The 110212-nt window shown below is 65.0% G+C and carries 115 protein-coding genes (2 of these 115 running past the window's edge); 64 read left to right on the forward strand and 51 right to left on the reverse strand.

The genetic code is table 11. From position 1 onward, the window contains the following. From BZF61_RS04700 to BZF61_RS04710, 3 genes are all read right to left on the reverse strand, one after another. On the reverse strand, positions 1–641 hold the 5' portion of the coding sequence (locus tag BZF61_RS04700; RefSeq protein WP_086617483.1) for a bifunctional phosphopantothenoylcysteine decarboxylase/phosphopantothenate synthase. The gene continues 1009 nt to the left of window position 1, outside the view; the window shows 641 of its 1650 coding nt (coding positions 1–641); its start codon is at positions 639–641; its stop codon lies beyond the left edge, outside the window. Between the two features lie 284 nt (positions 642–925). Beyond that, positions 926–2482, reverse strand: coding sequence for a 2-polyprenylphenol 6-hydroxylase (gene ubiB, locus BZF61_RS04705; RefSeq protein WP_086617484.1), 1557 nt, complete (start codon positions 2480–2482; stop codon positions 926–928). Positions 2483–2486: 4 nt separating this feature from the next. Further along, positions 2487–3242 (reverse strand): class I SAM-dependent methyltransferase, encoded by a 756-nt coding sequence (locus BZF61_RS04710; protein WP_086617485.1) that lies wholly within the window; start codon positions 3240–3242, stop codon positions 2487–2489. Positions 3243–3422: 180 nt separating this feature from the next. Here BZF61_RS04710 and mutM point away from each other — a divergent pair, with 180 nt between their 5' ends. The 5 genes from mutM (at position 3423) to BZF61_RS04735 (ending at position 8013) form a co-directional block, all read left to right on the forward strand. After that, positions 3423–4238 (forward strand): bifunctional DNA-formamidopyrimidine glycosylase/DNA-(apurinic or apyrimidinic site) lyase, encoded by an 816-nt coding sequence (mutM, locus tag BZF61_RS04715; RefSeq protein ID WP_086617486.1) that lies wholly within the window; start codon positions 3423–3425, stop codon positions 4236–4238. Between the two features lie 295 nt (positions 4239–4533). Beyond that, on the forward strand, positions 4534–4794 hold the full coding sequence (gene rpsT / locus BZF61_RS04720) for a 30S ribosomal protein S20 (RefSeq protein WP_086617487.1): 261 nt from the start codon (positions 4534–4536) through the stop codon (positions 4792–4794). Between the two features lie 514 nt (positions 4795–5308). Continuing rightward, on the forward strand, positions 5309–6712 hold the full coding sequence (gene dnaA, locus BZF61_RS04725) for a chromosomal replication initiator protein DnaA (RefSeq protein WP_086617488.1): 1404 nt from the start codon (positions 5309–5311) through the stop codon (positions 6710–6712). A gap of 111 nt (positions 6713–6823) precedes the next feature. Next, positions 6824–7243 (forward strand): DUF983 domain-containing protein, encoded by a 420-nt coding sequence (locus BZF61_RS04730; RefSeq protein WP_086617489.1) that lies wholly within the window; start codon positions 6824–6826, stop codon positions 7241–7243. Further along, positions 7240–8013 carry a HesA/MoeB/ThiF family protein gene (locus tag BZF61_RS04735; RefSeq protein WP_086617490.1) on the forward strand — a complete coding sequence of 258 codons (774 nt, stop codon included), beginning with the start codon at positions 7240–7242 and terminating at the stop codon, positions 8011–8013. Before BZF61_RS04730 ends, BZF61_RS04735 begins: the two co-directional genes overlap by 4 nt. Here BZF61_RS04735 and BZF61_RS04740 read toward each other — a convergent pair. Beyond that, positions 8002–8703: an NAD-dependent deacylase gene (locus BZF61_RS04740; protein WP_086617682.1), complete on the reverse strand. Its 702-nt coding sequence runs from the start codon at positions 8701–8703 to the stop codon at positions 8002–8004. The genes BZF61_RS04735 and BZF61_RS04740 overlap by 12 nt on opposite strands. A gap of 33 nt (positions 8704–8736) precedes the next feature. Here BZF61_RS04740 and dapB point away from each other — a divergent pair, with 33 nt between their 5' ends. The 3 genes from dapB to BZF61_RS04755 are packed head-to-tail and all read left to right on the forward strand — an operon-like array spanning position 8737 to position 10639. After that, positions 8737–9471, forward strand: a complete 735-nt coding sequence (dapB, locus tag BZF61_RS04745) for a 4-hydroxy-tetrahydrodipicolinate reductase (RefSeq protein ID WP_086617491.1) — start codon at positions 8737–8739, stop codon at positions 9469–9471. A gap of 10 nt (positions 9472–9481) precedes the next feature. Then, positions 9482–10147, forward strand: coding sequence for an endonuclease III (gene nth / locus BZF61_RS04750; RefSeq protein WP_086617492.1), 666 nt, complete (start codon positions 9482–9484; stop codon positions 10145–10147). 57 nt (positions 10148–10204) lie between these two features. Beyond that, a complete protein-coding gene (locus BZF61_RS04755) occupies positions 10205–10639 on the forward strand; it encodes a hypothetical protein (RefSeq protein WP_086617493.1) in 435 nt (144 codons plus the stop codon). 6 nt (positions 10640–10645) lie between these two features. Here the strand turns inward: BZF61_RS04755 and BZF61_RS04760 are convergent, their stop codons facing one another. Then, positions 10646–11974, reverse strand: a complete 1329-nt coding sequence (locus BZF61_RS04760; protein ID WP_086617494.1) for a dicarboxylate/amino acid:cation symporter — start codon at positions 11972–11974, stop codon at positions 10646–10648. 32 nt (positions 11975–12006) lie between these two features. Continuing rightward, the gene (dapE, locus tag BZF61_RS04765; protein WP_086617495.1) at positions 12007–13158 is read right to left on the reverse strand and encodes a succinyl-diaminopimelate desuccinylase; all 1152 of its coding nucleotides are present in this window, start codon (positions 13156–13158) and stop codon (positions 12007–12009) included. Positions 13159–13187: 29 nt separating this feature from the next. On the opposite strand from dapE, the gene BZF61_RS04770 reads away from it, so the two are divergent. Next, complete coding sequence (locus BZF61_RS04770; RefSeq protein ID WP_086617496.1) at positions 13188–13655, forward strand: cupin domain-containing protein; 468 nt, start codon at positions 13188–13190, stop codon at positions 13653–13655. 151 nt (positions 13656–13806) lie between these two features. Here the strand turns inward: BZF61_RS04770 and BZF61_RS04775 are convergent, their stop codons facing one another. Then, positions 13807–14469, reverse strand: a complete 663-nt coding sequence (locus BZF61_RS04775; protein WP_086617497.1) for a glutathione S-transferase family protein — start codon at positions 14467–14469, stop codon at positions 13807–13809. A 290-nt stretch (positions 14470–14759) separates the two neighbouring features. Between BZF61_RS04775 and BZF61_RS04780 the strand changes: the two genes are divergently transcribed. The 4 genes from BZF61_RS04780 to BZF61_RS04795 all read left to right on the forward strand — a co-directional run bounded on the left by BZF61_RS04780 (position 14760) and on the right by BZF61_RS04795 (position 18188). Further along, a complete protein-coding gene (locus BZF61_RS04780) occupies positions 14760–15179 on the forward strand; it encodes a VOC family protein (RefSeq protein ID WP_086617498.1) in 420 nt (139 codons plus the stop codon). Between the two features lie 94 nt (positions 15180–15273). Further along, positions 15274–15678, forward strand: coding sequence for an MAPEG family protein (locus tag BZF61_RS04785; RefSeq protein ID WP_158094055.1), 405 nt, complete (start codon positions 15274–15276; stop codon positions 15676–15678). A 3-nt stretch (positions 15679–15681) separates the two neighbouring features. Further along, complete coding sequence (locus BZF61_RS04790) at positions 15682–17403, forward strand: N-acyl-D-amino-acid deacylase family protein (RefSeq protein WP_086617500.1); 1722 nt, start codon at positions 15682–15684, stop codon at positions 17401–17403. Positions 17404–17471: 68 nt separating this feature from the next. Further along, entirely contained in the window at positions 17472–18188 is a 717-nt protein-coding gene (locus BZF61_RS04795) for a thermonuclease family protein (protein ID WP_086617501.1), read from the forward strand. Positions 18189–18191: 3 nt separating this feature from the next. On the opposite strand, the gene yihA is transcribed toward BZF61_RS04795, so the two are convergent. The 6 genes from yihA to BZF61_RS16080 all read right to left on the reverse strand — a co-directional run bounded on the left by yihA (position 18192) and on the right by BZF61_RS16080 (position 22700). Beyond that, positions 18192–18872 carry a ribosome biogenesis GTP-binding protein YihA/YsxC gene (gene yihA / locus BZF61_RS04800; RefSeq protein ID WP_086617502.1) on the reverse strand — a complete coding sequence of 227 codons (681 nt, stop codon included), beginning with the start codon at positions 18870–18872 and terminating at the stop codon, positions 18192–18194. A gap of 4 nt (positions 18873–18876) precedes the next feature. Beyond that, complete coding sequence (gene yidC, locus BZF61_RS04805) at positions 18877–20646, reverse strand: membrane protein insertase YidC (protein ID WP_211276717.1); 1770 nt, start codon at positions 20644–20646, stop codon at positions 18877–18879. A 77-nt stretch (positions 20647–20723) separates the two neighbouring features. Then, positions 20724–20933, reverse strand: coding sequence for a membrane protein insertion efficiency factor YidD (yidD, locus tag BZF61_RS04810; RefSeq protein WP_086617504.1), 210 nt, complete (start codon positions 20931–20933; stop codon positions 20724–20726). After that, complete coding sequence (gene rnpA, locus BZF61_RS04815) at positions 20930–21319, reverse strand: ribonuclease P protein component (RefSeq protein ID WP_169711943.1); 390 nt, start codon at positions 21317–21319, stop codon at positions 20930–20932. The genes yidD and rnpA overlap by 4 nt, the downstream gene beginning before the upstream one ends. Positions 21320–21433: 114 nt before the next feature. Next, positions 21434–21568: a 50S ribosomal protein L34 gene (gene rpmH / locus BZF61_RS04820; protein ID WP_057884309.1), complete on the reverse strand. Its 135-nt coding sequence runs from the start codon at positions 21566–21568 to the stop codon at positions 21434–21436. Positions 21569–21641: 73 nt separating this feature from the next. Further along, the gene (locus BZF61_RS16080; RefSeq protein ID WP_086617505.1) at positions 21642–22700 is read right to left on the reverse strand and encodes a hypothetical protein; all 1059 of its coding nucleotides are present in this window, start codon (positions 22698–22700) and stop codon (positions 21642–21644) included. 139 nt (positions 22701–22839) lie between these two features. On the opposite strand from BZF61_RS16080, the gene BZF61_RS04830 reads away from it, so the two are divergent. Both BZF61_RS04830 and BZF61_RS04835 read left to right on the forward strand, forming a co-directional pair. Then, entirely contained in the window at positions 22840–24330 is a 1491-nt protein-coding gene (locus BZF61_RS04830; RefSeq protein ID WP_086617506.1) for a YifB family Mg chelatase-like AAA ATPase, read from the forward strand. Between the two features lie 10 nt (positions 24331–24340). After that, positions 24341–25219 carry a hypothetical protein gene (locus BZF61_RS04835; RefSeq protein ID WP_143736921.1) on the forward strand — a complete coding sequence of 293 codons (879 nt, stop codon included), beginning with the start codon at positions 24341–24343 and terminating at the stop codon, positions 25217–25219. A 118-nt stretch (positions 25220–25337) separates the two neighbouring features. On the opposite strand, the gene recQ is transcribed toward BZF61_RS04835, so the two are convergent. Further along, positions 25338–27122: a DNA helicase RecQ gene (gene recQ / locus BZF61_RS04840; RefSeq protein WP_086617508.1), complete on the reverse strand. Its 1785-nt coding sequence runs from the start codon at positions 27120–27122 to the stop codon at positions 25338–25340. 61 nt (positions 27123–27183) lie between these two features. Beyond that, positions 27184–27738: a winged helix-turn-helix transcriptional regulator gene (locus BZF61_RS04845; protein WP_086617509.1), complete on the reverse strand. Its 555-nt coding sequence runs from the start codon at positions 27736–27738 to the stop codon at positions 27184–27186. A gap of 207 nt (positions 27739–27945) precedes the next feature. On the opposite strand from BZF61_RS04845, the gene BZF61_RS04850 reads away from it, so the two are divergent. Next, positions 27946–28290, forward strand: coding sequence for a DUF8200 family protein (locus tag BZF61_RS04850; protein WP_086617510.1), 345 nt, complete (start codon positions 27946–27948; stop codon positions 28288–28290). A 203-nt stretch (positions 28291–28493) separates the two neighbouring features. Here the strand turns inward: BZF61_RS04850 and BZF61_RS04855 are convergent, their stop codons facing one another. From BZF61_RS04855 to galE, 3 genes are all read right to left on the reverse strand, one after another. Then, on the reverse strand, positions 28494–29120 hold the full coding sequence (locus BZF61_RS04855) for an HAD-IA family hydrolase (RefSeq protein WP_245804509.1): 627 nt from the start codon (positions 29118–29120) through the stop codon (positions 28494–28496). Positions 29121–29214: 94 nt separating this feature from the next. Continuing rightward, positions 29215–29340, reverse strand: a complete 126-nt coding sequence (ykgO, locus tag BZF61_RS04860) for a type B 50S ribosomal protein L36 (RefSeq protein WP_029724010.1) — start codon at positions 29338–29340, stop codon at positions 29215–29217. A gap of 103 nt (positions 29341–29443) precedes the next feature. Continuing rightward, positions 29444–30469: a UDP-glucose 4-epimerase GalE gene (galE, locus tag BZF61_RS04865; RefSeq protein WP_086617512.1), complete on the reverse strand. Its 1026-nt coding sequence runs from the start codon at positions 30467–30469 to the stop codon at positions 29444–29446. A 121-nt stretch (positions 30470–30590) separates the two neighbouring features. Between galE and BZF61_RS04870 the strand changes: the two genes are divergently transcribed. Further along, positions 30591–31223, forward strand: a complete 633-nt coding sequence (locus BZF61_RS04870; RefSeq protein ID WP_086617513.1) for a hypothetical protein — start codon at positions 30591–30593, stop codon at positions 31221–31223. Then, on the forward strand, positions 31223–32362 hold the full coding sequence (locus BZF61_RS04875) for a M14 family metallopeptidase (protein WP_086617514.1): 1140 nt from the start codon (positions 31223–31225) through the stop codon (positions 32360–32362). The genes BZF61_RS04870 and BZF61_RS04875 overlap by 1 nt, the downstream gene beginning before the upstream one ends. On the opposite strand, the gene BZF61_RS04880 is transcribed toward BZF61_RS04875, so the two are convergent. The 3 genes from BZF61_RS04880 to BZF61_RS04890 are packed head-to-tail and all read right to left on the reverse strand — an operon-like array spanning position 32359 to position 34046. Continuing rightward, complete coding sequence (locus BZF61_RS04880) at positions 32359–32802, reverse strand: cytidine deaminase (protein WP_245804510.1); 444 nt, start codon at positions 32800–32802, stop codon at positions 32359–32361. The genes BZF61_RS04875 and BZF61_RS04880 overlap by 4 nt on opposite strands. Continuing rightward, entirely contained in the window at positions 32781–33494 is a 714-nt protein-coding gene (locus BZF61_RS04885) for a glycoside hydrolase family 25 protein (protein ID WP_086617516.1), read from the reverse strand. The genes BZF61_RS04880 and BZF61_RS04885 overlap by 22 nt, the downstream gene beginning before the upstream one ends. A gap of 18 nt (positions 33495–33512) precedes the next feature. Then, a complete protein-coding gene (locus BZF61_RS04890) occupies positions 33513–34046 on the reverse strand; it encodes a UPF0262 family protein (RefSeq protein ID WP_245804511.1) in 534 nt (177 codons plus the stop codon). 136 nt (positions 34047–34182) lie between these two features. On the opposite strand from BZF61_RS04890, the gene BZF61_RS04895 reads away from it, so the two are divergent. Beyond that, positions 34183–35703, forward strand: a complete 1521-nt coding sequence (locus BZF61_RS04895; protein WP_086617517.1) for a replicative DNA helicase — start codon at positions 34183–34185, stop codon at positions 35701–35703. 112 nt (positions 35704–35815) lie between these two features. Here the strand turns inward: BZF61_RS04895 and BZF61_RS04900 are convergent, their stop codons facing one another. Beyond that, a complete protein-coding gene (locus BZF61_RS04900; RefSeq protein ID WP_086617518.1) occupies positions 35816–37024 on the reverse strand; it encodes a phospholipase D-like domain-containing protein in 1209 nt (402 codons plus the stop codon). A gap of 147 nt (positions 37025–37171) precedes the next feature. Between BZF61_RS04900 and rpoZ the strand changes: the two genes are divergently transcribed. From rpoZ to BZF61_RS04915, 3 genes are all read left to right on the forward strand, one after another. Continuing rightward, positions 37172–37516, forward strand: coding sequence for a DNA-directed RNA polymerase subunit omega (gene rpoZ / locus BZF61_RS04905; protein ID WP_086617519.1), 345 nt, complete (start codon positions 37172–37174; stop codon positions 37514–37516). A 198-nt stretch (positions 37517–37714) separates the two neighbouring features. Beyond that, positions 37715–38446: a ParA family protein gene (locus BZF61_RS04910; protein WP_086617685.1), complete on the forward strand. Its 732-nt coding sequence runs from the start codon at positions 37715–37717 to the stop codon at positions 38444–38446. 79 nt (positions 38447–38525) lie between these two features. Continuing rightward, positions 38526–39590: a DUF3667 domain-containing protein gene (locus tag BZF61_RS04915; protein WP_086617520.1), complete on the forward strand. Its 1065-nt coding sequence runs from the start codon at positions 38526–38528 to the stop codon at positions 39588–39590. 7 nt (positions 39591–39597) lie between these two features. Here BZF61_RS04915 and BZF61_RS04920 read toward each other — a convergent pair whose 3' ends face one another. From BZF61_RS04920 to BZF61_RS04930, 3 genes are all read right to left on the reverse strand, one after another. Beyond that, positions 39598–39882 carry a hypothetical protein gene (locus BZF61_RS04920; protein WP_086617521.1) on the reverse strand — a complete coding sequence of 95 codons (285 nt, stop codon included), beginning with the start codon at positions 39880–39882 and terminating at the stop codon, positions 39598–39600. An 82-nt stretch (positions 39883–39964) separates the two neighbouring features. Continuing rightward, positions 39965–41923 carry an ATP-dependent zinc metalloprotease FtsH gene (gene ftsH / locus BZF61_RS04925; RefSeq protein ID WP_086617522.1) on the reverse strand — a complete coding sequence of 653 codons (1959 nt, stop codon included), beginning with the start codon at positions 41921–41923 and terminating at the stop codon, positions 39965–39967. A gap of 105 nt (positions 41924–42028) precedes the next feature. Continuing rightward, positions 42029–42619, reverse strand: a complete 591-nt coding sequence (locus BZF61_RS04930; RefSeq protein ID WP_086617523.1) for a TetR/AcrR family transcriptional regulator — start codon at positions 42617–42619, stop codon at positions 42029–42031. 177 nt (positions 42620–42796) lie between these two features. Here BZF61_RS04930 and BZF61_RS04935 point away from each other — a divergent pair, with 177 nt between their 5' ends. The 4 genes from BZF61_RS04935 to BZF61_RS04950 are packed head-to-tail and all read left to right on the forward strand — an operon-like array spanning position 42797 to position 47127. Beyond that, a complete protein-coding gene (locus tag BZF61_RS04935) occupies positions 42797–43933 on the forward strand; it encodes an ABC transporter permease (protein WP_086617524.1) in 1137 nt (378 codons plus the stop codon). Between the two features lie 11 nt (positions 43934–43944). Then, positions 43945–44676 (forward strand): ABC transporter ATP-binding protein, encoded by a 732-nt coding sequence (locus BZF61_RS04940; protein ID WP_086617686.1) that lies wholly within the window; start codon positions 43945–43947, stop codon positions 44674–44676. Between the two features lie 39 nt (positions 44677–44715). Beyond that, entirely contained in the window at positions 44716–45705 is a 990-nt protein-coding gene (locus tag BZF61_RS04945; RefSeq protein WP_086617525.1) for an efflux RND transporter periplasmic adaptor subunit, read from the forward strand. Positions 45706–45708: 3 nt separating this feature from the next. Beyond that, positions 45709–47127, forward strand: a complete 1419-nt coding sequence (locus BZF61_RS04950) for an efflux transporter outer membrane subunit (RefSeq protein ID WP_086617526.1) — start codon at positions 45709–45711, stop codon at positions 47125–47127. Here the strand turns inward: BZF61_RS04950 and BZF61_RS15745 are convergent. The 3 genes from BZF61_RS15745 to BZF61_RS04960 all read right to left on the reverse strand — a co-directional run bounded on the left by BZF61_RS15745 (position 47124) and on the right by BZF61_RS04960 (position 48905). Next, complete coding sequence (locus BZF61_RS15745) at positions 47124–47288, reverse strand: hypothetical protein (protein ID WP_158094056.1); 165 nt, start codon at positions 47286–47288, stop codon at positions 47124–47126. The two genes, BZF61_RS04950 and BZF61_RS15745, sit on opposite strands and share 4 nt — an antisense overlap. A gap of 79 nt (positions 47289–47367) precedes the next feature. Beyond that, positions 47368–47823 carry a MaoC family dehydratase gene (locus BZF61_RS04955; RefSeq protein WP_086617527.1) on the reverse strand — a complete coding sequence of 152 codons (456 nt, stop codon included), beginning with the start codon at positions 47821–47823 and terminating at the stop codon, positions 47368–47370. Then, positions 47823–48905: a CaiB/BaiF CoA transferase family protein gene (locus BZF61_RS04960; protein ID WP_086617528.1), complete on the reverse strand. Its 1083-nt coding sequence runs from the start codon at positions 48903–48905 to the stop codon at positions 47823–47825. Before BZF61_RS04960 ends, BZF61_RS04955 begins: the two co-directional genes overlap by 1 nt. Before the next feature lie 111 nt (positions 48906–49016). On the opposite strand from BZF61_RS04960, the gene BZF61_RS04965 reads away from it, so the two are divergent. From BZF61_RS04965 to wecB, 8 genes are all read left to right on the forward strand, one after another. Next, positions 49017–49844, forward strand: a complete 828-nt coding sequence (locus BZF61_RS04965) for a class I SAM-dependent methyltransferase (RefSeq protein ID WP_086617529.1) — start codon at positions 49017–49019, stop codon at positions 49842–49844. Between the two features lie 76 nt (positions 49845–49920). After that, positions 49921–50823: a sulfate adenylyltransferase subunit CysD gene (gene cysD, locus BZF61_RS04970; RefSeq protein ID WP_086617530.1), complete on the forward strand. Its 903-nt coding sequence runs from the start codon at positions 49921–49923 to the stop codon at positions 50821–50823. Further along, positions 50823–52736 carry a sulfate adenylyltransferase subunit CysN gene (cysN, locus tag BZF61_RS04975; RefSeq protein ID WP_086617531.1) on the forward strand — a complete coding sequence of 638 codons (1914 nt, stop codon included), beginning with the start codon at positions 50823–50825 and terminating at the stop codon, positions 52734–52736. Before cysD ends, cysN begins: the two co-directional genes overlap by 1 nt. Beyond that, complete coding sequence (locus BZF61_RS04980; protein ID WP_086617532.1) at positions 52733–53488, forward strand: 3'(2'),5'-bisphosphate nucleotidase CysQ; 756 nt, start codon at positions 52733–52735, stop codon at positions 53486–53488. The genes cysN and BZF61_RS04980 overlap by 4 nt, the downstream gene beginning before the upstream one ends. Before the next feature lie 110 nt (positions 53489–53598). Further along, positions 53599–54864 carry a nucleotide sugar dehydrogenase gene (locus BZF61_RS04985; RefSeq protein ID WP_086617533.1) on the forward strand — a complete coding sequence of 422 codons (1266 nt, stop codon included), beginning with the start codon at positions 53599–53601 and terminating at the stop codon, positions 54862–54864. Between the two features lie 2 nt (positions 54865–54866). Beyond that, positions 54867–56120 (forward strand): glycosyltransferase family 4 protein, encoded by a 1254-nt coding sequence (locus BZF61_RS04990; protein WP_086617534.1) that lies wholly within the window; start codon positions 54867–54869, stop codon positions 56118–56120. Positions 56121–56322: 202 nt separating this feature from the next. Next, on the forward strand, positions 56323–57627 hold the full coding sequence (gene wecC, locus BZF61_RS04995) for a UDP-N-acetyl-D-mannosamine dehydrogenase (RefSeq protein ID WP_086617535.1): 1305 nt from the start codon (positions 56323–56325) through the stop codon (positions 57625–57627). Beyond that, positions 57624–58790 (forward strand): non-hydrolyzing UDP-N-acetylglucosamine 2-epimerase, encoded by a 1167-nt coding sequence (gene wecB / locus BZF61_RS05000; RefSeq protein ID WP_086617536.1) that lies wholly within the window; start codon positions 57624–57626, stop codon positions 58788–58790. Before wecC ends, wecB begins: the two co-directional genes overlap by 4 nt. Here wecB and BZF61_RS05005 read toward each other — a convergent pair. Next, on the reverse strand, positions 58760–59176 hold the full coding sequence (locus BZF61_RS05005; RefSeq protein ID WP_143736923.1) for a hypothetical protein: 417 nt from the start codon (positions 59174–59176) through the stop codon (positions 58760–58762). The two genes, wecB and BZF61_RS05005, sit on opposite strands and share 31 nt — an antisense overlap. A gap of 422 nt (positions 59177–59598) precedes the next feature. On the opposite strand from BZF61_RS05005, the gene BZF61_RS05010 reads away from it, so the two are divergent. The 5 genes from BZF61_RS05010 (at position 59599) to BZF61_RS05030 (ending at position 65360) form a co-directional block, all read left to right on the forward strand. After that, positions 59599–60279, forward strand: coding sequence for a polysaccharide biosynthesis/export family protein (locus BZF61_RS05010; RefSeq protein WP_086617538.1), 681 nt, complete (start codon positions 59599–59601; stop codon positions 60277–60279). A gap of 4 nt (positions 60280–60283) precedes the next feature. Next, on the forward strand, positions 60284–62497 hold the full coding sequence (locus tag BZF61_RS05015; protein ID WP_086617539.1) for a GumC family protein: 2214 nt from the start codon (positions 60284–60286) through the stop codon (positions 62495–62497). Between the two features lie 122 nt (positions 62498–62619). Then, complete coding sequence (locus BZF61_RS05020; RefSeq protein ID WP_086617540.1) at positions 62620–63495, forward strand: glycosyltransferase family 2 protein; 876 nt, start codon at positions 62620–62622, stop codon at positions 63493–63495. Between the two features lie 6 nt (positions 63496–63501). Beyond that, a complete protein-coding gene (locus BZF61_RS05025) occupies positions 63502–64503 on the forward strand; it encodes a glycosyltransferase family 2 protein (protein WP_086617541.1) in 1002 nt (333 codons plus the stop codon). A 53-nt stretch (positions 64504–64556) separates the two neighbouring features. Beyond that, entirely contained in the window at positions 64557–65360 is an 804-nt protein-coding gene (locus tag BZF61_RS05030; protein WP_158094057.1) for a glycosyltransferase, read from the forward strand. A gap of 39 nt (positions 65361–65399) precedes the next feature. On the opposite strand, the gene BZF61_RS05035 is transcribed toward BZF61_RS05030, so the two are convergent. After that, positions 65400–66725 (reverse strand): O-antigen ligase family protein, encoded by a 1326-nt coding sequence (locus tag BZF61_RS05035; RefSeq protein ID WP_086617543.1) that lies wholly within the window; start codon positions 66723–66725, stop codon positions 65400–65402. Positions 66726–67256: 531 nt separating this feature from the next. On the opposite strand from BZF61_RS05035, the gene BZF61_RS05040 reads away from it, so the two are divergent. Beyond that, the gene (locus BZF61_RS05040) at positions 67257–67523 is read left to right on the forward strand and encodes a spike base protein, RCAP_Rcc01079 family (protein ID WP_169711944.1); all 267 of its coding nucleotides are present in this window, start codon (positions 67257–67259) and stop codon (positions 67521–67523) included. Further along, on the forward strand, positions 67523–70684 hold the full coding sequence (locus BZF61_RS05045; RefSeq protein ID WP_086617545.1) for a hypothetical protein: 3162 nt from the start codon (positions 67523–67525) through the stop codon (positions 70682–70684). The genes BZF61_RS05040 and BZF61_RS05045 overlap by 1 nt, the downstream gene beginning before the upstream one ends. A 43-nt stretch (positions 70685–70727) precedes the next feature. On the opposite strand, the gene BZF61_RS05050 is transcribed toward BZF61_RS05045, so the two are convergent. After that, positions 70728–72176: an oligosaccharide flippase family protein gene (locus tag BZF61_RS05050; protein WP_086617546.1), complete on the reverse strand. Its 1449-nt coding sequence runs from the start codon at positions 72174–72176 to the stop codon at positions 70728–70730. Positions 72177–72600: 424 nt separating this feature from the next. Here BZF61_RS05050 and BZF61_RS05055 point away from each other — a divergent pair, with 424 nt between their 5' ends. Together BZF61_RS05055 and BZF61_RS05060 are read left to right on the forward strand one after the other, a co-directional pair. Next, positions 72601–73431 (forward strand): class I SAM-dependent methyltransferase, encoded by an 831-nt coding sequence (locus BZF61_RS05055; RefSeq protein WP_158094058.1) that lies wholly within the window; start codon positions 72601–72603, stop codon positions 73429–73431. After that, entirely contained in the window at positions 73428–74690 is a 1263-nt protein-coding gene (locus tag BZF61_RS05060; protein WP_086617548.1) for a rhamnosyltransferase WsaF family glycosyltransferase, read from the forward strand. Before BZF61_RS05055 ends, BZF61_RS05060 begins: the two co-directional genes overlap by 4 nt. Here the strand turns inward: BZF61_RS05060 and BZF61_RS05065 are convergent. The 5 genes from BZF61_RS05065 to rfbA are packed head-to-tail and all read right to left on the reverse strand — an operon-like array spanning position 74641 to position 79095. Continuing rightward, entirely contained in the window at positions 74641–75759 is a 1119-nt protein-coding gene (locus BZF61_RS05065) for an acyltransferase family protein (protein WP_086617549.1), read from the reverse strand. The two genes, BZF61_RS05060 and BZF61_RS05065, sit on opposite strands and share 50 nt — an antisense overlap. After that, positions 75752–76810 (reverse strand): dTDP-glucose 4,6-dehydratase, encoded by a 1059-nt coding sequence (rfbB, locus tag BZF61_RS05070; RefSeq protein WP_086617550.1) that lies wholly within the window; start codon positions 76808–76810, stop codon positions 75752–75754. Before rfbB ends, BZF61_RS05065 begins: the two co-directional genes overlap by 8 nt. Further along, positions 76803–77660 carry a dTDP-4-dehydrorhamnose reductase gene (rfbD, locus tag BZF61_RS05075; protein ID WP_086617551.1) on the reverse strand — a complete coding sequence of 286 codons (858 nt, stop codon included), beginning with the start codon at positions 77658–77660 and terminating at the stop codon, positions 76803–76805. The genes rfbB and rfbD overlap by 8 nt, the downstream gene beginning before the upstream one ends. Continuing rightward, a complete protein-coding gene (rfbC, locus tag BZF61_RS05080) occupies positions 77657–78202 on the reverse strand; it encodes a dTDP-4-dehydrorhamnose 3,5-epimerase (RefSeq protein WP_086617552.1) in 546 nt (181 codons plus the stop codon). Before rfbC ends, rfbD begins: the two co-directional genes overlap by 4 nt. Further along, entirely contained in the window at positions 78199–79095 is an 897-nt protein-coding gene (gene rfbA, locus BZF61_RS05085) for a glucose-1-phosphate thymidylyltransferase RfbA (RefSeq protein WP_086617553.1), read from the reverse strand. Before rfbA ends, rfbC begins: the two co-directional genes overlap by 4 nt. 56 nt (positions 79096–79151) lie before the next feature. On the opposite strand from rfbA, the gene BZF61_RS05090 reads away from it, so the two are divergent. Together BZF61_RS05090 and BZF61_RS05095 are read left to right on the forward strand one after the other, a co-directional pair. Further along, a complete protein-coding gene (locus BZF61_RS05090; RefSeq protein ID WP_086617554.1) occupies positions 79152–80483 on the forward strand; it encodes a nucleotidyltransferase family protein in 1332 nt (443 codons plus the stop codon). Then, positions 80480–82147: an ABC transporter ATP-binding protein gene (locus tag BZF61_RS05095; RefSeq protein WP_086617555.1), complete on the forward strand. Its 1668-nt coding sequence runs from the start codon at positions 80480–80482 to the stop codon at positions 82145–82147. The genes BZF61_RS05090 and BZF61_RS05095 overlap by 4 nt, the downstream gene beginning before the upstream one ends. On the opposite strand, the gene BZF61_RS05100 is transcribed toward BZF61_RS05095, so the two are convergent. The 6 genes from BZF61_RS05100 to BZF61_RS05120 all read right to left on the reverse strand — a co-directional run bounded on the left by BZF61_RS05100 (position 82134) and on the right by BZF61_RS05120 (position 87416). Then, a complete protein-coding gene (locus BZF61_RS05100; RefSeq protein WP_086617556.1) occupies positions 82134–82412 on the reverse strand; it encodes a PqqD family protein in 279 nt (92 codons plus the stop codon). The genes BZF61_RS05095 and BZF61_RS05100 overlap by 14 nt on opposite strands. Beyond that, complete coding sequence (locus BZF61_RS05105) at positions 82409–83260, reverse strand: phosphoenolpyruvate carboxykinase (ATP) (protein WP_086617557.1); 852 nt, start codon at positions 83258–83260, stop codon at positions 82409–82411. The genes BZF61_RS05100 and BZF61_RS05105 overlap by 4 nt, the downstream gene beginning before the upstream one ends. Positions 83261–83270: 10 nt before the next feature. Next, entirely contained in the window at positions 83271–84398 is a 1128-nt protein-coding gene (locus tag BZF61_RS05110; protein WP_086617558.1) for a 50S ribosomal protein L11 methyltransferase, read from the reverse strand. A 105-nt stretch (positions 84399–84503) separates the two neighbouring features. Then, positions 84504–84635 (reverse strand): lasso RiPP family leader peptide-containing protein, encoded by a 132-nt coding sequence (locus tag BZF61_RS15545; RefSeq protein WP_143736927.1) that lies wholly within the window; start codon positions 84633–84635, stop codon positions 84504–84506. Further along, positions 84632–86539, reverse strand: coding sequence for an asparagine synthetase B family protein (locus BZF61_RS05115; protein ID WP_086617559.1), 1908 nt, complete (start codon positions 86537–86539; stop codon positions 84632–84634). The genes BZF61_RS15545 and BZF61_RS05115 overlap by 4 nt, the downstream gene beginning before the upstream one ends. Before the next feature lie 7 nt (positions 86540–86546). Then, positions 86547–87416, reverse strand: a complete 870-nt coding sequence (locus tag BZF61_RS05120) for a hypothetical protein (protein ID WP_086617560.1) — start codon at positions 87414–87416, stop codon at positions 86547–86549. Between the two features lie 133 nt (positions 87417–87549). Here BZF61_RS05120 and BZF61_RS05125 point away from each other — a divergent pair, with 133 nt between their 5' ends. From BZF61_RS05125 to BZF61_RS05140, 4 genes are all read left to right on the forward strand, one after another. Beyond that, on the forward strand, positions 87550–88026 hold the full coding sequence (locus BZF61_RS05125; RefSeq protein ID WP_086617561.1) for a lasso peptide biosynthesis B2 protein: 477 nt from the start codon (positions 87550–87552) through the stop codon (positions 88024–88026). A gap of 153 nt (positions 88027–88179) precedes the next feature. Next, on the forward strand, positions 88180–88401 hold the full coding sequence (locus tag BZF61_RS05130; protein ID WP_143736929.1) for a hypothetical protein: 222 nt from the start codon (positions 88180–88182) through the stop codon (positions 88399–88401). Positions 88402–88578: 177 nt separating this feature from the next. Further along, positions 88579–89886 carry an O-antigen ligase family protein gene (locus tag BZF61_RS05135; RefSeq protein WP_086617563.1) on the forward strand — a complete coding sequence of 436 codons (1308 nt, stop codon included), beginning with the start codon at positions 88579–88581 and terminating at the stop codon, positions 89884–89886. Beyond that, the gene (locus BZF61_RS05140) at positions 89883–90617 is read left to right on the forward strand and encodes a hypothetical protein (RefSeq protein ID WP_086617564.1); all 735 of its coding nucleotides are present in this window, start codon (positions 89883–89885) and stop codon (positions 90615–90617) included. Before BZF61_RS05135 ends, BZF61_RS05140 begins: the two co-directional genes overlap by 4 nt. A gap of 15 nt (positions 90618–90632) precedes the next feature. On the opposite strand, the gene mmsB is transcribed toward BZF61_RS05140, so the two are convergent. The 7 genes from mmsB to pyk form a co-directional block, all read right to left on the reverse strand. Continuing rightward, on the reverse strand, positions 90633–91499 hold the full coding sequence (mmsB, locus tag BZF61_RS05145) for a 3-hydroxyisobutyrate dehydrogenase (RefSeq protein WP_086617565.1): 867 nt from the start codon (positions 91497–91499) through the stop codon (positions 90633–90635). A gap of 26 nt (positions 91500–91525) precedes the next feature. Further along, positions 91526–92320 (reverse strand): enoyl-CoA hydratase-related protein, encoded by a 795-nt coding sequence (locus BZF61_RS05150; protein WP_086617566.1) that lies wholly within the window; start codon positions 92318–92320, stop codon positions 91526–91528. Further along, complete coding sequence (locus tag BZF61_RS05155; RefSeq protein ID WP_086617567.1) at positions 92317–93372, reverse strand: enoyl-CoA hydratase/isomerase family protein; 1056 nt, start codon at positions 93370–93372, stop codon at positions 92317–92319. Before BZF61_RS05155 ends, BZF61_RS05150 begins: the two co-directional genes overlap by 4 nt. A gap of 20 nt (positions 93373–93392) precedes the next feature. After that, a complete protein-coding gene (locus tag BZF61_RS05160; protein ID WP_086617568.1) occupies positions 93393–94538 on the reverse strand; it encodes an acyl-CoA dehydrogenase family protein in 1146 nt (381 codons plus the stop codon). Positions 94539–94672: 134 nt separating this feature from the next. Next, positions 94673–95080, reverse strand: a complete 408-nt coding sequence (locus BZF61_RS05165; protein ID WP_245804512.1) for a RidA family protein — start codon at positions 95078–95080, stop codon at positions 94673–94675. Next, positions 95077–95406, reverse strand: coding sequence for an I78 family peptidase inhibitor (locus BZF61_RS05170; protein ID WP_086617570.1), 330 nt, complete (start codon positions 95404–95406; stop codon positions 95077–95079). The genes BZF61_RS05165 and BZF61_RS05170 overlap by 4 nt, the downstream gene beginning before the upstream one ends. Before the next feature lie 102 nt (positions 95407–95508). Further along, entirely contained in the window at positions 95509–96981 is a 1473-nt protein-coding gene (pyk, locus tag BZF61_RS05175) for a pyruvate kinase (protein ID WP_086617571.1), read from the reverse strand. A gap of 66 nt (positions 96982–97047) precedes the next feature. Here pyk and BZF61_RS05180 point away from each other — a divergent pair, with 66 nt between their 5' ends. The 3 genes from BZF61_RS05180 (at position 97048) to BZF61_RS05190 (ending at position 98151) form a co-directional block, all read left to right on the forward strand. Continuing rightward, positions 97048–97359: a DUF1244 domain-containing protein gene (locus BZF61_RS05180; RefSeq protein WP_086617572.1), complete on the forward strand. Its 312-nt coding sequence runs from the start codon at positions 97048–97050 to the stop codon at positions 97357–97359. An 80-nt stretch (positions 97360–97439) separates the two neighbouring features. Beyond that, the gene (locus tag BZF61_RS05185) at positions 97440–97721 is read left to right on the forward strand and encodes a DUF2312 domain-containing protein (protein ID WP_086617573.1); all 282 of its coding nucleotides are present in this window, start codon (positions 97440–97442) and stop codon (positions 97719–97721) included. An 82-nt stretch (positions 97722–97803) separates the two neighbouring features. Next, entirely contained in the window at positions 97804–98151 is a 348-nt protein-coding gene (locus tag BZF61_RS05190) for a heavy metal-binding domain-containing protein (protein WP_211276718.1), read from the forward strand. A 7-nt stretch (positions 98152–98158) separates the two neighbouring features. Here the strand turns inward: BZF61_RS05190 and BZF61_RS05195 are convergent, their stop codons facing one another. Next, positions 98159–98875, reverse strand: a complete 717-nt coding sequence (locus tag BZF61_RS05195; RefSeq protein ID WP_143736932.1) for a CPBP family glutamic-type intramembrane protease — start codon at positions 98873–98875, stop codon at positions 98159–98161. A gap of 77 nt (positions 98876–98952) precedes the next feature. On the opposite strand from BZF61_RS05195, the gene BZF61_RS05200 reads away from it, so the two are divergent. The 6 genes from BZF61_RS05200 to BZF61_RS05225 are packed head-to-tail and all read left to right on the forward strand — an operon-like array spanning position 98953 to position 103138. Further along, on the forward strand, positions 98953–99696 hold the full coding sequence (locus BZF61_RS05200) for a YebC/PmpR family DNA-binding transcriptional regulator (RefSeq protein WP_086617575.1): 744 nt from the start codon (positions 98953–98955) through the stop codon (positions 99694–99696). Then, on the forward strand, positions 99693–100166 hold the full coding sequence (gene ruvC / locus BZF61_RS05205) for a crossover junction endodeoxyribonuclease RuvC (RefSeq protein ID WP_086617576.1): 474 nt from the start codon (positions 99693–99695) through the stop codon (positions 100164–100166). The genes BZF61_RS05200 and ruvC overlap by 4 nt, the downstream gene beginning before the upstream one ends. A 31-nt stretch (positions 100167–100197) precedes the next feature. Beyond that, positions 100198–100545 (forward strand): Spx/MgsR family RNA polymerase-binding regulatory protein, encoded by a 348-nt coding sequence (locus BZF61_RS05210; RefSeq protein WP_086617577.1) that lies wholly within the window; start codon positions 100198–100200, stop codon positions 100543–100545. Positions 100546–100561: 16 nt separating this feature from the next. After that, positions 100562–101137, forward strand: coding sequence for a nicotinamide riboside transporter PnuC (gene pnuC, locus BZF61_RS05215; RefSeq protein ID WP_086617578.1), 576 nt, complete (start codon positions 100562–100564; stop codon positions 101135–101137). Next, positions 101134–102117, forward strand: a complete 984-nt coding sequence (locus BZF61_RS05220) for an AAA family ATPase (RefSeq protein ID WP_245804513.1) — start codon at positions 101134–101136, stop codon at positions 102115–102117. Before pnuC ends, BZF61_RS05220 begins: the two co-directional genes overlap by 4 nt. Then, positions 102110–103138 (forward strand): glycerophosphodiester phosphodiesterase family protein, encoded by a 1029-nt coding sequence (locus tag BZF61_RS05225; RefSeq protein ID WP_086617580.1) that lies wholly within the window; start codon positions 102110–102112, stop codon positions 103136–103138. Before BZF61_RS05220 ends, BZF61_RS05225 begins: the two co-directional genes overlap by 8 nt. Here BZF61_RS05225 and ubiG read toward each other — a convergent pair. Then, positions 103135–103872, reverse strand: a complete 738-nt coding sequence (gene ubiG, locus BZF61_RS05230; protein WP_086617581.1) for a bifunctional 2-polyprenyl-6-hydroxyphenol methylase/3-demethylubiquinol 3-O-methyltransferase UbiG — start codon at positions 103870–103872, stop codon at positions 103135–103137. The genes BZF61_RS05225 and ubiG overlap by 4 nt on opposite strands. Positions 103873–103921: 49 nt before the next feature. On the opposite strand from ubiG, the gene BZF61_RS05235 reads away from it, so the two are divergent. The 6 genes from BZF61_RS05235 to purU all read left to right on the forward strand — a co-directional run. Then, entirely contained in the window at positions 103922–105193 is a 1272-nt protein-coding gene (locus tag BZF61_RS05235; RefSeq protein ID WP_086617582.1) for an aspartate kinase, read from the forward strand. A 103-nt stretch (positions 105194–105296) separates the two neighbouring features. Beyond that, positions 105297–105980 carry a helix-turn-helix domain-containing protein gene (locus tag BZF61_RS05240; protein WP_086617583.1) on the forward strand — a complete coding sequence of 228 codons (684 nt, stop codon included), beginning with the start codon at positions 105297–105299 and terminating at the stop codon, positions 105978–105980. Between the two features lie 264 nt (positions 105981–106244). Beyond that, the gene (locus BZF61_RS05245) at positions 106245–107192 is read left to right on the forward strand and encodes a GGDEF domain-containing protein (protein ID WP_086617584.1); all 948 of its coding nucleotides are present in this window, start codon (positions 106245–106247) and stop codon (positions 107190–107192) included. Positions 107193–107227: 35 nt separating this feature from the next. Continuing rightward, on the forward strand, positions 107228–108412 hold the full coding sequence (gene purT / locus BZF61_RS05250; RefSeq protein WP_086617585.1) for a formate-dependent phosphoribosylglycinamide formyltransferase: 1185 nt from the start codon (positions 107228–107230) through the stop codon (positions 108410–108412). A 9-nt stretch (positions 108413–108421) separates the two neighbouring features. Continuing rightward, complete coding sequence (locus BZF61_RS05255; RefSeq protein WP_086617586.1) at positions 108422–109435, forward strand: NAD(P)H-dependent flavin oxidoreductase; 1014 nt, start codon at positions 108422–108424, stop codon at positions 109433–109435. A 1-nt stretch (position 109436) separates the two neighbouring features. Next, positions 109437–110212, forward strand: the 5' portion of a protein-coding gene (purU, locus tag BZF61_RS05260) for a formyltetrahydrofolate deformylase (protein ID WP_086617587.1). The gene runs 91 nt beyond the window's last position; the window shows 776 of its 867 coding nt (coding positions 1–776); it begins with the start codon at positions 109437–109439; the stop codon falls past the right edge of the window.

Consider the following 110212-nt stretch of genomic DNA (forward strand, 5'->3'; position numbering starts at 1 on the left):
CTTTTGTCGTCCTCGTCTTCGGGTTCGATCGCCTCCACTTCAATCGCGGCGCGATCGTGGGCGGCGATCCGGGCGGGCTGCGCCTCGGGCACGGCCATGCCGAAATGCGCGGCGATGACGCGCCAGATCGCCTCGGGCTCGGGCAGCCGGCCATAGCCGAATTCGCCGCAGGCCATCGGGCCTTCGTCGGGATGAAGCACGGTGACCCCGGCCGCGGCGAGCAGCGCGACATTGCGTTGCGTCGCTTCGTGCTCCCACATCCGCACGTTCATCGCGGGAACGGCAATCACCGGCTTGTCGGTGGCGAGGATCAGCGTGGTTGCCAGATCATCGGCGATCCCCGCTGCCATCTTCGCCAGCAGATCGGCCGTGGCCGGGCAGACCACAACCAGATCGGCCTCGCGGCTCAATTGGATGTGGCCCATCTCGGCCTCGTTCTTGAGGTCGAACAGATTGGTGTAGACTTGGTTCTCGGACAGCGCGGCAAGCGCCATCGGGGTGACGAACTGCTGGCCGCCCTTGGTGACGACGCAGGTGACATCGCCGCCGCCCTTGCGGATCAGGCGCACCAGTTCGCAGGCCTTGTAGGCTGCGATGCCGCCGCCCACGACCAGCAGGATGCGCGGGGCCTTGCCCGTCATCGCCCTTTCCCGCTCTGCACGCCGATCAATGCCATCGGTTCCCAATAACTCCGTCGAAGCGCTGCCAGCCCACCCTTCTAGCCGCGCCCTGCCGCTGCGCCAAGCAGCGCACCGGCAGTCGTGCGGCGCACACTGGCCGTGCCGTGGTTAAGATTGCGCTTACGAGGGCGCAACCGCTTTCGCCGATTTTGTACGGATTCGGCGACGCGGCTTGCCCGCAAGTGAGGCGATTCCACCGCCTTCTTCTGACTGCCGGGCGGAATGCGGACGTTCGGCCGCCGCGACTAACCGATCCAGCCCGCCGCCAGCGCGGCCCAGGCCGCACCCGCGCCGACTAGCCCGGCGAGGACATAGCCGAACCACCCGCGTCCTTCGTGGCTGCCGGTGATCAACGGGATCTCCGGCAGCGGTGGGGGCTCGGGCGCGCCGCCCTTGGGCGGAAACATCTCTTCCACCCGGCGGATCAGGCCGGGCAGACGCAGCAGGGTTTTGGTATCCTGCTTGATCCGGTCGGCGAGCGCGGCTTCCGGCCCCAGCTCGTCACGCAGCCAGCTGCGCACATAGGGCGCGGCAGTGTCCCACATGTTGATATCGGGATTGAGCTGGGTGGCGATGCCCTCGACCATCACCATGGTCTTTTGCAGCAGCAGCAGGTGCGGCTGGGTCTGCATGTCGAAATCGCGGGTGATCGCGAACAGCCCGTCGAGCATCTGGCCGACGGAAAGCTCCTTGACCGGTTTGCCGCGCATCGGCTCGCCCACGGCGCGCAGTGCGGTGGCGAATTCGCCGACCGAGTGATAGGAGGGCACATATCGTGCCTCGAAGTGAATTTCGGCGACACGCTGGTAATTGCCGGTCGTCAGCCCGTAGAGGATCTCCGCCAGCCATTGTCGTGCACGCCGGTCGATCCGCCCCATGATCCCGAAATCGATTGCGACAATCGTGCCGTCGTCCTCCACGAACAGGTTGCCCTGGTGCATGTCGGCATGGAAGAAGCCCGCGCTGATCGCCTGGGTGAGAAAACTGATCACGAGCCGTTCCGAAATCGCTTTCAGGTCATGATCGCGCGCGCGCAACTCCTCGACCCGGCTGATCTTGATCCCGTCGATCCACTCGATGGTCATCACCCGGCCATTGGTGCGATCCCAGTCGACCGCAGGAATGCGATAGCCGGGGACGCCGGCCATCTGTTCAGCCAGTTCGCTGGCCGAAGCGGCCTCGCGCCTGAGATCGAGCTCGGAATTGGTCCAGCGCTTGAAATTGGCGATGGTGAGCCGCGGGCGCAGGCGCGCCGCCTCGCCGCCCATCGCCTCGATATGCGCCGCAGCCCATTCATAGGTCTGGATGTCGCGTGCGAATTTCTCGCGGATGCCCGGTCGGAGCACCTTGATCGCCACCTTGCGGCCATCGGTGGTAATGCCCTTGTGCACCTGCGCGATCGAGGCCGCGCCAACCGGATCGGGATCGATATCGGCAAACAGCGCCGCGATCGGCTGGCCGAAGCTCGATTCGATCACCTGACGGATCTCGGGAAAGGGCACCGGCGGCAGGCTGTCCTGCAACGACAGGAGATTGTTCGCCGCCTCTTCGCCGACGAGGTCGGGACGGGTGGCGAGCGACTGGCCGAGCTTGATCGCCGCCGGGCCAATGGCACGAAAGGCGCCCGCATAGTCGCGCGTGCCGCTCTTGCCCGTCAGCGTCGCCAACCGTGCAAGGCGCACCAGCTGGCGCAGCGCCGTAGGCGCATTGGGATCATTCTCGATCCCCACCAACGCGCGCCGGCGCGCCAGCGTCACGCCCCAGCGGGCGAGGCGGAACAGATGCGTGGCGGGAGAAGGCACCGGGCTAGATCTTCCACCCCGAATGGATCGCAACGAGACCGCCCATGATCGGTTCGACCCTGGTGTTTGCAAAGCCTGCCGCGCGGATCATCTGCTCGAAAGCCGACATCGGCGGGAACTTGCGGATCGATTCGACCAGGTAGCGATAGGAATCGGCATCGCCCGCGATCACCTGCCCCATGCGCGGCAGGAGGTGCTCGGAATAGAGGTCATAGGCCTGTTTCAGCCCCGCCCATTCGACGGTCGAGAATTCGAGGCAGAAGAACCGCCCGCCGGGCCGCAGCACCCGCAGCGCCTCGGCCAGCGCGCGGTCAATACGCGTCACGTTGCGGATGCCGAAGGCGATGGTGTAGGCATCGAAGCTGTTGCTGGCGAAGCTGACCTGCTCGGCATTCTGGCAGGTGAAGACGAGACTGCCGTCCTCCTCGTCGAAACCCCGTGCCAGCGCGCGCTCGGCACCGACATCGAGCATGTCCTGATTGATGTCGGCCACCGTGACATGCGCCCCGCGGGCCGCCATACGAAAGGCAATGTCGCCAGTGCCGCCCGCCATGTCGAGGATCTGCTCGCCCGGCTGCGGCTTCACGCGCTTGACGAAACGATCCTTCCACAGCCGGTGCATCCCGCCCGACATGGCGTCGTTCATGATGTCATACTTGCGCGCGACGCTGGAAAAGACCTCGCCAACCATGCGGGTCTTTTCCTGCGGGGTAACCTGCTGGTAGCCGAAGGAGACGGTTTCGTCGGTGATCTCGCTCATGCGGCGATCCCTAGAGGCAATTGCCGTCAAGGCAAAGGGTGTTAGGGGCGTCATTTGTTGCGTTTGCCGGGCCGCCCGCTCCCCCGCCCTTCCACCCGGAGCCTACCGGAATATCATCCGGGTGGAAGGGCGGGGGAGCGGGCGGCCCGACCCAGTGAGCGAAAGCGAACACAAAGAGCCATGCCTGAATTACCCGAAGTCGAAACCACCGTCCGCGGCCTTGCCGCCTTCCTCGAAGGCGAGCGGATCACGCGCGTAACATTGAACCGGCCTGACCTGCGCCGCCCCTTCCCCGCCGATCTGGTGCAGGTGATGACCGGCGCGAGGGTCAGCGCCTTGTCGCGCCGCGCCAAATATGGCCTGATGCACCTCGATCGCGGCGCGACGATGATCTTCCATCTCGGTATGAGCGGGCGCTGGCGGATCGATCCGGTAGTGCCCGACACCCACGATCACCTGCTGCTGGAGACCGCCCGCCACCGCTTCGCCCTGTGCGATCCGCGCCGCTTCGGCTCGGTCGATCTGGTGGGTACGGACGCGCTCGATTCCTGGCCGCGGTTCGCCGCCCTTGGCCCGGAGCCACTCGGACCAGGGCTGAGCGTGGCGCATCTCAAGACGGCGCTCAAGGGCAAGACCCAGTCGATCAAGCTGTGCCTGCTCGATCAGCGGATCGTGGCCGGCCTCGGCAATATCTATGTCTGCGAGGCACTGTGGCGCGCCGGGATCCGCCCGACCAAGCCTGCCGGCAAGGTGACCGGGTCACAGTTGGCCCGGCTGGTGCCAGCGATCGTCGCTGTGCTGGAAGCCTCGATCCGCGACGGCGGCTCGACACTACGCGACTTTGCGCGTCCTGACGGGGAACTGGGCTATTTCGCCAGTTCTTTCGACGCCTATGGTCGGGAGGGAAAGGCCTGCCGCAGGGATGACGGCGGAGTCATCCGGAAAATCGCCCAAGGCGGCAGAAGCTCGTGGTTCTGCCCGGTCTGCCAAAGCTGAATGCGTGCCCGCCTCGACTGCCGCCTCATGAGCCCAGCTCGTCGGCTGCGCTTGGGACGCCTGCGGGCGGCTGAGCAGGTGAACTTGACACTGCGCGCCTGCGGCCCCGCGCCCGCCCCCTACACGAGGCTTGGCCGCCGTGCGGGAGAATCGTTGACCTTGCGGGCGTGTCCGATTATGTGCGCCGCTTTCCGGCGGTCGGACCATGCGTCCGCTCGCCCATTTCGAGCACACCCACGGATTTTCCTCAAGCCGCAGATCCCGGCCTGAACCAAACGCGAGACAGACACGAATTATGGCCAATACGCCGCAAGCCAAGAAGCGCATCCGTCGCAACGCCGCCCGTGCCAAAATCAATGGGGCGCGCCTGAGCCGCATCCGCAGCTTCATCAAGAAGGTCGAATCGGCGTGTGAAGCCGGCGACAAGGAAGCCGCGGCGGCCGCGCTCAAGGCGGCCCAGCCGGAAATGGCCCGCGGCGTGGCCCGCGGTGTGCTGCACAAGAACACCGTGGCCCGCAAGCTCTCGCGCCTGACCCGCCGAGTCGCCACGCTCTGATTCGTTTTTCATCCGATCCGTGACACCGCTGAGCGGGCGGTGACGGGTTGTCGAAGGCGGAAAATCCCGAAGAGGTCGCGCTGGTGCAGCGCGGCCTCTTTCATTTGCGACAAGTGCGACCCGTGCAAGCACGACAAATGTCAGGATTCCCCGCGATTCGCGTGATCCGGCAACTACTTTTCCCATAAAAACAGACACATCAACGCAAGTCTGCGGGATGCGGGCGAGTCAACAGGATTATTTCATTTTTTTTAAATCTGAGTGCTTGCGCAAAAGGCCGCAGCGTTCTTTATTCGCTTCTCACCCGGGGCGGGACAGCCCGGGTTCTTACAAACCGGCCGATGGGGGGCGCTTCGGGAATCCGATTTCCGGAGACGGGGTGGTCTTTGCCTGTCGCAAAAACAAGTAAGCGCCTGTGGACAGCTAGGCCGCAGGGACCGAGCATATTGGGGATGAGCTTGTGCAAAGGATCGACAAGTCGCGAAACCCGCGCCGACCTGCGGATGACGATTTGATGGAAGATGCCGAAGCCGTGAATCTGGCCGCTGACTGGTCGGACATCAGCCAGGGCCTGCGCAAGGATCTGGGCCATCAGCTGCACAGCCAGTGGATCAAGCCGATCCAGGTCGGCAGTCTGAACCGCGATACGGGGACGCTCGATCTCTATCTCCCGACCGAATTTTCGGCCAACTGGGTGCGCGACCGGTTCCATGATCGGCTGCAGCTGGCGTGGAAGATCGCCCGGAGCGAAGTGCGTCAGGTCAATATCATGGTGCACCCGGGCCGCCGCCACCTGCCCGACCTGCGCCTCGATGATGGCCGCCGCCCTGCCAATGATGGCGCGAGCGCGATCGCGGTTGCTGCGGGCACCATGTCGGACGCGAACTTCACCTCCTCAGTGGGTCTCGATCCCTCGCTGACCTTCGCCGCCTTCGTCACCGGCGAGGCCAACATCCTTGCCTGCAACGCGGCGCAGCGCATGGCCGCGCTCGAACAGCCGCAGTTCTCGCCGCTCTACCTCAAGGCTGCAACCGGCCAGGGCAAGACCCACCTGCTGCACGCAATTGGCCACGGCTATCTCCAGGTTCACCCGCGCGCACGGATCTTCTACTGCTCGGCCGAGCGTTTCATGGTCGAATTCGTGCAGGCGCTCAAGGCGAGCCAGACGATCGAGTTCAAGGCCCGTCTGCGCAGCTTCGATCTGCTGCTGGTGGACGACATCCAGTTCATCATCGGCAAGGCGAGCGCGCAGGAGGAACTGCTCTACACGATCGACGCGCTCCTCGCGGAGGGCAAGCGGCTGGTGTTCGCCGCCGACCGCGCCCCGCAGGCGCTCGACGGGGTCGAACCGCGCCTGCTCTCGCGCCTGTCAATGGGCCTTGTCGCCGACATCCAGCCCGCCGATATCGAGCTGCGCAAAAAGATCCTCGTCTCCAAGCTCTCGCGCTTCGCGCCACTCGCGGTGCCCGAGGACGTGATTGATTTCCTCGCCCGCACCATCACCCGCAACGTGCGCGAACTGGTCGGCGGCCTCAACAAGCTGATCGCCTATGCCCAGCTGACGGGACAGGAAGTCTCGCTCCAGTTGGCCGAGGAACAGCTCACCGACATTCTCTCGGCTAACCGCCGCCGGATCACCATCGACGAGATCCAGCGCACCGTGTGCCAGTTCTATCGCATCGACCGCGCAGAAATGAGCAGCAAGCGCCGTGCGCGGGCTGTCGTGCGGCCGCGGCAGGTGGCGATGTATCTCTCCAAGGTTCTCACCCCGCGCTCCTATCCCGAAATCGGGCGTAAGTTCGGTGGGCGGGATCATTCGACCGTAATCCACGCGGTGCGGCTGATCGAGGACCTGCGCCAGCGCGATGCCGACATGGACGGCGATGTGCGCAGTCTGCTGCGCCAGCTCGAAAGCTGATCCGGACGGAGGATGTTCCCACCAGGTATCCGCAAGCATGTCACCGCCATTCCGACAGGCTGATCCACAAGCCTGTCGACAGGCGTTGCCCAGGCTGTAAACAGCTTCTCCATGCCTTCTCAGCGCCTTTCTCCCGACCAGATCGACCTGCCTGCCGGGTGGATTCCCGCGCTCGTCCGAGGGGCCAAGGGCAAGTGCCCGCGCTGCGGTCAAGCCGCGCTGTTCGCCAAGTGGCTCAAGCCTGTCGATCGCTGTCCGCATTGCAAGCAGGACTGGGCGGTTCAGCAGGCCGATGACTTCCCGGCCTATATCGGCATCTTCGTGGTCGGCCACCTGCTCGCGCCGGTGGTGATCGCGATGATTTCCGGCGGCATTTCGCCATGGCTGACACTCGCGGTCATGCTGCCGGTCGCGGTGGTGATGCTGATTGCGATGCTCCAGCCGACCAAGGGCGCGGTGATCGGCTTCCTGTGGTGGCACGGCGTCGGCGCCTTCCGGCAAGAGCGCCGGCCGCCGGACGACCAGCGATGAGCCTATCGGCTGCCAGGCTCGACCGCTTTGCCCGCCATATCGTCCTGCCCGAAGTCGGCGGGGCGGGACAGGTGAAGCTTGGCGAATCGCACGTGGCGGTGATCGGGCTCGGCGGGATCGGCTCGCCGGCGCTGCAATATCTCGCCGCCAGCGGGATCGGACGACTGACGCTGGTCGATGATGATGTGGTCGACGTCTCGAACCTCCAGCGCCAGACGATCTTCACCACCCGCGATGTCGGCCATGGCAAGGCGGTTTCAGCGCGGCGCTGGCTCGCGAATTTCGATGATGGCTTGCAGATCGAAGTGTCCGATGCACGCATCACGCCCGAAAATGCTGCGGGCCTGATCGCCGGCGCGGATCTGGTGCTCGACGGGACCGACAATTTTGCCACCCGCCTCGCCGTCTCGGACGCCTGTGTTGCGGCGGGCATTCCGCTCATGTCGGCGGCGGTCGGGCGCTTTCAGGGACAGGTGGCGGCCTTCGCCGGGCACTTGCCAGGCGAAGCCTGCTACCGCTGCTTCGTCGGTGATGCCTTCGACGCCGAAGACTGCGATACCTGCGCCGATGAGGGAATGCTCGGCGCGATGGCCGGGTGGGTGGGCACCTTTGCCGCGCTGCAAGCAGTCAAGGTGCTGCTGGCCGGCACTGCGGCGCTGGGCGATCCAGCCTGGGGCAAGCTCCACATCCTCGACGGCCTCGCACCCGCAATGCGCACGATCCGCATTGCGAAGGACCCAGGCTGCACGGCCTGCGGCTCAGCCGCCTAGCACCTCCTCTACCCATTGCGGCACCAGCACGCTCGCCGGGCCGTGGCGGGATTCGTCGAACAAGTGGCTGCCCTCGCTCGGCTCGAGATTGAGTTCGAGGCAGCGCGCGCCGTTCGCCCGGGCCTCCTGCACGAAACCTGCCGCAGGATAGACCGCGCCTGACGTTCCGATCGAAACGAACAGGTCGCAGGCCTCAAGCGCCTGATAGATGCGTCCCATCTGGTAGGGCATCTCGCCGAACCACACGACGTCGGGCCGCAAGGTCGGCGCGCGGCAGGCGGGGCACGGCGGGCGGTCGATCAGGGGGCCAAACCACGGGGAGCGCGTCTCGCAGGACGTGCACAGCGCGCTCTTCAATTCGCCATGCATGTGCAGCACGCGGGCCGATCCGCCGCGCTCGTGCAGGTCATCGACGTTCTGCGTGACGAGCAGCAGCTCGCCGGAAAACTCCCGCTCCAGCCGCGCCAGCGCCATGTGCGCCGGATTGGGCACGACATTGGCGAGCGCGGCGCGACGCATATCGTAGAAGTTGAGCACCAGATCGGGGTTCCGGGCAAAACCCTCGGGCGTGGCGACATCCTCGACCCGGTGCTGCTCCCACAGCCCCCCGGCGCTGCGAAAGGTATCGATCCCGCTTTCGGCGGAAATCCCCGCGCCGGTGAGGATGACGATGCGTTTAATCTCTGCCATGAGGCCTTCAAGCATGGAGCATAGAGGCACGCAATGGCGCAGCTGCAATTTGGAGTGATTGGGCACAAGGGTCGAATGGGTCAAGCGCTGGAAGTGGCGATTGCCGACGCGAGCCATGCGCTGTTCGCGGGGGTCGATGCCGGCGGGAGCATAGGCCCATTTGCCTCGCAGTGCGACGTGCTGGTCGATTTCTCCGCGCCCGATGCGCTGGCGGCGAACCTCGGCGCGGCAAGGGTGGCGGGCAAGCCGATCGTGATCGGCACCACCGGGCTGGAGGAGCCGCATTTCGTCATGCTCGCCGAGGCCGCGCGCGCGGTGCCGGTGTTGCAATCGGGCAATTTCTCACTCGGGATCACGCTCATGGCGCATCTGGTGCGCGAGGCGGCAGCACGACTCGGGCCGGACTGGGATATCGAGGTGCTGGAGATGCACCACCGCATGAAGGTCGACGCGCCGAGCGGCACCGCAAAGCTGCTGGGCGAGGCGGCAGCGAAAGGACGCGGGATCGTGCTCGCCGACAATATGGAAAGCGGCCGCCACGGGATGACCGGCGCACGCCGGGAAGGCGCGATCGGCTTTGCCACGCTGCGCGGCGGCACCGTGGCGGGCGAGCATTCGGTGATCTTCGCCGGGAGCGAGGAGCGCCTCACCCTCTCGCACTCGGCCGAGAACCGCATGATCTTCGCCCGCGGCGCGGTGAAGGCAGCGGAATGGCTGGTGGGCAAACCGGCGGGCCGCTACACCATGAACGACGTGCTAGGGCTGTGATCAGCCTGCCATGAACAAAGCCCAGATCTTCGAATTCTTCCGCCGGCTGGCCGAGGACGATCCCGCTCCGCGCACCGAGCTCGCATATGGCAATGCCTATCAGCTGTTGGTGGCCGTCGCCCTGTCGGCGCAGGCGACCGACGTGGGGGTCAACAAGGCCACCCGTGCGCTGTTCGCCAAGGTTCAGACTCCGCAGCAGATGCTCGATCTGGGCGAGGACGGTCTCAAGGAGCACATCAAGACCATCGGCCTGTTCAACTCCAAGGCCAAGAACGTGATGGCCCTGTCGCAGATGCTGGTCGAGGACTATGGCGGCAAGGTGCCGGACACCCGCGAGGAGCTGGTGAAGCTGCCTGGCGTGGGGCGCAAGACCGCCAATGTCGTGCTCAATTGCTGGTTCGGGCAGGAAACCTTCGCGGTCGACACCCATATCTTCCGTGTCTGCAACCGCACCGGCATGGCCAAGGGCAAGACGCCAGAGCAGGTCGAGGCCAAGCTCGAAAAACGCGTGCCCCCGCCCTTTCGCCTGCACGCGCACCACTGGCTGATCCTGCACGGCCGCTATGTCTGCAAGGCGAGGCAAGCCGAATGCTGGCGCTGCAAGGTGATCGATCTGTGCAGCTTCCGCAAGAAGGTGCTGACGTCGCCCAAGGGGCGGAGCAAGCAGCCCGATTAAGCCGCGGTTCAAGCGCGCCAGCAAGAGTGGTAAGTCCACCCGTGGAGGAACCATGCCATGACCATCCGTCTCGATGTCCGTGCCCTGCTCCCCGTTCTGGCCCTGCAGCTTCTGGCGACAGCCTGCACCAGCGAGCGCGAGCGCCCCAGCGATGCCAATCCCACCGCCGGCGCCCCGCCCGTGATCGTCAAGGGCGAGCCGGTGAGCTGCATCAACCGCAGCCAAGTCCGTAACACGGTTGTGCGCAGCGACCGCGTGATCGATTTCGAGATGCAGGGCGGCAAGGTCTATCGCAACACGCTGACCAGCAATTGCCCCGGCCTCGGAATGGACCGCGCGATCACCTACAACACCTCGACCGACCAGCTGTGCACGCCGCAGATCGTCTATGTGCTGCAGAACGTCGGCGGCCAGCCGCGGCAAGGCGCGGGCTGCGGCCTCGGCAAGTTTGTGCCGGTGGAGTACGAGCGCAAGGCCAAGGCCGAAAACTGAGCGGCCTCAACCGTCCTGCTCGAAATTGCTCGGATCCAGCTCCAGCCCCGCACGGCCATCGGCGGCGGTGTGGGCGGGGGCGCGAGGATGCTCGACAAAATCGGGCTCCTCCACCTCCAGCATCCCTTCCCACCGGGTGATCACCGCCGTGGCGACGGCATTGCCGACCACGTTGGTCGCGGTGCGGCCCATGTCGAGGAACTGGTCGATAGCCAGGATGATCGCCACTCCTTCCACCGGCAGACCGAACATCGCCAGCGTGCCGGTGATCACCACGAGGCTGGCGCGCGGCACAGCGGCAATGCCCTTAGACGAGATCATCAGCGTCAGCAGGATCATGATCTGCGTGCCGATGCTGAGGTCGATGCCATAGGCCTGGGCGATGAAAATCGTCGCGAAGCTCATGTACATCATCGAGCCGTCGAGATTGAACGAATAGCCCAGTGGCAGCATGAAGCCCGAAATCCGGCGCGGCACGCCAAAGCGGTCTAGCTGTTCGAACAGCTTGGGCAGCGCAGCTTCCGACGAGGCGGTCGAGAAGGCGATCATCAAGGGCTGGCGGATGTAGCGAATCAGCGCGAAGATGCGCTGCCCAAGGAACAACGCCCCCGCGCTCAGCAGGATGAGCCAAAGCAGGACAAGCGAGAAATAGAACTCGGTCAACAGCGTGAGATAGGTGCCTAGGATCGCCAGACCGCTTGCGGCCACGACGTTGGCAAGCGCGCCGAACACCGCGATCGGTGCATAGCGCATGACATAGCCGGTGACTTGCAGCATCATCTCCGCCAGCGCGTCGGCACCCTTGACCAGCGCCTGCCCGCGCTCGCCGATTGCCGAAAGCGCCACCCCGGCAAAGATCGAGAAGACGAGGATTTGCAGGATGTTGTTGGTCGCCAGCGCCTCGACCGCGTTCTTGGGGAAGATCGAGAGAATGAAGTCGGTCGCTTTCAGCTCCTTGACCTCACCGACCGCGGCGGTGGCGGCAGCGACATCGGGGATCGGCGCACCGATGCCGGGCTGGAACAGGTTGACCATCAACAGGCCGAGACCGATCGACACCAGGCTGGCGGTGATGAACCAGATCAACGCCCGCACACCGATACGCCCCAGCGCCGCGCTGTCGCCCATGTGGGCGATACCGACAACGATGGTCGACAGCACCAGCGGAGCGACCAGCATCTTGATAAGGTTAAGGAAGATGTCCGAAAGCAGCTTGAACCAGGGCGCGATCGAACCCTTGATCACCGCCGCATCCACTGTCTGGTTGAGCACCTGACCGACCACCACGCCGAGCACCATGCCGAGCAGGATGTAGAAGGTAAGCTTGCGATCCATGGTGTCTTGTCTCTCCCGGAATGTGGTTGGCGTTACGCCGCGGCTGCGTCCAGCGCCAGCGCCTGCGCAGCGATGCGGGCATAGATCCGCGCCAGCACGGCGAGATCGGGAATGGCGACGGCCTCGTCGCGCTTGTGCATGGTCGCGTTGCACAGGCCGAATTCGATCACCGGGCACAGCGCGCGCAGGAAGCGTGCGTCGGATGTGCCCCCGGTAGTGCTGAGTTCGGGCACCAGCCCGGTCTCGGCTTGGATTGCCGCGCTCACCAGCGCCGAAAAGGCGCCCGGCTCGGTCAGGAAGGGTTCGCCCGAGATCACCGGGCGCGCCGTGCCGCCATGCCTTGCGGCGATCGCCATAACCCGTTCGGACAGGCTTTTGCCAGTATGCAGATCGTTGAAGCGGATCGAGATGCGCGCCTCGCCTTTTGCAGGGATGACATTGTGCGCCTTGTTGCCGACATTGATGTCGGTGATCTCGAGGTTCGAGGGCTGGAACCACGCGGTGCCGGTATCGAGCGTGAGCGCATCGAGTTCGGCGAGGATTGCCACCAGCCGCGGCAGCGGATTGTCGGCGAGGTGCGGATAGGCGACGTGGCCCTGCGTGCCTTCGACCGTGATGAAGATGTTGACCGAGCCGCGCCGCCCAATCTTCACCATATCGCCGAGCCGGTTGACCGAGGTTGGCTCACCCACGAGGCACAGGTCGGGCCGGATGCCTTCTGCCGCCATGTAATCGATCAGTGCGCGGGTGCCGTGGAGCGCGGGGCCTTCCTCGTCGCCGGTGATGATGAAGCTGATGGTGCCCGCTTGCTGCGGCACTTCGGCGACAGCGGCGACCATCGCCGCGATCGCGCCCTTCATGTCGACCGCGCCGCGCCCGTGCAGCAATTGCCCTCGCACTTGCGGCGCGAACGGATCGCTCGCCCAGCCCTCGCCCGGCGGGACGACATCGAGGTGGCCGGCAAAGGCGAAATGGCTTGAACCTTCAGGCCCATGGCGGATGGCAAAGAGATTTTCGACCGGGGCCTGTTCGGACCCGTCCGGCCCCTCCCCGCGCGTGAAGCGATGGACCGCAAAGCCGAGCGGCACCAGCATCGCCTCGAGCGCGGCAAACACCGCGCCTCGGGCGGGGGTCACCGAGGGAGCGGCAATCAGGCGCTTGGCAAGATCGAGTACGTCGCTCATCCTGCGGGGCCTAGCAGGAGTTGCCGAGAATGCCCAAGCTCGATCTTGACGCGATCCCCCAGACCAATGCCACCGGCTACCCACCGCCCTTCGATGCGATGGTGGAGGGCCGCTGGTATCGCCGCCTGGCGCCGGCTGCGGGGCTGACGCTGATGGGGGCAAGCCATGTGACGCTCGCGCCCGGCGGCTATTCCTCGCAGCGCCACTGGCACCGCGGGCAGGACGAGCTGGTGGTGATGATCGCGGGCGAGGCGGTGCTGATCGACGATCATGGGGAGACTCCGGTTGGCCCCGGCGACGTGCTCGCCTTCCCGGCCGGAGAGGCCAACGGCCATCATCTGCACAACCGCTCGGACAGCCCCTGCGTCTTCGTCGCCATCAGCGCAGGCGGGCGCGAGGCCGACAGCGGGGTCTATTCCGATATCGACATGGTGTTCGATGCCCAAGGCTATGCCCGCAAGGACGGCACCCGATACGACGCGCGCCGCGCCCCCTGACCGAACCCGGAAGCGCCGTCGCCGGAGGCCGCCTCGCGCTGCTGCCGCCCACGGTGATCGCGGCGGTCTGGCGGTGGGCATGGTCACCTCGCTCACCTGGCGGCACCGGGCCAGCAGCAGCGCCAGCAACGCGCTGCCGTCACCGCCAGCTTCACCGCACCAGCTCGAACTGTTCGATCACCCATTGCTCTTCTTCGGCCGCGCCAATCCATTCGCGCATCCATTCGTGCCCGGTGATCGCTTCCATATAGGCCTGCGCGAAGCCGGGAACCCCGATCCCGTAGGTCACGAAACGTGTCACGACCGGGGCATAGAAGATGTCCGCCGCCCCGAAGGTGCCGAACAGATAGGGCCCGCTGCGGCCATGGCGCGCGCGGGCTTCGGCCCACAGGGTGAGGATGCGCAAGATATCGTGCTTGGTCTGCTCGGACAGGCCCGCCAGCGCGGTCCGGCGGCGGATGTTCATCGGCAGTTCCTTGCGCAAGGACTGGTAGGACGAATGCATCTCGGCCACCATTGCCCGGGCCATGGCGCGCGCGGTGTCATCCTTGGGCCAGAACCGCTCGCGCCCGACCTTGTCGGCAAGATATTCCATGATCGCGAGGCTATCCCACACCACCGCCTCGCCGTCCCACAGGATCGGCACCTTGCCGCTGGACGGCTGGACCTCGCCCATGTCGTGCTTCAGCCGGTCCCACTCCTCGCCCATGATCGGCACGGTCAGTTCCTCGAAGTGCAGCCCCGACTGCTTGACCGCCAGCCAGCCGCGCAGCGACCAGCTCGAATAGTTCTTGTTGCCGATGATGATCTTCATTGCGCCGCGTGCTCCACCTTGCCGGGCCGGTTTTGCGCCTCCCCCTAAGCGTTCATCCCTGAGCTGTCGATGCTGAACGGGGAGACAATTGAGACACTGTCCTGAAACGGAAACCGGGCCAGCGCGCAGTCGGTCAACTTCGGCTTCGAATTGCGCGCGGCGCATCGGTCTGGCCATGGCGCGCAGGACGTTGCCGGTGAGGTAGCGGCGCATGGGCGCAAGGCTGGCAGGCTGGATGGCCGTAGGAAAACCCTTTCCTGCCGATGCACCTGCACGCTATTTCGGGCCGCATGTCGCTGCCCCGGTTTCACCTTGCCTTTCCCGTTGACGATCTCGCCGCAGCGCGCGCCTTCTATGGCGAGGTGCTGGGCTGCGCGGAAGGGCGATCGAGCGATGAATGGGTCGATTTCGACTTCCACGGCCACCAGATCGTCGCCCACCTCGCGCCGGGTCAGGCGGGCGACCGTGCCAGCAACCATGTCGACGGCCACGGCGTGCCGGTGCCGCATTTCGGGCTGGTGCTGTCGATGGCGGAATGGGAAGCGCTGGCCGAGCGCCTGCGCGCGGCGGGCACGCCCTTCGTGATCGCGCCGACGATCCGCTTCAAGGGCGAGCCGGGCGAACAGGCAACGATGTTCCTACGTGATCCCTCGGGCAATGCGCTCGAGTTCAAGGCCTTCGCCGACATCGGCAAGCTGTTCGCCAAGTAATCCGCGGCGCGGGGCACGCGGCAAAATTGCGAGTTGCCGCATCCGGTTCACTGCGCCAGCCTCGCGGGTCTGCCGCGGGGAGAGCTGCCGGAACATGAACGGGCCGTTTGTCTATGTCCTGATCGTCAGCGCGCTGGCGCTGCTGGCCTATTATTTCACCCTGCTGATGGCGGGCCTGGCGCGCGTCAAGTTCAAGATACCCGCGCCTTCGCATGACGGGCCGGAGGACTATCTGCGCCAGGTCCGCGCACACCAGAATACGCTAGAGCATCTGGTGCTGTTTCTGCCGGGGATGTGGCTCTTCGCCTATGCGGTAAGCCCATTGTGGGCGGCGGCGATCGGCTGCATCTGGCCGCCGATGCGGGTGCTCTATGCGCTGGGCTATCGCAAGGCCGCCGAGAAACGCCTGCTGCCGCTCTATATCTCGATGCCGCCGATCTATATCTTCGTGCTCGGTTCGCTGATCGGGGGGATCATCAAACTGGTGGAAGGAGCCTGAGGCATGGCCGATTATGATTGGGTCATCCGCCGCGGCACGATTGCCGATGGCACCGGGGGCGATCTGATCGAGGGTGACCTTGCCATCGCCGACGGGCGGATCGCCGCCATCGGGCAGGTTTCGGGCAAGGGGCGCGAGGAAATCGACGCGAAGGGGCGCATCCTTACCCCCGGCTTCATCGATGTCCACACCCATTACGATGGCCAGTGCATCTGGGCCGAGGAACTCGCGCCCTCCTCCTCGCATGGGGTTACCACCGCGGTGATGGGCAATTGCGGGGTGGGCTTTGCCCCCTGCCGCCAGGCCGATCACGACATGCTGATTAATGTCATGGAAGGGGTTGAGGACATTCCCGGCGTGGTGATGGCCGAGGGGCTGGACTGGGACTGGGAGACCTTCCCCGAATATCTCGACAAGGTCGCCGCCGGCAAGCGCGACATCGATGTCGCCGCCTACCTGCCGCACTCGCCCTTGCGGGTCTATGCCATGGGTGAACGCGGCGCAGCGCGCGAAGTGGCAAGCGAGGACGATCTCGCGCTGATGCGCCGTCTCGCCGCCGAAGCCATACGCGCTGGCGCGATCGGATTTGCCACTTCGCGGCTGAGCATCCACAAGACCGCCGACGGCGATGCGATCCCGACCTTCGATACCGACATCGCCGAGCTGGAAGCCATCACCCGCGGCATGGCCGATGCCGGGGCGGGGACGTTTCAGGTGGTGCTCGATGCCTTTGTCGGGTGGGACAAGGAATACGAGGTAATCGAGCGGGTGATCGCCGCCAGCGGACGCCCGGCGACCTTTACCCTCGCCTCGGGCAATGACGCGCCGCCGCGCTGGCGGCGGGTGCTGGAGATGCTGGAGCGCACCAATGCCGGTGGCAGGGTCGCGACCGCGCAGGTCATGCCGCGCCCGATCGGGCTGATTGCGGGACTGGAGCTGACGGTGCATCCCTTCGTGCTGTGCCCGAGCTGGCAGAAGATCGCCCACCTTTCGATTCCCGAACAGGTCGCCGCGATGCGCGATCCGGCGCTGCGCGCGGCGCTGCTTGCCGAAGATTTCACCCCCGGCCATCCCTTCAACGAATTGGCGCGCAACTGGCGCTGGCTGTTCCCGCTCGACGATCCGCCCGACTATGCCCCGCCCGCACACATGAGCATGGCAGGGCAAGCGGCGGCGCGCGGCTGCACCCCGCAGGAGGTGGCCTATGACCGCATTCTCGCCACCGAGGGGCGCGGGCTGTTCCTCGCCGCGCTTGGCAATTACGAGAACGCGACGCTCGAATCGGCCCATGAAATGCTGCGGCACCCGCATTGCGTGCCCGGCCTGGGCGATGGCGGGGCGCATTATGGGGCGATCTGCGATGCAAGCTATTCGACCTATCTGCTGACCCAGTTCGTCAAGGGTGAAGGCCCGCTGAGGCTGGGACTGGCCGAGGCGGTGCATATGCTGGGGCAGAAGGCCGCGCGGGCGGTGGGCCTCGATGATCGCGGGACACTCATGGTTGGCGGACGGGCCGATCTCAACGTCATCGACCTCGATGCCCTGACCCTGCACCTGCCCGAAGTGGTTCGCGATCTGCCCGCGGGCGGCCGCCGTTTGCACCAGCGCGCCACCGGCTATGTCGCAACCTTCGTCGCGGGCCAAATGATCCGCCGCTGCGATGAAAGCAGCGGCGCGCGCCCGGGCCAGCTGATCCGCGGCGCGGGTTACCGGGCGGCGGCTTGAGAGGCTCCTTCAGGGGCCGCAGGATCGAGGTGAGGTCTCGTTAACGCACGGGACGTAGGATCGCACCCATGCTCAAGTCCCGCATTCTCGCTGTGCTTGCCGCCACGGTCAGCATCCCGGCGCAGGCCAACATCATCGCCGGGCCAGCCAGCGTCATCGATGGCGATACGCTCGACATGACCGGAACGCGTATCCGGCTGTTCGGAATCGACGCGCCGGAAAGCGCGCAGTCCTGCACCCGCGAAGGCCAACCCTGGGCCTGCGGAGAGGAAGCGACAGCCAACTTGCGCGAGATCGTCGCTTCGCAGCAACTCGATTGCCGAGCGCTTGGCACCGACGCCTACGGGCGGACGCTGGCAATGTGCAGGACGCCGGTGTTCGATGTGGGCCAAGAGATGGTGCGGCGCGGAATGGCCGTGGCCAGCCGTGATGCGCCGGCTGAATACGAAGCGGCCACCCAAATCGCGCAGCGGATGCGCTTCGGTCTGTGGCGCGGCGAATTCCAGCGGCCGGACGAATGGCGCGCCGCCAATCCGCAGGCCACGGCGCCCTTGGCGCAGGCCGAATTCCGGATCGCGTCGCCGCGCGTGGCGCCATCCCGCCCTGCGCCCGAGCGGCGCTACACCAATGCCTTCGGCTGCGCGATCAAGGGCAACCACAGTCGCCATGGCGATTTCATCTACCACCTGCCGGGGCAGCGCTATTACGACGAAACCCGTCCCGAGGCGCTGTTCTGCACCGAGCGCGAGGCGCAGGCCGCAGGCTTCCGCCGCGCGAAGGAGTAGCCGCTAGCCCATCCACCCCTCGCCGAGCGCGTCGTCCAGCACCGCGGCGCGCAGGCGCGCGATGCCCATGCCCTTCTCGGCGCTGGTCTGGTGGATTTCGGGGTGCGCGGCGACGTGCTGGCGCGCTTCGGCAGCGGTCTTTTCCGTTACCGCCGCCAGTTCGCTCGCCTTGATCTTGTCGGTCTTAGTCAGGACGATGCGGTAGCCGACCGCGGCTTGATCGAGCATCGACATCATCTCCCGATCGACTTGCTTGAGACCGTGGCGACTGTCGACCAGCACCAGCGTGCGGGCCAGCACCGGCCGCCCACGCAGGTAGGAATTGACCAGCGCCTTCCACTTCTCGACCACCTTGACCGGGGCCTTGGCAAAGCCATAGCCGGGCATGTCGACCAGCCGGAACAACGGCAATGCGCCCTCCTGCCTCGGCCGGCCCACGTCGAAGAAATTCAATTCCTGCGTGCGCCCCGGCGTCACCGAGGCGCGCGCGATCGCCTTGCGCCCCGTAAGCGCGTTGAGCAGCGAGGACTTGCCGACGTTAGAGCGCCCGCAAAAGGCGATTTCCGGCACCAGCGGATCGGGCAGGAACTTCAGTTGCGGCACGGACAGCAGGAAGTCGACCGGGCCGGAAAACAGCTTCGCTGCCGCTTCCTCGCACCTTGCCTGATCGTCCGGATCGTTCACCGGCCTAGCCCTGAGTCTTCTTGCGCCCGGCGTCCTCTTTTTCCTTGGCTGCCGCCGCCTTCAGTTGCGGGTGCTTGGAATAGAGATAGCTTTGCTGCGCCAGCGTCAGGATGTTCGAGGTGACCCAGTAGAGCAGCAGGCCCGCAGCAAAGGGCGCCATCACGAACATCAGGATCCACGGCATGATCGCGAAGACCTGCTGCTGCACCGGATCCATCGCCGCCGGGTTGAGCTTGAAGGTCAGCCACATGGTGATCCCCAGCAGCACCGCGAGCGGCCCGATCGCGAGGAAGCCGGCTGGCACATCGTAGGGCAGCAGCCCGAACAGGTTGAGGATATGCGCCGGGTCAGGAGCCGAAAGGTCCTTGATCCACAGCACGAAGGGTTCGTGCCGCATCTCGATGGCGAGCACCAGCACCTTGTAGAGCGCAAAGAAGATCGGGATTTGCAGCACGAGCGGCAAACACCCGGCCAGCGGATTCACCTTCTCTTCCTTGTAGAGCTTCATGATTTCCTGCTGCTGGCGCTGCCTGTCATCCTTGAAGCGCTCCTGGATTTCCTTCATCCGCGGCTGCACCGCGCGCATCGCCGCCATGCTGGCGAATTGCTTCTGCGCGATCGGGAACATCAGCCCGCGCACGATCACCGTCATCAGGATGATCGCCACGCCGAAATTGCCGACCAGGCCGTTCAATGTGCGCAGCAGCCACAAGAACGGCTTTTCGAAGAACCAGAACCAGCCCCAGGTGATCGCACGGCCGAACTGCGCGATGCCGCTGTCCTCGTAGGAGTCGAGCAGTGTGCTTTCCTTGGCTCCGGCAAACAGGCGGGTCGACCGGGTGAGCGACTTGCCCGCAGGCACCGTCGCCGCCTCATAGAGCACATCAGCGCGGAACAGCTTGTCGCCAACCGCGCGGAATTCCGCACTCGCCACGCCCTTGCCGGGCACCAAGGCGGAAAACCAGTATTGATCGGTAAAGCCGAGCCAGTCGGCCTTGCCCTCGATCTTGTAGAGCTTGTCCTCGCTCAGATCGATGCAGGTGCTCAGCAGGGTCCAGCCGCATTCGTAGCCGACATCGTAATTGGCCACCGCGTCGGCGGCAAAGACCGGGCCGGAATGGGCGATCCACTGGCTCAGGCTGGCATTGGCGCTGGTGCGCTTGATCAGCGCGAAGGGCTGGATGATTGCCGCCGCCGCGCCGGCATTGGTGGCGCTCTGGGTAGCGGTGATCATGAAGTTCTCGTCGACCGCAAAGCGGATGCGGTAGGTGATCCCGGCTGCATCGGTGCGGGTCAGGGTGACGGGGGTTTCGGGGGTGAGACGCTGGCCGTCCGCCTGCCACAGCGCATTGGCGGGCTGACGCACGCCGCCGGTGAGGAAACCGAATTCGGCAAAATACTGTTCCGGGGTTCCCTCGGGCGCAAGCAGGCGCACCGGCCCCGAATCCTTCTTCACCGTCTGGCGGTAATCCTTGAGCACCACGTCATCGATCCGCGCGCCGAGGAGATTGATCGAACCGGCAAGGCGCGGGGTGTCGATCACGACACGGCCACCGCTGGCCAGCGCGGTTTTGAGATCGACCTTGCCCGTCGCCGCGACATCCGCGCCAAGACCGGCAGCGGGAGCAGCGCTGGCATCGGCACGGGCAGCTGCGGCCGTCCGCGCAGGCGGCGGCGTCGCGGCCTCGGGATAGAAATACCGCATGCCGATGTCCCAGCCGAGGATGAGCAGGCCCGAAAGCACCACGGCGAGCAGAAGATTGCGATTGTCCAAGATTTTACCCCGAGAGAATGCGACGAGAAGTGTATTATTGGCGTAAAACGGCGCCGTTTAAACCCTGCGTTTCGGCCCTAGGGAACCGGATCATGGCCATGACCGCCCCACGGGTGGCAGCGCATTAGCCGCTTGAACGCCATCCATCCACCCTTGAACGCACCATACTTGCCGATTGCCTGGATCGCATATTCGCTGCACGAGGGCGCATAGCGGCAGGTGGGTGGTATCAGGCGCGAGGGGCCGATCTGCCAGAACCGAGCGATCAGGATCAGGAGGTGCTTCATCGCTGGCAATTCCCCTTGCGCGGACGGCGTCCGCCAGGCGAATCCCCTCGCCCCTGCCGCGCCCGTTCGAGCGCATCGCCCAGCTCCTTGGCCATCAGGCGGAAATCCCGCTCGATCCCGCCCACTCGTCCGATCAGCACGTGATCGTGATCGGCCAGGCCCTGCACCGGCAGCGCGGCGCGCAGCAGCGCACGAAACCGGCGCTTCATGCGGTTGCGCACCACGGCCTTGCCAATCTTCCGGCTAACGGTGATCCCGTAGCGGATGCCCTGCCCGCCATTGGGCCGGGTCAGCAACACGAAGCCGGGTCGCGCATTGCGCAGACCCGCATTGGCCGCAAGAAAATCCGCGCGCTTGGTAAGAACCGAAATCACAGGGGTCACCATATGACAAACGGGCTCCCGAAGGGAGCCCGCAAGGGCGACTGCCCGTCGCGGCCTATGCTGCGAAAGCCAAGCGGGCCGGATGACCCGCGCCCCGCGCCTGAGCGCGCCAGAAAATTACGCGCAGAGCTTCTTGCGGCCGCGGGCGCGGCGGGCGCGCAGCACCTTCCGACCACCCGGGGTCGCCTTGCGGGCAAAGAAGCCGTGGCGACGGGCACGCACGAGATTGCTGGGCTGGAACGTACGCTTCATATCATCCTCGAAAACTGGGCCGGCAAAGCGGCAGAGCGCGGCCACAAGGGCAGCGCAGATCAGGCCGCGGCGCTTATGGGAAAGCCTGGCCAGAGTCAAGCAGAGCCAGCGGCTGGGGAATCGCCCCGTCAACCAGGCCGAGATTGGCATAGGCAAGGTGCGGAAGGGCGTATGGGCGCACCCCGGCGAGCGCCAGCACCAGCGCGGCCCGGGCGGACATGCCCGTCAGGCCCGTCGCTGGCGGCGCGGCCAGCAGCGCCGGCGCGGGCAGGGCCAGCGCAGAGCGGCTGCGCGGCGCCGTATCGATCCCGGCCGCGGGCGCGATCCAGCGCGTCATCTCGGCGCCGCGCAGCCAAAGGGCACCGTGATGCGGAACCGAATTGGTCATCGCATAGAACGCCCGCGCTTGTTCGCGGCTCATGCCCATTTCGGCGTAGTAGTCGAGATAGAGCCGGTTCTCCGGCGCGTCAGGAGCGAAGTCGGACGGCTCGCGCCCCATCGCATCGCGCCACGAATGCACCGCGAACAGTGCGCCCGGATCCATGCTGCGGCGGGTTCCTGCAAGGAACAGCTCGACCGCGCCAGAGCGCGCCGAGCCGCCAGCGGGGACATGGGTGGCAAGGCCGGCAGCGCGGATCATCCGCCCGAGTCGGAGATTGGCGATGTCGTTGCTGGTGCCCGGTGCGTCACGGAACTCGAGCACCCTGAGGCCCGGATAGGCGGCGAGCATCGCCTGGAAGGCGGCCGGGCTGGCCGCATCGGTGCCGGCGACCAGCGCCGCGCGCTCCTCGTCAAGCACGCGGAACGGGCCGAATCGCGCAATCCCGCCGTCAGCGCCCGATCCGCGCAGGGGTGCAGCGATGAAGCGCATCGGCTCCTCGATCACGATATCGCTGATGGTGGTTTCGCCGGCCCGCGAGAAGGTGGCGGCGCTGCGCTGGGCGGCGGGACCAAGCATGGCCGGGCTATCCCCGACCCGCACCCAGGCCTGGGTGACGGGATCCCATTCCTCGACCCAACTGGTGGTCGCCACCACCCGCGCTCCGGCCTCGGCATGGATCTGCGCCAGCGCCGGCGTTGCGGGCAGCAGCAGCGCAAGAGCAGCAAGCAGGAGAGCGAGAGCGCGGTCCATGCCCGCCACAATCGCCGCGCATGCCTTCCGAAATCGCCAAGAATTATGCTTTAGAAAACCCTGAACACCCTTCCCAAGGCGCTCGACAAGTCTCTCTAAAAGCTGCACTATCCCCAACAGCACGGGCTAGGGGGCAAAGATGGTCGCGCTGGTGAGAACGGTCGCCTATCTCGGGCTGGAGGCACGCGCCGTCGAGGTGCAGTGCCACATCGGCCCCGGCCTGCCGCGCTTCAATGTCGTCGGCCTGCCCGACAAGGCGGTGAGCGAAAGCCGCGAGCGGGTGCAGGCGGCGCTGGCGGCGATGGGCCTCGCGCTGCCGCCCAAGCGAATCACCGTCAATCTTTCGCCCGCCGATCTTCCCAAGGACGGATCGCATTACGACCTGCCGATCGCGCTGGCGCTGCTGGCCGCGATGGGCGTGACCGATGCCGAGCAGCTGGGCGACTGGATCGCGGTGGGCGAGCTGGCGCTGGATGGCCGGGTGGTCGCCAGTCCTGGCGTGCTGATTGCCGCGCTCCACGCCAGCGCGCAGGGTGCCGGGCTGATCTGCCCCGCCGAACAGGGCCCCGAGGCGCGCTGGGCGAGCGGCGTGCCGGTGCTCGCGCCGCGCGATCTGGTGAGCCTCCTGGGCCATCTCAAGGGCAGCCTCGTCCTGCCCGAACCGCCGCGGGGCAGCGTGGCCGAGGCAGCAGGCGGCAATGATCTGAAGCAGGTCAAGGGGCAGGAGAGCGCCAAGCGCGCGCTGGAGATCGCAGCGGCCGGTGGGCACAATCTGCTGATGGTCGGCCCGCCCGGATCGGGCAAGAGCCTGCTGGCGAGCTGTCTGCCCGGCATCCTGCCCGATCTCACCCCGGCAGAGGCGCTCGAGGTGTCGATGGTGCAGTCGGTCGCGGGGATGCTCGAGGCCGGGCGCATCAGCCGCGCCCGTCCGTTCCGCGCGCCGCACCATTCGGCGAGCATGGCCGCGCTCACCGGCGGTGGGCTGAAGGTGCGCCCGGGGGAGGTCAGCCTCGCGCATCTGGGCGTGCTGTTCCTCGACGAATTGCCCGAATTCCAGCGTCCGGTGCTCGATTCGCTGCGCCAGCCGCTGGAAACCGGGCAGATCGATGTCGCGCGCGCCAATGCCCATGTCACCTTCCCGGCACGCGTTCAGCTGGTCGCGGCGATGAACCCGTGCCGCTGCGGCTATGCCGGCGATCCGGCGCGCAATTGCAACAAGTATCCGCGCTGCATCGGCGAATATCAGGGGCGCCTGTCCGGCCCCTTGCTCGACCGGATCGATCTGCACGTCCATGTCGGGGCGGTGAGCGCATTGGACATGACCTTGCCCCCGCCCGCCGAGGGCAGCGCCGAAGTCGCCGCCCGGGTTGCCGCCGCCCGCGACCGCCAGACCGCGCGCGGCGTGCGCTCCAATGCCGAGCTGGAGGGCGCGAAGCTCGAAACCTTCGCCACTCCCGACGAGGCCGGGCGCAAGCTGCTGATGCAGGCGGCCGAGAAGCTGCGCCTTTCGGCACGCGGCTATACGCGGATGCTGCGGGTGGCGCGCACCATTGCCGATCTTGCCGGGGCCGAGAACGTCGGACGCATCCACATCGCCGAAGCGCTATCCTATCGGCTGATGACAGGTTAAGGCGTGCGGTATGGCCGGTTCCCCCTCCCCCGGCCAATCCAAGGGCGCAGTGGCACTTCCGGACGAACACCCAGCCTTGCTGACCGAGCGGCGCGCGCGGCCGGCCCGAGCGCGTTGGGGCGCCAAGCCCCGCCAGCGCTGGTTCAGCCTCGCCATCGCGCTCGCCATCGAGGGGTTGATCGTGCTGCTGCTGCTGACCCTCGGCGTGACGGTCATGGGCGAGAAGGACGAGGAAGTGAAAGTCCTCACCCGGTTCACCGCGCGGGACTTCACGCCGCCGGCCGAACCCCAGCCGGAACAGCCGGCCGAGGCGCAGCCCGAGGAGAGCACCACGCCACTCGCAGTCCCGCCCGCGGCCGCGCGCCCGCCACCGCGCGATCTGCCCAAGCCCGAGCGACCCAAGCCGCCGATCATCGCCAACCCGACAACCGTCCCACCCCCGCCGCCACCGCCGCCCCAGGCCGAACCAGCCCCGCGCGCCTCGCCCACGATTGCGGCGAGGATCAATCCGAACAGCACCTACGGCCCGGTCGATTCGGGCCCGCCGCGCACCAGCATGGACACCGAGCGCGTCGGCACTGCCCCCAATGGCGAGCCGCTCTATGCCGCGCGCTGGTATCGCGAGCCGACCGATCAGGAGCTGGCGGGTTATCTCTCGACCGCCAGCAGCCCGGGTGTCGCGCTGATCGCCTGCAAGACTGTGGCAGGCTATTATGTCGAGGATTGCACGCTGCTGAGCGAAAGTCCGCAAGGCGCTGGGCTGGGCCGGGCAGTGCTGGCGGCTGCGTGGCAGTTCCGGGTGCGCCCGGCGCGGCTCGGCGGGCGCGAGCAGTTCGGGTCATGGGTGCGGATCAGGATCACCTATTCGCAAAGCCGTGTGTCGCGGTGATTCTCGTGGCAGACCCCCCGCCCCGCCTCCCCGCCCGACCACCACAGAGTGGTACTATTGGGGGCCGGGCGGGGAGGCGGGGCGGGGGGTCTGCCGATTCGCGCAAGCGAATCGCGTATCAGGAACGCAGGTGCTCACGCACCACGGCGATAAAATCCGGCCCCCAGGTTTCCAGCTTCTTCGCCCCCACACCCGCGATCGTGCCGAGTTCAGCCAGCGTTTCGGGACAATGGAGGGCCATGTCCCGCAGGACCGAATCATGGAAGATGACATAGGCGGGAAGCCCATGTTCGGCGGCGAGCGCTCTGCGCTTGGCCCGCAGCGCCTCGAACAGGCTATTGCCGACCGGGTTGGCCGCCGCCTCGCTGCCGCGGGTGCGGCGTTGGCGGAGCGGCGGCTCGGCGATCATCACCGCGGTCTCGCCCTTGAACACGCCCCGCGCCTCCGGCCCCAGCATCAAGCCGCCATGCTCGGTTGCTACCAGCATCCCGCGCGCGACCAGAGTGCGCGCCAGCGGCCGCAGCAGCCGTACCTCATGCGGGACGACGATGCCGAACACCGACAGCCGGTCATGCCCGCGCGCGGCGATTCGCTCGTCGTTCTGGCCGGTCAGCACCTTTTCGATATGGCCGATGCCGAAACTCTGCCCGGTGCGGTAGACCGCCGAGAGCAATTTGCGTGCGAGTTCGCTCGCCTCGACCACGCGGGGCGGATCGAGACAATTATCGCAATTGCCGCAGACATCAGGTGGATGTTCGCCGAAATGGCGGAGCAGGATCGCCCGGCGGCAGATCGAGGCCTCGACCAGCGCCGCCAGCGCATCGAGCCGCGCGTTCTCGGCAGGCAGGCGTTCGGGCTCGAGCTGGCCGAGCCACTGCCTTGCACGGGCGAAATCGGACGCGCCCCAGAACAGGTGCGCCTCGGCCGGATCGCCATCACGGCCCGCACGGCCGGTTTCCTGATAATAAGCCTCGATCGATTTCGGCAGCCCGGCATGGATCACGAAACGCACATCGGGCTTGTCGATGCCCATGCCGAAAGCAATGGTGGCGACCATCACCATGCTTTCCGAAGTGACGAATTCCGCCTGCACCTTGGCCCGGCGATCTGGGTCGAGGCCGGCGTGGTAGAACCCCGCTTGGCGGCCCGTGCGGGCGATGGCGGCGGCGAGATCCTCGGCCTGCTTGCGACTCGGGGCATAGACGATCCCCGCCCCGTTGAGCCGCTGAAGCAGTGCGACGATCTGGCGCGTCCCCGAATCACGCGGGGTGATGGCATAGCGGATATTGGGCCGGTCGAACCCGGCGACGATCAGGCCCCCGAGCGGGATGCCGAGCTGCCGCAGAATGTCCGCGCGGGTCGCCTGATCGGCAGTGGCGGTGAGCGCCAGGCGGGGAACATCGGGAAAGCGGTCGAGCAGCGGGCGCAGCATCCGGTAGTCGGGGCGGAAATCGTGCCCCCATTCGGACACGCAATGCGCCTCGTCGATGGCGAAGAGCGCGATTCGCGTATGTTCCAGCAGGCGTTGAAACCCGGCGGTCGAGGCGCGTTCGGGGGCGACATAGAGCAGATCCAGCGCGCCGTCGCGCAGCGCCTGCGCGGTCACGGCATTGCCGCTGTCGGCTGAGGTCATCGACGCCGCACGGATCCCGGCCGCACTGGCCGAACGGATCTGGTCATGCATCAGCGCGATCAGCGGGGAGATGACGATCGCGGTGCCGGCCCGCGCGAGCGCGGGGATCTGGTAGCACAGGCTCTTGCCCGCCCCGGTCGGCATCAGCGCCAGCGTATGCGCGCCCGCCATCACCCGGGCGATCACCGCCTCTTGCTGGCCGCGAAACGCGGTGTAGCCGAAGGTGCGGCGCAGAATATCGTGGAGTTCGGAACCGAGGGGCGCGTGCATGAGGCGGCCCTAGCCCATGGCTCAGGCCGAAAGCACCCAAGCCGGCGGCGCTATCGACGGATTATCCCGCAGCAGCGGCTTTCGCGGCGGCAAGATCGACCACATCGCCCTTGCCAAGCGCTGTGCCCGGGGTAGCGATGGTGCCGTCGGCGCGGCGGCCAAGATCGGCGGGACGGGTCAGCCACAGGTCCTGCGGGCCGAGAATGCGTCCGTCATGCGCGAGTATCGAGACCGGGCCGATCGGCAGCCGATCTCGCTCGTCGACCAGCACCGGATCCTCGACCACTTGCTCGCTGCTGTATTTCTGGCCCCACTGGCGCAGCGCCACCATGGCGGGCAGCAGGTCGAGACCCTTTTCGGTCAGACGATATTCGATCTTGCGGCGATCATCGGCGCAAGGCTCGCGCTTGAGGATGCCATGCTCCACCAGCTTGGCGAGACGGTTGGACAGGATGTTGCGGGCAATGCCGAGCTCGCTGAGAAATTCCTCGAAATGCTTGAGACCGTTGAAACTCGCGCGCAGGATCATGAACGACCAGCGTTCCCCCATCACATCGAGCGCCTGAGGCAGCCCGCATTCGATCAGATCCTTGAGCGGTTCTCTCAACTCACCCATAGCTACCGTCCCTTCCCTTGCGGGGTGATATGTAACCGCATTTTCGGGCTGTCACAAAAAAAATCCCGTTTTCGGTTGCAACTCGCAACCTAGATTGTTAAGTAGCGAATAGCAACTGGTTTCGAATCGAAATGTTGCATTGCAAAATGCAAGGATAGAGACCACAGGGCGATCGCCCCTCAAGACCACAAAGCAAAGGACAAAGCGATGACGAACACCCTCTCCCTCCCCCGCTCCGGCAAACTCGCGATCCTCGCCTCGGCTGTGCTCTACACCGGGCTGGCCTTCGGCGTGGTTACCTCGACCACCCCGGCCAACGCCGCTGGCGGCGCCTATTACAGCGCCACGCTCGCCGCGCCGGCGGGCGAAACGACCGCGGTTGCCGGCGGCGTCGCCTGGACCTGCGCGGGCACTACCTGCGTCGCCAACAAGGCGAGCGCCCGCCCGCTGCGCGTCTGCCGCGGCCTGAACCGCAAGTTCGGCGAAATCGCCGCCTTCCGCGTCGATGGTGCAGAACTGGCCGCCGACGAACTGGCCAAGTGCAACGCCTGATCAAGCACCGCACCTGATCCCCGCCGTCCGGCCCCCTCTCCAGCCCGGACGGCGCTGCACAGCCCCCGGAACGCCTGTCCCCCCGATGCCGCGTTCCGGGGGCGTGTTTTGCGGTTTTTCGCACCCGCCTGCGCGGGCGTCTCTTCGCCGCGGTTTCTGCCGAAGCGCGGCGAGCTTGTTCCACCAGCCCCGCGGATCGGGTTTCAGCGCGCTTCGGATCGCAAGGACGAGAGCAGCCCGGCCTCAACCAGCGCCGCCTCCAGCCCCGCTGCATCGGTGAACAGGTGCGTGTTCCAGCCGCGCGCCTTGGCGGCGGCGATGTTGGCGGGATTGTCGTCGGTGAAGAACAGCTGCGCTCCGGTGCGGCGGCTGCGCGCCTCGAGGATCTCGTAGATTCGCGGCTCGGGCTTGGCGACTTTCTCGACGCCAGAGACGATGATGTCCGCAAAGTGGTCAAAGATCGGCTGGGTCGGACGGAACGCCTGCCAGAACCTGTCACCGAAATTGGTCAGGCAGTAGAGCGGGACGCCCGCGGCCGCCAGCCGCTCGACGATTTCATGCGAACCCTCGACCGGGCCGGGCACGGTTTCGTTGAAACGGGTGGCATAGGCGCGGATATGCGCCTCGTATTGCGGGAAGCGGGCGATCCGTTCGGGCACCATGTCGGCCAGCGCGCGGCCGCGGTCATGCTCGAAATGCCATTCCTCGGTCACGACGTTGGCAAGGAACCATTCAAGCTCCTCGCGGTCATCGATCAGCTTCTCGAACAGGGCGGAAAGCTGCCACTGGAACAGCACCCGCCCGACATCGAACACGACTGCGGTCTGCACGCCCGCTACGCTCCTCAAACGATTTCGGCCCGCGCTCCGACAAGGAGGCGGGCCGTGCATGTCATCAGCCACCCCTGCGGGCAGCCGCGCCGGTTCAGCCCTGGCGGGCCTTGAAGCGACGATTGGTCTTGTTGATCACATAGGTGCGGCCACGACGACGGATCACGCGGTTATCGCGATGGCGGCCCTTCAGCGACTTGAGGCTGTTGACGATCTTCATGGCTCTTACGCTTTCAAATGCAAAGCGCGCCGGAAGCGGTCCGACGCGCGGAAATCGAAGCGAGCCGTTAGCGCCGCCCGCCCTGCGCGTCAATGCGAGTCTGTCAGGCAGCCTCGCGCAAATCGGCCAGTTTCCGTTCCCAGGCCAACGCATGGGCAATGATCGTGTCGAGATCGGCGTACCGCGGCTCCCAGCCGAGCGTTTCGCGAAGGCGGCGCGAATCGGCAATCAGCGAATCGGGATCGCCCGCGCGGCGGCCCTCGATGCGGCGCACGAGCCTGCGGTTCGTCACACGATCGACGGCATCAAGCACCTCGCGCACCGAAAAGCCCCGGCCATAGCCGCAGTTCAACGTCAGCGAGCGCGAAGGCGCGGCCATCAGCGCCTCCAGCGTCAGCACGTGCGCGGCGGCAAGGTCGCTGACGTGGATATAGTCGCGCACCCCGGTGCCGTCGGGCGTGGCGTAATCGGTGCCGAACACGCTGACCGATTCGCGCAGGCCCAGCGCCGCCTCGATCGCCACCTTGATCAGATGCGTCGCCCCGGTGGTCGATTGCCCGCTGCGCGCCAGCGGATCGGCCCCCGCAACATTGAAGTAGCGCAGCACTCCGACATTGAGCGGGTGGGCCGCCGCGACATGGCGAAGCATCTGCTCGGTCATCAGCTTCGAAAAGCCATAGGGGTTGATCGGACGCTGCGGCGTGTCCTCCGACACAGCCGCGACATCGGGAATGCCGTAAGTCGCTGCGGTGGAGGAGAAAATGAAATGCGGCACCCCGGCCTTCACCGCCGCCTCGATCAGCACCCGGCTCTTGGCGGTGTTGTTGTGATAATATTTGAGCGGATCGGCGACGCTTTCGGGCACCACCACCGAACCGGCGAAGTGCATGATCGCCCCGCGCCCTTCGCCCATGCCCTGTTCGGCGAAGATCCGCGCCAGCAGCGCCGCGTCCTCGATATCGCCATGATAGAAGGGCACGCCGGCAGGCACGGCAAATCGGAAGCCGGTCACCAGATTGTCGATCACCGCCACCGGCCAGCCGGCATCGCGCAGCGCCAGCACCGCGTGGCTGCCGATATAGCCCGCCCCGCCGGTGACGAGCACGCAAGGTTTGCCGCAAAATGTCATGCAACGTGCCCTAGCACGCAGAGTGTTTGGAAAACGTCAACCGCCCCGCGGCCACAGCAGGCCTGTGCATGGCTCCGTGCTAGGCTTATAGGCTTCGGGGCCACCAAAAGGAATTGCTGCCATGCGTAAGATCCGCCTGCTTGTCCCTGTCATCGCTGCCGCGGGGCTGGCCCTGTCGGCCTGCGCGACCACGCCCTATACTGGCCCGGTCGAAGTCACCCGCTTTGTAGCCGAACAGCCGGCGGGGCTGGGACAGGGAACCATCGCGATCACCTTCCCCGACGCAATGGACAACATGGCCGCGCGCTCGGCCTTTGCCGCCGCGGTCAGCGCAGAGCTGGCGCGGCTCGGCTACACCGTCGTTCCCGAAGGCAGCCCCGCTGGCCAGACCGCCGCGATCCGCACCACCCGCAATGCCATCGCCGCCGCCGACCAGAGCCGCCCTGGCCCGGTCAGCGTCGGGGTCGGCGGATCGACTGGCAGCTATGGCTCGGGCCTCGGCGTGGGGGTGGGCATCAACCTTGGTGGCGGGCGCGAGAGTCCGAGCGTGATGACCGTTCTTTCGGTGCGCATCACCCGCGCCGACGGGGTCACCCTATGGGAAGGCCGCGCACAGATCGCGACGGGGGTGAAGTCGCCCTTCTCGCAGACCAACACCAGCGCAAAGACGCTGGCGGCGGGCTTGTTCAGGGACTTTCCGGGTGGCAATGGCGAAACCGTGACGATCAGTGTCAAAAAGCTCCAAGGAAAGTGATGACCTGCCTTGCCATCGATGCCGCCTTCGACAGCGGCAACATCGAAGTGCTGTCGATCGAAGGCCGCACCGCCCGCCTTGCAATCCGCCGCGACAACGAATCCGCATTCTTCCAGTGGTTTCACTTCCGCGTCGCCGGCAAGGCGGGCGAGGAGGTGGTGCTCAAGCTCACCGGTCTCAACGCCAGCGCCTATCCGGGCGGTTGGCCGGACTACAATGCCTGCGTGACCGAAGATCGCGAATACTGGCGGCGCGCAGCGTCGAGCTTCGACAAGGACGAGGACGGCGGCACGCTGACCATCCGCTACCGGCCCGCCACCGATCTGTTCTGGTGCGCCTATTTCGCGCCCTATTCGATGGAGCGGCATCACGATCTCATCGCCGATGCCGCCGCCTGCGAGGGGGTGGACTACGTCCGGCTCGGCACCACGCTCGATGGCCAGCCGATCGATTGCCTCGAAATGGGCGAGGGTAAGACGCAGGTTTGGCTCTATGCCCGCCAGCACCCGGGCGAGACCCAGGCGGAATGGTGGATGGAAGGCGCGCTCGAATGCCTGACCGACCCCGCCGACCCGGTAGCGCGGGCGCTGCGCAAGAATTGCCGCCTGCACATCGTCCCCAATTGCAACCCCGATGGATCACGCCGTGGGCATTTGCGAACCAACGCGGTTGGCACCAACCTCAACCGCGAATGGGCCAACCCGAGTGCGGAGAAATCCCCCGAAGTGCTCGCGATCCGCAATCGGATGGATCAGACGGGCGTTGACTTTGCGATGGATGTCCATGCCGACGAGGCAATCCCGGCGGTGTTCCTCGCCGGGTTCGAGGGGATCCCCTCGTGGAAGGAAGAACAAGGCCAGGGCTTTTACCGTTACCAGCGCATCCTTGACCGCCGCACCCCCGACTTCCAGACCAGGCTCGGCTACCCCAAGGCAGCCAGCGGGAAGGCCAACCTGTCGATGAGCACGAACCAGCTCGCCGAGCGGTTCGGTGCGGTCGCGATGACGCTGGAGATGCCCTACAAGGACCTTGCCGATTTCCCCGAGCCGGAACAGGGCTGGTCGCCCGAACGCTGCAAGCTCCTGGGTCGCGAATGTCTGGCGGCGCTGGTCGAGTGGCTGGAAGGGCGGGAGGGCTAGGCGAGATGCGCCGGGCCGAAAGCGTGCGGGAGCAGGGCGGATAGCAAGACGCGCCGGACATCCTGCTTGCTGGCGCACAGCACCAGCGGATCGGTGCCGCCCAGCGCCGCGATTTCGTTGAGCACCTGGCGGCAGCGCCCGCACGGCGTGATCGGCTCGGCATCGGCCTTGAGCCCCGCCACCGCCACCGCCACCAAGCCGCCGCGCCGTCCGGCCTCAAACGCCTTGGCGACCGCCACCGTCTCGGCGCACAGCGCAAGGCCGTAGCTCGCGTTCTCGACATTGCAGCCAGCCACGATCGCGCCGTCTTCAAACAGCAGGGCAGCACCCACCGGATAGGCGGAATAGGGCGCATAGGCCTGCGCCGCCGCGGCAAAGGCGGCGTCGATCAACGCCTGCTCGGCGGCGGCATCGAGCTTCATTTCTGCACCACCACCCATTCGATCGGCTCCTCACTCGCCGCGGTCACCAGCGCGGAATTGGCACTCCATAGCAACCAAGGGCGCCCGGCATAATCCGGCCTTGCGCGATCGCGCATCAGCCACAGATCGCGGCTGAGCGCGGTGGCGGCGTTGTAACGTTGCGCGAAGGCTGGCGCGAGCCGCAGGATAGCCGCCGCACCGGCGTGCATCTCGATCTGGTTGATCAGCGTCATCAGCTCGCTTTCGACCGCCGCATCGCTCACCGGCGGATCGCATTCATCCGCCAGCCGCACCAGTCCGATTGCGGGCGGCAGCAGGCGCGGATCGCGCGGCACCATCTGCGCGAACAGCCCGCTCTGGCGATCGGCGGGCAGGCAGGGGTCAAATACGAGCATTGCGCCAACCTCAAGTCCCGCCGCGCGCGCCTTGGCGAATCGCTCGGCAAAAGCAGCCGGCGAGGTGTCCGTGTCGAGTGGAAGATAGACGAAACGCGCACCGATCGCCTTCAGCGTCTCGAACCGCACCGCGCCGCTCCCGGCGGGCAGCAACGCCCCCTGTTCGGGATAGAGCGTCTCGTCCGGACGCCACTCGCGCATGTCCCACCACAGCCAGCCCGCGAAGGCGAGCCCAATCAGCACCGCCAGCGCCACCAGCCGCAGCAACCATCGATGGGCGCCCTTGCGCCCCGCATTCCGGCGACCCTTGGCCATGCGCCCCTTGTTCTTGCCTTAGCCCTTGATGTGCAGCACGCAGATCAGCGTAAACAGCCGCCGCGCCGTGGCAAAATCGGTGTCGACCTTGCCTTCAAGCCGTTCGAGCAGCAGTTCAGCGGCATTGTTGTGGATGCCGCGGCGCGCCATGTCGATCGTCTCGATCTCGGCCGGGGTCGCCTTGCGAATTGCCTGGTAATAGCTGTCGCAGATCGCGAAATATTCGCGGATCGGGCGACGGAAACGGGCCATGCCGATCAGCAGGGTTTCGAGCAGCTGCCCGCCCTCGTCGCTGATGTCCATCGCCAGCCGGCCGTCATTGACCGACAGGTGGAGGTGATAGGGCCCGCGCGCTCCACGTTCGGCGCTACGCAGCGGCTTGAACGTGTTTTCCTCAATCAGATCGTAGATTGCGACGCGGCGTTCCTGCTCGACATCGGCGTTACGCCACAGGATCGTTGCCTCGTCGAGCGTGATCCGGGCGATGCGATAGGTGCCCGCGCCACCGGCGGCGGGAGAAATCGGCAGGGAATCGGGCGGCGTATCGGCCATGAGGCGTGCCTTCGCAGATGCAGGGGCCGCACTTCAAGCACTTCGATCAAATCTCCCCGCTATCCACAACCGCGCGAAAGAATATTGTCGGCTTTCGCACTTGCCTGATCCCCCCCGCCAGGCGCATCAGACCGGCATGGCCGAACCGGAAAAAGTCACCCCGATCAGCGTCGCCGCCTCCGCGCCGGACGCGCCCCTGCGCAAACTGCCCGCCAATCTCGAGGCCGAGGCAGCGTTCCTGGGCGCGGTGCTGATCGACAACCGGGTGATCGAGGAGCTTCAGGTTCCCATCCGCCCGGAACACTTCTTCGAGCCGTTGCACCAGCGCATCTACGCGCGTGTGCTGGTGCTGATCGAGCGCAATGCCACCGCCTCGCCGGTTAGCCTGCGCCCCTATTTCGAGGCCGACGAGGCGCTCAAGGAGCTGGGCGGCACCTCCTATCTCGCGCAGCTGACGGCCAATGGCGCAGGCCTGCTCGCCCCGCGCGAGCTGGCCCAGCAAATCTACGATCTCGCGCTGCTGCGCGAGCTGGTGAGCGTCGGGCGCGGGCTGATCGAAGGCGCGCTCGACACCTCGCAGGACATCTCGCCGATGGAACGCATCACCCAGGCCGAGGCCGATCTGTTCCGTGTCGCCGAGGGCGCTTCGACGGGCCGCGAGGCATCGACCTTCCGCGATGCCGCGCTGACCGCAATCAAGATGGTCGAAGCGGCGATGAAATCAGGCGGCGGCCTGTCGGGCAAGACCACCGGGCTGGATGCGATTGACCGCAAGACCAGCGGCCTGCACGATTCCGATCTCATCATCCTCGCCGGCCGGCCGGGCATGGGCAAGACTTCGCTCGCCACCAACATCGCCTACAACTGTGCCGAAAAGCATCTCGAATGGCAGCGCGACGGGGGGGAATTCAACTATGGCGCGCCGGTCGCCTTCTTCAGTCTTGAAATGAGCGCCGACCAGCTCGCCACCCGCATCCTTGCCGAACAGGCCGAGATTTCCTCCGAAAGCCTGCGCAGCGGCAAGCTCAGCCGCGAGGAATTCCAGAAGCTGTCCTTCGCCAGCCAGCGCCTTTCCGAACTGCCGCTCTACATCGACGATACACCCGCGCTCACCATCGCCGCCCTGCGCACCCGCGCGCGGCGGATGAAGCGACGCCACGATGTCGGCCTCATCATCGTCGACTATCTCCAGCTGCTGCAAGGCTCCGGTCGGGCGAACGACAACCGGGTCAACGAAATCTCGGAAATCAGCCGCGGATTGAAAACCCTGGCCAAGGAATTGCAGGTGCCGGTGATCGCGCTCTCGCAGCTCTCCCGCGCGGTCGAAAGCCGCGAGGACAAGCGCCCGCAATTGTCGGACCTGCGCGAATCCGGATCGATCGAGCAGGACGCGGACATGGTCTGGTTCATCTACCGCGGCGATTACTATCACCTGCTGGTCAAGCCCGACACGCCCGATGCCTCCTCACCGCCCGACGTGCAGGAGAAATACCGTGCGTGGGAGGAAAAGTTCGAAGGACTGGTGGGCAAGGCCACGCTGATCATTGCCAAGCAGCGTCACGGTTCGACCGGCAACGTGCCGCTCCACTTCCAGAGCGACATCACCAAGTTCACCTCGCCCAACTACAAGGACTATTCGGACTACGGATTCGAATAGCCCGCAACTTCCCGCAGCGATCGGGAGCCAAGCGGCGGCAACCGCGCCGATCGCGGCAATGCCCCCAACCTACCCTAGCCCCCTGCGCGCCGGATTCCAGCGCAGGCGCGCCTCACCGCGCCCCCAGCCGGCTCACGCGATAATCGGCCAGGCTCATCCAGTATGCCAGCCGCCAGCGCATCCGCGCCAGCAGGGTTGACTGGCGGCGATACCACTGCGGGGTCACGGCGATGCTCGCGGCCTGCATATGATCGACCAGACGGCGTAGCGCAGCAGCCACCCCGGCATCCTCGATCCGCACCATCAGCTCGACATTGATACGAAAGCTGCGCTTGTCGAGATTGGCGCTGCCGACATAGCTGACATCATCGGCCACCAGCAGCTTCATGTGCAGCTTGCTGGGCTGGAACTCGAAGATCCGCACCCCCGCCGCCAGCAGCCGCTTGTAGAGCAACCGGGCGATGTCGATCGCCACGCCGATATCGGACTTGCCGGGCATGATCATCCGCACCTTCCCGCGTCGCGCGACCTTGGCGAACTGGCGGCGGAAGCTCCTTGGCGGGGAGAAATAGGCCGAAACCGTATCGAGCCGCCGCGCCGTGACCAGATCCTTGCGCAGCCACCACGCCCAGTGCCCACGCCGCACCAGCGGGCCGCCGACCAGCAGGCGCACCGCGCCCGCGCTCCCGCGGGCCTCGCCGTCCCAGTCGCGCACGATCTCGCGCAAGCGGCTGAGTTGCTCGACCCGCCCCTGCTCCTCGCTCTCGACCCAGCGGTCGAGCAGCGCAAACCACGCGCAGAAACGCTCGACCACCGGCCCCTCGATCAGCACGGCCAGATCGCACCAGCCGTTCTCGACCGGAGGCTTGAAATAGTGGTCAGAAACGTTGGCTCCGCCGGTAATCACCCGCCGCTCATCGGCGATTGCGATCTTCTGATGGTTGCGCACGAAATAGCGGCTGTTCCAGCGCGAGGAGAAGACCGCGAAGCTGCCCCCTGCCTCGCGCAGCGGCGCAAAGAAGGCGCGCCCTGCGTCATTGCCGAAATCATCGACGATCAGCCGCACTGCCACCCCGCGGCGGACGGCGGCGATCAGCGCGTCACGCACCGCGGTTCCCGAAAGGTCGTCGTCGAACAGGTAGTAGAACAGCCGGAGCGATGTCTGCGCGCCCGCAATCAACCCGATCAGCGCGGCGAGGCGATCTGCCCCGCCCGGCAGGAAGGTGAAGTCGTGCCCTTGCGCCGCGATCCGGAACGGCGCGGGATCGACGTAGAGCCGCGGCTCCGGCGAAGCGGCCACGCTGGAGGTCTGCCCGTCCATGGCACCAGCATAGCCCGATGCGACGCCAGCACCAGCCCCAATCACAGGACGAAGCTGGTCGCGGAATGCGCATTTTCTTGACTTGCGCGCTCGCCATCCCTAGCTGCGAGGCCTTCCCCCATTCTTGCGAATCCGAAAAGGCCGCCCATGGCACGCGTTACCGTTGAAGATTGCGTCGACAAGGTTCCCAACCGGTTCGACCTCGTCCTGCTCGCCGCCCAGCGCGCGCGCGAAATCTCCGGTGGCAGCGAACTTACCGTCGACCGCGATCGCGACAAGAACCCGGTTGTTGCCTTGCGCGAAATCGCCGAGCAGACGATCCGTCCGGACGATCTGCGCGAAGCTCTGGTGACGAGCTTGCAGAAGATCTTGCCCGACGACGAGGACGAGGCTGACGAGATCGGTTCGCTCAGCCAATCGGCTGAAGCCCTGCGCATCACCGCCTCGGCCCCGGCCCGCACCAGTTCGCTCGGCGGGGATTACGACGGCTGATCGCAACCGGCTGTCCGCAGCGCGAATCAGGCTTGCACCGGTCGCCCCTTTTGCAGGGTTATTGTCGGTTGCTTGCGATGTCATTGTCGCGCTCCAGCTGCGTTTGACCGGTTCATAACCGGCATCCGCTGCGCTTGTCATCGCTCTCTGGCAAGCTATCCCCTTGCGCTGTAATATTGGCGTAACATGAAGGGCAGCATGGCTTCGATTGCGGTCTACAGCGTCAAGGGCGGGGTCGGAAAGACGACTTTGGCCGTCAACCTCGCCTGGTGTTCGGCCACCATCTCGCGCCGCAAGACGCTGTTGTGGGATCTCGACGCGGCCAATGGCTCGGGCTTTCTTCTCGGCATTGATCCGAAGAAAAAACGCAGCGCGGACAGCGCTTTCACGGAAGGGACCGATCTGCTGAAACTGGTCCAGGCGACCGCCTATCCCAATCTCGATCTCCTCCCGGCGGACGAAAGCATCCGCTCGCTCGACCGCTATCTTGACCGGCTGGGCAAGAAGAAGCGGCTCGCCAAACTGGTGGAAGGGCTCGCCAAGCATTACGACCGGATCGTCTTTGATTGCCCCCCGGTATTGAACGAAGTCAGCGCCCAGGTGATGCGCGCTGCCGATCTGGTGATCGTCCCCCTGCCGCCCTCCCCGCTGTCAGCCCGCGCCTTCGAGGTGGTGGTCGAGGAAGTGCGTGGCAGCGGCAAGAGCCATCCGCCGATTTTGCCTGTCTTATCAATGCTCGATCTGCGCCGAAGCCTGCACAGGCAAGCGCGCGAGGCGAACCCGAATTGGCCCGCGATCCCGCTCGCCAGCGCGGTTGAGCAATGCGCGGTCGAAAGGAAGCCGATCGGCGCCTTCGCTCCGCGCTCCCCAGCGGCGCGCGCCATCGCTCAACTGTGGACCGCGATCGAACGCAAGCTCGCCACCCGCTGAGGCGGCGCGACAAGCCACTGGTAACGCCTGCGATTGCCCGCCATATTCGCACGCCGGGGCAGGCCAAGGGCGCGATGCAATGAACGGAATCGGCGAAGGCATTGGTGCGGCGATCGAAGGCGGTCTCCTGTCCCGAGCGGTCGAGCCGGGACACGGCGAAGCGACAGGCACGCCGCATGCACTGGTAACCTGTGCCAACTGCGGCGCCACCGTCACCGGTCATTATTGCGGCCACTGCGGCCAGAAGGCGCATATCCACCGCAGCCTTGCCGCGATCGGGCATGACATCATGCACGCGGTGCTGCATCTCGACGGCAAGCTGTGGAACACCCTGCCGCTGCTCGTCTTCAAGCCGGGCGCACTCACGCGCCGCTTCATCGCCGGCGAACGCGCCAAGTTCGTCAGCCCGATGGCGATGTTCCTGTTCACGGTCTTTGCGATGTTCGCGGTGTTCCAGATGGTGGGCATCTCACCGACCGATGACCTCGCCCAAGAAATCGCCAGCAACAAGGACGAGAATGCCGGGCAATCGGTGTTCCGCAGCAAGGTGCGCGAACAGATCATCACGCTCGAACAGGAACGCGACAAACTGCCCAAGGGCGATCCGCGCCGCGCTGAAATTGCTGACCAGATCAAGGGTCTGAACATGGTGCTCGACGCCAAGCCGACGGAGATGAACCAGGCCGAGGATCCCCCATTCTCTGTTACGGGGCTCACATGGCTGGACGAGGGCATCGTCAGAAAGTGGGAAAAGAACCCCGGGCTGATGCTCTATAAGCTGCAGTCGAACGGCTACAAGTTCAGCTGGCTGCTGATCCCGCTGTCGATCCCCTTCATGTGGCTGCTGTTCGCATGGCGGCGCAAGTTCAATGCCTATGATCACGCGGTGTTCGTCACCTATTCGCTGGCCTTCATGTCGCTGCTGTTCATCGCGGTGTCGATCCTCGGCGCAATACCGGGCGGAGGGGATTGGGCGGCACTGCTGTTCCTGATCGCTGCGCCGCTGCATCTCTACAAGCAGCTCAGGTGTGCCTATGGGCTAACCCGCTTTTCCGCGCTGTGGCGGTTCTTCGTGCTGCTATTCCTGATCGTACTCGTCCTGATCCTCTTTCTCCAGGCCTTGCTGGTGCTCGGCGCTTTCTGAGCCGGCGTCACGGGCAGGGATAGGTCTTCGCAATAAGCTCGGCAAAGGCGGCATCGACACTCATGGCATCGCGTTGCGGCGCGGCATAGCTGCGCAGATGGACAATCAGCACGTCGGTGGTGATTTCGGTCTCGCCTTCAGGAAGGCAGCTGTGCGGTGCCTTGCCCGCGGCACGATCGGCCCCGATGCGAGCACGATAGGCAAGCGCAATCTGGCGCATCTGGCCAGCGGCGCGGGCGGGCGCCAAAGCGTTGAGTGCGAGGGACAAGCCGGCAAACAGCACTGGGCGCATGAAAAACCTCCCGGCGAATGCTCAACGAGCTAAGCGCCGGGAGACTGAACGATGGGTGCATTCGTGCCTTACCAGCGACGGATCAGGCGCCTTGCGGGGCCTCGTCGGCCTTGCCGCTGAACCGCCTGCCGGCCTTCGGAATCGCCGAGCCACGCACCGGGGCGGGAATCGACGGGCCACGCGGCGCATCTGGACGGTCGATCTTGCCGGTTTCGAGCAGCTGGTTGATCTCCTCGCCCGTCAGCGTCTCGTATTCGAGCAGCGCCTGAGCGAGCAGGTGGAGCTGGTCCTCGTGGGTCTTGAGAATGTCGGTGGCCCGCTTGTGCGCGCCTTCGACCAGCGCCTTGATCTCGGCATCGATCAGCTTGTTGGTCTCGTCCGAGGCCATGGTCCGCATCGTCTGGCCCATGCCGAGATAGCCGTCCTGACTGGTCTCGTACTGGAGCGGGCCGAGCTTTTCGCTCATCCCCCAGCGGGTCACCATGTTGCGCGCCAGATCGGTCGCGTACTGGATGTCGGACGAGGCCCCCGAGGACACTTTGTCGTATCCGAAGATGAGCTCCTCCGCTACGCGCCCGCCCATCGAGACCGAGAGGTTCGCGTGCATCTTGTCGCGGTGATAGGAATAGCTGTCGCGCTCCGGCAGGCGCATCACCATGCCCAGCGCACGGCCGCGCGGAATGATGGTGGCCTTGTGGATCGGATCCGAGGCCGGCTCGTGTACCGAGACGATCGCGTGGCCGGCCTCGTGATAGGCGGTCATCCGCTTTTCGTCCTCGGTCATCACCATCGAGCGGCGCTCGGCCCCCATCATGACCTTGTCCTTGGCGTCCTCGAATTCCTGCATCGCCACCAGCCGCTTGTTGCGGCGCGCGGCCAGCAGGGCTGCTTCGTTGACGAGATTGGCAAGGTCGGCCCCCGAGAAACCCGGCGTGCCGCGCGCAATCACGCGCGGGTTCACGTCGGGGGCGAGCGGCACCTTCTTCATATGCACGCGGAGGATCTTCTCGCGCCCGTCAATATCGGGGATCGGCACCACGACCTGACGGTCGAAGCGGCCTGGACGCAGCAGCGCGGGGTCAAGCACGTCGGGGCGGTTGGTGGCGGCGATGATGATGATGCCTTCGTTGGCCTCAAAACCGTCCATCTCGACAAGCAGCTGGTTGAGCGTCTGCTCGCGCTCGTCATTCGAATTGCCCAAGCCATGGCCGCGCGAACGGCCGACAGCGTCGATCTCGTCGATGAAGACGATGCAGGGCGCATTCTTCTTGGCCTGTTCGAACATGTCGCGCACCCGAGATGCCCCGACACCGACGAACATCTCGACGAAGTCCGAACCCGAAATGGTGAAGAACGGCACGCCCGCTTCGCCGGCGATCGCGCGGGCCAGAAGCGTCTTGCCGGTGCCGGGCGAGCCGACCAGCAGCGCGCCCTTGGGGATCTGGCCGCCAAGCTTGGAGAAGCGCTGCGGATCACGCAGGAACTCGACGATCTCCTGAAGCTCCTCGCGCGCCTCGTCGATGCCGGCGACATCGTCAAAGGTCACGCGGCCCGAACGTTCGGTCAGCAGCTTGGCCTTGGACTTGCCGAAGCCCATCGCGCCGCCGCCGCCGCCCTTCTGCATCTGGCGCAGCGCGAAGACGGCAATCCCGAGGATCAGCAGGAAGGGCAGCGACTGGAGCAGGATGAACAGCAGCATGCTCTGCTGCTCGCGCGGCTTGCCGGTGAACTGCACCCCGTTCTCTTCCATGAGCCGGGTGATTTCGATGTCATTGGGCACGGGAACGGTGGAGAAGCTGTCACCGTTCTTGAGCTTGCCGGTGATCAGCTCCTCGCTCAGCTGCACGTCCTGCACTTCGCCCCGGGCGACAGCCTCGCGGAAGTCGGAATAGCGGATCGAGGTGCCCGGACTCTGCCCGGCATTGCTGAACATCGTGACGACCAGCAGCAGCGCCAGAAAGATGCCGCCCCAGATCATCAACTGTCTGACCCAAGGGTTCGGGCCGTCCGGCTGCTGGTTGGGGTCGTGCTGCTCGCTCATCGGGTGGATTCCTTTTCTCGCGGGTAATGTAGGGCGCGCAAGGTGAATGGCAAGCTAAAGCGCAAGGATGCGGATCGTGCCAATTTTCGAACAGCGTGATGAGAATTATCGATCTTCGGCCCCACCCTCGGCCGTGCCGTAGGCGGCGAGGAACATCTCGACCGCCCCATCGATGCGCCTGCGCACCATTTCCGGTGCGATCTCCGCCCCGAAGCGCCGCTCAAGATCGCCCATCCCCTTACACAGCGCCACAAATTGCTCAGCCGCGAGCAAAGGGTCGGCAATTGCCAGTTCGCCGGCTTCGACTTCTTGACGAAGATAGGCCGCAAAAGCGTGCTTCATGCGCCATGGTCCGGCTGACAGGAAGGCAATTCCGATGGCGGGTTCATTCTCGGTTTCCGCCGAGATCCGGCGATCGAAGCGGATCATCTCCGGTCGGGACAGGAAAGCGACCACTGCCTCGCCAATCGCGGCAAGACGTTCGCGTATCGTGCCAGTCGGCATGGCATCGAGGGTGAAATAGTCCCCCATCTTCTCGCATTCGTGCGCAACCGCAGCGGCGAACAAGGCGCGCTTGTCGCCGAACTGGTTGTAGATCGTGACCTTGGACACGCCGGCATCCGCGGCGATCTGTTCGATCGAGGTTGCGGCAAAGCCATGGTGGAAGAAGTGGTGCGCAGCGGTGTCGATGATCATCAGGTGCTTGGCCGCATCAAGCGGACGGCCTGCGCGACGGCGACCGGAAAATCCTGATTTCTTCGGCGAACACCCGATTGACAAAGTGAACGGCTCCGTTCAATTAAACGATACCGTTCAATAATGCGTTGATTCGCCCCTCCGCGCAACCCTGTCCTCTCGCAAAGGTTCTCCCGCGTGCTCTGGATCGCCATCAGGATGCTCACCGGTGATGCCCAGAAGTTCTACGGGCTCCTGTTCGGCATTGCCTTTTCCACTCTGCTCATCACCCAGCAGATGACGATCTTCGTCAACCTGGTGCAGCGCGGGGCGAGCGGGGTCTTCAACGCGCCCGAGGCCGAGGTGTGGGTGATGGATCCGGTCAGCCGCACCACCGATGTCAGCTATGCCATGCCGGCCACCGCGCTCGATAAGGTGCGCTCGGTTCCGGGCGTGGAATGGGCCGTGCCGCACCTGCGTGCGGTTGCCAATGTGCGCACGGCGGAAGGCGATCTGGAAGGCGTTGCGGTGATTGGGGTGGACGACGCCACTCTGATCGGCCTGCCCCGGCGCATGGCCCAGGGCGACAAGTCGGTGCTGTTCGCGCCGGATGCGGTTGCGATTGACGATACCGGCGCGCAGCGCTTCTTCCCGGCCGGCGCCAGCCCGATCGGCGCGCGGCTCGAACTCAACGATCAGCGCGCGGTAATCCGCGGCATTGCCGATGCCATCCCGAGCTTTACCAGCACCGTGGTGCTCTACACCCGCTATTCCAACGCGCTGAATTTCGTCCCCGGCACGCGTAACCGCCTGTCCTTCGTGCTGGTGGGCGTGAGCGAGGGCCAGACCCCGGAACAAGTGGCCGACCGGATCGAGGCGGAAACCGGCCTCAAGGCCAAGACCCGCGATGAATTCGCTCAGGCGGGCATCGACTTCATCATCGAAAACACCGGCATTCCAACCAATTTCGGGATCACGGTGTTCCTTGGTTTCGTCGTCGGCGTGGCGATTGTCGGCCTGACCTTCAGCCTGTTCATCCGCGACAACATCAAGCAGTTCGGGGCCTTGAAGGCGATCGGGGTGACCAACGGCAAGATCGTCCGGATGGTTGCCGCGCAGGCCGGCCTCGTCGGCATGATCGGCTACGCGCTGGGTGTCGTGGGTACGGTGCTGTTCATCTACGGCTTTTCCGCCAATCCGTTCTTCAAGGGCTTTTACATTCCCTGGCAGGTGCCGCTCATCAGCCTGGTGGCGGTCGTGATCATTCTCGCCATCACCGGGCTGATCGCAATTCGCTCGGTGCTCAGGACCGAACCGGCGGCGGTGTTCCGGTGAGCCAAACGACCATGACCATCCCCGCCAGCCCCCCGTGCGAGGCCGAAGCCGCGATCTGCGCGCGCGGTATTATCCGCGATTTCGAGGCGGGGCAGACCACCATCCGCGTGCTCCACGGCATCGATGCCGAGATCCGCTCGGGCGAGATGACCTATGTCGTGGGCGAGAGCGGCTCGGGCAAGACCACGCTGATCTCGATCATGTGCGGGATCCTCTGGCCCACCGCGGGCGAAGTGAAGGTGTTCGGCACCGACATCTACAAGCTGTCGGACACCGAACTGGTGAACTTTCGACTCAACAATATCGGCTTCATCTTCCAGCAGTACAACCTGATCCCCTCGATCGACGCCGCCGCCAATGCCGCGGTGCCGCTGATCGCCAAGGGCATGCCGGTCGAAGAGGCGCGGGAAAAAGCCAAGGTGCTGCTCGACAAGCTCAACATCGGCAATCAGGCTGACAAGCTCCCGCGCCAGCTTTCGGGCGGGCAGCAACAGCGGGTCGCAATCGCCCGGGCGCTGGTGCACGAACCGCGGCTGGTGGTATGCGACGAGCCGACGGCCGCGCTCGATGCGCGCTCGGGCCGGCGCGTGATGGACCTGCTGCGCGAAGTGGCGGTGGCGCCCGATCGCGCCTGCATCATCGTCACCCACGACAACCGCATCTTCGATCTCGCCGACCGCATCATCGTGCTCGAGGACGGGCGCATTACCCATGACGGCAAGGAAATGCCCGATGGCCACTGATGCCGCAGTCCCTTCTTTCCCCTGCCACCCGAGGACACTATGGCTCTTCTGCCCCGCAACCTGAGTTTCTCGCGCCAGCTTCTGCCGGTCATCGCGGTCATCGGGATGGTGGTCGCCGCATGGTACATTGTCGGCAGCCTGCCCGACCGCACGACCATCGCGCCGGCGGAGCAGCCGCCCAAGCCGGTGGGCGAACTCGCCAACGCACCGCGCGTGGCGGGCGCAGGGATCGTCGAGCCGGCGAGCGAGGTAATCGACATCGGCTCGGCGTTGTCGGGGCTCGTCACCGATGTGCGGGTGAAGCCGGGCGACAAGGTCGCTGCGGGCGAGGTGCTGTTCCTTGTCGATGCCCGCGCCGCGCGCGCCAATCTCGCGCAGGCCACCGCTGCGATCCGCGAGGCGCGCGCGGCCATCGTCGAGGCCGAGACCGCGCAACGCACCGCGCGCCAGCAGCTTGCTCTCTATCGCAGCCTGACTGACCCGGCCGCCGTAAGCCGCTCCGAAGTGATCCGCGCCGAGGGTGAAGAAGCCGCCGCCACCACCCGGCTCGGCCTTGCCCGTGCGCGCTTGGCCGCGGCCGAAGCCGCTGCTGCCGCCTCGCGCACCGAGATCGAACGCCTTACCGTGCGCGCGCCGATCGCGGGCGAAATCCTCGCAGTCAACATTCACCCCGGCGAATTCGTCGCCACCCAGGGCGGCAGCTCGCAACCCTTCATCCAGATGGGCAACACCGATCCGCTGCATGTGCGCATCGACATCGACGAGAACGAAGCGGTGCGCGTCAAGCTCGGCGCGCCGGCTGTGGTCAGTCCGCGCGGGGCGGCCGAACTCCACGTCACCGCCACCTTCGTGCGCGCCGAGCCGCAGGTGGTGCCCAAGCGCTCGCTCACCAACAGCGCCGCCGAGCGCGTCGATGTGCGGGTGCTCCAGCTGATCTATGCCCTGCCAAAGACCGACCGCTTCCGGGTCGGCCAGCAGGTCGATGCCTTCATTCCGGCCAAGAGCGCTCCGGCGGGCGGGGGGAACTGAGCCATGCGGCGCGCTGCCCTTCCCTTTGCGGCGCTGCTGCCGCTCGCCTTGGGGGCCTGCGTGATGCAGCCAGCCCCGGAGATTGCGACGCCGGTGCCAGATCTGCCCGCGGCATTCTTCTACACCCCTGCCAGCGCCGAGCAAAGCGGCCTTGCCGCGCTGATGCCGAGCGCGGATCCGGCCTATGTCGCCCTGTCGCAAGCCGCGCTGGCCAAGGCGCCGAGCCTTGCCGAAGCCGCCGCGCGGATCGACGCCGCCCGCGCCGGCACGCGCCATGCCGGGGCCGAACGCCTGCCCAACATCACCGCCGATGCCGACGTCACCCGCAACCGTATCAACCCCGCGCAGTTCGGCGCAGCGGGCCAGCAGGGCTTCATCCCGCGCGAGCAGACTTCCTATGGCGCGAACATCGTCGCCAGCTGGGACCCGGACATTTTCGGGCGGCTCAAGGCGCAGGAACGCGCCGCTCTTGCCCGGATCGATGCCGCCAGCGCGCAGGCACAGGGCGTGCGGACTGCGCTGCTGGCGGAGATCGCTGCCAGCGTGATCGACTGGCGCACGCTCGATTCCCGCGCTGCTGCCATCGAGGAAGATGTCGCCGCCGCGCAGACCCTCGCACGGCTGGCGAAGGTGCGTGAGGATGCAGGTATCGCGCCCGGTTTCGATCGGGTGCGGGCCGAGGCGACCGCGCGCTCCTCGCAGGTGCGCCTCGCCGCCCTGGAGAGCGAACGCGCGCGTCTGATCGGGCGGCTGGTGACGCTGACCGGGCAGGACGCGGCGAGCGTGCGCGCAGCGCTGGCCGCTCCGGTGACGCTGCTGACGCCAGCCGCCCCCCCTGCCGCACTGCCGTCCGACCTGCTGGCGAACCGGCCCGATGTCGCCGCCGCTGCCGCCAATCTTGCTGCCAGCGATGCCGATCTTGCTGCCGCCGCCCGCGCCCGCTTTCCGCGGATCACCTTGTCCGGGGTGATCGGCCTGCTCGCCTTCGATCCCGCGGAATTCTTCAACGATTCCATCATCGGCAACCTGAGCGCCGGGGTCGCCGGGCCACTGCTCGATTTCGGGCGCGTCGGAGCCGGGATCGATGCTGCCGCCGCCGAAAAGCGCGCCGCCTTTGCCGCCTATCGCGGGGCGGTGTTTCAAGCGCTGGGCGATGCGGAAGGCGCCTACGGCACTGTCGCTGCCGCGGATGCCGAGAGCCGGCTCGCGGTGGATGAACACGGCCAGCTCACCCGCGCGGCGAGCCTTGCCGAGACGCGCTACAAGGCCGGGCTTGCCAGCTTCCTCGACGTGCTCGAAGCGCGCCGGGCTGCCGATGCCAGCGGCGAACGCGCGGCAGCGGCGATGGGCCGGGCGCTGCGGGCGCGCGTGCTGCTGTGGCAGGCGCTGGGCGGCGATGCTCCGGCCAAGGCGGGCAGCTAGCCGAGCGCCCGCACGGTCGGCCAGAAGCTTGCTACCAGGCCTCTCGCATCGTCAGCGCGAGGCAAGGCCGCGGCCTCGGCCTTGGCCATCAGGTGGCGCGGTTCCTCCAGCAGCGCCCTGCTCGCGCCATCGGCCGTCGCTGGCGCTATCAGGCGCGCCATGCCGGCCCCTTGCGTCTCCTGCGCATGGGACGCCCCCTCGTCTCTCCGCCGGGACTGTGCCGGGGCCGTGCCGCTTTGGTCAAGCGACGGGGGTGCGGTGGAGCAGCGCCGAACGCTCGCAGCGGCACACCAGCTCACCGCGCTGATTGTGCATTTCGTGGATGAAGGTGACGATCCCGGCATCGGGGCGCGAATTGCTGGCCCGCAGTTGCTTGACCTCGCTCGAAGCCCGCAAGGTATCGCCGATGAACACCGGGTTGGGCGTCACCACCTTGTCGAACCCGAGATTGGCGACCAGCGTTCCCAAGGTCGTATCCCCAACCGACAGCCCGACCAGCAGGCTGAAGGTGAAGGTCGAATTGACGAGGATCTGCCCGAATCCGCTGGCCTTGGCCGCTTCGACATCGAGGTGCAGCGGCTGGGGATTGTGGGTCATGGTCGAAAACAGCAGGTTGTCAGTCTCCGTAACGGTGCGCCGGATCGCGTGTTCGATCCGGTCACCCACCTGCCATTGGTCGAAATAGCGGCCCGCCATCACGCACCCGCCGTCCAGCGCGCGACCACCGCATCCCCGTCATCCGCGCTCGAGCGCACCGCGCCTGGGGTGCGGCTGAACCGCGGCGCGGGGGCAGTGTGCCATTCGCCCTCGTGCTCGATATAGGCCCCGCGCGCCTTCATGTGCGGATGCTCGCGCGCTTCTTCGAGTTCGAGCACGGGGGCGAAGCAGGCGTCCGAGCCTTCGAGCAGAGCGCACCATTCGGCTTGCGTCTTCGTCGCGAACAACGCGGCAAGCTTTTCGGCGTAGGCCTCCCAGTTGGCGGGGTTCATTTGCCCTTCGGCGAGCTCGGCCGGCGCACCGGCCTTGGCGAGCATTTCCGCATAGAACTGCGGCTCGATCGCACCCAGCGCGATCTCCCTGCCATCAGCGCATTTGAAGCAGCGGTAGAAATGCGCCGCTCCCCCGAGCATGCCCTTGCCCCGCTCGGTGGTGATGAAGGGCCGGCCGCGTACGCCGAAGAAGAAGCTCATCAGGCTGGTCGCGCCATCGACGATCGCGGCATCGACCACCTGACCGCGTCCCGAACGCTCGCGCTCGTAAAGCGCGGCCATGATCCCGAAGGCGCAATAGAGCGAGCCGCCTCCGAAATCGCCGACGAGGTTCTGCGGCGGCGTCGCGGTCTCGCCGGCCTTGCCAATCGCCGACAAGGCGCCGGTGATAGCGATATAGTTGATGTCGTGGCCCGCCGCATGGGCCAATGGCCCTTCCTGACCCCAGCCGGTCATGCGGGCATAGACAAGGCGCGGATTTGCCCTGAGCAGCGTGTCCGGCCCCAGTCCCAGCCGCTCCATCACACCTGGACGGAAACCCTCGATCAGCACGTCGGCGCTGGCCGCGGCCTTGCGACAAAAGGCTTTGCCTTCCTCGCTCTTGAGATCGATGCCGATGCGGTGCCGCCCGCGCTCAACGACCGGGTTGGAAACCCCCGCGCCGGGCCGGTCGATCCGCACCACTTCGGCGCCAAGATCGGCCAGCAGCATGGCGACGTGCGGCCCCGGGCCGATACCGCTGAACTCGATCACGCGAAGGCCACTCAAGGGTCCTGATGGTTGGTTCATCGCTCTCTCCTTCGCGCGGGCTCTATCGTGGGGCAGGCAAGGCTGGCAAGTCTTCGGAAAGAGGCATTGTTAGGCCTTGATCATGCCGATAGGCTGCGGCCTAGGTGAAACTTGATTCGCCTGATCGCAGCCTTGGAAGCCCTGTTGATGTCTCTCATCAAAGCAAGATTGCGCCAATTGCGGTCCGACGGCCATCTGGTCGGGCCAATCAATTTTCTTGCGAGCATGAATTATCGGCTGCGTTCTGCCCGCGATTATCTGAACAGGCAGAAGGTGCGGCGCGATTTGTCGTCGCGTCATTTCAGGGATAGCGTCGATAAACAGGTCGACTTTGCCATGAATGCGGGCAAGCAGTTCTTCCGACCGATGCAGAATCGCTGGGAAATCACCGAACTGATGCGCCGTGTGAGCCAGTGGCAGCCAAAGCGGGTTCTCGAAATCGGCACGGCACGCGGCGGCACGCTGTTCCTGTTTTGCCAGAACGCCGCACCCGATGCGTCACTGGTCAGCATTGATCTTCCCCACGGGATCAATGGCGGCGGCTATCCCGAATGGAAGTCGTCGATCTACAAGTCCTTCGCGCAGCCGGGGCAAACGGTCACCTTGCTACGCGGCAATTCGCATGACGCTGCGATGAAGGAGGAACTTGTGCGACGCATGGGGCCTGAGCCATTCGATCTCATCATGATCGATGCCGATCATCGGTACGAAGGCGTCAAACGCGATTTCGAGCTCTACGCGCCGCTTGTCGCCCCGGACGGGGTGATCGTGCTGCACGATGTCCTGCCCAACCACTTCGATCCCGAAATCCGGGTTGACCGCTTCTGGAACGAAATCAAGGCGATCTACGATACCGAAGAAATCGTCGAGGATCCGGAACAGGGCTGCATGGGCATCGGTCTGGTCAGGAACTACCACCGCGCCAGTGTACCGGCCTGAAGCCGACAAGACGCCCAATGGGCCTGCAAAGGCAAACTTGCTTGTGACGGGCAACCAAGCGTCTAACTGCACGGCCATGCGCAACCTCACCCATCTCGAGCGGCTCGAAGCCGAAAGCATCCACATATTCCGCGAAGTCGTGGCCGAGGCCCAGAACCCGGTCATGCTCTATTCGGTGGGCAAGGACAGCTCGGTGATGCTGCATCTGGCGCGCAAGGCCTTCTACCCTGCCCCGCCGCCGTTCCCGATGCTGCACGTGGCAAGCGGGTGGGATTTCCGGGACCTGCTCGCCCACCGCGACCGCACCGTCCGCGAGTATGGGCTGCGGCTCATCATCGCCCGAAATGAAGAGGCCGAGGCGCAGGGTATCAACCCCTTCGACACCGGCAGCGCGCTCTATTCACAGGCACAGCTGATCGAACCCCTCAAGCGCGCGCTGACGGAACACGGATTTGATGCCGCCTTCGGCGGTGGACGACGCGACGAGGAAAAGGCGCGGGCCAAGGAGCGCATCTTCTCCTTCCGGACCGCCGCGCACCGCTGGGATCCCAAGAACCAGCGCCCCGAGCTATGGAACCTCTACAACGCGAGGAAGGCGAAGGGCGAGAGCATTCGCGTCTTCCCGCTCTCGAACTGGACCGAGCTGGATATCTGGCAATATATTGCGCTCGAAAAGATCGACATCGTTCCGCTCTACTTCGCCAAACCGCGCCCCACGGTCGAGCGCGACGGGATGATCCTGGTGGTCGATGATGAACGCTTCCCGCTCGCACCAGGCGAGCAGCCGGTCATCCGCTCCGTCCGCTTCCGCACCCTGGGTTGCTATCCGCTCACCGGCGCGACCGTAAGCGAGGCGAGCGAGATGCGCCAGATTATCCAGGAAATGCTGCTCGCCACCAGTTCCGAACGGCAGGGCCGGGCGATCGACAAAGGGCAGTCGGCCAGCATGGAAGACAAGAAGCAGGAGGGGTACTTCTGATGGACACCCCTTCCTCCTTTCAGGCCGATGCTCTCATCGCCGAGGATATCGACGCCTATCTCCACCGGCACCGCCACAAGAGCCTGTTGCGCTTCATCACCTGCGGCAGCGTGGACGATGGCAAATCGACCCTGATCGGGCGGTTGCTCTACGATTCCAAAATGATCTTCGAGGATCAGCTGGCCGCGCTTGTCAGCGACAGCAAGCGCCACGGGACGCAAGGCGAGGCGATCGACTTCGCGCTGCTGGTCGACGGACTCGCCGCCGAGCGCGAGCAGGGCATCACGATCGATGTCGCCTACCGCTTCTTCACTACGGAAAAGCGCAAGTTCATCGTCGCCGACACGCCGGGGCATGAACAATATACCCGCAACATGGTCACCGGTGCCTCGACCGCGGATCTCGCCGTGATTCTGGTTGATGCGCGCAAGGGCGTGCTGCGCCAGACCCGGCGGCACTCGTGGCTGGTCCACCTGCTCGGCATCCGCCACGTGGTGCTGGCGGTGAACAAGATGGACCTAGTGGATTACGATCAGGCAATCTTCGATGCCATCGTTGCCGATTACCGCGCCTTTGCCGAGAGCATTGGCATCAGGGATTTTACCGCGATCCCGATTTCGGGCTTCAAGGGCGACAATATCACCGCGGCCCCATCGGCCAACACCCCATGGTATTGCGGCCCGGCGCTGATCCAGCACCTCGAGACAGTCGATGTCGATGATGCCGCCGCTCAGGCGCAGCCCTTCCGGATGCCGGTGCAATGGGTCAACCGCCCCAATCTCGACTTCCGCGGCTTTGCCGGGCTGATCGTCAGCGGCACGGTGCGGGTGGGCGATCCGGTGCGGATCGTGCCTTCAGGCAAGACCAGCACGGTGAAGGCAATCGTGACCTATGACGGCACTCTCGACGAGGCTGTCGCCGGCCAGTCGGTTACCATCACCCTCTCTGACGAGATCGATTGTAGCCGCGGCGATGTAATCGCTGCGGCTGACGATCCGCCGCAAGCATCCGACCAGTTCAGCGCCACCTTCGTGTGGATGGACGAGACGCCCCTGAAGCCCGGGCGCGGCTACTGGCTCAAGCTCGGCACCCAGACCGTCACCGCGACAGTCCAACCGCCCAAATACGAGATCGACGTCAACAGCCGCGAGCACCTTGCCGCGACGACGCTTGGCCTCAACGCGATCGGGGTGGCCGAATTCGCCACCGACCGGCCGATCGCCTTCGAGCCCTACGAGGTTAACCGTCAGCTAGGCGGGTTTATCCTGATCGACAAGTATACCAACGCCACCGTTGCCGCCGGCATGATTGCCTTCAGCCTGCGCCGGGCGGAAAATATTCATTGGCAGCCGGTCAGCATCACCCGCGAGGATCACGCGGCCATGAAGAACCAGACCCCGCGGGTGCTGTGGTTCACCGGCCTTTCGGGCAGCGGCAAATCGACCATCGCCAACGAGGTCGAAAAGCAACTCTTCCTGATGAACCGCCACACGTTCCTGCTTGACGGGGACAATGTCCGCCACGGCCTCAACCGCGATCTTGGCTTCACCGAGGCCGACCGGATCGAGAATATCCGCCGGGTAGGCGAAGTCGCCAAGCTGATGGCCGACGCGGGCCTGATCGTGCTGACCGCCTTCATCAGCCCCTTCCGCGCCGAACGCGAGATGGTGCGCAAGATGCTGCCCGAAGGCGAGTTCGTCGAGATTTTCGTCGACACCCCGCTGGAGGTGGCGGAGCAGCGCGACGTGAAGGGCCTCTACAGGAAGGCGCGCGAAGGCAAGCTCAAGAATTTCACCGGGATCGACAGCCCTTACGAACCGCCCGAGAACCCGGAGATCCGGGTCAACACCGTCGAGATGACCCCCGAACAGGCAGCACGTTACATCATCGACCGGATCATGCCGCTTAAATGAACCTCGCAATGCTTGATGATGCCCCGCTGGCCGCGATGCTCGCCCTCGAGGCGGGGCGGGTGCTGAACGCCGTGCGCACCGGAACAGGGCTGACCGGCAGGGCGCTCGGCGATGCCGGTGACCGCGAGGCCAACCGCTTCCTGTGCCAAGCGATCCGCGCCGCGCGGCCCGATGACGGGCTGCTGTCGGAGGAGGAGCAGGACAATCCCGCGCGCCTTGCCAAGTCACGCGTGTGGATCATCGATCCGGTCGACGGCACGCGCGAGTATGCCGAAGGCCGCACCGACTGGGCGGTGCATGTCGCGCTCGCGGTGGACGGCGTGCCGGTGCATGGCGCGGTCGCATTGCCGGGCCTACCGGGCGAGGTGGTATTGCGCTCGGACCAGCCGCAGCTTCTCGCCCCGCTCGCAAGCCGACCGCGTTTTCTCGTCAGCCGCACCCGGCCAGCCGCCGAAGCACAGGCCGTCGCGGCGACATTGGGCGGCACGGTGGTGCCGATGGGCAGCGCCGGAGCCAAGGCCATGGCGGTTGTGCGCGGCGAAGCGGAGGTCTATCTCCATTCCGGGGGCCAGCACGAATGGGACAGCTGCGCGCCCGTGGCGGTTGCGAGGGCGTACGGGCTTCATTGCTCGCGTGTCGACGGGTCGCTGCTGGCCTATAACCAGCCCGATACCTATATGCCCGACCTGTTGATCTGTCGCCGTGAATTGGCAGCGCAGGTCCTGGATGCAGTCGCACGGCTCAAGCCCTGAACAACCATCGCCGCAGGCACCAAGACATGCGTCTGTTGTGCATTGCAACACAGGATATCGCTTGCTAGGCGAGCCATGGTCGCGGGACGTTGCGCCCTGGGGGAGCATTCGTGAAGATTGCCATTTTTGGACTGGGTTACGTAGGCGCGACGGCGGCCGGCTGCATCGCCAGCCAAGGACATATGGTGGTGGGCGTCGATGTCAGCGAGGCCAAGGTCGCCGCGCTCAACGCAGGTCGCGCGCCGGTCTATGAACCGGGACTGGATGATTTGATCGGTATTGCCCATGCCGAGGGGAGGATCAAGGCTGTCACCCGGCTGACGGACGAACTCGACGATGCCGACATCGCGATCGTCTGCGTGGGCACGCCAAGCGGCGTCGATGGCGCGCACAACATGAGCTACATCGCGCAGGTCACCCGCGCGATCGCCGCCGCGCTGAAGCCCGATCGCGTCAGGCCGCTGACGCTCGCATACCGCTCCACCATGCGCCCCGGCAGTTGCGAGAACATGATCTGGCCGATCCTTCAGAACCATCTCGGCGATGCTGCGGAAAGGGTGGTCGAGCTGGTCTACAACCCCGAATTCCTGCGCGAAGCGAGCGCGATTGAAGACTTCTTCAACCCGCCCAAGATCGTCATCGGCACGCGCGGTGGCAAGCGATCGGCCAATATGGCAAAGCTCAACGAAGGGATCGACGCACCGGTGTTCGAAGTGGGTCTGCGCGAGGCGGAGATCACCAAGTTTGTCGACAATTCGTGGCATGCGGTCAAGGTCGCCTTCGCCAACGAAATCGGCCGCGTGTGCCAGAATCTCGGCATTTCTGCCCAGCAAGTTCACGCAATCTTCAAGAGCGACACCAAGCTCAACCTGTCCGCCTATTATACCCGTCCCGGCGGCGCCTTCGGCGGGTCGTGCCTGCCCAAGGACGTGCGCGCCCTGCAATATATCGCAGCCGACACCGGATCGGCCACGCACCTCGTAGACTCGCTCATCCGCTCGAACGAGGCGCACAAGCACCACCAGTTCCTGCACGCGACCCGCGGGCTCGAACCGGGTGCCAAGGTTCTGCTGGTCGGCCTCGCCTTCAAGCTTGAGACCGACGACTTGCGCGAAAGCCCGGCTGTCGACATGGCGCGCAAGCTGCTCGAAGCGGGCTATGATCTCGATATCTACGATCCCAAGGTGGCGCCCGATAACCTCGTCGGCCAAAACCTGGGCTATGCCTATTCGGTGTTGCCCCGCATCGACGGGCTGCTGATCGACAAGGCCACCGCCGAAACCCGCGACTATGCCCGGATCATTGCCACCAACCGCCTCATCGACAGCCTCGCCGTCGATCCGGCCAAGGTGGTCGACATCAGCGCCATTCCCTGACGATGAACGCCCCTGCAACGCTCGGCGCCGAGGAAGGCATCCCGGCGGTCATCGAAGGCGAGCCGCTCAAGGGTCGTCATGTGCTGATAGTCGTCGAGAACCTGCCCCTGCCATTTGACCGGCGGGTGTGGCAAGAGGCGCGCACGCTCAAGGCCGCGGGCGCGCATGTCTCGATCATCTGCCCCACCGGCAAGGGCTACGAGAGGCGCTTCGAAGTCATCGACGGCATCGAAATCCACCGCCACCCGCTGCCGCTGGAAGCCAAGGGCGCGATCGGGTTCCTCGCGGAATATGGTGCGGCGCTGTTCTGGGAAACGGTGCTGGCGTGGAAGATCCATATTAAGCGCCGGATCGATGTGATTCAGGGCTGCAATCCGCCTGACCTCATCTTCCTTGTCGCCCTGCCGTTCAAGCTGCTGGGCGTGCGCTACATCTTCGATCACCACGACATCAATCCCGAACTTTACGAAGCCAAGTTCAACAAGCGCGGGTTTTTCTGGCAGCTGATGGTGCTGTTCGAGAAGCTGACCTTCATGGCAGCGGATGTCTCGATCGCAACCAATCATTCCTACCGCACAATCGCGATCGAACGCGGCGGGATGAAGCCCGAGCGGGTGCATGTCGTGCGTTCCGGCCCCGATCTTTCGAAGCTCAAGCGGGTGGCTCCGGTCCCCCGCTGGAAGAACGGCCGCGCGCACATGGTCGGCTATGTCGGCGTCATGGGTGAGCAAGAGGGTATCGACCTGCTGATCGACGCGGTCGATCACCTTGTCCGCCGGATGGGCCGCGAGGATATCCAATTCGTGCTCGTCGGCGGGGGGCCAGCACTGGCCGAGTTGCAGGCACTCGCCATGAGCCGCGGCCTCGGCGACTTCATCACCTTCACCGGGCGCGCGCCCGATGCCGAATTGTTCGAGGTGCTCTCGACCATGGATCTGGGCGTCAACCCAGACCGGGTCAACGCGATGAACGACAAGTCGACCATGAACAAGATCATGGAATATATGAGCCTCGGCAAGCCGATGGTGCAGTTCGACGTCACCGAAGGGCGGTTCTCGGCGCAGGAGGCCTCGCTCTATGCCAGGCCCAACGATCCGGTCGACTTGGCAGAGAAGATCGCGATTCTGATCGATGATCCCGCGGCGCGTGAGCGGATGGGCGCGTTTGGCCGCGCGCGCGTGGTCAACGAGCTTAATTGGCAGCATCAGATCAAACCCTTGCTCGCGGCCTACTTGCAGGCGCTCGGCAAGCAATAATCGGGTTCGCTGATCCGCCCGCTGCGCCTCCCGCCCCGCCGCCGATCATGCCATCACGCCATAGGGGCCGGGTGGGCGGCACGAGCCGCGCTCAGCACGGCCCGGCATAGGCCGGGCGAAATGGTAAAATCGCAGGCAAGCCTAACGCGATTTTAAGGGCTTTGCGGCCATTACCCGGCGCGTAATCCGGGACTGAGACCGCATGAACGCTCCTTTCGACGCCACCGCCGCGCTCGGGCGCAAGCCACAGACGCATCCAGCACCCGACCACCAGATCGCGGTGATCGGTCTCGGCTATATCGGCCTGCCGACGGCGGCCCTGCTCGCCTCTTATGGCTGGAGCGTGTGCGGTGTCGATGTCTCCCGCAAGGTGGTCGACACGGTCAATGCGGGCGGCGTGCACATCGAAGAGCATGATCTCGACAAGCTGGTGCGTGATGCGATCACCGCGCGAACGCTTGTCGCCTCAACCGAGGTGCCCTCCGCCAGCTTCTATCTGATCGCCGTGCCGACCCCGCTGGGCCAGAACAATGCGCCCGACATCTCCCATGTCGAGGCCGCGGCGCGCGCGATTGCACCGAGGATCAGGCCGGGCGCCTGCGTGATCGTCGAGAGCACCTCGCCTGTGGGCACCACCGAGCGGGTGGCGCAGATCATCAGCGAACTGCGACCCGATCTCGTCGTGCCGCGCGAAGGCGCGACGGGCGAGGCCGACATCGCGCTGGCCTATTGCCCCGAGCGCGTGCTGCCAGGCCGGATCGTCAACGAACTGGTGCACAATGATCGGGTGATCGGCGGGGTCACCCCGGCCTGCGCAGAGCGCGCGGCGGTGCTTTACTCCAGCTTTGTCAAAGGCGACTGCTTCTGCACTACCGCCCGCGTGGCCGAGACGGTGAAGCTGGTCGAAAACGCGTTTCGCGATGTCAATATCGCCTTTGCCAACGAACTTTCGATGATCGCCGATGTCATCGGTGTGGACGTGTGGGAGGTGATTCGCCTCGCCAACCGCCACCCGCGCGTCAATATTCTCCAGCCCGGCCCCGGCGTGGGCGGGCATTGCATCGCGGTCGATCCGTGGTTCCTCGTCGCCGGTGCGCCCGAAGCCGCGAGGCTGGTGCGCACCGCGCGCGAAGTCAACGATCACAAGGCTGTGCATACTGAGGCACGCATCCGCGCACTGCTCGAAGCCATGCCCCACGGTAAGGTCGCGCTGCTCGGCCTCGCCTTCAAGCCGGACATCGACGACTTCCGCGAAAGCCCCTCGCTCGCAATCGCCGAGGCGCTGGCGCGTACTGACGGGGAGCGTATCCTCGTGGTTGAGCCATTTACCAAGGATATTCCCGAGCCCCTTGCAGGAACCGGCGCAAGGCTGGTGACGCTTGACGCAGCCCTGCGGGCCGCCGAGATTGTGGTGGTGCTGGTCGATCACACCGCCTTCAAGCATCTTGGCCCGGAGGATTTGTCCGGCAAGCTGGTGTTCGACACGCGGGGCATGCTGCAGCGATGAACAGCAGCGGCGGGAAACCCCGCATTCTTGTCACTTTCGGCACCCGGCCCGAAGCCATTAAGATGTTTCCGGTGGTCTTCGCCCTACGTGAAACCGGCCGATTCGACGTGCGCGTAGCGGTCACGGCACAGCACCGCGAGATGTTGGATTCGGTGCTGACGATGGCGAGGATTGCACCCGACATCGATCTCGACCTGATGCAGCCCGGACAAAGCCTCGATGCGCTTTGCGCGCGTATCGTCACCCGCTTCGGCGCTGCACTCGATACAATCAAGCCCGATCGGGTGCTGGTCCACGGTGATACACTCACGACGACGATGGCGACGCTGGCCTGCTATTTCCGTCGCATTCCGGTGGGTCACGTCGAGGCGGGCCTCAGAAGCGGCGATATCTATTCGCCGTGGCCCGAGGAAGTGAACCGCAAGGTAACAGGCGCAATCGCCGATCTGCATTTCGCCCCGACCGAGACGGCCGCAGCGGCGTTGCGGGCGGAGAACGTTCCTGACAGCGCGATCCACATCACCGGCAACACGGTGATCGACGCGCTGATATTCGCGCAGCACAAGATCGCTGCCGATCCGTCGCTGGCTCCGGTGGTGGCACCGCTCAGGGAGCGCTTCAAAGGCAAGCGCATCATCGCCGTCACCGCCCACCGGCGCGAGAACTTCGGTGCCGGGATGCAGCAGATTGCGGCCGCGATCCAGCAACTTGCCGCGCGCGAGGACGTGGCGATCATCTATCCGCTCCACCCCAATCCGAATGTTCTCGAAGTCATGCGTCCGGCGCTTTCCGGCCACGACAACATCGCCTTGATCGATCCGCTCGACTATCTCGATTTCGTGGCGATGATGGCCGCAAGCGACATCGTGCTGACGGATTCCGGCGGCATTCAGGAAGAAGCGCCAAGTTTGGGCAAACCGGTGCTGGTGATGCGCGCCACCACCGAAAGGCCAGAGGGTGTTGCTGCGGGCACGGCGCGTCTGGTCGGGGCAGATACAGCGCGGATCGTCGCAGAAACGTCACGGTTGCTCGACGACCGGCAAGCCTATGAATCCATGGCCAGAGCGCACAATCCCTATGGCGACGGCAGCGCCAGCAGACGGATCGCCACGATCCTTGCCAACTTGCGACATCAGCCCTGCCGGCGTACCAGCCACGTGTAATAGATTGCCGCGCCCAAAACGGTCAGGCTCGCGCCGATATCAATAATCCAGTTGAGCTTTGCCGCCCCATAGAGCAGGGCATCGACTGAGTGCAGCGAGATAATCCGCAAGCCTATCAGACACAGCATTGCCATCGCCCCCCACAGCGCTGCCATCCGCGCGACATTGCGCCGGCCGCGGACATAGCGCATCGTGCGATAGTGCAGCGCGAGCGTGCCTGCGCCGGCCAGAAGGACGATGGTTGCAATGATCGGCCCCTGAATTTCCCGGCGCTCTTGGTAGCTGTCCTCTGCGCGCAGTGCCGCCCGCAGGGCATTGCGCAGGCTGTCTTCCACATTCAGCAGGCGCAGGGCGATCAGAACGGCAAAGAACAGGGCAAGAAGCAACCAGTGCCAGACATGCCTCGGCAATTGCCGCGCCCTGTGCGCGGTGAGCGTAGCAGCGAGGCAGGCGACGATGACGCAGAAGTAAAGGCCGCTGGCCGAGAGGCTGAGGATCGAATGAGCGAAAGGCATCGCGCTTCTTGTCTGGGTGGGAAATTGCCCCGGGCCATGCCGCTAAAAGAGGTGCGCATCAAGTGGCGGTTTGCCTGCCAGCAAGGGGATTTGTGTCCGCGCCTTGCGTGCGGTGATGGCTGCCACCTGGCCTGGCTTCCCGTGCGGGACAACGGATCTCCTCGGGCGTGCCGGGGATGACCAAGAGTGTTGCGCTGGGGTATTCCTATGTATAAGCACGTGGTTAAGTAAGGGAGGAATCCGTGCCACCACTGAGGTTCAAATCCGTATGGAAAGCCTCGGCCGCAGCTGCCGTGACGATCGCACTCGCAGGCTGCGCGTCCACTCCCGAGCCTGTTATCGGCCCAAGCGTCGTCCAGCCGCGCGCCGATCTCGGGCAAAGCGGATACAGCCATCAGCGCCCGACCTCCTATGTCCTGCGACCTTCCGACCAGATCGCGGTGACGGTCTTCCGCGAGCCGGATTTTTCGCTCGAGAAAGTCAGGATCGGCGTGGAAGGCAATGTTTCTCTGCCTATGCTTGGCTCGATCCCGGCTGCGGGCATGACCGCCAAGCAGTTCGAGCAAGACGTTACCCGTCGTCTGGCTGCGGTCGGCCTGAAGTCACCCCTCGTCAGCGTCAATATCACCGAATATGCGTCACACCTCGTGACCGTCGAAGGTGCGGTTGAGACGCCCGGCGTCTATACTTTCCAGCCCGGCGCGCGCCTGTCCTCGGCGATCGCGCTGGCGAGAGGGCCGAAGCGGACAGCCAACACCAAGCAAGTCGCCGTGTTCCGCGAAAGTCCGGAGGGTATCATGGTGGCCAAGTTCGATTACGGGCAGATCCGCCAGGGAACGATGCTCGATCCCGTGCTCCAGCCAGGCGATCGCGTTGTCATGGGCACTGACGGGCTGTCGGTGTTCTGGGAAGACCTGCTGAAGGCTTTGCCAGCGTTTGGCGTGTTTGCGGTCGCCGGCCTGAATAACAACTGAGACCATGAACGAAAGACCGCTTGTCCAGGCCCCTGAGCCTGCCCGCCAAGGCGCATGGCTGGATGCTTACATGCCAGAAGGGCATCTGTATCCCGTCGCGCCGCGCCCCCAGCTGATCAATTTCGCGGCCATCCGCGGGGTGATTTTCCGCCAGCGCTGGCTCGTGGGATCGGTGATCGCCCTCGCCCTGCTGGTCGGTCTGGTCGTCACGCTGTTGGCAACGCCGATGTACCAGGCGCAGTCGAAGGTCGCGCTCAAGCCTTACGGCCAGTACGTGGTCGAAGGCCAGGATGTCGAGCAGGGGGTGCCTTCCAGCCAGTTCTACGAATATATTTCAACCCAGATCGAGGTGATCAAGAGCCGCTCGCTGGCCGAAACGGTCGCGACAAATCTCAATCTCGCGACACGCAACGACTTTCTCGGCAAGGATGTCGACGAAGGCCGCGCTCCCGGCATGAGCGATGAGCAGTGGCTAGAAGCCAAGAAAAAAATGGCGGTCTCGCTTCTGGTGGGTTCCGTCGAAGCCACATCATCGCCCGAGAACTGGGTGATCACGATTGGCTTCAGGTCCGAAAGTCCCACGCTGGCGGCCGAGATTGCCAATGCCTATGCCGATGCCTTTGTCGCCAGCGGTTCGAGCAGCACGATCGAAAGCAATCGCTACGCGCTCGATTACCTTCTCAAACAGATCGAGGAGACCCGCAAACGGCTGGCCGAAGCCGAGCAGGTGACCAACACCTATGCGCGTAAAAGCGGGATCATCGTCCAGCAGTCTGGCGACGATGAAAATCCGACGGCCTCGACCCTCACGGCCAGCAATCTGGCCAGCATTAACGCCCGGGTCGCCAACGCGAAGGCTGCGCGGATCGAAGCCGAACAACGCTGGCGCGCGATCCAGAACCTTCCTGCCGCCCAGCTCCCCGAGGTGCAGAGCAACCCCGTGCTCCAGGGCTTGGTGTCCGAGCGCACCGAGAAAAGCGCCCAGCTGGCTGACCTGCGCCAGCGCTACAACGACGACTTCCCTCAGATCCGCAATCTCGAAGCGCAGCTCAAGGTTCTCGATGAGCAGATCGAGCGCAGTAGTGCAGATATCAAGGCGACGGTTCGCAATCAGTATCTGGTGGCTCAGGCTCAGGAGCGTGCGCTTGCCTCCGAACTCGCCGCGCTGACCGGCGAGCGGCTGGTAGAGCAGGACCAGCAGGTGGAGCTGAGCGTGCTTGATCGCGAGGCCCAGGCCCTGCGTGACCAGCTGAAGACCCTGCTCGACCGCTACAACCAGATCAACAGCGCGGCCAATGTCGAACCCGACACCATTACCAAGCTGGACCCCGCGGTCGTGCCGGGATCGCCCTATTCGCCCAATCTTCTCACCAATCTGGGCCTCGCACTGGTCTTTGGTGTGGCACTTGCCGGCCTGCTTGCAGTCCTGCGCGAGACCCTCGATGACCGGATCCGTTCGCTCGACGAGGTCGAGGAAAAGATTGGTCTGCCCTTGCTCGGACACACGCCGCACGTGGAAAGTCGCGATATCGAAGCGCTTGGCACGAACCGGTTCAGCGCCCTGATGGAGGCCTATTCCTCGATCCGCGCTGCGATCGATTTCAGCCTGTCCCGCAATCGCAACGTGATCCAGTTCACCAGCACTCAGGCCAGCGAGGGCAAGAGCACCACCGCTGTCATCCTGGCGGAACTCTTTGCGGGCCTGGGTCGCAAGACGCTTCTGATCGACGCGGACTTGCGCCGCCCCTCAGTCGCCGGATTGCTTGACATTGAACGTCCCAAGGTCGGCTTTGTCGAAGTGCTGCTCGGACATGTCGAGCTTGAGGCTGCGGTCGTCAAAGGGGTGCACGAGAATCTCGAGATTCTGCCGGTTGGCGAGATTCCGCCGAACCCGGTCGAAATTCTTGCATCGCAGGAATTGCATGATTTCATAGCCAAGTATCGTGAAGAATACTCGCTCATCATCTTCGATTGCTGTCCGGTGCTCGGTCTCGCGGATGCGCCGATGCTCGCACGGCTCGTGGACGGGACCGTGTTCGTGCTCGAGGCGAACAAATTGCCGTTTGGTCAGGCGCGCTCCGCGATCAAGCGGCTTGTCGGAGCCGGTGCGAATGTTATCGGTGTGGTCCTCACCAAATATCGCGCGCTCGAGGCTGGTCAGGCCTATGGCTACCAATACGAATACTACCAATACGGCCGCGACAAAAAGGCGCGCTGACGCGCCGAATGCCGGTGCTGCACTGCAACAGCGGCTTGTCCTGTCCAGAGTGCTGATTTAAGCCCAAGGGGCCCTCTCAAAGACGATCATCGCTCCCGTGGCTCCCGGATTGGACTAGCATCATGACCAGCCATCCAGCCTTCACGGTCATCATCCCTGCCCACAACGAAGAGGCAGTGATTGGGCGCTGCCTCGCAACCGTCTTGCGCGACGCGCCCGAGGGCCACAAGATGGAAATCATCGTCGCCGCCAATGGCTGCGACGATCGCACCGTGGAACTGGCACGGGCCGCAGCCCCAGGCGCACGGGTGCTCGATCTGCCGAAGGGCTCCAAGACCGGCGCGATCAACGCCGCCAATGACATCGCGACCCACTTTCCGCGCATCTACCTCGATGCTGATGTCGAATGCGGGTTTGTGACGCTGGCTGCGCTCGCCAATGCGCTTTGCGAACCGGGCGTCATGACAGCTGCTCCGGCGATCAGGTTGGACTTTTCGCGGCTGAACTGGCTTGCCCGCGCCTATTACCGCGTCTGGCTGCGCCAACCCTATGCCACGGCAGGCAAGGGCGGGGCGGGTTGCTATGGCCTTTCGCGCGCCGCGCTTGAGGCGATCGGACGCTTCCCGCCGATCATCGCCGACGACCTGTGGATCCACACCCGCTTCCCCGACAGCCAGAAACGCTACATCACGAACGATGCGGAGGGCCGGCCGGTGTTCACGACTGTCCATCCACCGCGCACGGCGGGCGAGCAGGTGCGGATCGAGGCGCGGCGGCAGATCGGGACCGCCCAAGTCCGCCAGCTCCATCCCAGCCCCTACCTCGCCGAGCATGACGGCAAGCGCGGACTCGGCGCCGCGCTGCGCAGCGGGGTCTCACCCCTTGATCTTGCCGTGTTTTCGGGTGTCAAGCTGTTCGCCCGCGCCGAGGCCAATTGGCGGCGGGCACGCGGCAAGGCGCAGGAATGGACCCGCGACCTCAGCTCGCGGCAGGTCTGATCGCCCATGGACGAGGCCGCAATCACCGCTCGACCGGGAGCCGATGGCGGCAGCACCATTCCCGACGTCAGCATCATGATCGTCGCCTATAATTCGGCAGCGCTGATCGCGGACTGCATCGCCGCTATCCCGCAGGCCTGTCAGCGCTACCGCCAGGAGACCCTGCTGATCGACAATGGCGACGGTTCCACCGAAGCGCTCGTCGCGGCTCGGTTCTCGTGGGTGCGGATCGTGCCCAGCCAAGGCAATATCGGCTTTGCCGGTGGCAACAACGTCATCGCCGGCCACGCCCGCGCACCGCGCCTGCTGCTGCTCAATCCCGACATGGTGGCCCATCCCGGCTCGATCGACCGGCTGATCGACGGCGCGCTCGCCAACCCGGACGCGGGCGCATGGGGCGGCCTTACGCTCGACAGGGAGGGCCAGCCCGATACCGGCAATGCCATCGCCATCCCTTCGCTCATCGAACTAGCCAGCACTGCCATGGGCAAATCGCTGGTCGCCAGCCGCCCGATCCTCGGGATCGACACCGATGCCGAAGTCGATGTCCTCTGCGGCGGCTTCGTCATGTTCTCTCGCGAGGCGTGGGATGCCGCCCGCGGGCTCGACGAGCGCTTCTTCCTCTATTGCGAGGAGGTCGACCTGTTCTGCCGCCTCAAGCAGAAGGGCTACCGCTTCTGGCGCATCGCGGGCGCAAGGGCCACGCACATTGCTGGCCATGGCAACACGCTTTCGCCGATGCGGCTGCTCTATCGCGCCGCCGGGACGATGGAGTTCGTCCGCGCGCACTGGCGACCTGCACACCGTTGGCTGGCAGGATTTCTCGTGTGGCTTGCCGCCGCAGAACGGTGGCTTGCCGGTCGGCTGATCGGCAGATGGAACCTGCATCTGCGAGAGCTGGGCAATGGCTATCGTCTCGTGGCTATCCATCCGGCCTACTGGATCTTCGGATATCACAAGGGGCGGGGGCTCATGGCGAAGCTGGCGCGATCCCCTCTCAAGCCATGAGATCGAGACACGTGATGCGTCCAACACCGCCGATCCGATCTGGAAAGCCCGACTTGCAACATTTCGTCCTCACCCGTTTCAATATCGCCAGTCCGGGCCGTGAAGCCCCGATCCGCAATTCTCCCGGCTGGCTGTCAGGCCGGTTCGAACTGTTCATGACCTATTGCCTTCCCAGCATGGCGGCACAGGAAAGCCATGCGTTTCATTGGCTGATCTATTTTGATGAGCAGACCCCGGAGCAGTTTCGCGAACAGATCATCGCCGCACAGTCACAGGTTGCGTTCGAGCCGATTTTCGTCGGCCCGTTTCGAGCCTCATTGGCCGCAGATGATGTGGCCAAACGCCTCTCTCCCGGAACGCAGCGGGTCATAACAACGCGTCTCGACAATGACGATGCGGTCTCGCGCGACTTTCTGATGCGGATCCGCGCCGAGTGTGAGGGCTTGCCGGATGGGACAATCGTGAACTTCCGCCAAGGCGTCGCGCTGCGTGCTGGCCGCCTTTATACGGCGGTTGACGACAGCAATCCCTTTGCGTCGCTCGTCGAAGCCGCCGACGGCGCGAAGACGATCTGGGCCGCCCCACACACGGAACTCGCCGCGCGCTTTCCGACCAGACAAGTCGATACCGCACCTTGCTGGCTCCAGGTCGTGCACGGTGAAAACGTCGCAAACCGAATCAAGGGCAAGCGGCTTGGCGACAGGGACGTTCTCGACCGCTTTGGTCTGCGCCCGGGCATAGGGATCGAGGAAACCAGTGCCGCTGATCTGCTGCTCGATCGGCTGATTTTCCATCCCTTGCGCAGCCTGAGAGAGAAGATCATCGCGCTGGCAAAGGCGATCCTGCGGCGACATTGATGGCATGACGCTAGGCGCGGCCAGCCTTGCGCGCGCAGTTCAGCGCAGCGCGTGTGCATGAGCGCGGTTGCCGAGGTTCACCGGAACCGGATATTTACCTCTTGGCGCTGGCGCCCTGAGCACCGCATAGGTTGCGTAACCCATGCTGACGCTGAGGCCCATCATCAGGTGGAACCAGACCTGCGCCGACAGCCAAACGGCCACCGAGACAACCGCAAAAGCCATAACGACCATGGCGATGGCAACGCCGCGCAACGCACGCCCATCGACCAGGTTCGCGCTGGATTGGCGACGGATCAGCGCGAGAAATGCCAGAAAAATCACGATTGCGTACATCAGCGGAGGGACAATGCCCACCTGTATTGCTTGGAGCAACCAGTAGTGATCAACCGATTTGCCCATCCAGAAGGGCCTTTCCCATTCCGCGTAGCCGATCCCGAACCACGGGTGCTTTTCGACATTCTGCTTGCCGAATCGCCAAATCAAAGTCCGGTAGTATGCGCTGGACGAATTGAGCGAGCCGAACCGGACCAGCAGGCTGTAAGTGCCGGACTTGGTTCCAAGCTCGGCGACGAACACGAAAATGCCGAAAAGAATGAAGAACAGCCGCCAGGATATGTTGGCAATCCGCTCGGTCAACCAGTCATAGATGATGAGCACAATCATCGAGGTCAGCGCGAGAAGCGCGGCCGAGCTGACAGTGAAAAAGCTCGCAAGCGCAGCGCCCACGCCGACTAGGCGAGGCCATCCTCGCAAACCCGAAAACCAGTAAAGCGACAGCAGCGTCGACAAGACGACCCCGGCAAGGATCGGGTGCGGGAAAGGCCCGGCTGCTCGCAGCAGCCCAAGCCGGTAGTCTATCAGGCTGTACCCGCCCCCCACGCCGAGAAGCGAACGCGCAAGTGGCTGGATAATATGTGTTTTTGTAACCGATTCGAGCGTTATGATTGCAGCAGTGACAGCAAAGGCCGGCGCCATCAAAATCAGGAACAGGCGAAGGTCTCGCAATGACCGGAGGGTTGACCGGGCAAAGAAGTAAGGAATGATGATGTCGCACGTCTGCGCGACCGACGCTGTGAAGAAGTCTTCGAAGGTTGCGCTTACTACGAAAAAGGCGACCCATATCCAGACTGCCGCCACGAGCATAAGGGCATCGGGCAGCACGAACCGCCATTGGCCGCGCAGCCTCGATCCAACGATGTAAAACACCGATGCCAAAAGCACGAACCGGTAGGGCGGAATCACCGATGTACCGATCGGGATGTTGAACTGCGGGGGCAAGAGCATGATGTACCCGAGCACCACCGCCAGCAGGACATTTGCTGACAGAGCCCCGCGCGCAGCTTGTCTCGCGGGCAATGGCATTCGACGCGTCACGAGGGGCCGGGCAATTGTCACGCAACAACGCTAGCGGATTTCAGGTCTGCGTCAAAGCCGGTTTCCGAACCGAGGCCTGCGACCCAACCCGCAACGACCCGCTCGCTCACAATTACCGGCGATGATGACCCCACGAAGCGGCGAAAAATCTCCCATTTTTGCAGTATCTTAAAATCTCAACGAGGAGCAAATTCACCCGCGCAGCGAATGGCGAGCGAAGCATTCGCAAGGGATCGCTCGATGCGCGTGAAACTATGTTTGCGGCGGCCATGAAAGTCTGACACGATCAGGAAGTCCATCATCAACCTGTTCGGACAATGGACGCATGATGGACGCATCACCGTCACAAGCAATGGCTCGGCCATTTTCGGTGAGAGCCGTCATCCCAAGAGGTAGGATCCTTGCGACACAAAGGCCTGCGCCGCAGGCGCAATGGAGCGACGAAGAAAAAGCGCTTTCCTACATATAACCATAATGATTTAAGGACGTCATTAATGATAACCAGAAAGGTTAAAACTGATGGCGGACCATTTCAGTACGGCAATTGACAGCCTGATTGCTCCCGCGCGCCTCGCCTTCGCGATCGTGCCGGCAGATACAAGCGATCTCCCCCAATATACGAAGGCCATCTATGTCGGCACGGGCGGCGACATCGCGCTGAGAGCCGTCGGATCGGACGAAGACGTGGTGCTGCGCAATGTGGCGTCCGGCAGCGTGCTTGCCATCCGGGTCGCGGCGCTGCGGCAGACTGGAACCACCGCCAGCGACATCGTGGGCCTTGCCTGATGACATGGCATGGCATCGGCCTGATCTCGGGAAGCTCGGCCCCCCCGGTAGTGATGGACGGTCTTTTCGTGGCCATCCCAACCCTCACCCCTTCCCCCCAATGGAACGGCACGGCTGGTTCCGGCTTTGGGGGCAGCAATCCGGCGGCGCCAGTCGATCCGGTGCGCACCCTTGCCAAGCCTGCGCTGCGGTTGCTCACCCCGCCCAATCAGTGGTTCACCGATACGCTCGACGTGGGCGTCATCGCGGCGGCGGATGACAATGGCAGTCTCGAAAACTGTCTTGGGGTGCGCGAGGTTCGGTTCTACTACGAGGGCAACGTCGTTTCGGTCAGCGAACCGCGCTGGAACACCATCACCACCGAGCGCGGGGCGCGCAGCTATTATGGCTGGTGGGTGCGGCTCAAGAAACCCGCCAGCACCGCAGGCACGGCGCGGCTCTACATCGAGGCAACCGCCAACGACAGCACCTTCCAGAAGCGGGTGATCGGCCCCTTCCTCTACTCGCCGCAGAACGTGCTGCACGACGTGGAAATCACCATCGACCCTGACCTCGCGGAAATTGCTGGCGAGCGCTATCAGTCGATCCCCAACGCCATTCCCTTCGTGGTTAACGGCAATTACCAGAACCCGCGCTTCACCATCGCCAAGGCGGGGCGCTACACCACGGGCTTTGGCTCGACTTCGGCAGTGCCGACGGATCGCTGGACGATCACCGGGCGCTTCACGGTTGAGGCAAGCGTTCCGGGCGTCATCCTCGGCAACACCAGCTACACCACCGATGCCAATACGCTGATGAATGCGCAGCGCACCTTCTGGCGCTTCAAGGGCACGAATATCACTTTCGACGCGCAATATGGCACGTCGATGAACACCAATACCAGCACCGGCTATGGCCCCGGCCTGCCCGGCAATCACTGGGCAGACGGGATCAACATCACGAACCTTTCCTCGCTCGGCAAAAAGGAGCTTATCCGGGGCGGGCAGTGGAACGGCGGCGGTATGCCGAGCAACACCTGGTATACCGAATGCCAGATTACCAAGCTCAACCAGCCGGTGGTCAACGCTTCGCTCATACGCGGCTGCTATGTCGGGGATAGCCAAAGCGACATTGCCAGCAACGCCGTGTGCATCGTTTCCAGCGAGTTCGAGGGTTCGGATCAGAACGACCTCAACACGGATCGACCCGCCTTTACGATGGTTTACTCCGGCCCGGAAAGCGTGGCGACCGCCGCGCGTTCGGGCGGCAACTATTCGTCGGGCACGGGCGGCGGGGTTTGGACGGTGACGATTGGCTCGACCACCTATACCTTCGATCACGGCAACGGCTCGGAACCCTATTACACCGGGGCATTGGGCGATGGCTACTGGACAAGCGACGTGGTGGATTGGCTCAACACCCTGCCCGGTGTGACTGCGACGCTTGACGCTGGCTTTGTCGCGCAAGACCGGGTGGCCGCCTGCCTTTCGCTTGCGGGCCTTGCCGGGCAGGGCTTCGGGGCAACCAGCTTCAAGAACACGCCGCTGCAAATCGTCTGGAACGCGAACAGCCATGGCGACTGGTATCAGCACACCCGCGACAATCTGGAAAACGTAATTATCGCCTTCAACAAGGCGTGGGAGTTGACTTGCCAGCTTTACTATCTCGCGCCGCCCGCACTCGATCCGGGCCTCGGCGGGGTATCGAACGAGCGGGACATCCTGATGTTCGGCAATCTCACCGCCAATATCCGGACGCAGACGGGATCGGAAAACCCGGACTTCTTGCTTTCGCAGTTCACCCGCCGCTGCGACTATAGCCATGTGGTGTGGATGCACAACACCATGCCCAATCAGGGATGGCTGTTCGATAGCCGCATCCTGAGTGGCAGCACCACTGAAACCCGTTTTCTCAATAACGTGGTGTTCAAGAACAACCTGCTTAGGGGCATCAGCTATCGCGCCGGGCCTTTGCCGAACATCACTATCGAGAACAACCTCGTGTGGGCAGCCAATGCCAATATTCCCGGCGGGGTGATGAACCTTGCCTTTGGCGGGCTGGACACGGTGGTGGAGGACTTCCCGAATGGGGACTTTGCGCCGACCGTGCCCGTCAAGGCGCTGGGCTTTACCCGGCGGCTTGCGTTTGATCGCAACCGCGACACCATGCCGCAAGTGGTTGCCCCCGGCGCGCTGGCCGAGGCGGCGGACGAGTTGGCGCTGTTCAAGCCTGCCTTTCTGTCGAACGGGATTGCCGGAACGCCCGATGATGGCGAGGCGCTGGTGGCGCAATGGACTGCGGCAGGAACGCAGCCGATCACCGCGACATATCAGTGGCAGAAGAACGGCGTGAACATCGCAGGCCAAACCGGCAAGGTCATCACGCTCGATGCGGCGGGCATGGGGCTGGTTAATGGAGATTCAATCAGCTGCGAGATTACGCTTAGCAACATTGCGGGAAGCGCCACCATTGAGCCAACGGTAAGCTATGGCCAATCGCTGATCGAGCAGCTTTCCGCATCGAGCGCGACATGGGCGGTTTACGACTGGACGAACACCGCCGCGATGACTGCGGGCGATGGCGGGGCCGTGATCCCCGGCGCGGGCGATACGATTGCGGTGGTGCCCAATGCCAAGAACCCCGGCACCCGCAACCGTGTGCAGGCATCCGCGACAAGCCAGCCGGTTTATAATGCCGGGGCGCTGTATGATGGCAGCACCGACTTCATGCAGACGACCTTCGCGGCGAACACCGGGCCGAGCAATGCGACGCTGGTTTATGTCGTCAAGACAACCGATAACGAGTTCATGCTGGCAGGCTGCAATAGCACGAGCTTCTTTGCGGGCGCGGCGGTGGATGGCAGCGGCAGCGCGCCGCATTCTGGCACGGGCTTCACTTCGGCAACCTACTGGGCGAACGGAACGCAGATTACCACGGTAACGCGCGACGGGCTGCATACGGCATGGGCAACCGGCGCGGCTGTAACCGCCGAGGTGCGCGGGGTGAATTACCAGAACGCCAGCATCACCGATATTCGGGATCGCTACGGCAATTCGGGCTTGAACATGAACGGCAGGCTGATGCTGATTGCCGTGCTCGATGGCAGCGATCCGGACTTCGCCAACGCCCTGACGCTGGCACGGCAGGAGGCAGCGCGGGTAATCACCGCGCTGGGGCTGTAGGATGGGCAACGTGGCTGCGGTCGCGGCAATTCGGCCGCAGCCCCTATCTCGACATCCGGGCGAACTGCGCGATCAGCCGGGTCTTTGCCATTTGCGGCATCTGGAACCAGCTGAACGCCAGCAGAACCAGACTGCATGCGCTGGCCGCCGCGAGGGAGTTGGTCCAGCTATCGAGCAGCGACGATGCCACGAGCGGGGCGAGCACCACCGCCGCCGGCCCGATCAGCTTGCCCAACACATCGCCGCCGGCAAACCGCGCCTTCTGGAACAACACGCCGCAATCGAGCGTCGTGCGAAGCGTGAAGGCGAGCGCAATGCCTGTCAGCCCCATCGCCAGCCCCAGGCCGTAAAGCGTGGCGAAATAGAGCGGCAGCTCGATCACGTGCAGCATGGCGGTGAAGCGCGAATTGCCACGCGCCTGAATCAGGGCATAGGGCACGTTGGCCAGCGCGTTGATCCAGAACCCTATCAGCGCGATCTGCCCAACCAGGATTGAGCGCTCGTCGAGCTTGTCGCCCAGCCACAGCTGCAAGAGCGGCTCGGCAAGGCAGATCAGCCCGGCCACGACAAAGGCATAGAGCTGGCCCACCAGCACCACCGACACCTTGCCGAGGGCTGCGGATTGCTCTTCGGTTTGCGCCGCAAGCCGCGGGAACAGCGCGTTGACGATCGCGAGCGGGAAAGTGATCGTGCGCTGGGCGATGAGAAAGGGCACCGAATAGGCGACGACCGCGCTCGCCCCGATCGTGGCGCCGATCACCACGCGGTCGGAAACGATCATCAGCGGGCCGATGATCGCGGTGACCATGATCCAGACGCCGAAGGCGAACAGCCGCCGCAACTGCTTGCGCGAGACGATCACCGGCTGGCCGCGCAGGAACACGCGCCACATGCTCGCCACGATAAGCACCAGCCCGATGACCCGCCCGGCAAGCGATGCGCCCAACAGCCAGCTGAGATCGGACGAATGGAGCACCGCCATCGCCAGCGGCAGCACCTGCGACAGCAGGTTCCCGACCATCGTTCCCACCGATACCACCCCGAAGCGCTCCGCCCCGAGCAAGGCGCCGGTCGAGACCCCGGTATACATGATGACCGGCACGCACAGGCCGAACAGCCAGACCGATCCAATCGCCTCGGCCCGAAGGCTGTCGGTCGCTTCGAAGAAGAATGCGAAAAAGACGTATGCGGCAATGCAGATCAGCCCTGCCCCGATGATAGAAATGCCCAAGGCCCCGGCAAGCGCCGACCAGACGATGCTCGCCCGCTCGGTCGCATCGGCATCGCGCTCGGCCGAAAGGCGTTGCGTCAAAGCCCGCCCAAGTCCGAAGTCCGCCTGACCGAAATAGCCCAGCAGCACCAGCCCGACCAGCAGTGCGCCATAGCGGTCATTGCCGATTTCGGCGATATAGACCGGCACCGTCAGGATGCTCGCGGCGATCCCCGCCAGGGTCGGCAGCAGGCTAAGCAGCGAATTTTTTGCCAATTTCATGGTGCGGCCTTCGCCAGCAAAAGAGAGCCATTCTTGTGCACTGTGGCCAAACCGCAAGGAATGCCAACTTTGATGTTCCAAAGCGCGGGGCTGCGGGCTATTGCCCTCTCGCAAGCGCCAAAGCAACAATTAAGGCCCGTGCCGATACGCAGACCGACACGGCAAAGCTTCGAAGTATTCCGCGGACATCGGCTGCCTTGCACCCTCTTCTTTTCGTACAAGAGAACTATCTGAAGATATGAACCAATCTTCGATATCGCAAAGCACTTCGCCGTTGGAGGAGGGGCTTGAACTCTCGTCCCAATGCCTCTTTTGCGGGAGCTCGCATTTTGACGAAGAGGCGTGCGGTGTCGAAGACTTCTTCTTCAAGAGCGATGAAGGGCGTTTCGATTATCTGCGATGTTGCAACTGCGGTTCGCTGTGGTTGCGCAATCGGCCCTATGGGGCGCGGTTGCTGCGGGCCTATTCCCGCTACTACACCCATGCCGAACGATCCACTGGTGGGGCAGAGCGAAGCGGGTTTGCCGGCAAATTGCGCAAGGCCTATATCCGCGATCGCTTTGCACGCTCAGCGGGTCTGGCCGATGCGCTGATCGGCACCGCGCTGCGGCTGGCGGGATACAACACCGCCGGCATAGACGAACAGTTCCGCTTCGCCCCCAAGGCGCCTGCCAAGGTACTCGATTACGGCTGCGGTAGCGGGGAATATCTGCTTCGTCTCTACCCGCTTGGGCACGAACTTCACGGGGCCGAGTATGATCCGCAACTGGTCGGCAGCCTCGCCGATCGCGGCATTCGCGTGGCTGATGTCGCCAATCTGCAAGACGACCACTGGGGCGCGGAATTCGACCACATCACGCTTGCCCACGTGCTCGAACATGTCCCCGATCCGCTGGCCTTGCTGCGCCGGCTGCTGGGCTGGCTGAAGCCGGGCGGGACGCTTTATCTTGAAGTGCCCAATGGCGGGGCGAGCGGGCTGGCGATCTTCGGCCGCTACTGGCGCGGGCTCGAAGCACCACGCCACTTCGCCCTCCCGACCCGTCGCGCGCTCTATGCGGCGCTGCGCGATGCAGGCTTCGGCGCGATCACGCAACACATCAACGCCAACGCGCGCCGCTGGGTATGGGCCGAAAGCCTCGAGGCCAGCCCCGCTGCCAACCGCGGCGCGCTTTCGTCGGCGATGGCTGCCGCCCCGGCCGAAACAGCTGACAATGCCGAATTCCTGACTGTCCTTGCCCGAAAGCCCGGCGCATGAACGCCCGCAATTTCCTCAAGCAGAACCTGCCCCCGCAGGTCAAAGGACTGGTGCACCGGCTGCGCGCGCGGATTGCCGCACCGCCGATCGACGAGGCGGTGCTGGCCGAATTTGCCATCGCCCCCGATCCCGACCCCACGCCGCGCCTCACCATGGTCATTCCTCTGCTCCAGAAGGGCGCGGATTTCGGCGGCACCGCGACCGGGATCGACATCTTCGCCCGGCTCTGCCTTGCTCTCATGGCGAGGGGTGCGCTCGACGTGCGGGTCATCATCACCGACGTCATTGCCGAAACCGATCCCTCGATCGTCACCAATCGCTGCGCCAAAGCGGGCCTTGCTCTGACGGCGGGCCAGATCGAACGGGTGAAGAGCCCGCGCGCCACCATCGCGGTGCGGCGCCACGAGATCTTCATGACCTACAACTGGTGGACGACGCTCAATTTCGCTGCCCTTCGCGATGCCCAGGCCAAGGCCTTCGGCAGGCCGCCGCGCCCGATGATCTGGCTGATGCAGGATTACGAGCCGGCCTTCATGGAGTTTTCCTCGGGCCACATGCTCGCCCGCGCAGCCTATGATACCAGCGCGCCGCTGTGGGGCGTAATCAACAGTTCGAACCTAGCCGAATATCTCGCCGCCGTCGGCCATGCCTTCGATCGGAGCTTCGTCTTCGAACCGGTGATTTCGGACGCCTTGCGCCCCTATCTGAACCGCGTTCCCACCAGCCAGCGCAAGCAGCGCGTGTTGGTCTATGGCCGCCCGCATGTCGCACGCAACTGCTTCCCGGCACTGGTCCGGGGCCTGAGGCGCTGGGCGCGCGACTATCCCGAGTTCGGCAACTGGGAAGTGGTCTCGGCCGGAACCGCGCACGATCCCGTGGCGCTTGGCGACGGACGGCAGCTGAGATCCGTGGGCAAGCTCTCGCTCGATGATTACGCCCAGATGCTGCTCGAAAGCTCGGCCGGGGTGAGCCTGATGGCATCGCCCCACCCCAGCTATCCGCCGCTCGAAATGGCGCATTTCGGCGTGCGGACAGTGACCAACGGCTACGTCTGCAAGGACCTGTCGCGGTTCCACCCGAACATCACCTCGCTGACGTCGATCGCCGAAGTCCCGCTCGCGGCCGCACTGGCCGAGGCCTGTCGCAAGGCCGCCACGCCCGCCCCGGTCTTCGGCAATGCCGAATACCTGCGCGAGACCGCCTATCCCTTCATGGATGATCTGTGCGCGGCGACGGCGTCGGCGCTGGTTGAGGGCTGACTGCACGGCTCCTGACCCGCGCAAGCGCGCGTTCTTCGACAAGGTGCCACGAGAGCATGGCGAAGACCAACGTGACCGGGAAGGCAAGCAGGATGTTGGCGAGCGGCGTTCCGCCCGGGAAAGTCTGGGCCATCGCCTGCTGCTCCGGGAAGGCATAGAGATAGGTGCCGTAGGAATAATCTCCCAGCCGGTTGTAGGCGAGCAGCGCGCCTCGCGGGACGAAGCCGAGCCACAGGACCGTATAGGCCATTGCCAGCGTGATCGCCGCGGCTTGCAAGACCGTGCCATGGGCGAGCACCGGCACCACCCACAGCCCGGCTGCCAGCCGGAAATCGAGTTTCAGCCGGTCGCGCCAGACATAGGCCAGCATTCCCAACGCAAAGGGGAAGGCGAGCGTCAGCATGCGTTTGGCGATGTAGAGAGGCCCTCCGAACGGTTCGAATGCCCCGCCCAGCACGAAGGCCAAGGCCAGCACCACGAACGCGGCGCTGAACACGAGCGGTCGGCGCAGCAGACCGAGGAGACCACAGATCACCACCCCGCCATAGCAGGCGACCTCGTAGAACAGGGTCCAGAGGCTGCCGTTGATCGAACGCGGCAGTGGATTGGTCTCGAACACGCCCGGCAAAGGGTATTGCAGGAATGCAAGGCTAAGATTGCGCGGAATGTAGCTCAGCGTTGCCGGCGCAGTGAGGTATTGGGCTAGCGGCAAGGTGGTGAAGAAGGCCCCCGCCAGCACTGTCAGGACCACGACGACGATCAGCGCCGGATACAGCCGCGCCGCGCGCGACAGCACGAAGCGCAGCAGGCCATTGCCCCGGTCATAGCTGCGCGCGATCAGCAGGCCCGAAAGAATGAAGAACACCGCCACCGCATGGTCGCCCAGCGTCAGGCCGGTGAGCTGCTCAAGCGGCTCGGGGGTCCCTGCGCCCAAGGCAATCGGATAGGCATGGGACACCAGCACGGCGCTGGCCGCGATCATGCGCAGCGCGTTGAGATTGTTCTGTCTTCCGGCGAGCAGCCCCCCTAGCGTCGGACAGTCCGACTGCCGGGGCGTCACGTCATGCATGGCGCGCAATCAGCGGCCGCCACCAGGCTTCGTGGTCGAGATACCAGCGCAGCGTCTGGCGCAGGCCTTCCTCGAAACCGATCTGCGGCACGTAGCCGATCCTGGTCCGCGCCTTGGTCTCGTCGATCGCATAGCGGCGATCATGGCCGGCGCGGTCGGTGACAAAGGTCTTGAGGCCTCCGGTCGGCTGGCCCTTGGCGGCAGGCGCATCGGGGAACCGCTCGGCGAGGCCGTCGATCTCGGCAAAGGCGCGATCGACTTCGGCGCAGATGGTGTCGATCACGGTCATGTTGGGCAGCTCCGCCCCGCCGCCGATATTGTAGGTCTCACCCGGCACTCCGCGCTTGAGACAGGCCTCGATCCCGCGGCAATGATCCTCGACATGCAACCAGTCGCGCACGTTCATCCCGTCGCCATATATCGGCAGGTTGCGGCCGTGGAGCGCATTCAGCAGGAACAGCGGGATCAGCTTTTCGGGATATTGGTAGGGCCCGTAATTGTTCGAGCAATTGCTGGTCGTTACCTCCAGCCCATAGGTGTGGTGATAGGCGCGCACCAGGTGGTCCGAGGCCGCCTTGGATGCCGAATAGGGCGAATTGGGCGCATAGGGCGTGGTCTCGCTGAACGCCGGGTCGTTCGGCCCGAGCGATCCGAACACCTCGTCGGTCGAGATGTGGTGAAAGCGGTGCGGCACGCCGCTGCCCGCCAGCCACACGCTGCGCGCGGCCTTCAAGAGGCTGTTGGTACCGAGAATGTTGGTGTCGATGAAGGCATCCGGACCGCTGATCGAACGATCGACATGGCTCTCGGCAGCGAAGTGGACCAGCGTATCGATGCCGTGTTCGCGCAGCAGACGTTCGACCAGCGCGGTATCGCGGATGTCGCCGACCACCAGCTCGGCATGGGGTGCGCCTTCGAGCGTCGAACGGTTGCCGGCATAGGTGAGCGCATCGAGCACGATCACCCGGTCTTCAGGGTGTCGGGCGTTCCAGTAGTGGACGAAGTTTCCGCCGATGAAGCCGGCGCCGCCGGTAACGAGCAGATTAGCCAAGCTTTGCTTCCTCTTCGAGCATCTTGCGCAAATTGGTGCGCCAGTGGATCGCCTCCGCCCCCAGTCGCGCGCGGGTGGCACGGCAATCGAGCAGCGAGAAGGCGGGGCGTTTGGCAGGGGTGGGATAGTCGGCCGTGGTCAGCGGCCGGATGATCGGCAGACGCGTCAGCAGCCCGCGGGCATGGGCCTCCTCGGCGATGGCGACTGCGAAATCATACCAGCTGGCCACGCCGGCATCGCAATGATGAAAGGTGCCAACGGTCTGGCGTTCAACCAGGCCCCAGATCGTTTCGGCCAGGCCCGTCGCCCAGGTCGGCGCGCCGATCTGATCGGCCACCACGCCCAGTTCGTCGCGCTCCTTCATCAGGCGGATCATGGTGCGCACGAAATTCGCGCCGCCCGCCTCGTAGACCCAGGCGGTGCGCACCAACAGGTCTTGCCCGCGCAGTTTGTCCTCGCCTTCGGCCTTGGTACGGCCATAGGCCGATTGTGGGTTGCGGCGCGCCTCGGGCGCGTATGGCGTGGAGGCCGTGCCGTCGAACACATAGTCGGTCGATACGTGAACCACCTTGCCGCCGGTGTCGGCCATGGCCGCAACCATGGTTGCGACGGCATCGGCGTTGATCGCGCGCGCGGTGGCCTCATCGCTTTCGGCCTTGTCGACCGCGGTGTAAGCGGCGGCATTAATGACGAGATCGGGCGCCTCGAGCCTCAGCCGCGCCGACAGCTTCGCCGCATCGGTCAGATCGACATCCTCGACATCGATCGCGCTGACCTTGGCCCAGTCCGGCGCCGTGCGCTGCAAGGCCCCGCCCAGCTGTCCTTTCGCGCCGGTGACCAGCACCCTCATGCGAACACCGGCACATCAGCCAGCGCCAGGCCGCGCGCATCCTTTTCGGAGATCAGCGGATCAATCCCGTTCAACGGCCATGCGATCCCCACCGCCGGGTCGTTCCATGCCAATGTGTGCTCCGACTGCGGCGCATAGGGCGCGGTGCACTTGTAGAGGAAATCGGTATCGTCCGCGAGCGTCAGGAAGCCATGGGCGAAGCCTTCGGGCACCCAAAGCATCCGCTTGTTGGCCGCACTCAGTTCCACACCCACCCACTGGCCGAAGGTGGACGAAGAGGCACGCAGATCGACCGCGACATCGAACACCGCGCCGTTCGCCACCCGCACCAGCTTGCCCTGCGGGCCGGGATTCTGGAAATGAAGCCCGCGCAAGACGCCCTTCTGCGAGCGGCTGTGATTGTCCTGCACGAAGGCGAGATCGAGACCCGCAGCCGCAAACCCGGCCGCGTTCCAGGTCTCCATGAAAAACCCCCGCGCATCGCCGAATACGCGCGGCTCGATGATCAAAACGCCGGGTATGGCGGTTTCGATGATGTTCATGCCAGAACCGGTGCTTCGAGCAGCCTGACCAGATATTCGCCGTATCCCGACTTTCTCAAAGGCTCGGCGATTTGGCGCAGGCGCTCGGCGGTGATGAAGCCCTGCCGCCAGGCGATTTCCTCGGGACAGCAGATCTTGAGGCCCTGCCGCTCCTCGGTGATGCGCACATAGGTCGCCGCATCCAGCAGCGAGGCATGGGTGCCGGTGTCCAGCCAGGCAAAGCCGCGCCCCATGATCTCGACCGACAAGGCCCCCTCATCGAGATAGAGGCGGTTGAGATCGGTGATCTCCAGTTCGCCACGCGCCGAGGGTTTGAGGTCGCGGGCGCGATCGGCCACGGTGTCATCGTAGAAATAAAGCCCGGTGACGGCATAGTTCGATTTGGGAAGCCTTGGCTTTTCCTCGATCGAGACGGCCTTGCCCTCCGCGTCGAACTCAACCACGCCGAAAGCCTGCGGGTCATTGACCCGGTAGGCAAACACGCTCGCTCCTTCCATGCGCGCACTGGCCCGCTGCAGCAATTGGGGCAGGCCGTGGCCGTAGAAGATATTGTCGCCCAGAATCAGCGCGCTCGGACCGCCGCGCACGAAATCCGCACCAATGTGGAAGGCCTGCGCGAGGCCTTCGGGCTTGGGCTGGACAGCATAGCTGAGCGACACACCGAAATCGCTGCCATCTCCCAGAACCCGCTTGAACTGGCCGGCATCTTCGGGGGTGGTGATGATCAGAATGTCGCGGATCCCGGCCAGCATCAAGGTGCTGAGCGGGTAGAAGATCATCGGCTTGTCATAGATCGGCATCAGCTGCTTGGATACCCCGCGGGTGAGGGGGTAAAGCCGCGTCCCCGAACCGCCCGCAAGAATGATGCCGCGCCTGTTATGTCCGGTTGTCATGCGCTCCCCCGACATGCTGGCTGTCACCGCAGCAATTCCGGTTGCCGCATTGCAGCATGAATGCCGCGGGTCAACGAAAAATCCGCCGGTGCCTTGGCCCGGAGCAAAATGAATGGCGTTCGCGAAGCGATGCGCTAGGACAAGGGCGACAACCTGTCGTGATACGGGCACTCGTGCAACAACACCCAGTGGAAGCGGAATTGTCTCGGTCCGAGCAAAATTGCATGATCATCGACGCGGCAGACGAATTTCTTGCAGGTTGCTTGCGTGCAGCCCTTGGCGATCAGCCGGTGCCGGCATGGCCAGCCTCGCTCGCGTCGCCGGAGGATTACGATGTTCTGGCTCGCCGCACCCGTTTCCACGGAATAGCGGTGGTGCTTGGTCAAGCGCCCGGCGTACTGGCCAGCTGGCCGGGGCAGGTGGCCGAAGCGGTGCGCAGCGAGATGCGGCTGGCAGGATTGTGGGAAGAGCTGCACCGCAACACCATCAGCGGGATCCTCTCGAGCCTCGCTGAAGGCGGCATCGAGACGATCCTGCTCAAGGGCACGGCGCTGGCCTATCTGTATTACGAGGATCCCGCCGCCCGGCGCCGCGGCGATACCGATCTGCTGATCCGCCCGCAGCACCTTGCCCGGGCCCGCAGCATTCTGGCAAGCGCCGGATGCTTCCGGCGCGAAGACCCCCATGGCCTGCATTGCCAGGAAACCTGGTTGGTTGATTGTGGTGCGGGGATGGAGCATTCGATCGACCTGCACTGGGAACCGAGCGATCGTCCGGTACTGCAGAAAATCCTTGATGCCGAACGCATTTGGCAGGGACGCGCGCCGGTGACACGGCTATCGCCCCATGCCTTTGCGCCCGATCCCCTGATGATGCTGGTACACGGCGCGATCAATCAGGCCTGGCATGTGGCGCGTGGCTACGGCGTTGAAGATGAACGGATTACCGGAGGACGACGCCTGATATGGGCGGTCGATTACCGTAAGCTGACATCAGGGTTCGATGAAAGCCAATGGCAGTCTCTTGCTGCCTTTTGCGAGACGCATGATGCAGCTGCAATTGTCCATGCCGCGCTTGACGGGGCGCAGCGGGATCTCGGGCTCTATGTGCCGGCCGAGCTAATGGCGCGTTTGCGCGCGGCGGCTCCGGGTTCGCCAGCCCTTGCCTATATTGCCAAGCCCGGCGTGGTGCAGGATTTCTGGCGCGATTTTCGAGCGACCCGCCGCATGAAAACCCGGGTGGAGATGATCCGGACAATGGCTTTCGCGCCCAGATCCCACCTGCTGAAGAAGTATCCGCACTGCGCGCACTGGCCCACCAGCCTGCTGCAATTGCGGCGCTACGGCGAGGCTCTGATGCGCTGGAACAAGCCGGAACGAACGCCATGAAGCTGGCTTTCCTCGCGGCACGGATCCGACCCTTTGCTGCAGAACTGGCAACGATCAGCGCGCTCTCGCTTGTCAGTGCCTTTGCCACGCTGGCGCTGCCATGGCTGGCCGGAAACTTCCTGTCGGGCGTGTTGGGTGACAGATCCATCGACACCCGCCTGACCTTGGCGTTGCTGGTGGTTGCGCTGGTCGGTCTGACCGCTGTCAACATTCTGGTCGCGATTCTGTCGGAGCTGGCTTCGGGAAGGATCCTCGCGGGGCTGCGCCGCGAGACCTATGATCACCTTCAGGCGATGCCGATCAGCTTCCACGACCGCAGCCGGACCGGCGATCTGCTGACGCTGATGACCTACGAGGTCGACCGGCTGAGCCGATTTCTCACCACCACGCTGGCCGGCGTGCCCTCGATGGTGATCACGGCTGGCGGCGCGGTGGTGCTGCTGTTCATGCTCGATCCGGTGATGGCGCTGGTGGTGCCGATGCTCGTTCCGGTCTTCTTCGTGCTGCTCAAGCTGATGGGCAGACGGATGCGGGTGCTCGCCCGCAAGGCCCGCAAGGCCGAGACCAGGCTGATGTGCATGAGCGAGACCGATCTCGAAATGCTGCCCGCAATCAAGGCCTTCGCGGTAGAGGAGGAGTATCGCCGCCGGTATCATCAGGCGGTCGAGACAGCGCGCAAGCTTGCGCTCGATCAGGCGCGCCTGTCGGCCTTTGTCGGCCCGATTGTGGCGCTGATCGCCGGCCTTGGCGCAATCACCATCCTGTTGGTCGGCAGCGAACAGGTTGCCGCCGGAACCCGCACTCCGGGCGAGCTGTTCGCCTTCCTGCTCTATGCCGCGCTGCTGACGCGGCCGGTCTCGGGTCTTGCCGACAGCTACGGTGCCTTCCAGATCGCACGCGGCGCGCTTGCACGGCTCGAATCGGTGTTCGGCAAACCGGTCGAACCGGGCTATGCCGCGCCGCATCGGCTGGAGCGGGCCAAGGGCGCGATCGCCTTCGAGAACGTGACTTTCGCCTATCCGGGACGCCCGCCGGTGCTGACCAATCTCTCGCTGGCCATCGCGCCGGGCGAAATCATCGCCCTGACAGGGGCCAACGGCATCGGCAAATCGACCATGATCCGGCTGCTGCTGCGCTACTATGATCCGCAGGGCGGGCGGATCACAATCGACGGGCAGGATATCGCCACGCTACAGGTTCAAGACCTGCGCCGGCAGTTCGGCTATGTCCCGCAGCGCCCCCTGCTGTTCAACGGCACGATCCGCGACAACATCATATTCGGAACAGCCGGGGGGGATCCCGCCGCGCTCGAACGGGCGGTGGCCATGGCCCAAGCGAGCACCTTCATCGATCGCCTGCCGCAGGGGCTGGATACCGAGATCGGGGATGACGGCATCCGCCTGTCGGGCGGCCAGCAACAGCGCATCGCGCTCGCCCGCGCCCTCTATCGCGATCCGCCGGTTTACATCTTCGACGAAGCCACCAGCATGTATGATCTCGAGGGCGAAGCGGCTTTCGTCGAGGCCTGCATCCGCTCGCTTGGCGGGCGCACGGTGATTATCATCACCCACCGTCCGGCGAGCCTCGCGCTGGCGCACCGCATCATTCACATGGATGAAGGCTGGCTGAGCGCGATGCAGGCGGACGGCTCTACACCGGGGTGATCAGGCCCTTATCCGTGAGCTGTGCCGCAAGCGCCAGGATATCCTCCTCGATCCGGGCGCGCGGTGCATCATACTCCGCCTCGATCACATCGCACACCTTGGTCAGCGTGCAGGAACTTTCGGAGAGGCATTCCCAGATCCGGCTGCCGACCGGATCGAGACCGAAGTAGAGGCCGCTGGCAAGATCGAGCAGCACCATTTCACCCGCCACCTCGCGCGCGATAACGTCGTCGGACATCTGGAAGCGCTGATCGAGTGTCGTCATGGTTCGGGGTTTGTCCTGATTTCGGCAAGAATGGCGGAGATCACCATCGGGAGTTCCCCGTATCGGCGCGGGTAGTCAAGAGCGCAAACCGGGATTCTTTCGGACAATTGGCCAATACGTTCGAAATGCGCACGCAATCGCGGCTTGTCCTCAACATCGAGCACAAAGGCATGGGGCAGCAGCTGGGCAAGCGCTTCCGGGCCCACGAACGGGTTGATCGCCAGCGGCGCATCGTGATCCCGCCCGAGCACGTAGATGCGCGCCAGCGGCACCGCAGTCTCGGCAAAGGGCAAGTTTTCTCCGGCGGCGAGGCTGTGCTTGTCGTCATCCTCGGGATCGGGGAATTCGCGTTCGAGCAGCCACGCCGCACTATCGACGAACAGCCGCAAGCGTGAATGCTTGGGCTGGAGCATATAGGCATTGCCCGACAAGGCCAGCTCGATCACGTCCTCGGTCAGGAAGGGATAGCCGGCCTTGGCGAAGGCCCCGGCCAGTGTCGTCTTGCCACTGCGCGAGAGGCCGAGAAAGGCGATCGCCTTGTCGCCGACAGCAACGGCGCTGCCATGCAGGAACAAGCCACCCAGATAATTACCGACGAGCGGGACGATGCCGTGTTGGAACAGGCTTTCAAAATGATCGGGGGTGGTTTCGGGCGCGGGCCAGCCGCTCGCGCGGCGGGCGGCCAGGTCGATGGCGAAATCCGCCTCGCCCGGAAAGCGCACCAGAAAGCCCTCGGGCGGGCGATGAAACTCGGCCTTCACTTCGCCTTCGGGTGTCACCCAGCGATCATAGGGCTTGCTGGCGAGCGCGGGCTGAATCCGGGCGGGGTGGGATACAAGCGTCAGCACAAGAAGGGCATCAGACAGCGCAATGATGGGCCAGCACCGACTTCACGAATTCCCGCACGGCCTGTTCGCTCGGAAACATGTCCGGCCACTCGGCCAGCACCCGATCGACGATCTCGTCGCCCGAGCGCTGGCCATCGACCTGCGCGAGCACGAAGGCGCGAGCCTTGCCCTCGTGGCTGAGCGTGAGCGGGCGAGCGGGCTGCTTGACCAAGTCGGCAGGGGTCAGGACCGTGCTCTTGAAGGTCGACATTTGCTGCCGCTTCGCTTGGCCGGGAGGCTGGATCGTCCACGAAATCAGGGTGTCATCAGCGCGAAAGCGCACCGTCACGCCGACCGCATCGCCGGCCTCGACAGGGAAGCTTTCCTCGGCCGGCAGGAACGCCTGCGAGCGGCGGATGCTTTCGTCCACCAGCGGGTTGTTGGTCATTCTGACGCCATCGCAAAGACGGCAGTCGAACCAGCCGGCGAGGCCGTCGAACCTGCCGGCGCGGGTCGCAGTGAGCACCGCTTCGAAGCTGAAGAAATCGGGTTCGTCCGCCGCGAGATCGACATGGCCGAGCGCAACCGGGGCAGCGATCAGATCAACGGGCGAAAATTGATGGGAATACCGCACGTTGCGGCTGAGCCGGTCGAGCCAGCGAAACTGCCCAGGCACGCAGTCGCGCGTCCAGCCGTCCGCCTTGGCGAGGCATTCGTCCGACGAGACCCCGGCCACCATCAGATCCAGCGCCTGCGGAATCATCGCCCCGCCAGGCTTCAGAAACCGCTGGCGCGCGTCGCGCATCAGCGGGATGATGCCGTAATCGAAACCGAAGAAGCCGACATGATCGCAGATGATCAGATCGACCGGTTCGGGCAGCACGGTGCGGAAAGTCGAGCCGGCGATACATTCATAGCGGTCTCCATAACCGCAACGGTTCATCACCTCGCGCGCAAGATGAACCGCATCGCTGCTGTCGATACCCCACACCTTGTCCGCCCCGGCTTCGAGGCAGAACAGCCCGAGCACGCCGACGCCGCAGCCGAGATCGGCCACGCGTTCACCGGGCCTAAGCGTCGCTTCGATTGCCTGCCGGTAAAGCGCATTGCGCCCGGGCAGGGTGAGATATTCGATATGCTCGGCGAGAACGTCGGACATGGACAGAGCTTCCAAGACGCCGCGTTGGGCGGGGTCCTAAACATGAAAGCCTCGCCTAACAGGGTTAGGCGAGGCAATCTGAATAAGACAGGAAGAGGTTCTAGATCAGGGAACCTGAACCATGGTGATGGTGCCGTCCATCATCATCGTGCCGCTGCCACCAGTCAGATTGCGGACCGATCCGAATTCGACCAGACGCGGGCTCGAATAGGTGTTCTTGCTGATTTCCTTGGTCATGTCCCAATCCTAACTCTAGTGTCCCCAAGTTCGTCATCTTGCGACGAACAAAACGATAAAAATGCTGCAACCGCGTACAGCCCCCATAGCTCCCATGAGCGGTCGTCGTCAACCGTATTTACAAATCCGGGCGGAATTAACCTCTCCAAACCGCTGCTTTCGCAGAAATTCTCGAGGAAGGGTCGGCCCTCTTCGCGGCAGAACCGGCCCATTTCGCTGTCGATCGCGTCCGATTCGAAGTCGGCCTTGGTGCGCCGATCAAGGATCATGTCGGGCAAGATACCGCGCAACGCAATTCGGTGAATGACCTTGGTTAAGCCGGCCCGGTTGCGGATGTGCTCCGGCGTGGCAAGGCTGAAGCGGATGAATTGCCGAGAGAACATCGGATGGCGTGGTTCGATCCCGTTGAGGCCGCGCTGGCGCTGCATCCGCGCTCTGGCATAGGCACCAAAGGGCGAGGAGAACATGTTCTGCTTCGTCCATTGGTGCGGATCGGCCGGAAGCGAAAGATCATAGGCCGCCTCTTGTTGCTCGAGCAGCGCGCGCGCCTCGGGCTTGAGCCAATAATAGGACTGAGGATCGCGATAGACCCGTCGCCGCCGCAGCGCGCGGACCAGAGTCCGAACGCGATCCGGCGCGAAGGCCGACAGACCGATCCGCAGCGCCTTCGGCAGGATGTTGCCCCAGCCCAGACGCGCGGCATCGGCCCGAAGGGCACGCAGAAAAGCAGTCCAATCGGCATCCCGCACGAATTCACGGTAATAGACCCGGCTGCCCTGCAGCCATTCGTCACCGCCATCGCCATTGATATAGACCCTGGCTCCGTCGGCATGGACCCTTTGCTCGATCCGCATGGTCATCGCGCCATTGGTGGGGATCGGCAGATCCCGCTCGCCGCGCGCCTGCTGGATGTACCAATCAAGCGATGGGCGGAACAGCGGCACCTCGGTCAAGGTCCGCCCGATCTTGTCCGCTGCCGCCCGCGCATAGGGCAATTCGAATGCACGGCTTCCGGGCTCGGCTGCCAGCGTATATCCCTGAAATCCGGGGGCGAGCAGCCGGCCCTCGCGTTCAAGCTGGTCGGCAAGGCAGTAGAGCGATGACGAATCCAGCCCCCCGCTGACCGCAATGCCCAGCGGCGCATGACTGCGGGTCGTGCGGCGGAGTGCGTCAGCCAGCATCGCGCGGTAGTGCTCGGCATATTCGGCATCGCTGCGGTATCGCAGCCTTTCGCCGAAAGGCAGCGTGTAATAGCGCCGCGTGACGAGGCCATTGCCGTCGCAAGTGAGCCAATGGGCCTGCTCGAGCCGCTTGATTTCCCGCCACACCGTGTCCTGCGGCAGGAACAGCTGCACCGCCGCCACGCCGACGAGATAATCGTGGTTCGGCTCGGGCGGCGGATCGAGTGCAGCAAACACCGCCGGGATGTCCGAGGCGATGAAAAGGGTTTCACCTCGCTGGCAATAGAACAGCGGCCGCAGGCCCTGATGGTCGCGCGCGGCGTAAAGACGCCCGGCACGCCTGTCAGCGATCACGAACGCGAATTCGCCCTCGATGCGGTCCGCGCAATCCTCGCCCCACTGCTCGTAGGCACGCAGCACCAGCTCAGCGTCCGAACGGTTGCGCAACACCGCGCCGCGCGCCAGCAGGTCGCTGCGCAGCTCCTCCCAATTGGTGAGATAACCATCAAGCACCAGCGCGAGGGCTTCATCCTCGTTGGTATGCGGCTGGCCGGCTTCCATCGCTTCGGCGGTGGTGTGAAGAATGCTTGCGCCCAAGGCGAAGCAACCGTGCACCCAGCGCCCCTCGCCGTCATAGGCGCGCCCGGCCATGGCCGCCATCATAGCGTCAAGCTGGCGCGCACGCGCCGGGCCGGCCGAAAAGATTGCGGCAATTCCCGTCATCGCCGCTCTAGATCAAACCGTCTCCGCCGCATTCTTTGAACAACTCGCACAAAGGTCCGAGTTCGGGGATGTCAAACCGATGCGGCCACAGGTGCGGCCACACCAGATCCTTGCAGCCCGCCGGATAATAATGGAAAAACAGCAGGCTGCAAAAACCGCCAGGGGCGATGGCGTCGCGGTAGTGCCATTGCGAGGAACCGTTGAACAGCAAGGCTTCGCCGGGCCGCAGCACGTGGGGGCGAAAACCAAGTGCCGGATCGGACTTGATCGCTTGGGGGTCCCAGTTGCGCATGGTTTCCACGGTCGGCCAGTCGACCACCTTGCTGAACCAGATCGGCCAGTCTTCGCTCTGTTCGATACAGTAATCGAGCGTGAACATCGACTCCGGCTCGTCCATGTGCGGATCGCAGCGCCCCGCTCCGCCGTAGAGGCTCAGGAAATTGTAGCCTAACTCCAAATCAAGTCCCACCAGCGCACTCATGCGCGGCAGCAATTGCTGCTGGAGTTCGACGAACAGCGGATAGTCGTGAACGATATGGCGACCGAAATCGCGCAGCTCATAGTCCTTGATGCATTCCGCCGGGATCGATCGGGCCGCCTCGCGGATCTGCGCACGCGTCGGCGCATCGAACAGGTCATCGATCACGATGTTGCGGAAATTGGCGGGCGGCAGCAAAACGTCGAAGCCGCGCACGAAGTCTTCGAGCGCATCGGGCCGGACCTGCGCAAGGTAGAGCTTGGCGACTTCAAACCGGCGGTGAAAATGCGAATCGTACCAGGCGACTTTGCCGATCCGCCGGATGGCCGCCACAGCCATCATGTGCAGATCAAGGTAGGCCGGATCGCGCAGCTTTTCCCTGATCGCCTCGTCGAGCATCGGTTCATCCCGTATCGCGCAGCACCTTGAAACGGCTGCCTCGCGCGGCAATAAGCAAGCGGTGCCGAAACCGCAAGAAACACCTGCCCCTCCTGTCGTTTCCAGGCTGCGGCTGCGGGATGGCGGCTGGCTGATGGCCTATGCCCTGCGCGGGCTTCTCGAGCTGGTGCGGGCGCGGCTCGTCTTCGCGCGGCTCGCGGCGAGCGAGATTCCCGCGCGCAACCGCGCCGTGAGCAAGCTGGCCGGCCAAGGCGGGGGCACCGCCGATCCGGCCCACTTGGCGCGGATCGCCTATGTTCTTCCGCGCCTGTCCGCACGCCTGCCGTGGCGCAGCGATTGTTTGGTGCAGGCCATCGCCGCACAGAACTGGCTCGCAGCCGGGGGCCTCGCCGGCGAAATCCAGATCGGCGTGGAACGACCGGCCGATCGCCCCTTCGGCGCGCATGCCTGGCTGGTCCACCAAGGCATGGTGATCACCGGTGGCGAGATAGGTCGCTACGAGCGCTTGCTGGGCGAATCGGTGCTGTCACCCCAGCCGGACGAGCCCAATTCATCCCCGGCGACGGATTGCGATGAGTCGGCGAAAGGGGGGAAATCCGCGCTGGGCTAGGCTTGTGCTGATGATCTGTTTACCAAATTTGCTTATCGGGGTGTTGCCAAACTTGCTGCATTGCACTAGGTAATCGTACGAAGAGGCTTTAAGAGGGCTAAGATGATGATGAAAAACGTTACCCGCCTTGCAATGGCTGCGGCCGCCGCGTCAATGGCTGTGATGCCTATTGCCGCGCAGGCCAACACCCGCGCTGGCGACAGCGGCGCGGTCTACAGCGTTTCGGCTGCGCCGGGCTTGGGTCGCGCTGTGGAAGGCGAATCTGCCAAGAGCGGCTTCAGCATCATTCTCGGTCTTCTCGCCACCGCGGCGATCATCGGCGGCATCATCCTCGCCAGTTCGTCGGACGACAACGGCCAGTCGCCGGGCACCTGATCGGCCTGAGCCGCCCGACGCCTGCGGGCTTGTCCACAAGAAGCCCGGTACGCAGTGCCGGGCTTTTTTTCTGTTCTTCCCGCGCCGCTGCGGCACCTGTTCCGCCCAAGCATGATTTGAGGTTTGCCGTTGAACCATAACTTCACGCAACGGCTTTCCTTTCTAGCCCTTGTCGCCGTGCTGCTGATCGCCTTCGCCTTCGGCGGTGGCGGCAGCCGGTACGGGCTGGCCAACCTCACCGTGCAGCTCGCCGCAATCGCGGCGCTGGTTCCTCACCGTGTCGCACTGGCTCAGTTCTGGCGCACCGCAGGCACGCCGCTGCGCCTGCTGATCCTGCTCTCGCTGCTGCTGCCGCTGTTGCAGATCGTTCCGCTTCCACCAGCGATCTGGACCGCGTTGCCGGGACGCGATCTGGTGGCGCGCTCACTCGAGATGGTCGGCGATCAGACGGTCTGGATGCCGTTCAGCACCAACCCGCAGCGCACCATTCTTGCCCTGTCCGCGCTGATCACCCCGCTGGCGGTGCTGATCATCGGCTGGTCTTTGCCGCGGCCCCAGCTCCTCACCATTGGCTGGCTCGTCGCCGCCCTTGGACTGGTCACCATGCTGTTGGGTCTGCTCCAGCTCGGAGCGACCGATGACAGCGGCACTCTGTTCGGCTCGCGCAATCCGGGCAGCGTGCTGCTTGGAACTTTCGCCAATCGCAACTCCACCGGATTGCTGCTCGGGTTCTCGCTGGGCCTTGCCGCGCTCCTGCCGGTGCCCCGGTCTCACCCGGTGATACCGTTCGCGCGGGTCGCAATCTGCGGCCTGCTGGTGCTGACGATCTTCCTGACCAAGTCGCGCACCGCCATTTTACTGGCAGCGCTGCCGCTCGGCCTGGCCGGATTGAAGGCGCTGTGGTGGGCGCTGGGTGAACGCCGCGCGCTCGCCGGGACGCCGAACGCCGGCAGAGCCGGGGCAATCGTGCTGGGTGCCATCGCCCTGCTGGCCGTAAGCGGCACGGCACTGATCCTGGCCGCGCCCGGCCGGATCGGCGAGGCGCTGGAACGGTTCGAGGCCAAGGACGATCCGCGCCGCTTCATCTGGGAAGATGCCGCCTACAGCGCCGCGCGCTACTGGCCGGCGGGCGCGGGTATCGGGACGTTCGACGAAGTGTTTCAGGTGGACGAATCGCTCGAAAACCTGACCGTGCGCACGGCCGGGCGGGCGCATAACGACTATCTCGAACTGACGATCGAGGCGGGGTTGCCCGGACTGGCCCTGGCCGGCCTGTGGATGTTGCTTATCGCCTGGATGAGCTGGCGGGCGCGCCATTCCTCGCAGGCCTGGGCAGCCTGGGCTGGCAGCTGCTTTCTGCTCGCCATCGCGCTGCAATCGATCACCGACTATCCGCTGCGCAACCAGACGATTCTCGCCTTCGCGGCCTTTGCGCTGGTGCTGCTGGGCCGGATCGCGGCCGACCAGCAGAAGGAACGGCCATGATCGCCAAGATATTGTGGCCAACGATGCTGATCGCGCTCGCGCTGGTGACCGGCTTGCTCCAGCTTGACCGCCAGGCCGATCTTTCCCCCGCGCTCGCCCCGCTCGTGCCGCAGCCGCTGCGCAATTACGCCCAGCCACGGATTGCCGCCCTCGCGGCCGAAGGCGGGGATGGTGCCCTCGCTCTGACCGAGGCCAAGCGTCTGGTGCTGCGCCGCCCCGTCCCGGCCGAACACCTCACCCTGCTGGCGATCGCCCAGACCAAGGCCGGAGAGCGCGAGCGGGCGGGACTGACGATCCAGATCGCCGGGCAACGCGGATGGCGCGATCCGGTTGCGCAAGAGGCGGTTTTGCGCCTCGCGCTTGCCGCCAACGACCTGCCCGAGGCGGCACGCCGCTATGGCGCGCTGTTCCTGCGCCGCGCCACGCCCGACACCTTGCTCAGCGACCTTGCGCCTGCCGTGCTCGCCGAAACCGACGGCCCGGGCCAGCGCGCGCTGGTTGACATCATCAGCGGAACCGACCGCTGGAACAGCATTTTCCTGCGGCGCGGCGTGAAGGTGATGCCGCCAGCGACCTTTGCCGACATCGCCGTGGCCAGCATCAAACGGGGCACGCGCTTCGATTGCGCGCTCCTGTTGCAGACGATCAGGGGCATGGGGCAGAAGGATCCCGCCGCCGCTGCGCGGGTGGCCGCCGCCGCGCGCCGCGACTGCCCTGAAATCGGCCCCTGAGCGCCGCCGGACAGATCACAGTGTGCGGATAATGCCTGAAAAATCGGTCGCTGCATTATCCTTGGCAAAGGCCTCGTAGATCGCGCGGGCGTGTTCGCCCAAGGCAACCTTTGCGCCCACGGCGTGCGCCGCGTCGATCGCCAGATTGAGATCCTTGAGCATCAGGCCCGCGGCAAACCCGCCCTGATAGTCGTTATCCGCCGGGGATTTCGGCCCGACACCGGGGACCGGACAATAGGATGTCATCGACCAGTTCTGGCCCGAGGAGACGCTCGCAATATCGTAGAAGACCTGCGGATCGAGCCCGAGCTTGTGCGCCATGGCAAAGGCCTCGCAGGTGCCGATCATGTGGATCGCCAGCAGCATGTTGTTGCAGATCTTGGCCGCCTGCCCGTTGCCGGCTTGCCCTGCATGGATCACCGCCTTGCCCATCGCGGCAAGGATCGGTTCGGCGCGGGCGAAGGCTTCGTCCGAGCCGCCGACCATGAAGGTGAGCGTGCCGCCTGCCGCCGCTGCAATCCCGCCGCTGACGGGCGCATCGACCATCTGATAGCCATGCACCTCGCTCACCGCGATCACTTCACGCGCGGTGGCGACGTCGATGGTGGAGCAATCGAGCAGGATCGCACCCTCGGGCGCGTGGCCGATCACCTCGTCCCAATAGACCTGTTTGACGATCGCGCCGTTGGGCAGCATCGAGACGACGGCTTGTGCCTCGGCGCAGGCGTCCTTCGCCGAGGCGAAGGTCTGGCAACCAGCCTCGCGGGCATGCGCGAGCGCGGCTTGGGAAAGGTCGAACGCGCGAACCTGATGGCCTGCCTTGACAAGGTTTGCGGCCATTCCGCCGCCCATGTTGCCAAGGCCGATGAAGGCGATTTTCATGGCTTACTGCTCCCTTCGCGGCGAGATCAACGCCCCTTCCACTGCCCTTCGCGCTTCTCGATGAAGGCGGCCATGCCTTCGGCCTTGTCTTCGCTCGCGGTAAGGATCTGGAAGATCCGGCGTTCGACGATCAAGCCCTGATCGAGGGTCATCTCGAAGGCCGAATTGACCATTTCCTTGTTGGCAATCGCTGCCATCGGCGGCATGGCGGCGATGGTCGCGGCGGTCTTGAGGCACTCGGCAATCAGCTCCTCATGCGGCACCACACGGGCGACGAGGTTGCTGCGCTCGGCTTCTTGCGCATCCATCATCCGCCCGGTGAGGCACATTTCCATCGCCTTCGACTTGCCGATCGCACGGGTCAGCCGCTGCGAACCGCCCATGCCGGGGGCAACCCCCAACTTGATTTCGGGCTGGCCGAACTTGGCCTTGTCCGAGGCGATGATGAAATCCGCCATCATCGCCAGCTCGCACCCGCCGCCCAGCGCAAAGCCGTTGACCGCGGCGATCCACGGCTTGCGGGTCTTCTTGACGATCTCGCTGGTCCAGGGGCTGAAAAAATCGTCGAGATAGAAATCGGCCGCCGGCTTTTCGGCCATCTCCTTGATGTCGGCGCCTGCGGCAAAGGCCTTGTCGCCGCTGCCGGTGAGGATCGCGCACAGCTGGGTGCTGTCGGCCTGAAAGGCGGCGAAGGCCTCGATCAGCTCGGTGAGCACCTGCGAATTGAGCGCGTTGAGCGCCTGCGGGCGATTGATCGTCAGCAGCGTGACGCCCTTGGTGCCGCGGGCATCGGGTTCGGCGATGATGGTTTCGTAGGTCATAGGGGTTGCCATTCCTCTTCGACGGGAAGGGGCGCGAAGATGCTGTCGAGCAATTCCTCGCTCACCCCTTCCGGGGTGGCCGGATCCCACTTTGGATCATTGGTCTTGTCGATGATGACCGCGCGCACGCCTTCGGCAAAGTCGGGACGGGTCAGCACGCGGCTGGCGATGCGGTATTCCATCCGCATGTTGTCGGCAAAGTCAGTCAGGGCGGCACTTTGCGCAAGCTGGCGCAGCGCGACCTTACAGGTCTGCGGACTCTTGGTGCCGAGCGTATCGCGCTCCTTCATCGCCCAGTCGTCACCCGCCCCGGCTGCCGCTTCCAGACTGGCGAGAATGTCCTCGTAGCGATCGGAAGCAAAGTGCTTGGCGATCTTGTCGGCGTTGGCCTCGATCCGCGCCTTGGGCAGGGTGCCGACTGGTTCGCTCAGGATGCCGGCAATCCGATCGGGGTGATCGTGGATCCGGCCCTTTAGGACTCCCACCATGTCGTGCGGGACGCAATGCGTCGCCAGCCCGGCCCACAGGCATTCCGACCCGTCGAGCCGCGCGCCGGTCAGCGCGAGGAACTGTCCGAGCCGCCCCCCGAGCCGCGAAAGATACCAGCCGCCGCCGACATCGGGGAACAGGCCGATGCCGGTTTCGGGCATGGCAAAGCGGGTGTTTTCCGTCGCCACCCGGTATCTGGCAGGCTGCGAAATGCCCACCCCGCCACCCATCGTGATGCCGTCCATGAAGGCGACGATCGGCTTGGCATAGGTGAACATCTGGTGGTTGAGCTGGTATTCGTCGTGAAAGAACTTGCGCCCCGAAACCCCGCCATCGTTGAGCGCCGAATTGCGCAGGAAGGCGATGTCCCCGCCTGCGCAGAAGCCCCGGCCCTCGGCATGATCGAGGATCACCGCCTTGATGGTGTCATCCGCCGCCCACGCGCTCAGCGCCGCGCTCATCGCATGGCACATCTCCAGTGTCAGCGCGTGCAGCGCCTTGGGCCGGTTGAGGCTGATATGGCCGATCGGGCCATGGGTAGCGATCAGGACGTCGTCGGTCATCTTTCCCTCTTGCCCGGCAATCACTGGCGCAGCAGATCGCGGCCCACGACCATACGCATGATCTGGTTGGTGCCTTCAAGGATCGAATGAACTCTGAGATCGCGCCAGAAGCGTTCGATGGGATAATCCCTGAGATAACCATAGCCGCCGAACAGCTGCAACGCCCGGTCGACCACCGCCGAGCCATTGTCGGTCGCCAGCCGCTTGGCCATCGCGGAAAAGCGCGTCTTGTCGGGCGCGTTGTCGGTCACCTTGGCGGCGGCGAGATACAGCAGCGCCCGCGCCGCCTCGAGATCGGTCGCCATGTCGGCAAGCATGAACTGGGTGTTCTGGAACTCGGCCACCGCCTGCCCGAACTGCTTGCGCTCCTTGGTGTATCTGATTGCCTCGTCGAGACAGCGTTGCGCGCCGCCGAGCGAGCAGGCACCAATATTCAGTCGTCCGCCGTCCAGTCCCATCATCGCGATACGAAAGCCCTCGCCCTCGGCGCCGACGAGATTCTCCACCGGCACGCGCACGTCTTCGAGGATCAGCTGCGCGGTCGGCTGCGAATGCCAACCGAGCTTCTTTTCCTGCGCGCCGAAGCTGACGCCGGGCATGTCCTTTTCGATCACCATGCAGGAAATGCCCTTGGGGCCGTCCGCGCCGGTGCGCACCATCACGACATAGATCTCGTTCGCGCCCGCGCCCGAGATGAACTGCTTGGTGCCGTTGAGGATGTAATGATCCCCTTCCCTGCGCGCCGTGGTCTTGAGCGCCGCCGCATCAGAACCCGAACCGGGTTCGGTCAGGCAATAGCTGGCGATTGCGTCCATGGTGACGAGGCTGGGCAGGTATTTCGCCTTCACGGTGTCACTGCCGAAGCGGTCGATCATCCAGGCTGCCATGTTGTGAATCGAGATGAAGGCGCTGGTCGAAGGGCAGCCATAGGCCATTGCCTCCATGATCAGCGCCGCCTCGAGCCGCCCCAGCCCGATCCCGCCGGACTGTTCCGACACATAGATCGCCCCGAAGCCCAACTCGGCGCTGCGCTGGATCACCGCGCGCGGGAAAATGTGCTTTTCATCCCATTCGGCGGCGTAAGGCGTGATGTGATCGGCAGTGAAGCGCTGGGCAACTTCGCGGATCGCCAGCTGATCTTCGGTGAGTTGAAACTGTCCGTGCATGACGCGCTGCTCTAACCGGCTTTGCGGGGTTGGAAAAGGCTGGCGGTCACGGCCGCCCTGCGGTTTTTTGCTAGGATGGCGCACGGCCCCGCGGGCGGGCGCGGCGATGCAGCACCGCGCGTGCGCCCCGGCTGTCAGTCGCGCACCACGGCCTCGGCCTCGATCTCGACCCGCCATTCGGGTCGGCATAGCCATGCCACGCCCGCCATGGTCGCGGCCGGACGGGCCGCGCCGAAGAAGCGCGCATGAACCGCGCCAACGATGTCCTGATCTTGCGGATCGGTGAGCAACATCCGGGTGCGGACCACATCCGCCGCGCTGCCGCCCAGCTCCTCGATCGCGGCGACGATGATCGCGCAGCAGCGCGCTGCCTGTTCGCCAGCGCCGCCCGGCGTGGTCGAGCCATCAGGCTCGACCGGGCCGGTGCCCGCAACGATGATGCGATCACCCTGCCGCACCGCGCGGGCGAAGCCGAAGGCCGCTTCATAGGGCGAACCCGAGGTCGCCCATCTGCGCCCGTCTGGCCGCTCGCGCATAATCATCCGCAGGTGATGTCAACGATCTTCATGCGCTCGTCATAGCGCACGTTCACGCGGTCCTGACGGTAGTCCATCGTCCAGGCACCATTGGGCGGGCCCCAGCGCAGGGTGCGCGCACCGCTGGCCCTGAGGATCGCCTCGCCCGTCGCTTGGGTCGCGTCATGGCCGACATGAACCTGCGCTGGCGCGGCATTGCAGACCATCGGCACGGGCGGCGGCGGCACAGCCTCAGCGCGGTCGGGCGCTTCGTCGCCGATATTTACCACACAGGCCGAAAGTCCCGACGCCAGTAAGCCGGCAGCGGCGATGCGTGTTGCCGTCTGTCTCATGTGTCAGCGTTCTCCCTCGCCAGCGCCGGACCGGGCTGGACACAAGCCTCGGATAACAGCCCTGGCGCGACAATTGAACCCGCGCTCCAGACGTTGGGCGGTTCAGCGCGTGTGCTTGTCGAGTTCGTCGCCGCTTACGGTGACCACATGCAACAGGTTGGTTGCGCCCGGTGTTCCGAAAGGCACGCCCGCCAGCACGATCAGCTTGCTTCCGGCTTCGCCGAAACCATGGCGCAGCGCCATGCGCTTGCCCTTGCCGATCATCTCCTCGAAGCTGCCGATATCTTTGGTCGCCACGGCGTGCGCGCCCCACAACAGCGCCACCCGCCGCGCGGTGCGGATCGAGGGGGTGAGCACCAGCACCGGTGTCGCGGGACGTTCGCGCGCCACCCGCCGCGCGGTCGAACCCGATGCGGTGAACACGGTGATCGCGCTGATCGGCAGGGTGTCGGCAATCGTCATGCAGGCGTGCGCCAGCGCGTCGGAGGTGGTCGCATCGGGCGGGGTTTCGAGGAAGCGCACCCGCGCCTTGTAGCCCTCGTCATTTTCTACCTGCACGGCGATGCGGTCCATCATCGCGACCGATTCTTCGGGCCAGGCGCCCGCCGCGCTCTCGGCCGAGAGCATCACCGCATCAGCCCCGTCATACACCGCGTTGGCGACATCGGAGACCTCGGCGCGGGTCGGCGTGGGCGCCTCGATCATCGATTCAAGCATCTGCGTCGCCACGATCACCGGCTTGCCCGCCCGGCGCGCGGCATTGACGATGCGCTTCTGCAACGGCGGCACCTCGTAGGGTTCGAGCTCGACGCCCAGATCGCCGCGTGCGACCATCAGGCCATCGGCCAGCTCGATGATCGATTCGAGCCGGCGGACGGCCTGCGGCTTCTCGATCTTGGCGCAGATCGCAGTGCCGTGGCTGCCGATCAGCTTGCGCGCCTCGGCGATGTCCTCGGGGCGCTGGACGAATGACAGCGCAATCCAGTCCGCCCCGTGCTCGGTAGCGAAGGCGAGATCGCGGCGGTCCTTTTCGGTCAGCGCCGGGATCGGCACTTCGGCATCGGGGACGTTGACGCCCTTGCGGTCGGAAATCACGCCGCCCACCTCGGCGGTGCACAGAATGCGGCTGTCGTCGGCTTCGAGTACCTTCAAGCGGATCTTGCCGTCATTGATCAGCAGCCGCTGCCCGCGCTCCATGATGCCGAAAAGTTCCGGATGCGGCAGGCCAACGCGGGTCTCGTCGCCGGGGGTCTCGTCACGATCGAGCACGAAGTGGCCCGAATGACGGATCACCGCCTCGCCATTCCGGAAGGTGCCCACCCTGAGCTTGGGCCCTTGCAGATCGGCAAGGATCGCGATCGGGCGCGCAAACTGCTTTTCCAGCGCCCGGATCGCGGCGATCACGGGTTCGTGATCGGCATGGGAGCCGTGGCTCATGTTGAGGCGGAAAGCATCCGCCCCGGCGCGCATCAGCCTTTCCAGCATCTCGGGCGAACGGCTGGCCGGACCGATGGTGGCCAGAATCTTGATCTTCCGGCCGCGCGGGTCGATCCTTGACTGATCGCGTCGTGACATGCGTGTGTGTCCCTCTTGGGGGCATGCCTATGGCACAGGCGTCGTTCAACTCAAGGAAAAGCCGTGATGAATAGCAATGCCGATCCGCTCGATACTCTGGATGACGCCCAGGCAGCCGCCGCCTTTCGCCGGCTGGTGCGCCACCTGAGGCACCGCCACGATGTGCAGAACATCGACCTGATGGGTCTTGCCGGGTTCTGCCGCAACTGCCTTGCCGACTGGATCCGCGATGCCGGCTATCCCGGCGACAAGGAAGCCGCGCGCGCCTTGATCCACGGGATGCCGAGCGCCGAATGGAAGGAGCGCTTTCAGACCCCGGCAACCGCCGAGCAGCTCGCGCGGATGGATGCCAGCATCGCGAAGAACGCACAGGATTAATTCGCCCGGGCGGTTCAATCCGGACGCCGGGCTGGCTATCGCCCCGGCCCACCGATTCTCAATTCCGATGGAGACCCCCTATGGCCGAAACCTATGCCTCAAGCAGCGAAGCGGCGGGCAGCAAGAACGCCAATGCCACCGATGACCGCCTGCGCCTCTTGATCGAACGCATCGAACGCCTCGAGGAAGAGAAGAAGGGCATCGCCGATGACATCCGCGACGTCTACATGGAGGCCAAGGCGGTCGGCTATGATCCCAAGATCATGCGCCAGATCGTGCGCCTCAGGAAGATGAAGCCCGATGATCGCAGCGAGCAGGACATGCTGCTGGAAACCTACAAGACCGCGCTGGGCATGGCCTGAGGAGGCAACCCGGCCGGAGCCGGCATTGCGCTTTCCTTCTGCTGTGTTATCTTTCTAATACAGCTTTGAGAGGAGAACACCGATGGCATCCCCCTGGAAAGACGCGCGCGGCGTGATCGTCAGCACCACCCCGACGCTCGAAGGTCATCCGATCCAGGAATATTGCGGCATCGTCACCGGCGAGGTGATCGTGGGCGCAAACCTGTTCCGCGATCTGTTCGCCAACATCCGCGACATCGTCGGCGGGCGTTCGGGCAGCTACGAACGCATCCTCGCCGATGCGCGCAACCAGGCGATCGCGGAATTGCAGGCCGAAGCCGCCGCGCGCGGAGCCAATGCGGTGGTGGCGGTCGATCTCGATTACGAGGTGGTCGGTGCGCAAGGCTCGATGCTGATGGTCAGCGCCAGCGGCACGGCGGTGAAGGTCTGACCGGCCCTCACCACCAGCCGTACTCCCCGGCGAGGAACACCACGTTATAGGCCGCATGGTGCACGATCGCCGCGCGCAGGCCCAGCCGGGTGCGGGTGTAGGCGAGCAGCAATCCGCCGATGGTCTGCGGCAGCACCACCAGCACGCCTAGCGGGCTTGCGAGCGGCTCGTAATTGCCGAGGTGAATCAGCCCGAACAGCAGCGAGCTGCCCCACACGAACCAGTGGAAATGGCGGGTGAACCACGCCGGCACCGCGGTGTCTTGCGCACGCGTCAGGCTCCAATGCACCAGCCCCGCGAGCGCCACCGCCACGCCCGTCAGCCCCAAGGTCTCGGCAAGCGCGGGAGGAACGAACAGCCCGGCGATGAAGATCCCCTCGGCGGCAAAGCCATAGGCCGCGAAGCGCAGCGCCGCGATCCGGCCGGTCAGCCAGCCGCGATAGACCAGCTCTTCCAGCACCGGCGCGAACAGGAGATAGCCGAACAGGTCCTCGGCCAGCGTCGTCTCTTCCTCGATCGGGGCGGGCAGGAAGGCGGCAAGCGAATCGAGCCACTCGGTCACCATGGCCGCAAGCGCATCGAGCGCGAGATCGAGCACGAATACCGCGAACAGCACCAGCAGCAAGGTGCGGCCCCATGGCAACGGCACCCCGCAAGGCACCGGACGCCACATGAAGCGGGCCAGATCGACCAGCCATGCGCCCTGCCCCGCTTCTGCGCTCACCAGCGGCCTTGCATCCGCCTTCGCGCTCGGAGTAAGGCGCGGCCCACGTTGTTCCTCATCCCGGTGAAGTTCGTCCAATGGCAGGTCATTCCAAGTTCAAGAACATCATGCACCGCAAGGGTGCACAGGACAAGAAACGCGCGGCGATGTTCTCCAAGCTCAGCCGCGAGATCACCGTGGCGGCGAAGATGGGCCTGCCCGATCCCGATATGAACCCGCGCCTGCGCCTTGCGGTGAATGCCGCCAAGGCGCAGTCCATGCCCAAGGACAATATCCAGCGTGCCATCGACAAGGCCTCGCAGGCGGGCGGCGAGGACTATGTCGAAATGCGCTATGAAGGCTATGGGCCGGGCGGGGTGGCGCTGATTGTCGAGGCGCTGACCGACAACCGCAACCGCACCGCCACCAACGTGCGCACCGCCTTCAGCAAGAACGGCGGCAACCTCGGCTCCGAAGGCTCGGTGAGCCACGGCTTCGAGCGGCGCGGGCTGATCGAGTATTCCGCCAGCGCGGGCGACGAGGAGAAGGTGCTCGAAGCCGCGATCGAAGCTGGCGCGGACGATGTCGAAAGTTCCGAGGATGGACACACCATCTGGACCGCCCCCGACGCGCTGCACGGCGTGGCAAGCGCGCTCGAAAAGGTGCTCGGCCCGGCGGATAATGTGAAGCTCGCGTGGAAGCCGGTGCTGACGGTCGATGTCAACGAAGAGGTCGCCGGCACGCTGATGAAGCTGATCGACGCGCTCGAGGATGACGACGACGTGCAGACCGTGTGGGGCAATTACGAAATCCCTGACGACGTGATGGAGAAGCTGGGCTGATCATCCTCGGCCTCGACCCCTCGCTTTCCTCGACCGGGTGGGGGGTGATCCGCAGCGAGGGCGCGCGGATTACGCATATCGCCAACGGCCAGATCACGACCGACGCGCGCGCGCCGATAGCCGAGCGGCTGGCGGCGGTGCAAAGCGGTCTGGCCGCCGTGATCGCCGCGCACCGCCCGGCCCGCGCCGCGGCGGAGGAGATCTTCCTCAACAAGAATCCCCAGTCGACGCTCAAGCTCGCACAGGCGCGCGGCGCGGTGCTGGCGGCGTGCGGGGTGGCGGGGCTGGCGGTGAACGAACATGCCGCGCGGCTGGTCAAGAAGGCGGTCACCGGCACCGGCGGGGCCGAGAAACAGCAGGTCGCGGCGATGGTGAAGGTGCTGCTCCCCGGCGTGGCGATTGCGGGAAGCGACGCCGCCGACGCGCTCGCCGTGGCGATTGCCGATGCGCATCTCGCCCCGCGCCCTTGACCCGAGGCTTCGGCATTGCAAGGACACGGGAATGATCCACCTCTACGGCATTGCCAATTGTGATAGGGTGAAGAAGGCGCGCGCCTGGCTCGATGCGCAGGGCAAGGACTATGCCTTCCACGACTACAAAAAGGAGGGCGCAGACCCGGAGAAGATCGCCGGCTGGATCGCCGCTGCCGGGCTGGATGTGCTGGTCAACCGCAAGGGGACGACCTTCCGCGCGCTATCGGACGAGGACAAGGCAAAAGCCGCCGATGCCGCGCGCGCGCCGGCCCTGCTCGCTGCCAACCCCGCGGTGATCAAGCGGCCCGTCGTCGAGCACGATGGCGGCATACTGGTGGGCTTCAAGCCGGACGACTGGGCCGCCGCGCTCGGCTGAGCCTGCAATCTGCCCCATGAATCCGCTGGAGATCATCGCGGTCGCGCTGGGGATCGCCAATGTCGGTCTGCTGGTGCGCCGCTCGATCTGGAATTACCCCTTCGGCATGGCGATGGTGGCGCTCTACCTCGTTATCTTCTGGCAGGCGCGGCTCTACGGCGAGGCCGTCTTGCAGGTGTTCTTCTTCGTGGCGCAGGGCTGGGGCTGGTGGCTGTGGGCGCGCGCCGGGGGGCTGACGCAGATGGTCGCAGTCGCATGGATGGGCTGGCCCGCGCGGCTTGCCGTTCTGGTGCTGGTGACGACAAGCGCGCTCGGGATCGGCTGGGCGATGGCGCGCTTCACCGATGCCGCCCTGCCCTATGCCGATGCGACCATTGCCGGCGCGAGCGTGGTGGCACAGGTGCTGCTGGCGCTGCGGCGGGTGGAAAATTGGGCCTTGTGGATCGCGATCGATGTGCTGTCGGTGGGGGTCTATGTCAGCCGCGGCCTGCATCTCACCGCCGGGCTTTATGCGGTTTTTCTGGGGCTGGCGGTGGCGGGACTGGTGCAATGGGCGAAGGCCGCCCGCAGCGGCGAGACGGTTGCAGCGTGACGAAGCGCGGCTTCCTGCTCGGCAAGTTCATGCCGCCGCATGCGGGCCACATGGCGCTGATCAACGCCGCAAGGGCGCTGGTGGACGAGCTGACCGTGCTGGTATGCTGGCTGCCCGATGATCCGATCGCCGGGGAACTTCGTCTAACATGGATGCGGGCGATATGCCCCGATTGCCGGGTGGTGGGCCAGGGCGCGGCGGTGCCGCAGGCTCCCGCGGACAGCGACGATTTCTGGCCGGTCTGGCGCGCGATCATCGCCGCCGCCCACCCCGAACCGATCGACTACCTGTTCGCAGGCGAAGCCTATGGCGCAGAGCTGGCGCGGCAAGTGGGCGGGCTGTTCGTGCCATTGGGCGGGCGGGTGCTGGGTCTCGATCACGATCCGCTCTCCGGCCTGTCGGCCAGCGCGGTGCGCGCCGACCCGTCGGCGCACTGGCCTTACCTCCCCGCCCCCGTCCGCGCCCATTACCGCCGCACGATCTGCCTCCACGGGGCCGAGAGCACCGGCAAGACCACGCTGGCAGCCCAGCTCGCCGCCGAAACCGGCGCGCTGACCGTGGGCGAATATGGCCGCAGCCATTGCGAGGCGCATCGCGGGCCGCTGACGCGCGACGACCTGCTCCTCATCGGCCGCGCACAGCAGGCGATGATCGCCGCCGCCAGCGAATGGGCCGGGCCGCTGCTGCTGGTCGACACCGACGCGCTGATGACCGCGGCGTGGTGCGAAATGCTGCTGGGCCAGCGTCCCGGCGAACTCATGGCTGCGCCAAAGTGCGATCTTTACCTCCTGCTTGAACCCGATCTGCCGTGGGTTGACGACGGCACCCGGTTCTTCAGCAACCCGGACGAGCGTCACAGGTTCGCAATGATCGTCGAACAGGTGCTGGTTGATGCCCACGTGCCCTTCGTGCGGATTTCCGGGCATGGACAGGCAAGGCTTACCGCTGCGCGCGCCGCGATAGGAGCGATGAATGGTTAGAACCGCGCTGTGTTTCGCCGTCTTGCTGGCCGCGGCGCCGCTCGCCGCGCAAGGGCAGGACATGCTCGTCATCGCCCACCGCGGTGCAAGCGCCGAGCGGCCCGAGCATACGCTCGCTGCCTATGAGCTGGCGATCGATCAGGGGGCCGATTTTATCGAGCCCGATCTGGTGGCAACCAGGGACCTGGTGCTGGTGGCACGCCACGAGAACGAGCTTTCGGGTACCACCGATGTCGCCACCCGCCCGGAATTCGAGGATCGCCGGCGCGAGAAGACCATCGACGGCCAGCGCGTGGCAGGCTGGTTTGCCGAGGACTTCACCCTCGCCGAACTGCGCACCCTGCGCGCCAAGGAACGCATCCCCTCGCTGCGCCCGGCCAATGCGCGGTTTGACGGGCTGTATCAGGTGCCGACGCTGGCCGAGATCGTCAAGCTGGTGCGGGCCAAGGAGGCTGCGACGGGGCGGCGGATCGGGATCTATCCCGAACTCAAGCACCCCACCTTCCTGCTCCAGAACGCCGGGATCGACATGGTCGACCTGTTGCTGCGCGACCTGCGCGAGCTTGGCATCACACCGGCCGATCCGGTGTTCATCCAGAGCTTCGAAGTTGGCCCGCTCCAGCGGCTCGAACAGCGCGGCGGCGGCTTCAGACTGGTGCAGCTGGTCGCACCGCTCGGTGGCCCAGCAGATGAACCCGCGATGCGCTATGCCGAAATGGTGACGCCGACCGGGCTTGCGGAAGTGGCGAAATATGCCGATGCGGTGGGCGCGCATATCGCGCTGGTGCTGAACCCTGACGGCACCCCGACTGCGCTGGTGGCCGATGCCAAGGCGGCGGGACTGGCGGTGCATGCATGGACGGTGCGACCGGAAAACGACTTCCTGCCGCCCAGCCTGCGGACCGGAGACGACCCCAAGGGCCGGGGCTGCGGAGATGTGGCTTTGGCAGCAATGCTCAAGGCCGCCGGCGTCGCAGGGGTGTTCAGCGACGCCAGGCTCAAAGGCCGAACCTGCCCCTAGGCGCGCCGCGCGCTCAGGATGTAATTGAGCGACATATCTTCGGACAGGTGCAGCCGCTTGCCCGGCCGCCAAGCGATACCGCGCCTCGCCGTGACGGTCAGTCCCGCATCCCTCAGCAAAGCCTCCAATTCTTCGGGGGTGACAAAGTCGTGCCAGCGGTGCGTGCCCCTGGGGACATAGCCCACCGCCTCCGCCGCGCCGACCAGCAGCACCCGGCTCGCGACCGTGCGGTTGGGGGTGGACATGACGAGCAGCCCGCCCGGCGCAAGCCGTGCTGCGAGATCGCGCAGGAAGGCGGGCTTGTCGGCGACATGCTCGATCACTTCGAGACAGGTGACCAGATCGAAGGTGCCGATGTCGAGCGACCCCACCTCGCCGGCCATGTAGCGGATATCGAGCCCCACGCCTTGCGCATGCTGGCTCGCTGCCGCGATATTCTCCGCCGCCGCGTCAACCCCGGTGACATCCGCCCCCAGCCGCGCCAGCGGCTCGCACACCAACCCCGCCCCGCAGCCGATATCGAGCGCCGCCTTGCCCGCCAGCGGCCTGGCGGCGCGCGCCGCATCGGGCCAATGCGCGTCGATCGCATCGCGCACGAAGGCCAGTCGAACCGGGTTGACCTGGTGCAGGCTCGCCATCGGGCCTTTGGGGTTCCACCAGTCGCGCGCAAGCTTTGCGAAGAAATCGGCCTCTTCGGGACGGATAGTTACATTCGAGACGTTTGCGTTTCCCATAAAGCGCCCTTAACAGCGCGCGCGAACACTCACCAGCAGGAGCTTGCCCTTGGCCCGCATCGTGATGAAATTCGGCGGCACCTCGATGGCCGGGACGGAGCGCATCCGCCGCGTCGCCAATATCGTGCGCGCGCAGGCCGCGCGCGGCGATCAGGTGGCGGTGGTGGTCAGCGCCATGGCGGGGGAGACCGACCGGCTCGTGAACTTCTGCCGCGAAGCCAATCCGCTCTATGACCCGGCCGAATATGATGTGGTGGTGGCGAGCGGGGAGCAAGTCACCAGCGGTTTGCTGGCCCTGACATTGCAAGCCCTGGGCTGCAAGGCGCGCAGCTGGCTCGGCTGGCAATTGCCGATCCGCACTATCGAGGCCCACGCCAAGGCCCGCGTCGAATCGATCGAGGCCGAGGCGCTGATCGCTGCAATGGCAGCGGGCGAGATCGCGGTGATCCCAGGCTTTCAGGGGCTTTCCGAGGACAATCGTGTCACCACGCTGGGGCGCGGGGGTTCGGACACCTCGGCGGTGGCGGTGGCGGCGGCGATCAAGGCGGACCGCTGCGACATCTACACCGATGTCGACGGCGTCTACACCACCGACCCGCGCATCGTCGCCAAGGCGAAGAAGCAGAAGGCGGTGACTTACGAGGAAATGCTCGAACTCGCCAGCGTCGGGGCCAAGGTGCTCCAGACCCGCTCTGTCGGCCTTGCCATGAAGGAAAAGGTGCGCGTGCAGGTATTGTCGAGCTTCATCGGCGAAGGCGCCCCGCCTGCCGATGATCTGCCCGGGACGATGATCGTCTCGGACGAGGAAATGGACGAATTGGTGGAGAAGGGCCTGATGGAACGCCAGCTTGTGACCGGCATCGCGCATGACAAGAACGAGGCGAAGGTGATCCTCACCCGCGTGCCCGACCGACCCGGCGCGGTGGCCAACATCTTCGAACCGCTGGCGGCGGCCAGCATCAATGTCGACATGATCATCCAGAACGTCGGCCGCGACAAGGGCGAGACCGACGTGACCTTCACCGTCCCCCAGGCCGACCTCGCCCGGGCGCAGGCACTGCTGGAGGACCGCCGCAGCGAAATCGGCTTCAACCGCATCATCACCGACAGCAAGATCGCCAAGATCAGCGTGGTGGGTGTGGGGATGAAGAGCCACGCGGGGGTCGCCAGCACGATGTTCCGCGCGCTGTCCGATCGCGGAATCAACATCCAGGCAATCTCGACCAGCGAGATCAAGATCAGCGTGATGATCGACGAGGACGAGACCGAGCTCGCGGTGCGGGTGCTGCACACGGCCTACGGGCTTGATGCGGTTGGCTGACGGATAGCCCGCCCCACCTCGATTAACCTTGTTCGGTTACCCGGCCTTAACCTTTACGGCCGGACTCTGCGGCGCATCCCCTCGCAAGCGGAGTCGCTTCCCCATGGCCATCAAGGCACATCTCGATCAGCCCGCGGCCGGCGACGGACAGCGCGGCACGCCGCGCCGCGCCTTGCGGCTGGAAACCAGCGGGATGCTGCCCGACGGGCGCGAAGCGAATGTGACGATCCACAATATCTCCACCGCAGGCTTGCTGATCGAAACCGGCCTCCAACTGGCGCGGGGCGAGATGCTGACGCTCGATCTGCCCCAGGCGGGCGCGGTCGAAGCGGTGGTGGCCTGGCGCAGCGGGAGGTTGCACGGCTGCGCCTTTGCCACCCCGCTCGGCGCGGGCGCGCTGGCGGCGGCGCAGTTGCAGGGGCTGCCGGTGGGCGAGCTGTCATCCGCAGCAACGCCCGTCGCCCGCTCCGGCCAGAGCAGCGGCGGCGAGGCGCTGGGTGTAAGGCTCAACCGCCTGCGCCGCGAAGCCGGCATGACACTGGCCGATGTCGCGCTGCGGCTCGGCGTGAGCAAGCCAACCGTCTGGGCCTGGGAGAAAGGCAAGGCCCGCCCCCTGCCCGAACGCATAGCGGCGCTTGCCGAAGTGCTCGGCGCAGCGCCCGAGGAGCTGACCGAGGCAGGCGGCAAGGATGCCGATACCGCCGCGCTGATCGCGGAGTGCCGGAACCGTATCGCCGCGGCCTGCGGCACCGCGCCCGAGGCGGTGCGGATCATGATCGAACTGTAAGAAACAAGGGTTCCCGCCCATAGAAGCGGTTACTTACCGCATCGATTGGCTATAGATCTGCTGTCCATATTGAAAAATATGGTAAACGAAAGCCGGAGGCGATTCGTTTTTTAGTCTGGTAAGTTTACATAACTAACAATTGAATGAATCCAATACAGGAAAACAGGGGTAAATTTTTCCTGAATTGATTATGTTAGTTACCACGTAAGTCTGACTAAGAGCGATTTGGCGAATCTTTCGTTGGACCGCTGGGGCACTGTCGGTATGAAAATTGGTCTGAGTGACGTTGAAGGACGCGTTTTGCATGGCCTGATCGAGGAAGTTTCCGGCGACATTGTGATCAGGATCGACCGGCGCGGGTTCATCATCCACGCATCGGGCAACATCGCGGAACTGGGGTTCGATTTCAGCGCGGCTCTGCTGCTCCCCCACATCACCGATCTCGCCCAGCCCGATCACGCCGCCTCGCTGGGCGAGCATGTCGGCGCGGTGCTCTCGGGCGCGGCGCGGCCGGGGTGGATCGAATTTCCGCTTGCCTCCTTCGGCAGCGCGGATGGCGCCGAGGCAGCCTCGGCACAAGAGCGGCGCTGGTACGCGATCAGCCTGCGCCCGATGCACGATGCCGCCAATCCGTCCGGGGCGCCGGACGGGGCGTTGTGCCTGATGCGCTCGGTCCAGCGGCTGCGGCTGCTGGAAGGCGAACTCTACAACCGGACCGTCACCGATCCGCTCACCGGCCTCGCCAACCGCCAGGCCTTTTGCGCCAGCCTCAGGCGGCATCTGGCCGGTGGAGGCGGGCAGATCGTCGCAATCTTCGCGGTCGACGGGATGCGCGCGCTGCTGCTGCGCTATGGCCAGCGCACCGCGGACGAGATTTTGTGGGGCTTTGCCAAGTTTCTCGAGACAATGGCGCTGCCCGGACACGAGGTCGCCCAGCTCGACGGTGAGCGGTTCGGCGTGCTGCTGCCGGAAATGACCCTGCGCATCGCGCGCGAATGGGCTGAGGATGCGGTGCAGACCTTTGCCGGCCTTGCCGCGCCCGCCCAGACGGCCCACCGCCCCAGGACCCCGCAACTTTCGGCCAGCGCCGGCCTGGCGCGGGTGGAATGCACCGTCGACTGGACGCTGCGCGAGGCCGAACTGGGCCTCGTCCTGGCGCGCGCCGGCGGCGGCAAGCAGGTCGCCATCGCCGGGCATCGCCGAGCCGCATAACTGGACTCGTGCGGGCGGTGCGCTAAACCGCCGGCATGAGCCACATTGCCACCATCCTGCTGCTCGGTTCGGGAGAACTCGGACGCGAATTCGTCATTTCCGCCAAGCGCCTCGGGGCGCGGGTGATCGCCTGCGACAGCTACGACAACGCCCCGGCGATGCAGGTGGCCGACGCATGCGAGGTTTTCCCGATGCTCGATGGCGCGGCGCTGCGGGCCGCGGCAGAAAGGCACAAGCCCGATCTGATCGTCCCCGAGATCGAGGCAATCCGCACCGAGATGCTGGCTGACCTCGAAGCGGAAGGCTTCACCATCGTGCCCTCGGCCCGCGCCGCGCAGCTCACCATGAACCGCGATGCGATCCGCGATCTGGCGGCGGGGGAACTGGGCCTCACGACCTCGCAATACGGCTATGCGACAAGCCTCGCCGAATGCCAGGCCATTGCCGAGCGCATCGGCTATCCGCTGGTGATGAAGCCGGTAATGTCCTCCAGTGGCAAGGGGCAGAGCAAGGTCGATGGGCCGGAAGCGCTGGCGGCGGCATGGCAATATGCCGTCGCCAACATGCGCGGCGATCGGGCGCGGGTGATCTGCGAACAGTTCATCGCCTTCGACTACGAGATAACCCTGCTGACCGTGCGCCACGCGGGCGGCATCAGCTTCTGCCCGCCGATCGGCCACCGCCAGGAGCGCGGCGACTATCGCGAAAGCTGGCAGCCCGCCGCCATGTCCGCCGCCGCCCTTGCCGCCGCGCAGGACATGGCCGCCAAGGTTGTCATGGCGCTGCAAGGCGGGGGGCGCGGTTGGGGCCTTTATGGCGTGGAGTTCTTCGTGCGCGGGGATGAGGTTATCTTTTCCGAACTGTCCCCCCGCCCGCACGATACAGGGATGGTCACGCTGGTCAGCCAGGATCTCACCGAATTCGATCTCCACGCCCGGGCGATCCTCGGCCTGCCGGTGCCCGACGAGATCGCCGCCCGCCCCGCCGCCTCGGCAGTCATTCTTGCCGACCGGGACAGCGACCGCTTCGCCTTCGAGGGCCTGGCCGAAGCGCTGGCGCTGGGCGCCACCGATGTGCGCATCTTCGGCAAGCCCGTCACCCGGCCCTGGCGCCGGATGGGCGTGGCGCTGGCGCGCGCGGCCGATGCGCCTGCCGCGGTGGACCTCGCGAAACAGGCCGCTGCCGCGGTGCGGATTGTCTATTCCCCCGCCAGCGACTAGGGCGCGCCCATGACCACCTATCCCAAGACCGCCGCGCTGATGCAGCGCGGCACCACCTTCCTCGGCTGCGAGACCGCGATCCTGTGCGGGGCGATGAGCTGGGTGTCGGAGCGCAACCTCGTCGCTGCCATCTCCAACGCGGGCGGCTTCGGCGTGATTGCCTGCGGGGCGATGACGCCTGAGCTGCTCGATGCCGAAATCGCCGCGACCAAGGCGCTCACCGACAAGCCCTTCGGCGTCAACCTCATCACCATGCACCCCCGCCTGTTCGATCTGATCGACGTGTGTCGCAAGCATGGCGTGACGCACGTGGTGCTGGCAGGCGGCATCCCGCCCAAGGGCAGCGTCGAGGCGATCAAGGCGGGCGAGAGCGGCATCAAGGTGATCTGCTTTGCCCCCACGCTGGCGCTCGCCAGGAAGCTGCTGCGTTCAGGCGCCGATGCGCTGGTGATCGAGGGAATGGAGGCGGGCGGGCATATCGGCCCGGTTTCGACCAGCGTGCTGGCGCAGGAAATCCTGCCCGAGCTTGCCGCCGATCACCTGATCTTCGTCGCCGGCGGCATCGGCCGGGGCGAGGCGATTGCCTTCTACCTCGAAATGGGCGCGGCGGGCGTGCAATTGGGCACGCGCTTCGCCTGCGCGACCGAGAGCATTGCCCACCCCGAGTTCAAGAAGGCCTTCTTCCGCGCCTCGGCCCGCGAGGCGGTTGCATCCGTCCAGGTCGATCCGCGTCTGCCGGTGATCCCGGTGCGCGCGCTCAAGAACAAGGGCACGGAGGAATTCATCGCCAAGCAGCGCGAAGTCGCCGCCCTGCTCGATCAGGGTGGGATCGACATGGCCGAGGCCCAGCTCCAGATCGAGCATTTCTGGGCCGGCGCCCTGCGCCGCGCGGTGATCGAGGGCGATGTCGAGCACGGCTCGGTCATGGCCGGCCAGTCGGTCGGCATGGTCACGAAGGAAGAACCCGCCGCCGCCATCGTCGCCGAATTGATGGCGCAATGCGAGGCGGCGCTGACGCGATAGGATGGCCGCTCCGCTGATCCTCACCCTCGCCTGCGCCGACCGGCCCGGGATCACCGCGCGGGTCACCGGCTTCCTGTTCGAACGCGGCGCGAATATTCTCGACGCGCAGCAGTTCAATGATCGCTCGGACAACGCGGGCAGCGACCGCTACTTCATGCGCGTGGTGTTCGATCCCGATGGTTCGACCGCCGAGGGCCTGCGCGCTGATTTCGCCGCGCTGGCAGACCAGTTCGGCATGGTGTGGAAGATGGTGCGCGCGGATCGCCCGCGCCGGACCATCATCATGGTCAGCAAGTTCGACCACTGTCTTGTCGATCTGCTTTACCGCTGGCGCACCGGCGAACTGGCGATCGCCCCGGTGGCGATCGTCTCCAACCATCCCCGCGAAGCCGCGATCCGGGTGGATATCGGCGAGATTCCGTTTCACCACATCCCTGTCACCCCCGAGACCAAGCCCGCTGCCGAGGCAAGCTTGCGCGCGCTCGCCGAAGAGACGGACGCGGAGCTGGTGGTGCTGGCGCGCTACATGCAGGTGTTCTCGGACGAGCAGTCCGCCCATTTCGCCGGGCGGTGCATCAACATCCACCATTCCTTCCTGCCCGGCTTCAAGGGCGCGCGTCCCTATCATCAGGCCCACGCGCGCGGGGTGAAGATCATTGGCGCGACCGCCCATTTCGTCACCGCCGATCTCGATGAAGGCCCGATCATCCATCAGGACGTGGAGCGCATCACCCACGCCGATTCGCCTCAAGACCTCGTGCGCAAGGGCCGCGACAT

Source organism: Erythrobacter tepidarius (genome assembly GCF_002155695.1).
In the GTDB taxonomy this organism is placed as follows: domain Bacteria; phylum Pseudomonadota; class Alphaproteobacteria; order Sphingomonadales; family Sphingomonadaceae; genus Erythrobacter; species Erythrobacter tepidarius.

What these genes read in the sequence shown, in the direction of transcription:
- BZF61_RS04710 (WP_086617485.1), bottom strand. Translation starts at nt 3,242, where the DNA reads ATGAGCGAGATCACCGACGAAACCGTCTCCTTCGGCTACCAGCAGGTT.
- mutM (WP_086617486.1), top strand. Translation starts at nt 3,423, where the DNA reads ATGCCTGAATTACCCGAAGTCGAAACCACCGTCCGCGGCCTTGCCGCC.
- rpsT (WP_086617487.1), top strand. Translation starts at nt 4,534, where the DNA reads ATGGCCAATACGCCGCAAGCCAAGAAGCGCATCCGTCGCAACGCCGCC.
- dnaA (WP_086617488.1), top strand. Translation starts at nt 5,309, where the DNA reads ATGGAAGATGCCGAAGCCGTGAATCTGGCCGCTGACTGGTCGGACATC.
- BZF61_RS04730 (WP_086617489.1), top strand. Translation starts at nt 6,824, where the DNA reads ATGCCTTCTCAGCGCCTTTCTCCCGACCAGATCGACCTGCCTGCCGGG.
- BZF61_RS04735 (WP_086617490.1), top strand. Translation starts at nt 7,240, where the DNA reads ATGAGCCTATCGGCTGCCAGGCTCGACCGCTTTGCCCGCCATATCGTC.
- BZF61_RS04740 (WP_086617682.1), bottom strand. Translation starts at nt 8,703, where the DNA reads ATGGCAGAGATTAAACGCATCGTCATCCTCACCGGCGCGGGGATTTCC.
- dapB (WP_086617491.1), top strand. Translation starts at nt 8,737, where the DNA reads ATGGCGCAGCTGCAATTTGGAGTGATTGGGCACAAGGGTCGAATGGGT.
- nth (WP_086617492.1), top strand. Translation starts at nt 9,482, where the DNA reads ATGAACAAAGCCCAGATCTTCGAATTCTTCCGCCGGCTGGCCGAGGAC.
- BZF61_RS04755 (WP_086617493.1), top strand. Translation starts at nt 10,205, where the DNA reads ATGACCATCCGTCTCGATGTCCGTGCCCTGCTCCCCGTTCTGGCCCTG.
- BZF61_RS04760 (WP_086617494.1), bottom strand. Translation starts at nt 11,974, where the DNA reads ATGGATCGCAAGCTTACCTTCTACATCCTGCTCGGCATGGTGCTCGGC.
- dapE (WP_086617495.1), bottom strand. Translation starts at nt 13,158, where the DNA reads ATGAGCGACGTACTCGATCTTGCCAAGCGCCTGATTGCCGCTCCCTCG.
- BZF61_RS04770 (WP_086617496.1), top strand. Translation starts at nt 13,188, where the DNA reads ATGCCCAAGCTCGATCTTGACGCGATCCCCCAGACCAATGCCACCGGC.
- BZF61_RS04775 (WP_086617497.1), bottom strand. Translation starts at nt 14,469, where the DNA reads ATGAAGATCATCATCGGCAACAAGAACTATTCGAGCTGGTCGCTGCGC.
- BZF61_RS04780 (WP_086617498.1), top strand. Translation starts at nt 14,760, where the DNA reads ATGTCGCTGCCCCGGTTTCACCTTGCCTTTCCCGTTGACGATCTCGCC.
- BZF61_RS04785 (WP_158094055.1), top strand. Translation starts at nt 15,274, where the DNA reads ATGAACGGGCCGTTTGTCTATGTCCTGATCGTCAGCGCGCTGGCGCTG.
- BZF61_RS04790 (WP_086617500.1), top strand. Translation starts at nt 15,682, where the DNA reads ATGGCCGATTATGATTGGGTCATCCGCCGCGGCACGATTGCCGATGGC.
- BZF61_RS04795 (WP_086617501.1), top strand. Translation starts at nt 17,472, where the DNA reads ATGCTCAAGTCCCGCATTCTCGCTGTGCTTGCCGCCACGGTCAGCATC.
- yidD (WP_086617504.1), bottom strand. Translation starts at nt 20,933, where the DNA reads ATGAAGCACCTCCTGATCCTGATCGCTCGGTTCTGGCAGATCGGCCCC.
- rnpA (WP_169711943.1), bottom strand. Translation starts at nt 21,319, where the DNA reads ATGGTGACCCCTGTGATTTCGGTTCTTACCAAGCGCGCGGATTTTCTT.
- rpmH (WP_057884309.1), bottom strand. Translation starts at nt 21,568, where the DNA reads ATGAAGCGTACGTTCCAGCCCAGCAATCTCGTGCGTGCCCGTCGCCAC.
- BZF61_RS16080 (WP_086617505.1), bottom strand. Translation starts at nt 22,700, where the DNA reads ATGGACCGCGCTCTCGCTCTCCTGCTTGCTGCTCTTGCGCTGCTGCTG.
- BZF61_RS04830 (WP_086617506.1), top strand. Translation starts at nt 22,840, where the DNA reads ATGGTCGCGCTGGTGAGAACGGTCGCCTATCTCGGGCTGGAGGCACGC.
- BZF61_RS04835 (WP_143736921.1), top strand. Translation starts at nt 24,341, where the DNA reads ATGGCCGGTTCCCCCTCCCCCGGCCAATCCAAGGGCGCAGTGGCACTT.
- recQ (WP_086617508.1), bottom strand. Translation starts at nt 27,122, where the DNA reads ATGCACGCGCCCCTCGGTTCCGAACTCCACGATATTCTGCGCCGCACC.
- BZF61_RS04845 (WP_086617509.1), bottom strand. Translation starts at nt 27,738, where the DNA reads ATGGGTGAGTTGAGAGAACCGCTCAAGGATCTGATCGAATGCGGGCTG.
- BZF61_RS04850 (WP_086617510.1), top strand. Translation starts at nt 27,946, where the DNA reads ATGACGAACACCCTCTCCCTCCCCCGCTCCGGCAAACTCGCGATCCTC.
- ykgO (WP_029724010.1), bottom strand. Translation starts at nt 29,340, where the DNA reads ATGAAGATCGTCAACAGCCTCAAGTCGCTGAAGGGCCGCCATCGCGAT.
- galE (WP_086617512.1), bottom strand. Translation starts at nt 30,469, where the DNA reads ATGACATTTTGCGGCAAACCTTGCGTGCTCGTCACCGGCGGGGCGGGC.
- BZF61_RS04870 (WP_086617513.1), top strand. Translation starts at nt 30,591, where the DNA reads ATGCGTAAGATCCGCCTGCTTGTCCCTGTCATCGCTGCCGCGGGGCTG.
- BZF61_RS04875 (WP_086617514.1), top strand. Translation starts at nt 31,223, where the DNA reads ATGACCTGCCTTGCCATCGATGCCGCCTTCGACAGCGGCAACATCGAA.
- BZF61_RS04880 (WP_245804510.1), bottom strand. Translation starts at nt 32,802, where the DNA reads ATGGGTGGTGGTGCAGAAATGAAGCTCGATGCCGCCGCCGAGCAGGCG.
- BZF61_RS04885 (WP_086617516.1), bottom strand. Translation starts at nt 33,494, where the DNA reads ATGGCCAAGGGTCGCCGGAATGCGGGGCGCAAGGGCGCCCATCGATGG.
- BZF61_RS04890 (WP_245804511.1), bottom strand. Translation starts at nt 34,046, where the DNA reads ATGGCCGATACGCCGCCCGATTCCCTGCCGATTTCTCCCGCCGCCGGT.
- BZF61_RS04895 (WP_086617517.1), top strand. Translation starts at nt 34,183, where the DNA reads ATGGCCGAACCGGAAAAAGTCACCCCGATCAGCGTCGCCGCCTCCGCG.
- BZF61_RS04900 (WP_086617518.1), bottom strand. Translation starts at nt 37,024, where the DNA reads ATGGACGGGCAGACCTCCAGCGTGGCCGCTTCGCCGGAGCCGCGGCTC.
- rpoZ (WP_086617519.1), top strand. Translation starts at nt 37,172, where the DNA reads ATGGCACGCGTTACCGTTGAAGATTGCGTCGACAAGGTTCCCAACCGG.
- BZF61_RS04910 (WP_086617685.1), top strand. Translation starts at nt 37,715, where the DNA reads ATGGCTTCGATTGCGGTCTACAGCGTCAAGGGCGGGGTCGGAAAGACG.
- BZF61_RS04915 (WP_086617520.1), top strand. Translation starts at nt 38,526, where the DNA reads ATGAACGGAATCGGCGAAGGCATTGGTGCGGCGATCGAAGGCGGTCTC.
- BZF61_RS04920 (WP_086617521.1), bottom strand. Translation starts at nt 39,882, where the DNA reads ATGCGCCCAGTGCTGTTTGCCGGCTTGTCCCTCGCACTCAACGCTTTG.
- ftsH (WP_086617522.1), bottom strand. Translation starts at nt 41,923, where the DNA reads ATGAGCGAGCAGCACGACCCCAACCAGCAGCCGGACGGCCCGAACCCT.
- BZF61_RS04930 (WP_086617523.1), bottom strand. Translation starts at nt 42,619, where the DNA reads ATGATCATCGACACCGCTGCGCACCACTTCTTCCACCATGGCTTTGCC.
- BZF61_RS04940 (WP_086617686.1), top strand. Translation starts at nt 43,945, where the DNA reads ATGACCATCCCCGCCAGCCCCCCGTGCGAGGCCGAAGCCGCGATCTGC.
- BZF61_RS04945 (WP_086617525.1), top strand. Translation starts at nt 44,716, where the DNA reads ATGGCTCTTCTGCCCCGCAACCTGAGTTTCTCGCGCCAGCTTCTGCCG.
- BZF61_RS04950 (WP_086617526.1), top strand. Translation starts at nt 45,709, where the DNA reads ATGCGGCGCGCTGCCCTTCCCTTTGCGGCGCTGCTGCCGCTCGCCTTG.
- BZF61_RS15745 (WP_158094056.1), bottom strand. Translation starts at nt 47,288, where the DNA reads ATGGCGCGCCTGATAGCGCCAGCGACGGCCGATGGCGCGAGCAGGGCG.
- BZF61_RS04955 (WP_086617527.1), bottom strand. Translation starts at nt 47,823, where the DNA reads ATGGCGGGCCGCTATTTCGACCAATGGCAGGTGGGTGACCGGATCGAA.
- BZF61_RS04960 (WP_086617528.1), bottom strand. Translation starts at nt 48,905, where the DNA reads ATGAACCAACCATCAGGACCCTTGAGTGGCCTTCGCGTGATCGAGTTC.
- cysD (WP_086617530.1), top strand. Translation starts at nt 49,921, where the DNA reads ATGCGCAACCTCACCCATCTCGAGCGGCTCGAAGCCGAAAGCATCCAC.
- cysN (WP_086617531.1), top strand. Translation starts at nt 50,823, where the DNA reads ATGGACACCCCTTCCTCCTTTCAGGCCGATGCTCTCATCGCCGAGGAT.
- BZF61_RS04980 (WP_086617532.1), top strand. Translation starts at nt 52,733, where the DNA reads ATGAACCTCGCAATGCTTGATGATGCCCCGCTGGCCGCGATGCTCGCC.
- BZF61_RS04990 (WP_086617534.1), top strand. Translation starts at nt 54,867, where the DNA reads ATGAACGCCCCTGCAACGCTCGGCGCCGAGGAAGGCATCCCGGCGGTC.
- wecC (WP_086617535.1), top strand. Translation starts at nt 56,323, where the DNA reads ATGAACGCTCCTTTCGACGCCACCGCCGCGCTCGGGCGCAAGCCACAG.
- wecB (WP_086617536.1), top strand. Translation starts at nt 57,624, where the DNA reads ATGAACAGCAGCGGCGGGAAACCCCGCATTCTTGTCACTTTCGGCACC.
- BZF61_RS05015 (WP_086617539.1), top strand. Translation starts at nt 60,284, where the DNA reads ATGAACGAAAGACCGCTTGTCCAGGCCCCTGAGCCTGCCCGCCAAGGC.
- BZF61_RS05020 (WP_086617540.1), top strand. Translation starts at nt 62,620, where the DNA reads ATGACCAGCCATCCAGCCTTCACGGTCATCATCCCTGCCCACAACGAA.
- BZF61_RS05025 (WP_086617541.1), top strand. Translation starts at nt 63,502, where the DNA reads ATGGACGAGGCCGCAATCACCGCTCGACCGGGAGCCGATGGCGGCAGC.
- BZF61_RS05035 (WP_086617543.1), bottom strand. Translation starts at nt 66,725, where the DNA reads ATGCCATTGCCCGCGAGACAAGCTGCGCGCGGGGCTCTGTCAGCAAAT.
- BZF61_RS05040 (WP_169711944.1), top strand. Translation starts at nt 67,257, where the DNA reads ATGGCGGACCATTTCAGTACGGCAATTGACAGCCTGATTGCTCCCGCG.
- BZF61_RS05045 (WP_086617545.1), top strand. Translation starts at nt 67,523, where the DNA reads ATGACATGGCATGGCATCGGCCTGATCTCGGGAAGCTCGGCCCCCCCG.
- BZF61_RS05050 (WP_086617546.1), bottom strand. Translation starts at nt 72,176, where the DNA reads ATGAAATTGGCAAAAAATTCGCTGCTTAGCCTGCTGCCGACCCTGGCG.
- BZF61_RS05060 (WP_086617548.1), top strand. Translation starts at nt 73,428, where the DNA reads ATGAACGCCCGCAATTTCCTCAAGCAGAACCTGCCCCCGCAGGTCAAA.
- BZF61_RS05065 (WP_086617549.1), bottom strand. Translation starts at nt 75,759, where the DNA reads ATGCATGACGTGACGCCCCGGCAGTCGGACTGTCCGACGCTAGGGGGG.
- rfbD (WP_086617551.1), bottom strand. Translation starts at nt 77,660, where the DNA reads ATGAGGGTGCTGGTCACCGGCGCGAAAGGACAGCTGGGCGGGGCCTTG.
- rfbC (WP_086617552.1), bottom strand. Translation starts at nt 78,202, where the DNA reads ATGAACATCATCGAAACCGCCATACCCGGCGTTTTGATCATCGAGCCG.
- rfbA (WP_086617553.1), bottom strand. Translation starts at nt 79,095, where the DNA reads ATGACAACCGGACATAACAGGCGCGGCATCATTCTTGCGGGCGGTTCG.
- BZF61_RS05090 (WP_086617554.1), top strand. Translation starts at nt 79,152, where the DNA reads ATGAATGCCGCGGGTCAACGAAAAATCCGCCGGTGCCTTGGCCCGGAG.
- BZF61_RS05095 (WP_086617555.1), top strand. Translation starts at nt 80,480, where the DNA reads ATGAAGCTGGCTTTCCTCGCGGCACGGATCCGACCCTTTGCTGCAGAA.
- BZF61_RS05100 (WP_086617556.1), bottom strand. Translation starts at nt 82,412, where the DNA reads ATGACGACACTCGATCAGCGCTTCCAGATGTCCGACGACGTTATCGCG.
- BZF61_RS05110 (WP_086617558.1), bottom strand. Translation starts at nt 84,398, where the DNA reads ATGTCCGACGTTCTCGCCGAGCATATCGAATATCTCACCCTGCCCGGG.
- BZF61_RS15545 (WP_143736927.1), bottom strand. Translation starts at nt 84,635, where the DNA reads ATGACCAAGGAAATCAGCAAGAACACCTATTCGAGCCCGCGTCTGGTC.
- BZF61_RS05115 (WP_086617559.1), bottom strand. Translation starts at nt 86,539, where the DNA reads ATGACGGGAATTGCCGCAATCTTTTCGGCCGGCCCGGCGCGTGCGCGC.
- BZF61_RS05120 (WP_086617560.1), bottom strand. Translation starts at nt 87,416, where the DNA reads ATGCTCGACGAGGCGATCAGGGAAAAGCTGCGCGATCCGGCCTACCTT.
- BZF61_RS05125 (WP_086617561.1), top strand. Translation starts at nt 87,550, where the DNA reads ATGGCCTATGCCCTGCGCGGGCTTCTCGAGCTGGTGCGGGCGCGGCTC.
- BZF61_RS05130 (WP_143736929.1), top strand. Translation starts at nt 88,180, where the DNA reads ATGGCTGTGATGCCTATTGCCGCGCAGGCCAACACCCGCGCTGGCGAC.
- BZF61_RS05140 (WP_086617564.1), top strand. Translation starts at nt 89,883, where the DNA reads ATGATCGCCAAGATATTGTGGCCAACGATGCTGATCGCGCTCGCGCTG.
- mmsB (WP_086617565.1), bottom strand. Translation starts at nt 91,499, where the DNA reads ATGAAAATCGCCTTCATCGGCCTTGGCAACATGGGCGGCGGAATGGCC.
- BZF61_RS05150 (WP_086617566.1), bottom strand. Translation starts at nt 92,320, where the DNA reads ATGACCTACGAAACCATCATCGCCGAACCCGATGCCCGCGGCACCAAG.
- BZF61_RS05155 (WP_086617567.1), bottom strand. Translation starts at nt 93,372, where the DNA reads ATGACCGACGACGTCCTGATCGCTACCCATGGCCCGATCGGCCATATC.
- BZF61_RS05160 (WP_086617568.1), bottom strand. Translation starts at nt 94,538, where the DNA reads ATGCACGGACAGTTTCAACTCACCGAAGATCAGCTGGCGATCCGCGAA.
- BZF61_RS05165 (WP_245804512.1), bottom strand. Translation starts at nt 95,080, where the DNA reads ATGATTATGCGCGAGCGGCCAGACGGGCGCAGATGGGCGACCTCGGGT.
- BZF61_RS05170 (WP_086617570.1), bottom strand. Translation starts at nt 95,406, where the DNA reads ATGAGACAGACGGCAACACGCATCGCCGCTGCCGGCTTACTGGCGTCG.
- pyk (WP_086617571.1), bottom strand. Translation starts at nt 96,981, where the DNA reads ATGTCACGACGCGATCAGTCAAGGATCGACCCGCGCGGCCGGAAGATC.
- BZF61_RS05180 (WP_086617572.1), top strand. Translation starts at nt 97,048, where the DNA reads ATGAATAGCAATGCCGATCCGCTCGATACTCTGGATGACGCCCAGGCA.
- BZF61_RS05185 (WP_086617573.1), top strand. Translation starts at nt 97,440, where the DNA reads ATGGCCGAAACCTATGCCTCAAGCAGCGAAGCGGCGGGCAGCAAGAAC.
- BZF61_RS05190 (WP_211276718.1), top strand. Translation starts at nt 97,804, where the DNA reads ATGGCATCCCCCTGGAAAGACGCGCGCGGCGTGATCGTCAGCACCACC.
- BZF61_RS05200 (WP_086617575.1), top strand. Translation starts at nt 98,953, where the DNA reads ATGGCAGGTCATTCCAAGTTCAAGAACATCATGCACCGCAAGGGTGCA.
- BZF61_RS05210 (WP_086617577.1), top strand. Translation starts at nt 100,198, where the DNA reads ATGATCCACCTCTACGGCATTGCCAATTGTGATAGGGTGAAGAAGGCG.
- pnuC (WP_086617578.1), top strand. Translation starts at nt 100,562, where the DNA reads ATGAATCCGCTGGAGATCATCGCGGTCGCGCTGGGGATCGCCAATGTC.
- BZF61_RS05225 (WP_086617580.1), top strand. Translation starts at nt 102,110, where the DNA reads ATGGTTAGAACCGCGCTGTGTTTCGCCGTCTTGCTGGCCGCGGCGCCG.
- ubiG (WP_086617581.1), bottom strand. Translation starts at nt 103,872, where the DNA reads ATGGGAAACGCAAACGTCTCGAATGTAACTATCCGTCCCGAAGAGGCC.
- BZF61_RS05240 (WP_086617583.1), top strand. Translation starts at nt 105,297, where the DNA reads ATGGCCATCAAGGCACATCTCGATCAGCCCGCGGCCGGCGACGGACAG.
- BZF61_RS05245 (WP_086617584.1), top strand. Translation starts at nt 106,245, where the DNA reads ATGAAAATTGGTCTGAGTGACGTTGAAGGACGCGTTTTGCATGGCCTG.
- purT (WP_086617585.1), top strand. Translation starts at nt 107,228, where the DNA reads ATGAGCCACATTGCCACCATCCTGCTGCTCGGTTCGGGAGAACTCGGA.
- BZF61_RS05255 (WP_086617586.1), top strand. Translation starts at nt 108,422, where the DNA reads ATGACCACCTATCCCAAGACCGCCGCGCTGATGCAGCGCGGCACCACC.